The sequence below is a fragment of the Galliscardovia ingluviei genome (assembly GCF_014635685.1).
GTDB classification, from domain to species: Bacteria; Actinomycetota; Actinomycetes; order Actinomycetales; family Bifidobacteriaceae; genus Galliscardovia; species Galliscardovia ingluviei.
In genome coordinates this window covers 1-115,343 of sequence record NZ_BMDH01000002.1, presented here as the reverse complement: position 1 = coordinate 115,343, position 115,343 = coordinate 1, and the positions used below count along the sequence as shown (strand labels likewise).

The 115,343-nt window shown below is 45.6% G+C and carries 93 protein-coding genes, 3 tRNA genes and 1 pseudogene (1 of these 97 running past the window's edge); 57 read left to right on the top strand and 40 right to left on the bottom strand.

Annotated features, from left to right (window positions below; all coding sequences use genetic code 11):
• Both IEU85_RS04700 and IEU85_RS04695 read left to right on the top strand, forming a co-directional pair.
• Positions 1–648, top strand: partial view of an iron-sulfur binding domain-containing protein gene (locus IEU85_RS04700; protein WP_229714760.1) — the 3' portion only. Its footprint begins 549 nt before the window's first position; the window shows 648 of its 1,197 coding nt (coding positions 550–1,197); its start codon lies beyond the left edge, outside the window; the stop codon is at positions 646–648.
• Between the two features lie 189 nt (positions 649–837).
• Positions 838–1,596, top strand: a complete 759-nt coding sequence (locus tag IEU85_RS04695; protein WP_188355097.1) for a hypothetical protein — start codon at positions 838–840, stop codon at positions 1,594–1,596.
• Between the two features lie 78 nt (positions 1,597–1,674).
• Here IEU85_RS04695 and IEU85_RS04690 read toward each other — a convergent pair whose 3' ends face one another.
• Positions 1,675–3,255, bottom strand: coding sequence for a DNA repair protein RadA (locus tag IEU85_RS04690; protein WP_188355096.1), 1,581 nt, complete (start codon positions 3,253–3,255; stop codon positions 1,675–1,677).
• Positions 3,256–3,489: 234 nt separating this feature from the next.
• Here IEU85_RS04690 and IEU85_RS04685 point away from each other — a divergent pair, with 234 nt between their 5' ends.
• The 3 genes from IEU85_RS04685 to IEU85_RS04675 all read left to right on the top strand — a co-directional run bounded on the left by IEU85_RS04685 (position 3,490) and on the right by IEU85_RS04675 (position 6,078).
• On the top strand, positions 3,490–4,260 hold the full coding sequence (locus IEU85_RS04685; protein ID WP_188355095.1) for a hypothetical protein: 771 nt from the start codon (positions 3,490–3,492) through the stop codon (positions 4,258–4,260).
• 145 nt (positions 4,261–4,405) lie between these two features.
• Positions 4,406–4,495 (top strand): 30S ribosomal protein bS22, encoded by a 90-nt coding sequence (locus IEU85_RS04680; RefSeq protein WP_004268639.1) that lies wholly within the window; start codon positions 4,406–4,408, stop codon positions 4,493–4,495.
• 284 nt (positions 4,496–4,779) lie between these two features.
• Complete coding sequence (locus IEU85_RS04675) at positions 4,780–6,078, top strand: amidohydrolase family protein (RefSeq protein WP_188355094.1); 1,299 nt, start codon at positions 4,780–4,782, stop codon at positions 6,076–6,078.
• A gap of 13 nt (positions 6,079–6,091) precedes the next feature.
• Here the strand turns inward: IEU85_RS04675 and IEU85_RS04670 are convergent, their stop codons facing one another.
• From IEU85_RS04670 to IEU85_RS04655, 4 genes are all read right to left on the bottom strand, one after another.
• Positions 6,092–6,943, bottom strand: coding sequence for a LasA N-terminal domain-containing protein (locus IEU85_RS04670; protein ID WP_229714759.1), 852 nt, complete (start codon positions 6,941–6,943; stop codon positions 6,092–6,094).
• Between the two features lie 135 nt (positions 6,944–7,078).
• A complete protein-coding gene (locus tag IEU85_RS04665) occupies positions 7,079–7,945 on the bottom strand; it encodes a YwiC-like family protein (RefSeq protein WP_188355093.1) in 867 nt (288 codons plus the stop codon).
• A gap of 106 nt (positions 7,946–8,051) precedes the next feature.
• The gene (locus IEU85_RS04660; RefSeq protein WP_188355092.1) at positions 8,052–9,506 is read right to left on the bottom strand and encodes an MFS transporter; all 1,455 of its coding nucleotides are present in this window, start codon (positions 9,504–9,506) and stop codon (positions 8,052–8,054) included.
• Between the two features lie 913 nt (positions 9,507–10,419).
• Complete coding sequence (locus IEU85_RS04655) at positions 10,420–11,730, bottom strand: ATP-binding protein (RefSeq protein WP_188355091.1); 1,311 nt, start codon at positions 11,728–11,730, stop codon at positions 10,420–10,422.
• Between the two features lie 463 nt (positions 11,731–12,193).
• On the opposite strand from IEU85_RS04655, the gene IEU85_RS04650 reads away from it, so the two are divergent.
• Together IEU85_RS04650 and IEU85_RS04645 are read left to right on the top strand one after the other, a co-directional pair.
• Positions 12,194–12,634 (top strand): LytTR family DNA-binding domain-containing protein, encoded by a 441-nt coding sequence (locus tag IEU85_RS04650; RefSeq protein WP_188355090.1) that lies wholly within the window; start codon positions 12,194–12,196, stop codon positions 12,632–12,634.
• Between the two features lie 24 nt (positions 12,635–12,658).
• Positions 12,659–13,135: a DUF3021 domain-containing protein gene (locus IEU85_RS04645; RefSeq protein ID WP_188355089.1), complete on the top strand. Its 477-nt coding sequence runs from the start codon at positions 12,659–12,661 to the stop codon at positions 13,133–13,135.
• A gap of 640 nt (positions 13,136–13,775) precedes the next feature.
• On the opposite strand, the gene IEU85_RS04640 is transcribed toward IEU85_RS04645, so the two are convergent.
• On the bottom strand, positions 13,776–14,492 hold the full coding sequence (locus tag IEU85_RS04640; protein WP_229714758.1) for a metalloregulator ArsR/SmtB family transcription factor: 717 nt from the start codon (positions 14,490–14,492) through the stop codon (positions 13,776–13,778).
• Between the two features lie 122 nt (positions 14,493–14,614).
• Between IEU85_RS04640 and arsD the strand changes: the two genes are divergently transcribed.
• A complete protein-coding gene (arsD, locus tag IEU85_RS04635; protein WP_188355087.1) occupies positions 14,615–15,016 on the top strand; it encodes an arsenite efflux transporter metallochaperone ArsD in 402 nt (133 codons plus the stop codon).
• Positions 15,007–16,779, top strand: a complete 1,773-nt coding sequence (gene arsA, locus IEU85_RS04630; protein WP_188355086.1) for an arsenical pump-driving ATPase — start codon at positions 15,007–15,009, stop codon at positions 16,777–16,779. Before arsD ends, arsA begins: the two co-directional genes overlap by 10 nt.
• A 453-nt stretch (positions 16,780–17,232) precedes the next feature.
• On the opposite strand, the gene IEU85_RS04625 is transcribed toward arsA, so the two are convergent.
• Positions 17,233–17,306, bottom strand: a tRNA-Gly gene (locus IEU85_RS04625).
• Between the two features lie 272 nt (positions 17,307–17,578).
• Between IEU85_RS04625 and IEU85_RS04620 the strand changes: the two genes are divergently transcribed.
• Positions 17,579–19,129, top strand: coding sequence for a peptidase U32 family protein (locus tag IEU85_RS04620; RefSeq protein ID WP_188355085.1), 1,551 nt, complete (start codon positions 17,579–17,581; stop codon positions 19,127–19,129).
• A gap of 180 nt (positions 19,130–19,309) precedes the next feature.
• Here IEU85_RS04620 and IEU85_RS04615 read toward each other — a convergent pair whose 3' ends face one another.
• Positions 19,310–20,659: a Na+/H+ antiporter family protein gene (locus tag IEU85_RS04615; RefSeq protein ID WP_188355084.1), complete on the bottom strand. Its 1,350-nt coding sequence runs from the start codon at positions 20,657–20,659 to the stop codon at positions 19,310–19,312.
• Positions 20,660–21,079: 420 nt separating this feature from the next.
• On the opposite strand from IEU85_RS04615, the gene IEU85_RS04610 reads away from it, so the two are divergent.
• Both IEU85_RS04610 and IEU85_RS04605 read left to right on the top strand, forming a co-directional pair.
• Complete coding sequence (locus IEU85_RS04610) at positions 21,080–22,375, top strand: OFA family MFS transporter (protein WP_188355083.1); 1,296 nt, start codon at positions 21,080–21,082, stop codon at positions 22,373–22,375.
• Between the two features lie 120 nt (positions 22,376–22,495).
• The gene (locus IEU85_RS04605; RefSeq protein ID WP_188355082.1) at positions 22,496–23,917 is read left to right on the top strand and encodes a chloride channel protein; all 1,422 of its coding nucleotides are present in this window, start codon (positions 22,496–22,498) and stop codon (positions 23,915–23,917) included.
• Here the strand turns inward: IEU85_RS04605 and IEU85_RS04600 are convergent.
• Positions 23,856–25,052 (bottom strand): ROK family transcriptional regulator, encoded by a 1,197-nt coding sequence (locus IEU85_RS04600; protein ID WP_188355081.1) that lies wholly within the window; start codon positions 25,050–25,052, stop codon positions 23,856–23,858. The genes IEU85_RS04605 and IEU85_RS04600 overlap by 62 nt on opposite strands.
• Positions 25,053–25,383: 331 nt before the next feature.
• On the opposite strand from IEU85_RS04600, the gene IEU85_RS04595 reads away from it, so the two are divergent.
• The 4 genes from IEU85_RS04595 to IEU85_RS04580 all read left to right on the top strand — a co-directional run bounded on the left by IEU85_RS04595 (position 25,384) and on the right by IEU85_RS04580 (position 29,945).
• A complete protein-coding gene (locus IEU85_RS04595) occupies positions 25,384–26,616 on the top strand; it encodes an ABC transporter substrate-binding protein (RefSeq protein ID WP_371866648.1) in 1,233 nt (410 codons plus the stop codon).
• Between the two features lie 9 nt (positions 26,617–26,625).
• Positions 26,626–27,591 (top strand): carbohydrate ABC transporter permease, encoded by a 966-nt coding sequence (locus tag IEU85_RS04590; protein WP_188355079.1) that lies wholly within the window; start codon positions 26,626–26,628, stop codon positions 27,589–27,591.
• A gap of 1 nt (position 27,592) precedes the next feature.
• On the top strand, positions 27,593–28,480 hold the full coding sequence (locus IEU85_RS04585; RefSeq protein WP_188355078.1) for a carbohydrate ABC transporter permease: 888 nt from the start codon (positions 27,593–27,595) through the stop codon (positions 28,478–28,480).
• Positions 28,481–28,868: 388 nt separating this feature from the next.
• Positions 28,869–29,945, top strand: coding sequence for a 2,3-butanediol dehydrogenase (locus tag IEU85_RS04580; protein ID WP_188355077.1), 1,077 nt, complete (start codon positions 28,869–28,871; stop codon positions 29,943–29,945).
• 126 nt (positions 29,946–30,071) lie between these two features.
• Here the strand turns inward: IEU85_RS04580 and IEU85_RS04575 are convergent, their stop codons facing one another.
• The gene (locus IEU85_RS04575) at positions 30,072–30,296 is read right to left on the bottom strand and encodes a zinc ribbon domain-containing protein (protein WP_188355076.1); all 225 of its coding nucleotides are present in this window, start codon (positions 30,294–30,296) and stop codon (positions 30,072–30,074) included.
• Between the two features lie 108 nt (positions 30,297–30,404).
• Between IEU85_RS04575 and IEU85_RS04570 the strand changes: the two genes are divergently transcribed.
• Both IEU85_RS04570 and IEU85_RS04565 read left to right on the top strand, forming a co-directional pair.
• The gene (locus IEU85_RS04570; RefSeq protein WP_188355075.1) at positions 30,405–31,106 is read left to right on the top strand and encodes a tetratricopeptide repeat protein; all 702 of its coding nucleotides are present in this window, start codon (positions 30,405–30,407) and stop codon (positions 31,104–31,106) included.
• 79 nt (positions 31,107–31,185) lie between these two features.
• Positions 31,186–31,803, top strand: a complete 618-nt coding sequence (locus tag IEU85_RS04565) for an HdeD family acid-resistance protein (RefSeq protein ID WP_188355074.1) — start codon at positions 31,186–31,188, stop codon at positions 31,801–31,803.
• A 117-nt stretch (positions 31,804–31,920) separates the two neighbouring features.
• Here IEU85_RS04565 and rpiA read toward each other — a convergent pair whose 3' ends face one another.
• The 6 genes from rpiA to IEU85_RS04535 all read right to left on the bottom strand — a co-directional run bounded on the left by rpiA (position 31,921) and on the right by IEU85_RS04535 (position 39,527).
• Positions 31,921–32,619: a ribose-5-phosphate isomerase RpiA gene (rpiA, locus tag IEU85_RS04560; RefSeq protein WP_188355331.1), complete on the bottom strand. Its 699-nt coding sequence runs from the start codon at positions 32,617–32,619 to the stop codon at positions 31,921–31,923.
• 154 nt (positions 32,620–32,773) lie between these two features.
• Positions 32,774–33,742: a ribonuclease H family protein gene (locus IEU85_RS04555; RefSeq protein ID WP_188355073.1), complete on the bottom strand. Its 969-nt coding sequence runs from the start codon at positions 33,740–33,742 to the stop codon at positions 32,774–32,776.
• Between the two features lie 342 nt (positions 33,743–34,084).
• Positions 34,085–35,575, bottom strand: a complete 1,491-nt coding sequence (locus IEU85_RS04550; RefSeq protein ID WP_371866647.1) for an FAD-dependent oxidoreductase — start codon at positions 35,573–35,575, stop codon at positions 34,085–34,087.
• 88 nt (positions 35,576–35,663) lie between these two features.
• On the bottom strand, positions 35,664–36,206 hold the full coding sequence (locus IEU85_RS04545) for an RrF2 family transcriptional regulator (protein ID WP_188355071.1): 543 nt from the start codon (positions 36,204–36,206) through the stop codon (positions 35,664–35,666).
• Between the two features lie 250 nt (positions 36,207–36,456).
• On the bottom strand, positions 36,457–38,133 hold the full coding sequence (gene pgm, locus IEU85_RS04540; RefSeq protein ID WP_188355070.1) for a phosphoglucomutase (alpha-D-glucose-1,6-bisphosphate-dependent): 1,677 nt from the start codon (positions 38,131–38,133) through the stop codon (positions 36,457–36,459).
• Between the two features lie 152 nt (positions 38,134–38,285).
• Positions 38,286–39,527, bottom strand: coding sequence for a diacylglycerol/lipid kinase family protein (locus IEU85_RS04535; RefSeq protein ID WP_188355330.1), 1,242 nt, complete (start codon positions 39,525–39,527; stop codon positions 38,286–38,288).
• A 347-nt stretch (positions 39,528–39,874) separates the two neighbouring features.
• On the opposite strand from IEU85_RS04535, the gene serS reads away from it, so the two are divergent.
• The 4 genes from serS (at position 39,875) to IEU85_RS04515 (ending at position 42,475) form a co-directional block, all read left to right on the top strand.
• The gene (gene serS, locus IEU85_RS04530) at positions 39,875–41,158 is read left to right on the top strand and encodes a serine--tRNA ligase (RefSeq protein ID WP_188355069.1); all 1,284 of its coding nucleotides are present in this window, start codon (positions 39,875–39,877) and stop codon (positions 41,156–41,158) included.
• A 117-nt stretch (positions 41,159–41,275) separates the two neighbouring features.
• Positions 41,276–41,358: transfer RNA gene (locus IEU85_RS04525), tRNA-Ser, on the top strand.
• A gap of 237 nt (positions 41,359–41,595) precedes the next feature.
• Positions 41,596–42,051 (top strand): YqxI family protein, encoded by a 456-nt coding sequence (locus IEU85_RS04520; protein ID WP_188355068.1) that lies wholly within the window; start codon positions 41,596–41,598, stop codon positions 42,049–42,051.
• Position 42,052: 1 nt separating this feature from the next.
• On the top strand, positions 42,053–42,475 hold the full coding sequence (locus IEU85_RS04515) for a hypothetical protein (RefSeq protein WP_188355067.1): 423 nt from the start codon (positions 42,053–42,055) through the stop codon (positions 42,473–42,475).
• Positions 42,476–42,695: 220 nt separating this feature from the next.
• On the opposite strand, the gene gdhA is transcribed toward IEU85_RS04515, so the two are convergent.
• From gdhA to IEU85_RS08680, 11 genes and pseudogenes are all read right to left on the bottom strand, one after another.
• Complete coding sequence (gdhA, locus tag IEU85_RS04510; RefSeq protein ID WP_188355066.1) at positions 42,696–44,042, bottom strand: NADP-specific glutamate dehydrogenase; 1,347 nt, start codon at positions 44,040–44,042, stop codon at positions 42,696–42,698.
• Positions 44,043–44,278: 236 nt separating this feature from the next.
• The gene (locus tag IEU85_RS04505; RefSeq protein WP_371866646.1) at positions 44,279–44,995 is read right to left on the bottom strand and encodes a DUF4125 family protein; all 717 of its coding nucleotides are present in this window, start codon (positions 44,993–44,995) and stop codon (positions 44,279–44,281) included.
• A 134-nt stretch (positions 44,996–45,129) separates the two neighbouring features.
• Positions 45,130–47,175: a DUF4037 domain-containing protein gene (locus IEU85_RS04500; protein ID WP_229714756.1), complete on the bottom strand. Its 2,046-nt coding sequence runs from the start codon at positions 47,173–47,175 to the stop codon at positions 45,130–45,132.
• Between the two features lie 155 nt (positions 47,176–47,330).
• On the bottom strand, positions 47,331–48,518 hold the full coding sequence (locus tag IEU85_RS04495; protein WP_188355064.1) for an MFS transporter: 1,188 nt from the start codon (positions 48,516–48,518) through the stop codon (positions 47,331–47,333).
• Positions 48,519–48,742: 224 nt separating this feature from the next.
• A complete protein-coding gene (locus tag IEU85_RS04490; protein WP_188355063.1) occupies positions 48,743–49,627 on the bottom strand; it encodes a carbohydrate ABC transporter permease in 885 nt (294 codons plus the stop codon).
• Positions 49,627–50,508 (bottom strand): carbohydrate ABC transporter permease, encoded by an 882-nt coding sequence (locus IEU85_RS04485; RefSeq protein ID WP_188355062.1) that lies wholly within the window; start codon positions 50,506–50,508, stop codon positions 49,627–49,629. The genes IEU85_RS04490 and IEU85_RS04485 overlap by 1 nt, the downstream gene beginning before the upstream one ends.
• A gap of 86 nt (positions 50,509–50,594) precedes the next feature.
• Entirely contained in the window at positions 50,595–51,881 is a 1,287-nt protein-coding gene (locus IEU85_RS04480; RefSeq protein WP_188355061.1) for an ABC transporter substrate-binding protein, read from the bottom strand.
• A 716-nt stretch (positions 51,882–52,597) separates the two neighbouring features.
• Positions 52,598–53,260, bottom strand: coding sequence for a YesL family protein (locus tag IEU85_RS04475; RefSeq protein WP_188355060.1), 663 nt, complete (start codon positions 53,258–53,260; stop codon positions 52,598–52,600).
• Positions 53,261–53,609: 349 nt separating this feature from the next.
• A pseudogene (locus tag IEU85_RS04470) lies at positions 53,610–54,540 on the bottom strand (LacI family DNA-binding transcriptional regulator); the annotation flags it as partial.
• A gap of 163 nt (positions 54,541–54,703) precedes the next feature.
• Positions 54,704–54,991: a restriction endonuclease subunit S gene (locus IEU85_RS08880; protein WP_371866632.1), complete on the bottom strand. Its 288-nt coding sequence runs from the start codon at positions 54,989–54,991 to the stop codon at positions 54,704–54,706.
• Positions 54,951–55,214: a hypothetical protein gene (locus IEU85_RS08680; protein WP_229714755.1), complete on the bottom strand. Its 264-nt coding sequence runs from the start codon at positions 55,212–55,214 to the stop codon at positions 54,951–54,953. Before IEU85_RS08680 ends, IEU85_RS08880 begins: the two co-directional genes overlap by 41 nt.
• 174 nt (positions 55,215–55,388) lie before the next feature.
• On the opposite strand from IEU85_RS08680, the gene IEU85_RS04460 reads away from it, so the two are divergent.
• The 4 genes from IEU85_RS04460 (at position 55,389) to IEU85_RS04445 (ending at position 57,968) form a co-directional block, all read left to right on the top strand.
• The gene (locus tag IEU85_RS04460; protein ID WP_188355058.1) at positions 55,389–56,417 is read left to right on the top strand and encodes a hypothetical protein; all 1,029 of its coding nucleotides are present in this window, start codon (positions 55,389–55,391) and stop codon (positions 56,415–56,417) included.
• Between the two features lie 729 nt (positions 56,418–57,146).
• Positions 57,147–57,302: a type II toxin-antitoxin system Phd/YefM family antitoxin gene (locus IEU85_RS04455; RefSeq protein WP_188355057.1), complete on the top strand. Its 156-nt coding sequence runs from the start codon at positions 57,147–57,149 to the stop codon at positions 57,300–57,302.
• A 3-nt stretch (positions 57,303–57,305) separates the two neighbouring features.
• Positions 57,306–57,446 carry a hypothetical protein gene (locus IEU85_RS04450; RefSeq protein WP_188355056.1) on the top strand — a complete coding sequence of 47 codons (141 nt, stop codon included), beginning with the start codon at positions 57,306–57,308 and terminating at the stop codon, positions 57,444–57,446.
• 168 nt (positions 57,447–57,614) lie between these two features.
• Positions 57,615–57,968, top strand: a complete 354-nt coding sequence (locus IEU85_RS04445) for an iron chaperone (protein WP_188355055.1) — start codon at positions 57,615–57,617, stop codon at positions 57,966–57,968.
• Between the two features lie 496 nt (positions 57,969–58,464).
• Here the strand turns inward: IEU85_RS04445 and IEU85_RS04440 are convergent, their stop codons facing one another.
• From IEU85_RS04440 to lysS, 3 genes are all read right to left on the bottom strand, one after another.
• Positions 58,465–59,199 carry a hypothetical protein gene (locus tag IEU85_RS04440; protein WP_188355054.1) on the bottom strand — a complete coding sequence of 245 codons (735 nt, stop codon included), beginning with the start codon at positions 59,197–59,199 and terminating at the stop codon, positions 58,465–58,467.
• 117 nt (positions 59,200–59,316) lie between these two features.
• A complete protein-coding gene (locus IEU85_RS08675; RefSeq protein WP_229714793.1) occupies positions 59,317–59,493 on the bottom strand; it encodes a hypothetical protein in 177 nt (58 codons plus the stop codon).
• 234 nt (positions 59,494–59,727) lie between these two features.
• Complete coding sequence (gene lysS, locus IEU85_RS04430; RefSeq protein ID WP_188355328.1) at positions 59,728–61,350, bottom strand: lysine--tRNA ligase; 1,623 nt, start codon at positions 61,348–61,350, stop codon at positions 59,728–59,730.
• A 382-nt stretch (positions 61,351–61,732) separates the two neighbouring features.
• Between lysS and IEU85_RS04425 the strand changes: the two genes are divergently transcribed.
• The 8 genes from IEU85_RS04425 to IEU85_RS04390 all read left to right on the top strand — a co-directional run bounded on the left by IEU85_RS04425 (position 61,733) and on the right by IEU85_RS04390 (position 73,941).
• Positions 61,733–61,806: transfer RNA gene (locus tag IEU85_RS04425), tRNA-Pro, on the top strand.
• Positions 61,807–62,400: 594 nt separating this feature from the next.
• Positions 62,401–63,708: an O-acetylhomoserine aminocarboxypropyltransferase/cysteine synthase family protein gene (locus tag IEU85_RS04420; protein ID WP_188355053.1), complete on the top strand. Its 1,308-nt coding sequence runs from the start codon at positions 62,401–62,403 to the stop codon at positions 63,706–63,708.
• Positions 63,709–64,585: 877 nt separating this feature from the next.
• Complete coding sequence (locus tag IEU85_RS04415) at positions 64,586–65,650, top strand: uroporphyrinogen decarboxylase family protein (protein ID WP_188355052.1); 1,065 nt, start codon at positions 64,586–64,588, stop codon at positions 65,648–65,650.
• Positions 65,651–65,770: 120 nt separating this feature from the next.
• Complete coding sequence (locus IEU85_RS04410; protein ID WP_188355051.1) at positions 65,771–66,955, top strand: ABC transporter substrate-binding protein; 1,185 nt, start codon at positions 65,771–65,773, stop codon at positions 66,953–66,955.
• Positions 66,956–67,149: 194 nt separating this feature from the next.
• Positions 67,150–68,964, top strand: coding sequence for an ABC transporter permease (locus IEU85_RS04405; RefSeq protein WP_188355050.1), 1,815 nt, complete (start codon positions 67,150–67,152; stop codon positions 68,962–68,964).
• Between the two features lie 163 nt (positions 68,965–69,127).
• The gene (locus IEU85_RS04400) at positions 69,128–70,852 is read left to right on the top strand and encodes an ATP-binding cassette domain-containing protein (RefSeq protein WP_371866645.1); all 1,725 of its coding nucleotides are present in this window, start codon (positions 69,128–69,130) and stop codon (positions 70,850–70,852) included.
• A gap of 594 nt (positions 70,853–71,446) precedes the next feature.
• Positions 71,447–72,925 carry an amino acid permease gene (locus IEU85_RS04395; protein ID WP_188355048.1) on the top strand — a complete coding sequence of 493 codons (1,479 nt, stop codon included), beginning with the start codon at positions 71,447–71,449 and terminating at the stop codon, positions 72,923–72,925.
• Between the two features lie 17 nt (positions 72,926–72,942).
• On the top strand, positions 72,943–73,941 hold the full coding sequence (locus IEU85_RS04390) for an asparaginase (RefSeq protein WP_188355327.1): 999 nt from the start codon (positions 72,943–72,945) through the stop codon (positions 73,939–73,941).
• A 156-nt stretch (positions 73,942–74,097) separates the two neighbouring features.
• Here the strand turns inward: IEU85_RS04390 and nrdF are convergent, their stop codons facing one another.
• From nrdF to IEU85_RS04370, 4 genes are all read right to left on the bottom strand, one after another.
• Complete coding sequence (nrdF, locus tag IEU85_RS04385; RefSeq protein ID WP_188355047.1) at positions 74,098–75,090, bottom strand: class 1b ribonucleoside-diphosphate reductase subunit beta; 993 nt, start codon at positions 75,088–75,090, stop codon at positions 74,098–74,100.
• 16 nt (positions 75,091–75,106) lie between these two features.
• Positions 75,107–77,281: a class 1b ribonucleoside-diphosphate reductase subunit alpha gene (gene nrdE / locus IEU85_RS04380; RefSeq protein ID WP_188355046.1), complete on the bottom strand. Its 2,175-nt coding sequence runs from the start codon at positions 77,279–77,281 to the stop codon at positions 75,107–75,109.
• 203 nt (positions 77,282–77,484) lie between these two features.
• Positions 77,485–78,024, bottom strand: coding sequence for a class Ib ribonucleoside-diphosphate reductase assembly flavoprotein NrdI (gene nrdI / locus IEU85_RS04375; RefSeq protein ID WP_188355045.1), 540 nt, complete (start codon positions 78,022–78,024; stop codon positions 77,485–77,487).
• A gap of 12 nt (positions 78,025–78,036) precedes the next feature.
• Complete coding sequence (locus IEU85_RS04370) at positions 78,037–78,306, bottom strand: glutaredoxin family protein (RefSeq protein WP_188355044.1); 270 nt, start codon at positions 78,304–78,306, stop codon at positions 78,037–78,039.
• Positions 78,307–78,738: 432 nt separating this feature from the next.
• Here IEU85_RS04370 and IEU85_RS04365 point away from each other — a divergent pair, with 432 nt between their 5' ends.
• The 6 genes from IEU85_RS04365 (at position 78,739) to IEU85_RS04340 (ending at position 85,981) form a co-directional block, all read left to right on the top strand.
• Positions 78,739–79,614, top strand: coding sequence for an aldo/keto reductase (locus IEU85_RS04365; protein ID WP_229714753.1), 876 nt, complete (start codon positions 78,739–78,741; stop codon positions 79,612–79,614).
• Between the two features lie 284 nt (positions 79,615–79,898).
• Positions 79,899–80,912, top strand: coding sequence for a purine nucleoside phosphorylase YfiH/LACC1 family protein (locus IEU85_RS04360; protein WP_188355043.1), 1,014 nt, complete (start codon positions 79,899–79,901; stop codon positions 80,910–80,912).
• A 105-nt stretch (positions 80,913–81,017) separates the two neighbouring features.
• Positions 81,018–81,671, top strand: coding sequence for a pyroglutamyl-peptidase I (locus IEU85_RS04355; protein WP_188355042.1), 654 nt, complete (start codon positions 81,018–81,020; stop codon positions 81,669–81,671).
• 170 nt (positions 81,672–81,841) lie between these two features.
• Complete coding sequence (locus IEU85_RS04350; RefSeq protein ID WP_188355041.1) at positions 81,842–83,422, top strand: DivIVA domain-containing protein; 1,581 nt, start codon at positions 81,842–81,844, stop codon at positions 83,420–83,422.
• Between the two features lie 51 nt (positions 83,423–83,473).
• Entirely contained in the window at positions 83,474–84,811 is a 1,338-nt protein-coding gene (locus IEU85_RS04345) for a C1 family peptidase (protein ID WP_188355040.1), read from the top strand.
• A 183-nt stretch (positions 84,812–84,994) separates the two neighbouring features.
• Positions 84,995–85,981 (top strand): hypothetical protein, encoded by a 987-nt coding sequence (locus tag IEU85_RS04340; RefSeq protein WP_188355039.1) that lies wholly within the window; start codon positions 84,995–84,997, stop codon positions 85,979–85,981.
• Between the two features lie 119 nt (positions 85,982–86,100).
• On the opposite strand, the gene IEU85_RS04335 is transcribed toward IEU85_RS04340, so the two are convergent.
• Entirely contained in the window at positions 86,101–87,273 is a 1,173-nt protein-coding gene (locus IEU85_RS04335; protein ID WP_188355038.1) for an ATP-binding protein, read from the bottom strand.
• A gap of 208 nt (positions 87,274–87,481) precedes the next feature.
• Positions 87,482–88,495, bottom strand: a complete 1,014-nt coding sequence (locus tag IEU85_RS04330) for a ribose-phosphate diphosphokinase (protein WP_188355037.1) — start codon at positions 88,493–88,495, stop codon at positions 87,482–87,484.
• A gap of 243 nt (positions 88,496–88,738) precedes the next feature.
• Here IEU85_RS04330 and IEU85_RS04325 point away from each other — a divergent pair, with 243 nt between their 5' ends.
• The 4 genes from IEU85_RS04325 to mtnN all read left to right on the top strand — a co-directional run bounded on the left by IEU85_RS04325 (position 88,739) and on the right by mtnN (position 93,945).
• The gene (locus tag IEU85_RS04325) at positions 88,739–90,499 is read left to right on the top strand and encodes a zinc ribbon domain-containing protein (protein WP_188355036.1); all 1,761 of its coding nucleotides are present in this window, start codon (positions 88,739–88,741) and stop codon (positions 90,497–90,499) included.
• A 223-nt stretch (positions 90,500–90,722) separates the two neighbouring features.
• Entirely contained in the window at positions 90,723–91,850 is a 1,128-nt protein-coding gene (locus IEU85_RS04320) for a 3-deoxy-7-phosphoheptulonate synthase (RefSeq protein WP_188355325.1), read from the top strand.
• Between the two features lie 194 nt (positions 91,851–92,044).
• Complete coding sequence (locus IEU85_RS04315) at positions 92,045–93,187, top strand: 3-deoxy-7-phosphoheptulonate synthase (protein WP_188355035.1); 1,143 nt, start codon at positions 92,045–92,047, stop codon at positions 93,185–93,187.
• A 53-nt stretch (positions 93,188–93,240) separates the two neighbouring features.
• Complete coding sequence (mtnN, locus tag IEU85_RS04310; RefSeq protein ID WP_268234209.1) at positions 93,241–93,945, top strand: 5'-methylthioadenosine/S-adenosylhomocysteine nucleosidase; 705 nt, start codon at positions 93,241–93,243, stop codon at positions 93,943–93,945.
• Positions 93,946–94,056: 111 nt separating this feature from the next.
• Here the strand turns inward: mtnN and IEU85_RS04305 are convergent, their stop codons facing one another.
• The 3 genes from IEU85_RS04305 to IEU85_RS04295 all read right to left on the bottom strand — a co-directional run bounded on the left by IEU85_RS04305 (position 94,057) and on the right by IEU85_RS04295 (position 97,834).
• Entirely contained in the window at positions 94,057–94,764 is a 708-nt protein-coding gene (locus tag IEU85_RS04305; RefSeq protein ID WP_188355034.1) for an MIP/aquaporin family protein, read from the bottom strand.
• A gap of 299 nt (positions 94,765–95,063) precedes the next feature.
• Positions 95,064–96,737, bottom strand: a complete 1,674-nt coding sequence (locus IEU85_RS04300) for a BCCT family transporter (protein ID WP_308469297.1) — start codon at positions 96,735–96,737, stop codon at positions 95,064–95,066.
• Between the two features lie 218 nt (positions 96,738–96,955).
• On the bottom strand, positions 96,956–97,834 hold the full coding sequence (locus tag IEU85_RS04295; protein ID WP_188355032.1) for a glycosyltransferase family 2 protein: 879 nt from the start codon (positions 97,832–97,834) through the stop codon (positions 96,956–96,958).
• A gap of 99 nt (positions 97,835–97,933) precedes the next feature.
• Here IEU85_RS04295 and IEU85_RS04290 point away from each other — a divergent pair, with 99 nt between their 5' ends.
• The 13 genes from IEU85_RS04290 to IEU85_RS04230 all read left to right on the top strand — a co-directional run bounded on the left by IEU85_RS04290 (position 97,934) and on the right by IEU85_RS04230 (position 113,928).
• Positions 97,934–99,499 carry an AI-2E family transporter gene (locus IEU85_RS04290; RefSeq protein WP_229714752.1) on the top strand — a complete coding sequence of 522 codons (1,566 nt, stop codon included), beginning with the start codon at positions 97,934–97,936 and terminating at the stop codon, positions 99,497–99,499.
• Positions 99,499–100,740 carry a glycosyltransferase family 2 protein gene (locus IEU85_RS04285; protein WP_188355031.1) on the top strand — a complete coding sequence of 414 codons (1,242 nt, stop codon included), beginning with the start codon at positions 99,499–99,501 and terminating at the stop codon, positions 100,738–100,740. Before IEU85_RS04290 ends, IEU85_RS04285 begins: the two co-directional genes overlap by 1 nt.
• 86 nt (positions 100,741–100,826) lie before the next feature.
• Positions 100,827–101,678 carry an ABC transporter ATP-binding protein gene (locus tag IEU85_RS04280; protein ID WP_188355030.1) on the top strand — a complete coding sequence of 284 codons (852 nt, stop codon included), beginning with the start codon at positions 100,827–100,829 and terminating at the stop codon, positions 101,676–101,678.
• Positions 101,679–101,688: 10 nt separating this feature from the next.
• A complete protein-coding gene (locus tag IEU85_RS04275) occupies positions 101,689–103,470 on the top strand; it encodes a hypothetical protein (protein WP_188355029.1) in 1,782 nt (593 codons plus the stop codon).
• A gap of 167 nt (positions 103,471–103,637) precedes the next feature.
• Positions 103,638–105,107, top strand: coding sequence for a D-alanyl-D-alanine carboxypeptidase/D-alanyl-D-alanine-endopeptidase (locus IEU85_RS04270; protein ID WP_188355028.1), 1,470 nt, complete (start codon positions 103,638–103,640; stop codon positions 105,105–105,107).
• A gap of 109 nt (positions 105,108–105,216) precedes the next feature.
• Entirely contained in the window at positions 105,217–106,296 is a 1,080-nt protein-coding gene (gene tilS / locus IEU85_RS04265) for a tRNA lysidine(34) synthetase TilS (RefSeq protein ID WP_188355027.1), read from the top strand.
• Positions 106,297–106,490: 194 nt separating this feature from the next.
• Positions 106,491–107,057 carry a hypoxanthine phosphoribosyltransferase gene (gene hpt, locus IEU85_RS04260; RefSeq protein ID WP_188355322.1) on the top strand — a complete coding sequence of 189 codons (567 nt, stop codon included), beginning with the start codon at positions 106,491–106,493 and terminating at the stop codon, positions 107,055–107,057.
• Positions 107,054–109,321, top strand: coding sequence for an ATP-dependent zinc metalloprotease FtsH (gene ftsH, locus IEU85_RS04255; RefSeq protein WP_188355026.1), 2,268 nt, complete (start codon positions 107,054–107,056; stop codon positions 109,319–109,321). Before hpt ends, ftsH begins: the two co-directional genes overlap by 4 nt.
• A complete protein-coding gene (folE, locus tag IEU85_RS04250; RefSeq protein WP_188355025.1) occupies positions 109,321–109,932 on the top strand; it encodes a GTP cyclohydrolase I FolE in 612 nt (203 codons plus the stop codon). The genes ftsH and folE overlap by 1 nt, the downstream gene beginning before the upstream one ends.
• A 182-nt stretch (positions 109,933–110,114) precedes the next feature.
• Positions 110,115–111,002 carry a dihydropteroate synthase gene (gene folP, locus IEU85_RS04245; RefSeq protein WP_229714751.1) on the top strand — a complete coding sequence of 296 codons (888 nt, stop codon included), beginning with the start codon at positions 110,115–110,117 and terminating at the stop codon, positions 111,000–111,002.
• Between the two features lie 93 nt (positions 111,003–111,095).
• Complete coding sequence (gene folK, locus IEU85_RS04240; RefSeq protein ID WP_188355024.1) at positions 111,096–112,172, top strand: 2-amino-4-hydroxy-6-hydroxymethyldihydropteridine diphosphokinase; 1,077 nt, start codon at positions 111,096–111,098, stop codon at positions 112,170–112,172.
• Positions 112,173–112,260: 88 nt separating this feature from the next.
• A complete protein-coding gene (locus tag IEU85_RS04235; RefSeq protein ID WP_188355023.1) occupies positions 112,261–112,794 on the top strand; it encodes a DUF3180 domain-containing protein in 534 nt (177 codons plus the stop codon).
• 54 nt (positions 112,795–112,848) lie between these two features.
• Positions 112,849–113,928 carry a hypothetical protein gene (locus IEU85_RS04230; protein ID WP_188355022.1) on the top strand — a complete coding sequence of 360 codons (1,080 nt, stop codon included), beginning with the start codon at positions 112,849–112,851 and terminating at the stop codon, positions 113,926–113,928.
• A gap of 76 nt (positions 113,929–114,004) precedes the next feature.
• Here the strand turns inward: IEU85_RS04230 and IEU85_RS04225 are convergent, their stop codons facing one another.
• Positions 114,005–114,922, bottom strand: coding sequence for an acyl-CoA thioesterase (locus IEU85_RS04225; protein WP_188355021.1), 918 nt, complete (start codon positions 114,920–114,922; stop codon positions 114,005–114,007).
• Positions 114,923–115,343: the final 421 nt, after the last annotated feature.

Below are 115,343 nucleotides of genomic sequence, written 5' to 3'. Positions count from 1 at the left end.
GTGGATACTAATATTAGGCGCGTGCTCAGTCGAGTATTTCTCGGGCAAGAATCGCTTGGCGGCAGTGCAACCAAGCAAGAACGGCAGCTCGCTAGCGATGTTCTGCCACACGATATTAACCAAGTACAGCACGCTGCATGCGCTAACCACACCGAGCAGTCACATCACACTGCGAAGTCACATCGCACCGAGCAAACGAGCAACACTACACAAGCTAATCACGCTTATCAGTCTGAGCAGACTCAGCGTACGCAGAGCTCTGATCACATCGCCCCGTGGAATAAACCGTCAGCTATTTGGAATCAAGCGGTTATGGAGCTTGGTGCCACAGTGTGTACTGCTAAAACACCTCAGTGCGAACAATGTCCGTTGCAATCTTATTGTGCATTTTATGCTGCTGGTCTGCCTGGTCTTGGACAGCAACGTACTCGGCCTCGGCAGAAGTTCAAGGGCACTGACCGGCAAGTGCGTGGCATTGTACTCGATGCTTTGCGTAAACTACCGCAAGGAAGTGTGCTCACAAGGTCACAAGTGGAGCAGCTTTGGGAGAATCAAACACAGCTTGGTGAATGTCTTGCATCTCTAGACAACGATGGGTTGATTGAAATACTGCCACAAGGAGATATTAGTTTCCCATCTGCGCAGTAGTTTCATCTAGTAACTTCGTACAGTAGTTTCATCTAGTAACTCTTACGTAGTAGGCCCATCTAGGATGTAGTAGTGTGTAACCCACGAAAGTCTGCGAGACTTACGAGAGCTAAGCCAAAAGTGTGTGAGTTTGCCGAGTATGTGGCGCCTTGAAGTGTGCTTGTGCGTGCAATGTTTTACACTCAGCATATGGTCAAACAATCCCTCAAGAACATGAGTCCACAAAAACGTCGTATGTATATGCGGCGTCGGCTAGTCGCACTTGCAGCTTTGGTGGTAGTGCTTGCTCTCGTTATTGCGGGTATTGTGGGTATTGTGGGCATTGTGCACGTGGTGCATAGCTCGGGGGATAGCTCTGGCGCAGTATCAAGTTCAAGTCAAACTTCATCACAATCCAACAAGTCGAAGCAGTCTAAACAAACGAGCAAATCTGATAAACAATCCTCTTCGGATAAACAAGCATCGTCAAAAACAGACCAGAAAGACGATCAGAAAGCTGACGATACGAAGCAACAAGAGCAAAAAAACACGGTTAAAAACTGCAATGCTTCCAATTTACAGGCTTCACTCGCTGCAGAACCCGTAACCGTAGGTGTGGGCGGAACAGTGAAATTCAAAGCCACAGTTACGTACACGGGTAATAGTCAGTGTCTTATTGACCTTTCTAACGCCAAACGTGTATTGACAATTACTTCCGGCGATGAAGTGATTTGGCGATCTAATGTTTGCCCTGTAGATTCGCGTATGCTCCTGATGTCCAAAGGTGCTTCAGGTAGCGATGAGTCTACAGATACCAGCGAAATTGTGTGGAATACCAATCGAACTAGTGACACTTGCGTGGAAGACGGTGAACTGCCACATGTGGATGCAGGTACGTATGTGGCGCAATTATCATTCCCAGATATGAAGAAACTTTCTTCACCGCAAGTTCCTATTATTATTCAGTAGCTTGCGCATATCAATATTATTATTCAGTAGATTATGCATATCAGTGTAGCTTACGCGTTTTAGTAAAGCTTGCACTCATCAGTCCATGCGCACAGCTCGCCGCTTTTGTAAATCTAATGCAGATAGCGCACGAGCAAGTGTAGACACTTCAATAACCGTTATCCCCGGCACATGCAGTACTCGCGTACCAGAACGATGCGCGGGGATAAGGGCATGCGTAAAACCAAGTCGTGCTGCCTCGCGTAGACGCTGTTCAAGACGCGGCACCGGGCGAATTTGTCCGGTTAGAGAAATTTCTCCCAAAGCCACATAGTTTCGCGGAATTGGCGTATGCTGTGCCGCTGATGCTAGGGCTAGAGCAATTGCCAAGTCACAAGCAGGCTCTTTGGCAAGACCACCAGCAATGGTTGATAAATACACGTCATTACTTAATACTGATACGCGACCATGGCGATGTAACACAGCAATAAGCATGGCAAGACGACTTGAATCAATACCGTTGACTGCTCGTCTTGGCGTTGGCAATGCTGAAGTGGTTACCAGAGACTGTACTTCAATTGGTAAACTACGATGTCCATCAACAGTAAAGGTTACACAAGTGCCCTCTGTTTCAGGGATTGTCGTTTCTGCTCCGCCATTGGAAGCATCTGTCTGTCCGCTACCATCAGCGGATGTAGCAGCTCCTGTTTGGGAGAGGAAGATTTGCGAAGGGTCGGTCACTTCCTCAATACCCTCGCCACTCATATCAAAGCAGCCAACTTCGTCTGTCGGCCCAAATCGATTTTTCGTAGCGCGTAGTAGGCGCAGTGCTGTTTGCGCATCGCCTTCAAATTGACAAACAACATCAACCAAATGTTCTAAAGTGCGTGGGCCCGCAATAGAACCATCTTTAGTAACATGCCCTACTAGCAGCACAGGAATATCATACGTTTTTGCCATATCAATCAGCGCACTGGCCACTTCACGCACCTGTGTAGAACCGCCAGCAATGCCATCAACATCAGCAGAAATAATAGTTTGTGCAGAATCAACAATCGTCAGTAGTGGTTTGGTTGATTCCAATAAACCAAGCACCGTACCTAAATCGGTGGTTGATGCGAGAAGCAAGTTTTCATATATTGCGTGTATTCTACTGGCACGCATACGCACTTGGGATGCAGACTCTTCGCCAGAAACATACAACACTTGGTACTGAGGGTTGGCGGCGGCAACTTTGCCTGCTGTTTCTAACAAAAGCGTTGATTTACCAATGCCGGGCTCGCCTGCTACGAGTACTACAGATCCTGGAACAATTCCGGACCCGAGTACTCGGTCGAATTCTTCAAAACCGGTGCTAATACGTTGCACTGATTGCTCATCGACCTCAGTAATAGGTTGGGCAAGCCCCTCCACGCCGCTTAGTGGCGCAGTGCGTATCATACGGATATCTGTGCCATCAAAATCGCCTTGTTTGGCAGATTGTGCATTACCAGAACCTGCAGTCTGTGCGGTAGCTTGCCCTCGGGTACGCGCGATTCTAGTTCGAGCTGCTGCTGATGGTCGTGCTTCATGAAATTCAGCAATCGTACCCCATTGTCCACATTCAGGGCAGCGACCGAACCATTTCGAGCCACTCCAGCCACATTCAGAACATAAAAAGTGCGTTGCTTGTTTTGCCATAATCCCAACCTAGCACGCAAATCAGTCATCTAAAAGCGCACATTGAACATACTTACTATGAAAATACATTATAAAATACACAAGTGCTAGAAAACATGCGGAACAGCGCGAGCGGCTAGTATGAAGCACATGTGCACCATGGTATCCGCCATCGCACATGCTTAGTTCTGGAGGCTGCGCTGTGTAGTTGTAGCATGTTTCGTAGGTGTCCTTAAGAGATGTGAGACTACTACTATGTCAAATAGTAATGCAACTTCATCACGTCGCCGTGGCATTGTAGTGATTCTTGCCATTGTTGTAGTACTGCTTATAGTATTGAGTGCGTTTGTATGGCCAGGTTGGGCAATGCGCCATAACGCTTCACAATCTGCGCAGGCAACAACACAAACTACACAATCGCAGCAACGTCCTGAAAAACCTGCTATTGATGCCGTTGCTCTACCTCAAGATGCAACAGACTTGATGAAGGCACTGCCGGATGCTGTGCTGAATTTTGCTCGCACGAAGGTTGAAGCATCCACTGAGTGGCAAGATATGAGCCCTCTGGAAGAATACACAGTGACGTATTCAACTGGTGAAAAAGGTCATGATATTACCATGAGTGTGGCACAGTGGAGTGATGCGAGCGCAGCTGCAAAGCTTTATGAGCAGCTGAGTACAACTGACAAAGCAAGTAATGGCAAGCTTTTAGCGCATGGTAGTGTGAAAGTTTCAGGCGCACAGACTGGACTGTACGAGGTCTATGAGTTGCCGGTAGTAGACGAGTCAGCAGCAGATGAATCCACCACAGATACCGATAAACAGGATACTAAGTCAGAAAATACTACAAGTTCAGATAAGTCAAGTAGTACGGATGGTGCTACCGACAATAAAGCTTCTAAGAAATCTGATAGCCAGAAGAGCAGTGGTAAAGCAGTTGCTGTGTGGCAAAATGACACAGTGGTATTCCAAATTACTGGCGCAAAAGAAGATGTTGTAGATTTCTACGCAAAATTCTCTATGTAGTAGCCCTCGGCCATACTCTATTATTTATTAAGAGTCCATGTAGAGGGTGAAAAAGGGTAATTTCGGGTGTGTACTGCGTTTTCGTCCAAAATACGTAGTAGCATTGGGCAAGTTGCAATCTTATCGATAAGAACGGAGGCTTGAGATGGGTTCTGTCATTAAGAAGCGCCGCAAGCGGATGAGCAAGAAGAAGCACCGCAAACTGCTGCGTAAGACTCGTCACCAGCGCAAGTAGTAGAGCCTTCACGGCAAGCTTTCAAGCGTTGCCCCTGCGCGTGTAATCACTGTAACGTATGGTTTATGGTGTTTATATGTGCAGGGGTTTTGTATTACTGCGTCAATAGAATACAGGCATATAGGCAGAATACATACATTGCCATGATATAGTAGTGACACTGTTTGCAAAGAGGCAATATACATATAACCAATAACGAATACAGCACCATACAGCATTATCTATATAGCGATAGTTATCTATAGAACATGCTGTAGCGTGTAACACGTGTAGAGGTGATTACAATGAAATATGCATTAGTAAATGCAACAGTGCTCGATGGTACTGCGGATATGCAACCATTGCACAATGCAGTAGTGCTGGTCAACGGCGATCGCATTGAGCAAGTAGTCGGTGAACATACTAAGCTTCCTGATTTACAAGATTATGAATTTGTTGATATTGACGGCGGTTATGTACTGCCAGGTCTTATCAATCTCCATGCGCATCTCGCGCCAAGTGGCAAACCGCCTAAACCACGCAAAAAGCCAGTGGATTACACAAAAATGTATGCTCTGATGACTGGCAATCGGGCGATTCGAGCACTTGCAAAATCAATGGTGGCGCGTTTTGCACAAATAGAGCTCTATAGTGGCGTAACTACGTTGCGCACAGCGGGCGGCGTACTGGATTTTGATGCGCAAATTCGCGATGAAATATATGCAGGAAAGCGCAAAGGTCCACGTATTCTCCCTGCAAATACTGCTATTTCAGTGCCGGGAGGGCATTTCGCTGGATCGATTGCCACCATTGCTCATGATGAGGACGAGGCTCGATCACAAGTCCGTGCGCTCGCTGATAGTGGCGCACAGTGGGTTAAGCTTATGGTAACTGGCGGCGTGATGGATGCGGATAAAGAAGGAGAGCCAGGTGTGCTGCGCATGCCTGAGGAAATTGTGCAGGCAGCTTGCGATGAAGCGCACAGGCTTGGGCTGAAAGTAGAAGCGCATGCAGAAAGTGCTGCTGGAGTGCGCGTGGCGTTAGAGCATGGCGTGGATACTGTGGAGCATGGTGCTGAACTTGATGATGAACTAGTAAGCCTGTTCAAATCAACAGGTGCTGCATATATCAATACCATTTCACCATCCTTGCCGTATGCATTATTTGATATTGAAGAAAGCCATGCACTTCCTGAGGCAAAAGTAAATGGCAATATTGTGATGCAAGGCATGATTGATTGTGCCAAGCGTTGTCTTGAAGAAGGGATTCCTGTAGGGCTTGGCAATGATGTTGGGTGTCCGTTTGTTGCCCATTATGATTATTGGCGGGAACTGTGCTATTTCCACAAGTTCGTCGGTGCTTCCACGGTGCAGACTTTGCATACAGCTACTTTGGGTAATGCGCGTATTGTTGGTATCGATGAGTATACCGGCAGTATTGAGGCGGGTAAGTTTGCGGATATGATTGTGGTCGATAGCAACCCGCTTGAGGATTTAAGCGTACTGCGTAATGTGCGCATGGTCTTTATGCAAGGTCGTATGGTTGATCGTCCTCGTATCAAACGCTATGCAGCAACTGATGCATTACTTGATCGATATTTGTAACATTGATACTCGCTTAGCGAGGGCTACCAAACCAGTTGGTATAAATAATCGAGAAATTGCGATTTCCATACGCTGAACATGAGTCGCCCTCGCCTGCACCTGCCTTAAGCGCAGCAGTATTGGGCTGGTAAGGCGTGTAAATATAGAGTAGCGCAGTTGCTTGGTTTTCAATATACACACTGCTGGTACCGCACTGCGCATTGGGACTATACGCTATATCATTAAACGTGTTAGGCGCATAATCATAGTCGTCAATATGATTGATATAGTAGCGGAAACGCTTTGCTGCGCCAAAAATCTGATTGAAAATACCAGCATATTTCGGGTCGCACGAATCATGGTCAGGGCAGCTCAATCCCATAGCAGCCTCAATTTGAAAATCAGTCGGCTCGGTAGCAGTAACTAAATGCTGCTCTTTTTGCAACATAGTAAGCAACACTTTAGGAGAAATACCACATGCACTTGCAGACTTGGCAATAATCGTCGATATGTGCTCGCCTTTTGCACCCTGATATGCTGCGCATTCGTTATCTTGTGCTTGAGTTTTGGTGTCTACTTGCATGGTAGCAATACAATTATTGCCGCTGCATTTGGCACCCTTTTCCTCTAAAAAATGCTGAATCTGCTTTTCGCTCATACTATTGGCATCGAAAAACTGATCGTCAGCAATAATAAAACCCGGATTGAAATCATACTGTGCTGCAATAAGGTTTTGTGCTGCAATGGCATGATTCTTCTTATTTTGCCAATATACAAACCATCCAAGACTTGCAATCAGAGCTACTACTACCACTGATGCAATAGCAATAATGAGTATGCGAAACTGGCGATGAGTAAGATGAGCGTGTTTACGTGATGATGCCATAATGCCTCCCGAGTACTTCCAGTATACAAGAGGGAGATAGGAATAGAAATATGAATGCGAATCATTAATTCGTTATATACGCATAATCAAAGATAAAACAGTTAGATTGAGAACAGTACTCATCAGTTTGATCTCTTAAATACACAAATACCATACTATGGCAAGCACTATGCTGGCAAAAACTTCTCCCATGCCAAGAGCCATAATAGTAAGCGGCTTGCCATGTTGAGCGCGATACGGCACAATCCATGCGCGGAAAGTGAGCACTAGCCACAGCAACGCATGAGCAATCCACCAACCGCCAAACATAAATGCTGCTATGCCAGCACATGCTAATGCAATACCATGCCATGCCAGAGAAGCAACCAGATACTTGCTATTGCCGCGCTCGCGGATGTTAGTTTTCACGTAAAACACTGTGCCTGCAAAGTATAAGAACACAAATATGGTGCATAGCCAAATACTCCAAGGGATGTGAAGTATGTCTTGCCATTGACCAGTACCTGGGGCGGCTATACCAAAACCGGCAGCAACAGGTAATGTAAGACTTGCGGCAAGCACTGTGGCAAAGCCTGATAGAACAGAACGTTCGCGACGACAATGAGCCTCTTCAACAGCAATCGCAATAAGTGGCAAGAATGGAATAACCCAAAGTAGTGCATAAGGAGCGAGTACCAGTACTGCAACTCCGCAGATTGCAGTAAGTGTACCGTACGTCAGTAGCGCAGGAATATAGCGCCTAGCAAATCGTGATTTGATATACATGAGTAGTGCAAAGAAGCAAAAGTATCCAATCCACCATGTGCCCAGAAATGCAATATGCACAAGTCGCGCATGGGTAAAGGCTATGCCAAGTAGGGGAGGAATGGTGATCATAGCCCATGCGCCGTGGTAGTTAGGTAGCCAGCCGTTGTGGGTCAGATGTGCGGCATTATTGCGTTTCGTATGGGGGTGAGATGGTGAGTGGATTGTACTACGGGCTGCGGCTTCATTGATACTCATAGGGTAAGTCTAACAAACAACCCTCAGCACAAGTGTGTTACCGAGGGTTGAGTGATTGAGTTTAGGCAGATATATCTACCGCATACTGTGTTGCGCACGTTGTATGTTACATACTACGCAATTGTTGTAGGCGTGCTGTATTAGCGTCAACTTGAGCTTTTGAAAGCGGGTACACAAATACCAGCATAATAAACATGATTGCGAGGAAAATCATTGGCAGTACGGTAATGGCATTGTATAAACCATCAAGTGTTGCTTGGGATTGCACAGCTTGTGCGCCTTTTTGGTACCCGACTAGAGTAAGGCAAAGACCGGCGAACCAACCGCCTAACGCTTGCCCAACTTTGCGAGCGAACGAGTAGACGGAATTATATGTAGCATCCTCGCGAATGCCATGGCGAACTTCATTATCGTCAATAACGTCGGTAACCATAGCCCACGCCACGAAAATAAACGTGGAAATACCGATACCGGCAATATTGTAAATTGTGAGGAAAAGCCAGCCGTTAGTGGTATGCAGCAAGAATAGTACGAGCATGCTTATCGTGCCTAATGCCGAACCAAATATTGCTACAGCACGATGTCCAATGCGCTTAGCAGCAAAAGTGGCGCAAGGGGCAGTAATACAAAGCATAACAGTGCCTTCAATGGCGTAGTTCATCGACAGCATTTTTGCACTGCGGAAATAGTCGGTGTAAATATACATCACCATTTGCTGCAGGAATAGATATGACACTAGTAGAGCAACAGCAGATCCCATAAGACCAAGCATGGCGCGTGAAGAACATGCTTCAATAATCATCTGCCAGATAGTACGGTGCTTAGTAGGTTGATTATCAGTAGGCTGATTGCCATCAGTGTGCTGGTGTGTATCTGGTTCGATACGTACGCGCTCTACCGTATTGATATAGCACAATACATAGCAGCAAAAAGCCAAAATCGAGTAGAGAAGCGCCACCCACATGAAAATATTACTGTGTTCGCCGCCTCGAATAATTTGGTTGCCTTGGGCATCTTTGGTGTACACAATAATTGGCGTCACAATGCCAACAATCATGCCGGCAAATGCCGCTCCAATAGCGCGGAATGTGGAAAGGGAAGTGCGATCTTTAGGATTTGGAGAGATTACTGCTGCCATAGCGCCGTAAGGAATATACACACATGAATAGAGAATGCCCCATGCGAGATAGGTTATGGTCATGTAGGTGATACGAATCCACATGGCGCTTTGGGCAAAAAATCCCTGATACATAAGGAATGAGAAAATAGCTACTGGGGCTGCCATGCGCATCATTATCACACGATATTTTCCGCCTTCGTGCGTGGAGGCTTTATCAACCAGCACACCAACAGTGACATCAGCAACAGCGTCAATAATACGAGCCACAAGAAAGAGCGTGCCAACAATAACGCCGGAAATGCCCATAACTTTCGTGTAGAAAATCATAAGGAAAGCGCTGGCAAAAATGAAGGTGAAGTCATTGCCGAAATCGCCGAACATGTAGCCGATTTTGTCACGTATCGAAAATGGTCGAGTATTAATTACTCTTGTGGTACTCATGGGCTCTCTCCCCTTCAGGATCGTTGAGTCGTGAAGCTCTGTCACATTGTACGCAGTGTCATACTGCTCAGCTCTGTCATGGGTATTGTAACTACTTCACTGTGTCAGACAAAACACGAACGGGGAATTAACAAGTACATTTAGCGATTAGTGGAAAATATTTTCAAGAGATGTGATACCGCTGTTCGTTATGCATGACTGGTTCATTCTTGCCGCACTTTACTGAGCATTGGAATGTAATACAGAGTACTAGGATTCGCCGAGTTATGTTTGTGATTACTACAAAAACAGGGTAGAACTGTGGTTGGTTGGGGGGCAACACAATAACGAAAACACATATTAGAGTCGGTTAAGTATCACGGCTGAGAGAAGTATTATGGGGTTATTGCACGCACGCTCTCTACTTCTTCGCAGTGCAGCAGCTTTGGTTTTGTGCGTTGCGATGTTTCTTGCAGGTGCGCTCCTGCCTCCGCATCGGGTGGTTCGGCTTGGATGCTTATGCTCTGTCTCGCTTCTTGCTTTATGGCTATTGCTTTTGCAGGAATTACACTACTTGGACGTCGTTGAAATGAGCGTATATACGCAATCTAAGCCCGTAAATTCTACATTCGAACACAACATTCGTTAATAAATAAGAACTTCACGAACACTATTCAAATATGGGCGAATTGTTACATGGTGTCATTTATGCATACTGGCAGATGTAACGATTGCATATTATGTATGATGTGAGTTAAGAGTGTGTAGCGCTACATTATCGATAGTTGCTGCCAAAGTTACTCAAAGGCTAGCAGTACTTGAATCAGATGTGCCCGCTAACTTAGGTAGCAATAACTCTCAAATCAGTGACCAATCCAAGGAAGCTGTCACCAACTGGCTGAAAAACTGGGATTATATATGTTTTAGCACGTAGTTACACACTCAAAGTGCCAAGAGGAATCACATACACGCCATCCTCGCGCTGATATGCGAATTTGCCAACGCCAATAATAACAGCAAGAAATTCTGGTTCCCTTGTCTGTGATTTTGGATGTTCAACAAGTTTGCGCCTTAGTCGTAGAAGGTTTTCAGCCGCTTGGTCTACTTTATCGTGACTCACTTTTATTTCTATTCCAGCCCAACGCCCATCTGTAAGCTCGATAATGGCATCACATTCCAAGTCAGAATCGTCATGGTAGTAGCGCACTGGAACATCAGAAGTCTGAGGCAAAGACTGAGCATACACCTGCAAGTCTCGGATAACTAGATTTTCAAACAGTAGTCCAAAGGTTTGCCAATCATTAAGTAGCGAACCGCTGGTCATACCGAGTACTGTTGCTGCAATTGAGGGGTCTGCAAAATACCGTTTTGGCTTTGTGCGTAAACGTTTTGGAGAACGCGCAGCGGGAACCCAGCCAGGAATCTCATCAATTACAAACATGTGTTGAAAAAGTTCTAGATATTCAGCGATGGAACGTGTAGAAATGAAGTTTTCAAAACCCGTTTCCTCGGCATCTGCACCAAACATATCCGTACCGAGAGTTTTGTAGGTTTGTGCTTGTCCTACATTTCGAGCGAGCGATTGTAATAATCTGCGTGCAATATCCGTATTCTTTTGGTGGGTGGCGAATGAATGTTCAAGTGTGAGGCGGATGTATTCTCGAATAATGATTTGTGCATCTTCAACCGGCATGTGCTGCGTTTCCGGCCATCCGCCACGGCATACGGCATCGAATAATTGTTGCGTAGGTAATTCCTGCTGTGCTGGAGTAAATTCGTGATTAAACAGACCTTGCAAGGAAACGGTTTGTGTCGAAAGCCCACTTTCAGCGAGTGTCATTGGGTGCATTTTTATGCGACCTATACGCCCCGAACCGCTGTGATTAGGGAGTTTATTAAAAAGCGGAGTGGAAGATCCTGTAAGAATCCACTGCCCTTTTCGACTGGAATTATCATCAACTTGGTGACGTACCTCATCCCAAATTGCTGGCGCGAGTTGCCATTCGTCAATTATATGAGGCTGTTCTCCTAGCAACATGAGTGAGGGATCGGCGTGTGCTATCTGGAGATTGTTATCTCGATCAACGTAAGTAATACTTGCGCCGTGTTGACGAGCAGCCCACGTTTTGCCGCACCATTTGGTTCCAGCAATCTCGACTGCACCAAAAATACGCAAATACCGCTCTATTTGGGTATCTACAATGCGTGGCTGATACCCTTGTGGTTGCACACTTTGTTCTGCCATAATTCCTTCTTTTTCGATACTTTTCAATCTAGATTACCAAAATCCGAACTTTTCATCAACTAAAATCCGAATATTAAGCTTACCAAAATCCGAATAAGTAAAATACAAAAATCCGAATAATGTAGTGACCAAAATCCGAACTTTTCAAGTTTTCATAATAATTTATTACTGATAACAAGCACTATTGTAGTGAAGAAATACGCGAAAATATGGCAATAACACAGTCGACTTGCTAAAAATACAGACGCAATCCAAGCATATTGGCAGATGTAACGACTACAGATTGTGCGCAGTGTAAGTTAGGGGTGTGAAGCTCTGCTTTAAGTGATTATTAATGGGATCTTGCCACTTATCACATAAAGACAACCATCTGTCGCATGCTGCTTGTACTTCATTGCATCCCGTGCTTAACTGAACATAAGGTGGATTACGAAAGCTGGTCAGGAAAGTTAGGGGGGAAGCAATGAAGTTCGCTCTCAATATTGATCCAGACTGTGTAGAAGCTGTTGTTAATGTGCGCGCTGCAGCGATTGATGAGCGTGTGCGTGCTATTGAAGCTATTGCGCTTGGGGCTCACTCATCGACAATAGCCGGATATCGAGATGGACAGATTAAAATCGTTGAACTTCGCTATGCCCAACGCTTTTTTACTAACAATAAGAAAGTGTATGTATCGATGGATGATGGTATTTGGCAGATTCGGCATAGGATGTTTGAGCTGGAAGAAATCTTACCTCTCAGGAACTTCGTGAGGATCTCGCAATCCGATATCGTCAACATTCGTGCTATCGATCGCGTTGAGACTAGTTTCACGACAAGTCTTGTTGTTGTATTGAAAGATGGAACGCGCTGTCCTATTTCACGTCGTTATTTGAGTGCATTCAAACGAGCAATAGGTATATAACACATTTGAGTTGGAGGTATTCCCATGAAACGTTCAATAGGTTTTTTGATTGTTGAAGGAGCTGTTTTTGGTATAGCCATAGGCTGCCTCATAGAGCTGATTTTTTCTTCAATATTTGCTGGTAATTACTATGTGCCTGGCATTCCTAGCTTCTTGGTTCATTTTGAAAATATCAATGTAGCTGTCGCTTTTGAGCGAGCATTGTATGCGCTTATTGGTGTGGTAAGTAGTCTGGGTACATTGCTTTTCAAAAATGAAGAACAACCGTTGATTATGAGTACCGCAATACATTTTGTACTCATTGCAATTACTGTGTGCGTTGTAGGTGTAGCTCTGGGTTGGTTTGGAAGCTGGGAGGGTGTTGCTGGAGCCGTAGCCTCATTTGTGCTGGTATATGTGCTTATCTGGGTAGGCGTGTACTTTTACGAGCGCCGGATTGCTACGCAGGCGACGCGGCGGCTACACGAGAATGAAACTGAGGAACTTGAGGAAAAGCATTGAAGTATAATTGATTACATATTGGAGTGGAGGAGGGATACGCTTCTCAGCCTTGATATAAACAAAACTTTAGATTATCACTTCTAAAATCAAATGGACCAAAGATGGTCGCGATGGATACAAAGTCTGGGGTGGGTGCAAGCTGAGGGCGGGTGGATGCAGCACGAGACCCGCTGGGTGCAGCCCGTACCTAGGTGGGTGCATCGTCGGGTGCAGATGGGTGCATGGTGTGGCCACGGAAACAATGAGGCCCTAGGTCACGGGTACCTGGGGCAATGGGGGTGACCGGTCTAGATCGTCGTGCCGTCGTTGAACGTGGTGGTGATTGTGCCGTCAGGGAGGATGGTGGCGTGGTCAACGAGGGCTCGCCAGGCTTCGGACGTGTAGCTGATTGCGGGGTGCTGAGTATGGAGGCAATGCCTATAACTTCTGTTGCTGCTGTTAGGCGACGCAACGCAGGGAACACAACTGTTAATGGGGGGGGGAGCATTGAAGCGACATTGGCGCTCCGCCGAGTGCTTTTCACTGGCTCAATGCGGCTGTTGCTAGAGTTCCGGAATCTACGTGAAAGCAATAAAAACTTGGTCCCGGCGACTTTCCTCGTTACATCAAGACTCTTTGCAATCAGAGAGGCTCATTGAGATTACCCTTGGGAGACTGTGACAAGCAGTTCCTGGACGCGTGTTCTGATCTGGTCAATGATGACCCGGACTTCTTCGAGTGAACGATCACTGGGGTCGTCGATCTTCCAATCCTGATAATGGACGCCCGGGAAGAAGGGACAGGCTTCGCCGCACCCCATGGTGACGACCCAGTCAGACGTTTTGACCTGTGCGGGGTCTAGTGGTTTGGGTTGAGAATCGGGTTGGAGGCCAATCTCGGCGAGCGCCTCAACGACGACGGGATGAACTGCATCGGCAGGCTCGGATCCTGCCGACAGAATCGTCACACCTTCTGGAGCAAGCTGCTTAGCTAACGCTGCGGCAATCTGGGAACGCCCCGCATTTTGCCGGCAGGCGAACAAGATTGTGGTTTCTGAGGTTGTGTCACTGACATTCATGGCGACTCCTGACTCAAGGTTTTCAAGAAGATTGCGATCAAAGCTTGGATGGAGCGTGAAGTACGCCCATTTCCCTCGCTTCTGTCTTTCGAGAATCCCTGCTTTGACCAGCTTGCCTAAATGATGGGAGATTGTCGACTGGCTCATGCCGAAGGCTTCAGGGAAGTTGCATGCACATACTGGGGACGGCGCAGCCTGCTTGACCATCAAAGCTAGCTGCAGCCGGGTGATATCACCCAATGCCTTGAACTGTTCCACCCGAGCTTTAAGTGACATTGACGGCAAGGTCACCTCGCCCACAGGGCAAGCGCACATGTAACTATCGTTCACCCTTCCAGTATGCCACACATTGACAACTTTCGATACGTAGGTGTAGCATGTAACGTATCGATAATCATCGATATGACATGTGGAGGTAAGAGATGACCAAGATCGATATCTTTGATCCGGCGATGTGCTGTTCGTCGGGTGTATGCGGAGAAAACGTTGACCAGGAAGTCGTTGATGTGGCGGCAGCTGTGAGCGCTGCACGGAAGGAGGGACTGGACGTGGTGCGTCACAACTTGGCCAGCGCCCCGTTGGACTTCGCATCCACTCCGGTTGTACGCGACCTGCTTGAGTCTGAAGGGGCTGGTTCTCTTCCCGTGGTGGTGATTAACGGCGAGATCGTCCTCGAGGGCGTGTATCCCACCCTGGCGCAATTGCGTGCGTGGGCGCGTCGGGATTCTGCGGGCAGTCTCGATTCTCAGGTTGCATGTGACGGCAGATCGGAGCTTCCAATGGCAAGCTCGTCGTGTTGTGGAGGTACTTCGGGATGCTGTTGAGCCAGTGGCCGCCAACAACAAAGTTTCTGATGTTCACCGGCAAGGGTGGGGTCGGTAAGACGACGGTGTCATGCGCTACCGCGCTTTCACTTGCTACGCAAGGGCGCAAAGTCTTGCTGGTGTCGACAGATCCGGCATCAAATGTTGCGCAGGTTTTCGGTCAATCCATTGGACCTGAAATTACTGCGCTAGGCGAGAGTGTCGCCAGGGAGATGGGGGTGGAGGTCAGGCTCGATGCGATCGAGATCGACCCGAACATGGAGGCGGAAAAGTATCGCGAGTCGATTCTTGCGCCAGTTCGTCATCTTCTGCCGCCCGAGGTGTTGCGCGAGTCCGAGGAGACGCTCTCTGGCTCATGCACGGTGGAGGTCGCTTCATTCAACAGATTTGTTGACTTCCTCGTCTCCCCGAACATTGTCGATGCTTACGATCACATTGTTTTTGACACCGCACCCACAGGCCATACGCTTCGGCTGCTCGCACTGCCAGGTGACTGGTCGTCTTTCATAGAGAAGGGAACTGGTGACGCTTCCTGCCTTGGCCCGTTGTCAGGGCTTGATAAGCATCGTCAGACCTACGAAGATGCGGTCAATGTACTGAAGGACCCTGCGCTGACCACTTTGGTGCTTGTGGCACGCGCTCAAGATTCCACCCTCCAGGAGGCTGAGCGTGCAGCCAGCGAGCTCTCGGAACTCGGAGTTAATCCGCAGGCGCTGGTTGTCAACGCACTCTTGCCTGAAGCAGACAACGACCCGCTCCACCGTAGGCTCATGCTCGGTGAGCAGCATGTCCTCAATGGGCTGGCAACTACCCATCCGACACTCAACGGAATGGGATGCTTCACAATCCCCATGAACCCTGAACCTGTCATGGGTTTGAAGGGACTGACCACTGTTGCCCCGGAACCCCACGAGGGCGTGCTCGGCCTTGAGGAACTGCCGTCCTCTGACGCCACCGATATTAACGAAGCGGTGCAAGCTGCTCTGTTTCAGGCAACAGAACAGATCATCGAAGGTGGCCCCAAAGTCGTTCTGGCTATGGGTAAAGGTGGAGTAGGTAAGACCACCGTCGCGCAGGCACTTGCCACTTCTGTAGCCAGCAAGGGGTTGCCTGTGCTTCTGGCGACCACTGACCCGGCTTCACACCTGGATATGACTCTTCCGCAGAAATATCCAGGTCTCGATGTGGTCAGTATTGATCCTCGCAAGGTGGTGGAAGAGTATCGGCAAGAAGTGCTCAACACCAAGGGTGCGGTACTGGATGCTGATGGCCGAGCACAGCTCATCGAGGACCTCGCCAGCCCATGTACGGAAGAAGTCGCCGTCTTCAGGGCCTTCTCTGCTGTCCTAGAAGAATCCGACCAACGCTGGGTCGTCATCGATACAGCTCCCACCGGACACACCCTGCTGCTTTTGGACGCTACCGGTTCCTATCACCGTGAGCTCATGCGCCAGTCCGGGGCAACTGAAGAGAGCGATGGCACACTGACTGCTCTTATGCGTCTGAGAGATCAGAGCCGGACATTCCCGATCCTGGTAACGCTTCCCGAGTCAACTCCGATCTTGGAAGCCAAGGAGCTGTCTGATGACCTCGCCCGTGCTGACATTACGCCACGAGCCTGGGTCATCAACCAGTACCTACCAATGAACCAGACACAGTCGACGTTCCTTCAACAACGAGCCGCAGCGCAGCGCAACACTGTGGAGCGTTATCTAGCCACAGACCAGATGCGCATCCCTGTCTGGGAAATCCCGGTGGCATAGCCACATCAGCGCAAAGGTGGGGTGTCCAGGACGGGTCAGCTCTTGGGTACCCCACCTTGATCTTTTCTATGGGCGTTATACACGATCTACATTGAGAATTGCACTTACTTCCACATAAGAAGACCGGCTATCCCACGGCTATGGCGCATTCTGTGAGAACGCCGAAAACACTCCGAGCGCCCCAACGATTGAGCTTTTCCACACCACTTACGGCATCGGTTCATGGCTTCGGAAAACCTATTGACGTTAGCCCCATACTTTTTTCGTGCCACAACCTGCTGAGCAAGCCCCCGAGAGGACTTTCCGAGGGCCTAATCAGCCGTCTCCTGGAGTCCATCAAGGGGCATCAGTGATCAGTCGCCATAAATCAAAACCGCGCCAGAACGCCGAAAACGCCACCCCGGATACCTCCCGGCCTGGCCGGAAAGCCTTGTATCCATAGTGACGTTCTATTGGAGCGGACGACGGGAATCGAACCCGCGTAATCAGTTTGGAAGACTGAGGCTCTACCATTGAGCTACGTCCGCGTTTTGCGAAACACACTGTAAATCAAGCATGTGCTCGATACTTGTGCATAACACAACGAATGCTATTATACACAACCTTGGTATATTTCCAAATACGTGTTGTGTATAGCGCGTTGCTTTGTATTTACTTGGTTCGGCAGTGGTGTAGGCTAATGCAAGATAGTAGCTCATGCGAGACGTTATGTAGTGCAAGACTGTAGTGCAAGCCGTAATGTAATGCATGAATACCGAGTAATGCAAAGCGTTAAGTAATGCAAGAAGTTGAGGAGCACATGAAAGCAAGGCGAATTCCAGAAGTACTAGCACCTGCAGGAAACCTACGTGGTCTTAAAACGGCTGTCGATTTCCACGCTGACGCTGTGTATTGCGGTGGAAAAGCGTTCGGCATGCGCACTGCGCCAAAAAACTTGAGTCTTGAAGATTTTGAGGAAGGTGCTCGTTATGCTCATGAGTGCGGTGCTCGAGTATATGTGACATGCAATGTATTACCTCGAAATGATGAAATTGAGCAAATGCGCAATTATATTGGCGAGCTCAAAGATACAGGCATTGATGCTGTTATTGTTACGGATATTGGTGTGCTGATGATGGTGCATCAAATTGCGCCAAATCTGGAAATTCATGTGTCAACTCAGGCTGGTGTTACCAACTATGGCGCGGCTCAGTCGCTGTATGCGCTTGGAGCTCGCCGTGTTGTATTAGCGCGAGAAATGGATATTCAGGCTATTCGTGATATTCGTGCAAACATTCCTGACGATATGGATATCGAGTGTTTTGTGCATGGATCAATGTGCATGGCATTTTCTGGGCGCTGTTTGATTTCTAATTATCTCACTGGTCGTGATGGTAATCATGGTGAGTGTGCACAGCCATGTCGCTGGAAGTATTCGTTAGTAGAGGAGAAGCGCCCAGGGCAGTACTTCCCTGTAGAAGAAACCAATGACGGTACCTATATTTTCAATTCTCAAGATATGAATATGATTGAGCATATTGATGATGTGCTTGATGCAGGGGCAACGAGCTTGAAAATTGAGGGGCGTGCGAAAAGTGCGTACTATGTGGCTGCAATGACGAATGCTTATAAGATTGCGGTCAATGAATACATGGTTCAGCGTGGCTTTGAGGATACGGATGGTAATACGTTGCAACCCTATCATCATCAGGTTATTACGATGAATGATGTGCGTGAGGGGCGCATTACGCTTGATCAGTGGAATGCTGCGGGAGATAAGGCTTTGGCGCAGAGTAATGAAGCTTTCTCTGTTATGCCAGATATGGAAGCTCCGGTACTGCAAGATACGGCGAATGAACAAACTACAGCTGAACAAACTGCAGAAGCAGATGCAGATATAAATGTGGATGCCGCTTCCGGTTGGGAGCATGCTCGTTCTTTACCGCAACCTCATATTCATGTGCCACAGTGGGTACTCGATGAGCCTTACAAGGTTGCGCATCGTGAGTACTCTACTGGTTTTTATTACCCAGATAATAAGGTGTCACAGCACACAGAGACATCACGGTATATCCGCGATTGGATGGTAGTAGGTGAGGTGCTTTCTTGGAAGGATGGTCGCCTGACCATTATGAGCCGTAATAAAATTGAGCCAGGGCAACGCATTGAAATTTTGTTGCCTGGTACAGAGCCTTTGGTGTGGCAGCTACCTGCAGAAGGAATTGAAGATGCGGATGGCAATCCTGTAGATGTGATTCGTCACCCAGCTCGCGTGTATTCGTTCCCGTTCCCGCATAACTTGCCGGAAAATGCAATGCTACGCTCTCCAATTGTTAAGAAAGCGAAACCAGTATCAGCTGTTCAAGAGTAAGTAAACTTATATAAACCAAAGGGGAGTCGCTCGATACAGTGAACCGCACCTCCAATCATTGAATCAGAATTTACTCAATCCAACAATCAGGGTGCGGCTCACTCGATGAAGAACGATTCCCTCTAAAACATACGTATATATATACGTAATTGCAAGAAGCGTACTAAGAAACGCAATGAGTTAGAGTACAAGAGCTGCAATCCAACCAGCAATCAGCAGTGGAATATTGAAATGCAAAAATGTTGGAATTACAGAATCTCTAATATGATCATGCTGACCATCAGCATTCAACCCAGAAGTTGGTCCAAGTGTAGAGTCTGATGCAGGAGATCCAGCATCACCAAGAGCGCCAGCAGTACCAATAATGGCAACAGTTGCTAGTGTGGAGAATCCGAGAGACATGCACAGCGGCACATAAATCGTAGTAATAATTGGCAGCGTTGAGAATGACGAGCCAATACCCATGGTGACAATTAAGCCAACGAGCAGCATAGCCAAAGCTGCGGCTGGTTTATTGCCATTAAACAAGTTAGCAACATAGGCGACTAGCGGTTCAACAGCACCTGTTTTTGTCATGACTGCAGCAAAGCCTTGAGCGGTAATCATAATAAAGCCAATAAGTGCCATCATACGCATGCCAGAAGTGAACACTTTATCTGCCTCTTTCCAGCTGACAGCACCAGTAGCAAGGAAAATCATTAAACCTGCAAGAGCGCCGACAAGCAAAGGATTTGCTTCAGTTTCCATAGCTTGCATCACAATTTGGATAACAAAGGTGACAATAATAGCAATAATGGCAACGGTCACTTTGTATTTACTAATAACAGCAACTTCTTGAGCATCTGCAACAGGACGATCTTCATACTCGCGTGGCTTGCGATAGGAAATAAAAATAGCGATGAGCAAACCAATAAACATGCCAAGCGCTGGAATGCCCATAGCTTGCATAATATTGATGCCGTCAGTGTTGAGTCCCGCTTTATTGATATTGCCCAGCAAAATCTGGTTTAAGAAGATAGCGCCGAAGCCAACAGGCAAAAACATGTAAGTAGTTACCAAACCAAATGTCATCACGCAAGCGAGCAGACGGCGGTCAATATGCAAGCGATTACACACAGTAAGTAGTGGGGGAATAATAAGTGGAATAAATGCGATATGCACAGGAATGAGATTCTGGCTCATAATTGACATGGCGAGAATTCCAGTAATAAGACCTGCTTTTACCCAAAGAATAACGGACTGCTGTTGTGTATGTGAAGCATTATTAATTTTCTTAATCACACTTTGCGCAAGTAACTCTGGCAGTCCTGAAGAGGCGACGGCAGTTGCAAATGCGCCAAGTAATGCATAAGAAAGGGCAATCATGGCACCGCCAGAAAGTCCGTCTTGGAATGCTGTCATGGTGCCGTCAAGGCCAAGTCCTCCAGTAAGACCGCCGACTAGAGCACCAACAAAGAGCGCAATAACCACATGAACGCGCAAGAGAGCAAGCGCGAGCATGACGATAACAGCAAGAAGTACGGCGTTCATAATTTCCCTTCGTGTGCAGTGATTGATATTTGTAAGTTGCATGAGCAACGCATCTCTATCGTACTTAATAGTAAGAGTTATGCCGAATCAAGTCTCATAACTAGTTGTGATAGTGCAGTACCCAGAAAAAAATAACAAAACATATGTTCATTTATGGAATGAAAATCGAGTATTTCATAAATTGTGCACCTCGTCACACTGTGCCCAAATGATGGACAAACCCTATTTTTCGGGGATTGGCGATTGCTAAACTTCCAAACTGCGAGGCTTGCCAACGTGTGAGATCTCACACGCAAGACCTTGCGGAGAGGACACTATGGTAACCAAAAGCAATCATCCGTATCATCCGCATCCATATCGTCCATTACTTCTACATCATCTCAAACATCTCATACTGCTATTGCATCGAACTCAGGATCCATGACATCAACTGGAGTCACATTGCAAACTCAAAACCACGGAAACCGCTGGACTAGCGCAGTAATCCCAGCATTACTTATCCACGTATCTATTGGTACCGTATATTGCTGGAGTGTATTCAAACAGCTTATCGCCGATCAACTCGGCGCAGCCCCTACAACTGTTGAATGGGGCTTTTCGCTGGCAATCTTCTTCCTCGGTATGTCAGCGGCTTTCTTAGGACCTATGGTCGAACGTGATATTAAGCGTTCGGCCATTATTTCTTTGGTCTGCTTCGTTGTTGGTTTCGCAGGAACTGGCGTCAGTATTGCAGTCGGCTGGCTTCCTGGTGTTTTCATTTTCTACGGCGTCATCATGGGTATCGGTCTAGGCGTAGGATACTTGACTCCTGTCAAAAACTTGATGCTCTGGTTTGCTGATAATAAGGGTCTTGCTACTGGTATCGCGGTTGCAGGATTTGGTTTAGCAAAGGCTATTGCAAGCCCAGTAATGGAATGGCTTATCAATACTACTGGGTTAGTGAATATGTTCTATATTCTCTCTGTAGTTTACGCCATTGCTATGTTCCTTGGTTACCTCACAATTAAGCGTCCACAAGGCTATGTGTACAAGGAAGAGAACCGTATCAGCCGTAAAGTACTCATTAAAAAGCCAGTATTTTGGGCAATTTGGTTGGCGTTCTATATCAATATTACCTGCGGTTTAGCGCTTATTTCTCAGGAAAAAGACATTCTTCACGATGTGCTTAAAGGCTTGCCAAAGTATGCTTCACTTGACTCTCATGCTTTTGCGATCGCTGCTGCTGGATTCATTGGTACTGTGTTGGCAGTGGATGCGCTGTTCAATGCTGCGGGTCGTATGGGCTTCTCCACGCTTTCCGATCACACTAAGCGTCGTGAAACAAGCTATGTGGTGATTTTCGTCATGTCAATTGCAGTGTGCTTACTGCAGGTGTTTACTCATTCCATTCAGCTGGGATTGATGATTCCAATTCTGATTATGCTTTTCTTAGTAAACGCTGGATACGGCGGTGGTTTCTCTACTCTGCCAGTGTTGCTTGAGCAGCATTTTGGTATGAAATCAGTATCTACTGTGCATGGTTTGGCGCTGAGTGCTTGGGCTATTGCTGGTCTTTCCGGTAACCAGTTGGCCTCCTTTGTGGTGACGCATGCTACGGATACGGCACACCGCTATGCTGCACTGATGCCAATTTTGGCAGTGCTGTATGCTGTAGCGCTGGTATCTATTCTGCTAGTTATGCGCAAAACTCCAGCACGTGCTGCTGTTGCAGAATAATAGTATTTGCATAACGTACAATCTGCGAAACGAATAATCAATATTCAAATAATTTTTATACAACGTTTCGTAAACCGTGTGTGAACGTATAGCGCACACCTTGCGCTAAAGTTCTGCACTATGACTAAGGCATCAACACCATCGCAACCCAATGCTCAGCAACATAGCCGTGCCTCATCGTTGGCAACATATGTGCTTGCGCTCACACTATGTGGGGTTGTTAGCGGCGGTGTTGGTGCCTTTATGATTCTCTTTTTACGAGCCTGCGTCTGGGTATTTTTTGGTACTTGGAACGAATCATTTATGGTAGCGCTTCAAGGAGCGAATCCCACGCGCAGAATATTTGCTGTGATTATTGGCGCAGCATGTGCAAGCGCCGTATGGGCATGGTTGCGTAGAACAGAGTCGGTGCTTTCTGTCGCAGGACTACTCAAAGCCACTCAGTACACAGGCGCTCGCCTTGCACCGCGCAGATTGCTGGCTATGATCGCGTGCGCCCTGGTACAAGTTATGGCAGTGGGCGCGGGCAATTCTTTCGGCAGAGAAAATGCGCCACGCCAAATGGCAGCAGCGATAAGTTACGCCATTACAACAAGGCTGCGTATCAATGCTCAACTTGCACGCTATGCTATTGCTGCTAGTGCGGGAGCAGCGCTCGCGGCAGTTTATAATACGCCTATTGCGGCTATTGCTTTTACTGCAGGAGTAACACTGCGCCAGTATAGTTGGAAAATATGCACTAGTGCAGCGTACGTCAGCGCTATTGCCACACCTATTGTATGGATAGTTAACCATGGAGCACCCTCTACACCATTACGCTTTCCTAGTGCTGGTCAAATGCTACAGCGTTTGGAACAGATTTCCACGCTAGAGGGCATAGTACTGGCAGTAATATTTGTGCTTGTCATAGTTTGCAGTGCTGTAGTTGGCATTATCATGCGACAACTTTGCACTGGGGCTACACGTTACGCGCAGCGCCATTATGCAGTGGTATCGACTAGACAACAGCGCGCGTTGATGATGGTGACTATGCTCAGTGCTGGCACATTAACCGGATGCGTAGCTGTGATTATTCCGCAACTGCTGGGTAATGGCAAAAATACGCTTGATATTCTCTACGGCAATGCCACTCCAATAGTGGCTATCAGCTTAGCGGTTGCTTGCGGAGTACTTGTATTAAAGCCGCTACTTACGGCATACTCGTTGCGCGCTGGCATGATTGGCGGTCTACTGATGCCATCTGCCAGTGTGGGAGCAAGCCTAGGATGTGCGCTGTGTATTGCTGCACAGTGGTTTGTACCCGGATTTACGCTTCCTATCGCACCTCTTATTGCTGCAATGGCACTGATTGGTGCGGCATGTGTGCTTGCAGTTACTCAGCGCAGTGGTATTTTTGCTACGGTATTTCTTATAGAACTAGCGCATGTCAATATGTGGATGTGGCTGCTTGTTGGTATTGGAGTAGCATGTGCAGTACTCTTTAGCCGATATATCGAGCAATGGCTCGAGCGCCAGCAGCCTGAGCCCAATCCGACCAAGTAAATTGTAGGATTTCAAAATCCACTGCCTGAGCTTGGCTGTGCCGATATTGTGTAATACCAGTGCGTACTTCTTCAATATTCATAGCAGCAATACCAGAGCCTTCACCGCTGATAATAATTTTTTGTGGCATTGCAATATTGGCAACAATGGCAATAAGTGTACCTAGTCTATGTGCGGTGCGAGCAGCAAGTCGAACTGCGGCAGGCACAAACGCTCGTGCATCCCGTTCAAATTGCTCATACGAGACGGCATGACCAACTTCTGCACTGTATTCAGCAGCTATAGAATCGCTTGTTAATATACTTGAACACCCTACATGCCCAATGCTGCATCGAGGTCCTGTAAAATCGAGAGGAATATGTCCTACTAAACCAAATGATTTATCGGGATAATTCACGGCTTTGCCATCTACTGCTAGCGAGTAGCCTACACCTGCACCGATAGTTAATACAGCATAAGAATGTAATCCTGTTGCGCTACCAAACCAGCCCTCTTTCAGCAGTAGAGAGTCAATATCGTTAAAAATTGCGCAGGGAAGACCAGTTGCATCGCTTACCATGCCTCCCAAATCCACGGAGGAATTCCATCGTAGAAAAGGCGCATACTGGACATAACGATCATGGGTGTGATGTCCGCCAACACTAATACCGATGGCAACAAGAGGTGGCGTATGTGGGGCTGTGCATTGCGGAATCATGCGAGCAATCTGCTTAGTGAGGGCATGAGGTTCAAAACTTTCTAGAGGCTCACTGTAGCTTGGCGCATATGGTTGGCAGAGCACATTAATATGTTCCATAATAATTTCTTTACTATGGATATTAATACCAATAAAAGAAACTTGATCGGTGCGCAATTGCAAACCAGTTTGTGGTCTGCCACGATGCTCACTGCCGTCGTTTTCCTTTCCCTCATCAAGTATTCCTGGAGTGAATGTATTTACTTCTTCAATAACACCTTCATGCAGTAAATCCGCGGTAATACGCGAAAGAGCGCCTTGAGAAAGTCCGAGCATGTGGGTGAGCTGAATGCGAGAAATAGGACCGCGCTGCGCAATGGTACGTGCAACGCGATGCATGTTATCTGATCCTGAAAACCAAAGTGGCACATTGGCATTATGGTATTGATCAGCGCTCATGCGTACCTCCGAATGTCGTATTAGCACCACCATAATACTACTATTTTGGGTAAATTTGGGAATTAGTTTACGAAAACACAAAAATAATGTGAATTACTTTCTTTCATAGAAAGACGCGCAGTAAATAGGAATAGAAAGTGCAAAAGCCTACAATTTAACTAAATCTATACAAGTACTTCACGAAGTATCCACGATTCGCATAAGTAGGATGTGTGCCTGCGATGGCGGTTCGACTTCGCAAGTATTTGTGAGAGTAGTAGACAAAGGAGTCAGTATGACACTTCCTCATAATGCTGTGCCGCAAGCTCGAAAGGGTTTATGGGCAAAAGCGATGAGCGTGGTTCTCTCGCTCGCCGTAGCAGTTGGTGTTGCTGGGTGCGATAATGCCAATGCACAAGTTGTAACACTCGATTTCTTCCAATTCAAATCAGAAGCTGCAGACTGGTTCAAACAAACAGCAAAAGATTTTGAACATACACACCCTAATATCCGCATCAATATCAATAACTCAGCAAATGCACAAACCGACTTGCGTACGCGCTTCGTGAAGAATCGCGTACCAGATGTTATTACTTTCAACGGTGACATCAGCTTCGGTATGTTTGCAGCATCTGGTGTGTTCCACGATTTTACTGACGACCCTATTGTTGACAATTTGAACCCAGGCATGGTAAAGATTGCCAAGAATCTGGTACAAACCACGGATCCTGCAAAAAAGCGCCTGTATGGTCTGCCATTCGCAGGAAATGCTTCCGGATACATTTACAATAAGGACCTTTTTGCCAAGGTAGGAGCGGATCCAGATAATCCTCCACAGACTTGGGATGAATTCACTGAGCTGATGGACAAGTTCCGTGCTGCGGGTATCAATCCATTACAAGCAACTGTTGCAGACGCATGGACTACGCAGGCTCCACTGGCATCTTTGGCAGGAACATTAGTGCCAGAAAGCGAATACACCAAGTTAAAGACTGGTGAAACGAATTTCAAAGAAATCTGGACTGATGTACTCACTAAGGAAACAGAGCTATATAAGTTCTCAGATTCTGATTTGGGTGTAACTTACCAGCAGGGTACGCAGAATTTCGCCAAGGGATCTGCTGCAATTATTCCGTTAGGAACCTATGCTATCCCTCAAATTCTGCTGATTAATAAGGATATCAATATCGGATTTGCCCAATTGCCAGCCACTAACAATGCAGACGAGCAAATTTTGACTGCTGGTGATGACGTCATGCTCACTATGGGTGCCAATACTAAGCATCCAAAAGAAGCTATGGAATTCATTAACTACTTGATGAGTGAAAAAGTATTGAATGAGTATGCTGATGCTAACGCAGCAATTACTCCATTGAAGGAAACTCATTTTGGTACGGATGCTTTGGAGCCAGTGCGCCCATTCTTTGAAAAGAATAAGGTGGCAGACTTCTGCGATCATTACATTCCATCATCAATTAATATTGGTGGTTTCTTGCAAACTGCAGTGACTAGCGGCAATGTAGATCGCTTCATCAATCAAATGCAAACCGAGTGGGACAAAGTCCAGGCTCGCACATTCGAGTAAGGAGGGGAAATGACATCTACACAAGCAACACAAACAGCTCATGCAAAGAGCGCCCGCTCGCATAAGAGCGCAGCTAATGCAAAGAGCGCCAAAAAAGCTAAGAACGCATTTTCCAACCGTAAAGTAGATCGCGCATTCTACTGGATGGCTGTTCCAGCGGCGGTTATTTTTGCATTCTTCTTGTACTGGCCATTTATTCAAGGTGTTGGCTACTCATTTACCAACTCTCAAGGCTATGGCGATTATAAAATTATTGGTTTGAAGAATTATTTTGCACTATTCCAAGATAGCCGTGTAGGGCATGCTTATTTGTTCTCATTCTTCATCGCAATTTTAATTACGGTGCTGGTAAACGCTATTGCGCTGTTTCTTGCAGTTGCGTTAAACGGTCGCATTGCCTTTAAGAATGGGTTTAGAGCAATTTACTTTATCCCATACACACTGTCAGTGCTGGTTATTGGCTACGTATTTAAGTACATTTTTATGCAGCCACTTCCAGCGTTAGGACAAGCACTGGGTATTAAATGGCTTTCAACATCACTGCTGACTAGTGAAACATTATCTTGGATTCCAATTGTATTTCTTGCAGTATGGCAGTCTGTAGCCTACTCAGTATTGATTTACTTGGCAGGTTTGCAAACTATTGATAGTGAGATTTATGAGGCAGCGCAAATTGACGGCGTGAACGCTTGGCAAAACTTCTGGAAGATTACATTCCCTCTGATTGGACCATTCTTCACTATTAACCTCGTGCTGACGATGAAGAATGCACTTGGTACATTCGATCAGGTGGTCGCGTTGACTGATGGCGGTCCAAACTCTGCAACAGAAACAGTAACCTATCTGATTTGGAAGGGCGGTTTGACTGGTGGCGAATACGCATATCAGACTGCAAATGCTGTGCTCTTCTTTATCGTGTTAGCAATTATTGCGTTCATTCAGCTTAAGTTCTTCGGTAGCAGGGAGCAGGTGTGAGATGAGTAGTGCAACCGTGAATTCTGTATCAAATACCGCAGTGACTACCGGTGACGGCAAGCCAGTGAAATTCCGCAAGGATCATAATATTAATTGGTGGCTTACAGCAGCAATTGCAGTGCTTTCGCTGACTATTTTAGTGCCGTTGTATTTCACTATTGTCACCGCACTCAAGACCCCAGCTGAAGCAGGTACCTTTGCACTTCCAACCTCTTGGCAGTGGCACAATTTTGCTGATGCTTCCGCTAAAGTTGACTATCCAAAAGCCGCGTTGAACTCTGCAATTATTACTGTTGCAGCTGTAGTACTGACACTGCTTACTAACACGTTTGTGGCATATGCTGTGGCGCGTAATATGGATAAGCGTTTCTTCCGCTTCCTGTATTACTTCTTTATTGCAGCTATGTTTGTTCCATTCCCTGTAGTAATGCTTCCAATTGCTAAGCAAATGGGTACGTTACATTTGGATAATCAGCTTGGTTTGATTATTTTGTACATGGTTTTGGGTCTGGGTACCAACCTGTTTATTGCAACAGGGTTTATCCGCTCTATTCCTGTTTCTTTGGAGGAAGCTGCGCGTATTGATGGGGCGAGCACTTGGAGAATTTTCTGGACGATTATTTTCCCTCTGATGAGCCCTATTAATGCCACCCTTGCAATTATGACGGCGCTTTGGGCATGGAATGACTTCCTACTGCCATTGATTGTGCTTACGGATCAGTCGAATCAGACGATTCCTCTGGCTCAGTATGTCTTTAGCTCGCAGTTTGCTACGAACTATCCAATGGCATTCTCTAGTTACTTGATGGCTATGGCTCCGGTAATTATTGTCTACGTATTCGCACAGAAGTGGGTAATTGGCGGCGTTATGAGGGGCGCGGTCAAGTAAAGAACAGTCCGGTGGACTGTTCGTTGACCGCGCCGAGCGACCCCTTTCATGGGGTCGTGAGGGTGGTTTGAGTCGACAGTGTGTCGGCGTTAATGGCTGGTTGCGGTCAAGTAAAGAACAGTCCAGGAAAGACTTGTCAGCTTCTAGCGTACATTTTGCTGCGTATTATAACGGTTTGTTTTCAATTTTTCATTGAAGACAAGCCGTTATTTTTGTGAGAAAACGCAATACTGCTCACCTTGACATGTGGGTGTTTTCGGACTAACCTCTAAAGCAGACTTCGACAAGGTTGCTGAAGTCGAACATAGTCCATACAACGAGCAAATGCTAAGGGTTAGGGTATTAGCATTAGGCGAGTTGTAGTCTTTCGAAGAAGAAAGGTTCTACAGTGAAAGCAGCAAGATATTACGGTCAAAAGGATATTCGTATCGAAGATATTGAGCAGCAGCCACTTCTTCCAGGCACCGTTCGTATTGACGTAGCTTGGACTGGTATTTGTGGTACCGACCTCCATGAATACCTTGAGGGGCCTATCTTCTGCCCAGCTCCAGGACATCCACATCCAATTTCTGGTGAGGAGAGCCCTGTAACTCTCGGTCACGAATTCTCTGGCGTTGTCAGTGAAGTTGGCGAGGGCGTTACCGACCTTGAGGTTGGTGACCATGTAGTAGTCGAGCCATACATTATCCGCGATGATGTTAATGTTGGCCCAGACTCCGTAGACTATCACCTGTCCAAGGATATGAACTTTATTGGTCTCGCAGGTCGCGGTGGCGGCTTGGCTGAGAACATCGTAGTAAAGCGTCGCTGGGTACACAAGATTGACAAGAGTGTTCCACTGGATGAAGCTGCATTGATTGAGCCATTGTCCGTGGCATACCACGCTGTAAAGCGTTCTGGCGTACAGGCTGGACAGACCGCTGTTATCGGTGGTGCAGGTCCAATCGGTGTGCTGACAGCAGCAGTATTGCATGCTCTTGGTGTTAAGGTTATTATTTCTGAGCTTTCTTCATTGCGTCGTCAGAAGGCATTGGATGCTGGTGTAGTAGATGTGGCTTTGAACCCAGCTGAAGTTGATGTTGCTGAAGAAGTTAAGAAGCTCACCGATGGCAAGGGTGCTGATGTAGCATTCGAAGCTACCAGCGTGCAGGTTGTATTGGACACCTTGATGGATGCTGTTAAGCCAACTGGCGTTATCGTGGTTATCTCCATCTGGGGTAAGAAGTCCAACTTCGATATGCACAAGCTGGTTATGAAGGAAATCGACCTGCGCGGTACTATTGCGTATGTCAATAACCATCCAGATACCATTAAGCTTGTGGAGAGCGGCAAGGTTGATTTGAAGCCATTTATTACTGGCAAGATTGGTCTTGAGCACTTAGTTGATGAAGGTTTTGAGACTCTGATTCACCACAATGAGACTGCTGTAAAGATTTTGGTCTCCCCATCTGGTAAGGGTTTGTAAAGCTTATTAGATAAGTCATAACGCAAAGAAGCTCGGGGTTAGCCTCGAGCTTCTTTTGTATGCATGTGTTTATGCTGTGAGATCCAGCTGTTATATATGGTGTTGCTTTATGAATATGAAAGTGTCTTATCCTACTAAAAAGTCAAGCACATTCATACCAGTTGATGTTTGCTCTTTATAGAGTTCGGTAAATCCGCAGTTGTTGCAGGAAACAGTAATAAAACGCTTATTCTGCACATTAAAAAGCTTGGAAACATTACCGCCAGTAGTATGAATTTCGTCAGTAGAAAACTCAGTGCATCCGCATTTGGTGCATGTGTATTGCGTCGGTATTTGAAAGTTCTGTTCCATAACCGCATTCTAGCAAAATCACTTTACAGACTGAATCAGTTAATACAACAATAAGCTATTAATAAGGCTATACTAAAGACAGTAGTGTTCGTGTACTAAGAGGTGCAAATGGCAGATATAGACCCACGAATAAGTAAGAATTTGACAGCACAAAATGATGAATACTATAACAGTATAGAAGATCAGCATAGTAAAGGAGCTATTTCGCTGACTATTGGTGCAAAGGACTATCAGGAGGCAATGCATGAATGCATAAGTGAGAAAAAATCTCAGCTCTTCAAGAAAGCTGCACACTGGTATGAAATTAGTGCGCAGTTAGGTAATGGTCAGGCTGCGACAAATCTTGGATACATGTACCAGTTTGGTCGGTTAGGTACAAAAGATATGGAAGAAGCTGCGCGCTGGTATGAGATTGGTTTAGGTTTAGGTAATGAGGAGGCATGCTACAAGCTAGGTGATTGCTATTACTATGCTTCTGGAAAACCACATGATGCAGAACAGGCATATCAATGGTATTGTAAAGCTAATGATCTGGCGCGAAAGCATTGTGATTACAAAAATCCGGAAGATAATGCGGTTATTGGGAGCATTTATCTGCGGTTAGCAACCAGTATTGAGCATGGTGCCGGTGATTTTGAAAATGAAGATCGACTTGCTGCAGCATACCAGCTTTACAAATCTGCTGAACAACAACTTCGAGCTGCAGAATATGGTGGAATTACTTGGTATCGTAAGCAACTTGAAAAAGCACGAGAAGGAGTACAACGCACGGAACAATATAGGTCGCCTGATGAAGTTTTTGATTTCTAGGTAGTAGTGTATATCTAGACCGATGTGAAGTACTGTTATTTTTTCATATATCGAAGAATCATAAAGAAGGTTGATATTAATGAATAAAACACAAACTGATGAGGATGAAATTTTTGATCCACAAATTATTAATGACCCATTTTCACTGTTTGAAAATCAGCTAGGTTCTCGAGCAATTCATGTTGTGAAATCAGTACTTGGCGTGCTTGGTGCAGTGTCATGCATTATTGGTTTGGCGCTGCTTCTGCTGCCTGGTAAAACTTTGGTACTATTTGCAGTAGCCATCAGTATCTATTTTATTATTTCTGGTGTGGTACGCATTATTGGCGCAATTGTTGAACCACTACTTCCTGCAGGATGGCGCGTGCTGGGTATTATTCTAGGCTTGGTACTCTTGATTGGCGGTATTGCTATGATCCGTAATCCTCAAGTGTCTACCGCGTCGCTGACGTTTATCACTGTGGCGTATGTGGGTATTGGATGGATTATTGAAGGTATTTTAGGGCTTGCAGAATCATGGGGTCCTCGCTCTGGATGGGCTATTGCTGCGTCAATACTGTCTATTATCGCTGGCGTAATTGTTCTTATTGAACCATTTAGTTCAGCAGTTATGCTTATCGCATTTGCTGGCATTATGATGATTGTGCTTGGTGTAATCTCGCTATACCGCGCATTTACTTTCGGCAAGATTCGCTAATACAGTATTGCTTTTCAAATACACATCATGACAAACGCAAGTGGTCCTCTACATTATGTGTAGAGGACCACTTATCTGTATAAGTAAGTTAGTACCAGTAGTAAGTACTTATATGCTTTACTTGTTGCTATTGGTCATTACACGTGGACCATTAGGGTCACCGACAATAACCATATCCACCATGTTCAGGAATAGACCATGTTCAACCACGCCAACAGTGTTAATGAGGTCTTCAGCAAGTTCACGAGGGTGATCAATACGGTTAAGATGCAGATCAACTACATAGTTCTTTTCATCGGTGCGTACTGGCTGTCCATCGGCATCGAGGCGTAGTACAGGATTGTATCCACGATCCTTGAAACGGCTGATAACATGACCAGCACCAAATGGAATAACTTCAACAGGCAGTGGGAAAGCGCCGATGGTATCCACTACCTTTGTCTCATCAACAATCCACACAATGCGGTTGGAGTTTGTAGCCACAATTTTTTCCCACAAGAGAGCAGCGCCGCCACCCTTAATGCCATCGAAGTTCTTATCAACTTCGTCAGCACCATCAATAGTGACATCAATATGGTCTACATCATCAACATCAACAATCTTAATGCCATAGCCTTCTGCCTGCTCTTGGGTGCGGCGAGAAGTGGTTACGCCAGTGAACTGCAAGCCTTCTTCCTGCACACGGCGACCGAGCTCATCAACCAAAAAACGAACGGTTGAGCCAGTGCCCAGACCGACAACCATACCGTTTTCCACTAATTTTGCTGCTTCAATGCCAGCTGCCTTCTTTAGCGCGTCTTGCTGTGCCTTGTCCATCATGCCCCCTTTAGCTGTGCATAAACATATATGTGTATGCTATGGTTTCCAAGCTCTAGCGTACAACAACCTCATCACACTTGGCGATATGTACACTCCATATTTGAACGTGCATATCGTAGTACTAGTGTATGAGCAAATATAAACAGCGAAGCTATGACAATACCACATCTCCGTCAAGGTGCAGGTGACCATCCGCATCAACAAACCCATCAAAAATAATAGCGCCTTGAATATGCATGCGCTCACCAGAAAAATGAGGGCTTGATGAAGGTGGGGGAGTAATGACAATATCCCCGGTTGCGTGTAATCCACTAGATCGCGTGTTATTTGGCGAAGACTGAGCAATTGATGCAGATTGCGTAGCTGTTGATAGTTGCTCTGCTGCAACCTGCTGGGTAGTCGTCGAGACTTGTTCAGTTGCTGATTGCGTGCTCGCTGCTGGTTGCGCAGTTGCTGTTGGCTGTTGAGCTGGTGAAGTTTGGGAATGCGGCTGGTGAATACTTCCACTATGTGCGTCACGATAATCTTGTGCACTCAGTGTTCCCTGTAATAATTCTTGCGCAGCATCAGGTACGTGAGTGTGTTCATCCGCATATTCGGAGGCAAGCAATGATTGCCATCCTTCGCGCGGCAAATACCCTTCTTTTGCGCCGCTACGGCAATCAGTAGCATAAGTGCGTGCAAGCTCATCAACAAGTTCATTACCAGCATTGCCGGCATGCCCTTTAACCCACACAAAGCGCACGGCACCTTCGCGAGCAGTCAATTCAGCATCAATAGCCTTAACTAAATCAGCATTCTTCACTGGCTGCTTTTTGGCATTCTTCCAGCCATTGCGCTTCCAATTATGCACCCACTTTGTTGCACAATTAATAGCATATTGTGAATCAGTTTCTATAACGAGTTCTTCGCTACCTCGATGTGTGCGCAAAGCTTCTAAGACTGCGCAAAGTTCACCGATTTGATTAGTGCCGTTTGTCGCTCCGCCAGCATCATATTGCCCAGTATGCTGGTGTGATGTTGCATTGCCTAATGAGGTGCTATGATCAGCCCACGCCCAGCCCATTGGTCCATTTGGATTACCTAAAGCGCTACCGTCTGTAGAAACTGTAATTGTCATATTAGAAATTTATATGTAGGTAATCACAAATGGACCTTCGCACTTTGGGTGCTCACAGAGGCTACTGACACTTCACTGGAGTGTCAGCTTCACGCCTCTGCTTTTGGATTACCTAAAGCGCTACCGTCTGTAGAAACTGTAATTGTCATATAGCTACTGTACCTGATGGTCTTTATCCCTTTGATTTCGCTCGTTGTCTCGCTCACGGAGCTGGTTGAAAGTTCACTGGACTTTCAACTGTTCAGCTCCGCAAATTGACCTTCGCACACGGTATGTATTAGGTCCGTGTGCTCACAGAGGCTACTGTAGAAACTGTAATAACTTGTGGTAGCACACTATAAGTTAAGCAAAAAGATCATTCAGTGCTTCAGCCATCGTTGGATGGGTGAATACCATATTGCGAAGTTGTGTTGCTGGCGCTTGAAGATCCATAGCAAGTTTCACAATATTGATAACCTCATGTGATTGTGCTGCAAACAGCATCGCACCGAGAATCCTATGCGTACCACGCTCAACCAGCGCTTTCATCATACCTTCGGTGTGGCGCATAACTTGAGCTTTTGGCACTGCTGCTGTTGGCATTTTCTTTACTTCAAAGTCGAATCCGGCTGCAATGGCTTCTTGCTCATTGAGTCCAACTCGTGCATATGGTGTATGTAGAAAAGTGACGCTGGCAATATTTTTGCGATCTTTGCGTGTATACGGAGCTTCACGCTCATCAAGCTGGGAAAGCACTATGCGATAGTCGTCTAGTGAAATATAGGTATGTTGTGGTCCTCCATTGACATCGCCAAGTGCCCAAATATTTGGAGCAGTAGTGCGTAGTAAATCATCGACCTGTACTGCACCGCGATCAGTGAGTGCAATACCTGCTTTCTGGGCATCAAGACCCTCAGTATTCGGTACTCGACCCGTTGCAATAAGTACAGCATCCGCTTGGATGTGTGTAATGGTGTTGTCTGTTGAATTATCTGCTGATGCAGTATTTGCTGATGCGGTATCCGCATTATCAACTGCTACTTCTAAGAGCACACCATGTCCATCAGCTGCTTGACTGACACGGTGTGTATGGGCATTGGTTATGAAGGTGATGCCTTGTGCTTCAAGGCTTTGGTGAATGGCTTGGCGAATATCTTCATCTTCATTTGGCAAGAATGAATTGTTGTGTTGAAGTACCGTAACTTGACTGCCGAAATCTGCATACATTGAAGCAAATTCAAGTCCAATGTAGCCGGCTCCAAGTATGACTAAACGCTCAGGAATTTCGTCAACTTCCATCATGCCGGTGCTTGTATATACGCCCGGAGTTGTGTTAATACCCTCAATATCTGGAATACGTGCAGTAGCGCCGGTATTGATAAAAATTTTGTCAGCATTCACTACGACTGGCCCTTGCGCGGTATCTACTTGCACTTCACTTGCAGAGAGGAAATGCGCGTGCCCATCAAGTACCGTTATATGCTCTTGATCTGCGAGTTTATGATAATTCTTAGAGCGCAACATAGCGGTGAGTTGACGTTTGTTTGCAATAGCGTTGCTGTATGCTTGTTTGCGCTTGTCTGGATCGCTACTTTCGCCAGAAAATTGCGCACGTTCAGCATCCAAAATGAGTGATTTGGAGGGTAGGCATCCAATATTGATGCAGGTGCCACCATACATTTGATTATTCTGCTCGGCTACTATTACGTGTTTGCCTTGTGCGCCAAGTTTGGCTGCAAGTGTTTTGCCTCCTTTGCCGAACCCAATAATCAGCGCATCGGCGTGCATAGATTGAGCTGACTTTGGTGAAGTTGGTGCTGGTGCGTCTGGTGTGAGTGGGGTAGCCGTTGAAATTGATTCATCGATTACAGTTGCGCTTATTATATTGGTTGCTGTTGTAGTCATGGTATCCTCTATATATGTATTGTGTGAAGGCAGAGTTTTACGCAATAATCGTTGCAAATACAGACTCTATCTGCTGTACTCGTTGCTGAATTACGTATTTATCCTCAGTTGTTTCACGTGGGATCAGTGGATGATCTTGCTGACCTTGCTGATCAAGTATGGCTTGGTCAGGACTGAATAATCGCTGTGTAATATCGCGTACAGTAATTTGGGTGAGCTTGTTATAACATGCTGTGTTTAATGCTTGGGAAAGCCCTGCAATCACGCCACTCATTGATTGCGATACGCGACAATCTAATGTCATATCGCCTGGGAGCCAGTTGGCGTTAATAAAATCTGTGTGGAGCGCTTGAGCAATATCGCGTAGTGAAATCGTGCTCGCTGGTTGCGCAAGAGTGTATCCTCCTTCAATGCCTGCTTTTGAGTCTACGATATGCGCATGGGTAAGCGCTCGCATAACATTGCGCACTCGTACAGCGTTGGTACAAATATTTGCTGCAAGGACTTGGCTGGCAAGGGGCTGATTGCGGTGGTCTAGATATACCAATGCATGAAGTGCTATCGCGAAATCGCTATTCACATTGCCTCCTCACTTGGTTATGCAGTATGGGAGTCTCGTATTTTTTTGCGCTACCAAATACATAACTGTAATTTTTTTCATTACAGTTATATGTAATAACAAAAGTTACAAATTGTCAAGTAGCAAAGCTACTAGCTCAACAGCAAAACGATATAAAAAGCACTTGCTAGAAGGGAAAACCTCATAGCAAGTGCTTAAGTCAAGTACTGATAATGCAAATCATTCATCTATTGCATTATCAGCAGGTACATTATTCACCAAGTGCTTTATCAACAACTTGTGTAGCCTCATCAAGTACTTGATCAAGTGCATCTTCGGAGACAAAGGACTCCGCGTATACCTTATAAATATTTTCAGTACCGGATGGGCGTGCAGCAAACCAATTATTCTTGGTGACTACTTTCAAACCGCCAATCTTTGCACCATTTCCAGGAGCTTCGGTGAGCTTAGCAAGAATTGGCTCTCCAGCCAAAGTATCTGCACTTACAGCATCTCCCGTAAGCGTAGCAAACTTTGCTTTCTGCTCAAGTGTGGTAGGAGTATCTACGCGCTTGTACCAGCTTTCGCCAAAGCGCTCTACCTGCTCTTGATGCAATTGAGCTGGATTCTTGCCTGTGCGAGCAGTAATTTCTGCAGCAAGCAAGTCTGGAATCAAACCATCTTTATCAGTGGTCCACACGCGACCATCCTTGCGCAAGAAGCTCATACCAGAGCTTTCCTCGCCGCCAAATGCTACTTCGCCACTAAACAGAGGATCGACGAACCACTTAAATCCTACAGGAACCTCGACGAGCTTTGCGTTGATTGATGCTGCAACACGATCAATAAGCGAAGAAGAAACTAAGGTCTTACCGATACCTGCGCCTGTAGGCCAGCCTGGACGATTACCTCCAAACAAGTACTCAACGCATACAGCAATATAGTGGTTTGGATTCATCACACCCCAGTTAGGGCATACAATACCGTGACGGTCAGCATCAGGGTCAGTGCCACCCACAAGGTCATATTTATCCCAAGCGCCAGCATTAAGCTCATCAACCAAGCCCTTCATAGCGTAGGTTGAGCTTGGATCCATACGAATCTTGCCATCATGATCAATAGTCATGAAACGCCATGTTGGATCAACTTCTGGTCGTACTACATCAATAGAAAGACCATACTTTTTGTTCATCAATGGCCAGTAGTTTACTGACGCGCCGCCAAGAGGATCAATACCAAGGCGTACACCAGAAGAGCGAATGATATCGAAATCAATCACATTGCTCAGGTCAGCAACATAGTGTTCGCGATAATCAAAACGTTCCACCAAATCAGAAGTAATAGCCTGCTCAAAAGGTACACGCTTTACTTGCTTGTAGCTGCCGAGTAGTTCATTTGCGCGTGCAGCAATAGCATTGGTAGTTTCTGCTGGAGCAGGACCACCAGTTGGAGGATCATACTTGAAGCCGCCATCGGTTGGAGGATTATGAGAAGGTGTAACCACAATACCGTCCGCCAAATCAGCGCCAGTGAAACGCTGAGTGCCGTCTGCGGCGCGATTATGCGTCAGAATTGCTTGAGAAACTACTGGAGTTGGAGTGAAATCATCGCGTGAATCAACGCGCACGCGCACCCCGTTAGCAACCAGTACTTCAATAGCAGTTTTCCATGCTGGCTCGCTTAACGCATGGGTATCGCGACCGATATAGAGTGGCCCATCAATACCTTGTGATTTGCGTAGCTCTGCAATTGCCTGCGTAATAGCTACAATATGTGCTTCGTTAAAGGAAGTCAGCAGGGAAGATCCGCGGTGACCTGAAGTGCCGAAAGCTACACGCTGAGCTGGAACTTCGGGATCTGGAATACGGTCGTAGTAGGAACCGATGACTTCATCGACATTGATTAAATCTTCTGGGGTAGCTGGTAACCCCGCATTTTTTGCAACCATAGTTTCTATTGTGCCATAGGGGTGAACAATTTACTGTGATTTATCGCACAATCGTCCATATTAAGGAATGCGACTAGCAATGTTTGGAGCGTGGAGCACTTCACTCGAAGCAGTGTATTGCTCCATGAAGTACACTACAGCAACGATCTATGCTACACATCACGAGTATACGCTTTTTGAGCATCACTATTATCTGGGGCTGGTTGCGCAATCTCATCTGTTGAAGCAGCAGTTGCAGCGCTTGCTGGGCTTTTTTCTTGACTTTGTTCCAACTGATCTGTCACTTGCTGAGGATTATTTGGTTGTGTGTCAGTGGTTGCTGCTGGAACACGCACCCAAAGCGCTTTTGGCTCAATAGTGAACTCAATACGCGAAGTTTTGCCGAGAATATCGCCATCAACTTGTGCCAAAGCAGGCTCTTGGAGTGTAATTTCGGCTCGTACTCCCTGAATTTGGTCAACTGATGAATTGGTAGATAGCGGATTTTGCCCAGATTTATGGGTAATGGTTTGTGTTAATACGTCACCAAATAAATTGGCCCAACCAATAATGCCTCCGGTAGTGTCAATAATTTCAAAATTCAAAATACCGTCATCAAATGCGGCATCAGGCATTAGTGAAAAGCCAGGAATTTGGCCACAATTACCAGCCATCAGCGTCCTGAAGGTAATATTGGTTGAGGTGTGTTTACTGCCGTCAGCACTGGTAATTTCAAGATCACCGTGGTATTTAGGGGAGAAGAGATGCTTGACACCACTGGCAAAATAGGCGAGCCAACTGATACTACGTTTAAGATCTGGATCGGTGCTGTCAATCATATCAGCATCAAAACCAATGCCTGCAATAATGAGAAAAGCATGCCCTCGCTGCGGTTCTTCGGAATCCAGCAGGCGCATCCTACCCATATCCACACGCCGCGAACCATGCGACGTCGCTACGAGTAGTGCCGCTTCAATATCGCCGATAGGTATACCCATATTACGCGCAAACAGATTGCCGGTGCCGATTGGAATGATGCCAAATGGTCGCTCTGTGCCGGCGACGGCGCTTGCAGCAGTTCGCACTGTGCCATCGCCTCCCACGGCTATTACAGCATCGGCACCTGCCTCAAGTGCTTCCTGTGCGCATGCTTTTCCGTCTTTATCGAGCTGTGTTTCATAAAACACAGCTCGGCCCACAGTATGGTGTGAGAAAAATTGTTCGATGTGTGCGCGAGTGTCAGCGGCAGTGGGCTTTGAGGGGTTAAGAATAAATGCGTAAGTAAATGGTGCGTGGTGGCGCTGTTGAAGTTCTTGAGCGAGTTTACGACGTTTTGCACCGAGCAGCCATACTACAAGCGCTATTGCTGCGATAGCAATAATGATAATCGCCAGTGCAATCGGAATGATATTCATCTGCAATCTGCCAGTTGCTATTCCTATATGAGTTACTGTCCCCGAACTTGGTGTTGTGCTAGGTGCCAAGAAGTGCTTGAACATAGCAACTGCTGAATATACTGATTCCACTCGCATATGTTGTATTGTGCACGAAGTAGCCGTTTTGATGGAACAGTTTCCTGAAATGTACGCGCTATCTCTACGAAATGTGTAAGCCGCGCCACATTGACGTATTTCTATATGAGTTAATTCCACATGACTAATTCTCGAATGAGTACCTATCCTGAGCGCCTACCCTTAGTCCTGAGCGCCTACCCTGAGTACCTACCTGTAGTAGTGTCGTATGTGCGCATTAGCCTTACAGTATGCTTGATATTCAATTCATTCGCGAGCACGCTGATGTTGTAAAAGAGTCCCAGCGTAAGCGTGGCGAATCTGTAGAACTAGTAGATACTGTATTGCAGTCCGACCAGACGCGCCGCGATGCGTTGCACGCGTTTGAAACAGCCCGAGCAGAGCAAAAAGCTATGGGCAAGCAAGTTGCCAGCGCTCCTGCAGAGCAAAAAGCAGCACTGATTGCACAAACCAAAGAGCTTGCTACCAAGGTAGGAGAATATAAGGCCCAAGCTGACCAGGCAGCTGAGGAATATACCTCTGCTATGTGGAAGCTATCGAATATTGTTGAGCCAGAAGCGCCAGAAGGTGGCGAAGATGACTATGTGGTAGTCGGTAAGTTTGGCACTCCACGTGATTTTGCTGCAGAAGGTTTTGAGCCAAAGAACCACCTAGAATTGGGCGAAGGTGTTGCCGGTATTGATATGCGCCGCGGTGTAAAAGTCTCCGGATCTCGATTCTACTTCCTGCGCGGAGCTATTGCGCGAATGGAAATTGCCATGCTCACTATGGCAGTAGATCAGGCAGAGTCTGAAGGGTTTATCACCACTGTTACACCAACACTCGTACTGCCTGAAATTATGGCAGGAACGGGATTCCTTAATGCGCATGCGGATGAGATCTACCGTTTGCGTGAACCAGATGAGCAATACTTAGTGGGTACTTCAGAAGTTGCGCTCGCTGGTATGCACCGTGATGAAATTCTCGACTTGAGCAATGGTCCACTGCGCTACGCTGGCTGGTCTAGCTGCTATCGACGTGAAGCAGGTGCTGCTGGTAAAGATACTACCGGCATTATTCGCGTGCATCAGTTTAATAAGGTGGAAATGTTCGTGTATTGCCGCCAAGAAGATGCTCGCGATCAGCATAAGTTCTTGCTTGATATGGAGCAGCGTATGCTCGGTAAGATGGAGCTTCCATATCGCATTATTGATACTGCAGCTGGTGATTTAGGTTCTTCTGCTGCTCGTAAATTCGATTGCGAAGCTTGGGTACCAACACAAGGTCGTTACCGTGAGCTTACGAGTACTTCTAACTGCACGGAATATCAGGCTCGTCGCTTGAATATTCGTGAGCGTACAGAGGATGGTACTCGCTCAGTAAGCACGTTGAATGGTACACTGGCAACTACTCGTTGGCTTGTGGCCATTATGGAAAATCATCAGCAAAAAGATGGTTCTATCGTCATTCCTGAGGCAATGCGCCCATATATGGGTGGTCGCGAGGTTATTGAGCCAACTACTTGGGAAGCATAACGTGCATTATGTGTGTTCAACGCGTATTCAACACGCACTATGTGCACTAACTTGCACATTCTAGACTTTGCGCTACACTATTCAAGGTGCTTTGCACATGTAAATGTGTAGTGCATTGGACAAGTGTCCGAGCGGTCGAAGGAGACGGTCTTGAAAACCGTTGAACGAAAGTTCCGCGAGTTCGAATCTCGCCTTGTCCGCAGATAAGGGTTTCAAGCATTTGCATGAAACCCTTTTGCATATGTACTTTCTGTCGATGTGGCAAGTGCCTATGTATTCAATAACTGTTATATGCCACAAATGTTTGACATCGGAAAAATACGAGATATCATAAATAATGAGGGTATTTCTTGGAGTCTTCTTTCTTACTCAACGGACAAGTATCTTCAAACTGACAAACTATTATTCAAAGAGGAATGATATGAAAAAAACCATCATTGAGACATAGAATTATTGCACTTTTAGCTTCTTTCGCTCTTTCTTTCTCGGTAGCTATCCCATCGATTACCGTGTATGCCGATGAGCCAGATTATTCGACCTCCGTCCAAAACACAACACTTCCTGCGCCGAAAGAGAGTGATTACAAATCATCATATGGCGAAAGAAGCATCATAACCCAAATCGCCAAACGCGCAATTAGATTCATCATCAAACACAAAGGAGCTGCTGCAAATGTCGTCGAAAGAATTTCAGGAAGAAAAGCCGCAGATACTTTCATAAAGCATTTTGACGAAATATCTTCGGCCATCTCACCGTTACTGCAATGGTCTGACCTACCAGCTCAAGCAGTATATGATGCAGTATTTCGAGCACTAGTGGATGCCAGTGTTCCACGCGAAACAGCAGCAAAGGTGGCATTGGCAATTAAAGAAGGATTGAGTTGGTTTATCTAATATGACTGAATATCCAGAGCGCATTACTCCAGGTCGTGAATGGCTTTTCATACATGCGCTTAACGAAATTGCAGAAAGTATCGGTTCGACGACCCACGACCCAATTTCTCTCCACCTATTTTGTTTGACCTACGATATTACATTTGATGAGCTAGGCAAGATTCTTGTGGCTTATAATACGATATTACGAAGCCATACATTCGAAGAACTTAACTTTTCATTATTCAAGGATGCGCTCATTAAGGAATGTAAAGCTGCAAAAAACTTTCACGATGATATTATCGCTGCCTTTATCATTGTATTCGCTAAATGGATGCTTATTGAGCTAAGACCATTTGCCGCCGCTCTTCAAAAAAGCTACCCTTTCAGTTCAGATGAATACCCTAAATATGGGACGTTAGAATACGATCCAAGCTGGGTATGAAGAGCCAAAAGACAACGAACCCAAAACTGAATAATTGTGGCATATAGGCATGAAGGGACCTCCAACTTTTCGTCCGTGGTCCCTTCATGCCTATATGCCAAATCACACAATCTGGAAAGCCCTTTAGTTTCAAAAGCAAAGGCTCGGACTTCAATAGCCCGAGCCTTCATCTATAGCGCAGCTGCTAACTAGTGCAACTAATCGCTGAAATGTACGAGTACTAGCACACGCCTTGTGCAACCATAGCGTTAGCAACCTTGGTGAAGCCTGCAATATTAGCGCCAGCCATCAAATCGCCGTCAACGCCGTATTCCTTAGCTGCTGCCAAAGAATCAGCAACAATGGTTTCCATAATGGACTTGAGCTTAGCGTCAGTCTCTTCAAAGGTCCAAGCGAGACGGTAGCTGTTCTGGCTCATTTCCAAGCCGGAAACTGCTACACCACCAGCGTTTGCAGCCTTAGCAGGACCGTAGAGTACGCCGTTTGCCTGATAGGTTTCGATAGCTTCTGGGGTAGAAGGCATATTAGCGCCTTCGCATACGACGGTGCAGCCATTAGCAACCAGGGTCTTTGCAGCTTCGCCGTCAAGCTCGTTCTGGGTTGCGCATGGCAGAGCAATATCGCAAGGTACACTCCACACGCCTGCGCAGCCTTCGTGATATTCAGCACCTGGAACGCGATCAGCATATTCCTTGATGCGACCGCGATGACCGAGTTTAATATCCTTAACAATATCGAGCTTGATACCTTCTGGATCATATACATAACCGTTAGAATCAGAAGCGGTAACAACCTTTGCACCCAGCTCTTGTGCTTTTTCTGTAGCGAAAATTGCAACATTGCCAGAACCGGAGATAACTACAGTCTTGCCTTCAAAGGAGTCGTTACGCAGTACACGCAATGCTTCCTGAGTGTAATAGCACAAGCCGTAACCGGTAGCCTCAGTACGAGCGAGAGAACCGCCAAATTCCAAGCCTTTACCAGTGAGCACACCAGAGTACTCATCGCGGATACGCTTGTACTGACCGAAGAGGTAACCAATTTCGCGACCGCCAACATTAATATCGCCTGCTGGCACATCAGTGAACTGACCAATATGACGCTGCAACTCGGTCATAAATGACTGACAGAAACGCATTACTTCAGCATCTGACTTTCCCTTAGGATCAAAGTCAGAACCGCCCTTGCCGCCGCCCATTGGCAGTGTGGTCAAAGAGTTCTTCAAAATCTGCTCGAAGCCCAAGAACTTGATTACAGACTCGGTTACTGTTGGGTGGAAACGCAAACCGCCCTTGTATGGACCGATTGCAGAGTTGAACTGAATACGATAACCGCGATTTACCTGAACCTTGCCGGAATCATCAACCCATGGTACGCGGAACTTGACTACGCGCTCTGGCTCTACAAAGCGTTCAAGGATGCCGTTTGCTTCATATTCAGGATGCATCTCGATTACTGGTTCGAGTGTTTCAAAAACCTCACGAACAGCTTGCTTGAATTCTGGCTGATCGCCATCGCGCTGTTCTACCTGAGCATATACGCGCTTAAGATATTCATTATTGAGCATGGAAACTCCTATTCGTTAGTTGAATACGGGTATGGCGCTATTGTACGAATACGCTGAATAAGTTTTCAATGGATTGTCCAACATGCGACAACTTTTCATTACCAACAGATTAACGCTTATTTTGGTTGAAAAATCAACAAAATCTTACTTTCACTAGGTTGCTTATTTTCAGGTGAGCTGTGTCGTTGACATAGTTGTTCGCGCGTTGTTACATGCTAGAAACAAAAGACTGAACACTACTGAGCTGCTTCTGCCTCATCAAGATCAACAAATCCACCTAAACGCACTGTAGCCAGTAGTGTTGCCTGCGTCAGATTTTCACCTCGTTCAACTAGCGTGCCTATCATAGATTCATATAAAGCAAATGTAGTGTCTGAATAGGTGCTTAATTCGCCACGTAAATATGTTTCAAATGAAGTATTATCAATTTCATCTTCATCAGTAGTGAGCACACGCATCGCTAGACCCAGCTTAGGCCAAGATTCACGGAATTGACGTGCCCATTCAACTTGAGTAGCAATTACTTTCTCTTGTCGTGCTATACGGTCAACACTAAGTTTTGGAAGTGCTGGTTCAAGTTCTCGTGCATAACGCTCTGGTTCAGTGGTGCTCATCATACGCGCATATTTTTCAGTGAGCAGATTGCGACCGGTATCGTCAGCATCTTGCAAATCCTGCATATAGCTGGCTTGTAGTTCTAGTGGCCATGTAATAAATTGACTAAAACGCATTTGGTGGAATGTTGGCCAATTACCTTGGCAATTTGCTCTACCACCTTCATTATTGACAAGTTGGAATTGGTCCCATTCGTGACGCACAATCAATTCAGCGCGATGAGCTTGCTCGTTAATATCACTTGGATTGTCATACCATAGCGTGTGCTGTAATACGCCAGTTTCGCCACGTTCAGTAGTTTTTCGTAAATCGTCAGCATCATCTGGCATGTGTGTCATTTTAGTGCCAAGCGCATCCGGAGTGAGTATGGTTTCGTCGTGTTCTTCATTACTCATAGGTATTTCCTTATATGTGTCTTAACTTGTGTTATCAGTGTTTACGAACTATTACCAATACGCTGTTGAACTACATACTACAAACTACGTAACCAAGGATTAGTAATATGCTCCTCAATATATGGGCGTTGCCATTCAAGGAAGGTTTCCTGAGAACGGGTAAGTCCTTCTGTAAGCAGCTCATCAACAACGGCGGAGCAAATGCTGTCAATACAAGACGTAATCTGTTCAATAGCAGGTTCAGCCCCCTTGCCGCCTTCACCAAATCCAACGCCACCAAAGCATGCTGCAGATGAAAGACGCATTAATGATTCAAGCTGTTCGCACACTTGAGGCAAGCGGCTGGCCATGCGGCGAGAAAGTTTACGTAAAGCTGCAAACTGCCATTTATAATACGGCAAATAACCCACAGTAATTGGCTGGTTTATTAAGAACACTAGGGAAGAGCAAGCCTGCACAAATTCTCGAAGAGCAAGCCATGCTGCAGCCCCATCATGACGTTTGAGCATACGTGGCAGATTATATTGACCAGCTTGGCTCATCATGCCAAGTCTTCTAGAGATCAAGGCGAGACGCACATCATCTGGCATATTTTTGAAGCCTTGTCGCGTGGAAGAGAAAGCGCCAAGTGGGTCAGCAAAAATCTCGCCATTAGTTGCGGCAGCCAGTGTAGCTTCGTCAAGCAACAGCCATTGATGAGCCTGCTGTGGATCGCTACTAGGCGCACTGCGATACCCTGTTATCGATTCAAAAAAGTCACCAATAGCAAATACGCCATCGCGTCGTCCTGCTCCTAGGGAGCGTGGTGTGCGAGCATCATCGCTGAGCGCATAACCCATAAATTCATGCGGTAGGGCTCGATATGCTTGTTCAAGTTGCTCACCATATTGCTGATAATCTTCGTCAGTGAGCCACATACAAAAACGCGGACCGAAATCATGGTCATGAGAATACTCATCATCAAAGCCGTAGCATTCTGAGCCATGTCCTACTAGACCAACTGCAACACGTCCTTGTAATGCGGGGAATGCATCAAGTAAGACCTTGCCATACTCTATCCAATAGGCTCGTGCCAGTGCTAGCCCAGACATTGATTGATGTGCTGTTTCAGTCGTATCAGTATGTGTTACTGAATGGCGGTTCTCATCATGTATTTGAGATTCAAGCTGCAGAGCGTTCCAAAAAAGTGCAATATCATGGTCAAAGTTACCAGATAACGGCGGTTCTTGAGGAATATCAATATGAGATTGGTGTGCAGCTTCCAGTACATCATGCAAATTTGATTCAATAACGCGGTAGGATTCTGTATCTTTGCCGTAGCATTGTTCGATAACGACTAGGCTAAGCCTAAAAGCTGTAATAGCTTGTTGGATATTGCCTTGTAGAAAACATACTTGTGCAAAACAGGCTAGGGCAGAGGCAAAATGACCGCTATGTTCAAGCCCTCCATGGTGATAAATACGCAGCGCAGTTGCAGCATGATCATAGGCTTGCTCACGGCTATCAGCAGTTTGGGTTTGAGCAAGCACAAGGGCAAGATTAGTGTGTGTTGAAGCAACATCGATATCGCGTGAAGGGTCAGTGCTAGAGGCACTAATAATCGATAAGGCTTGTTCAAGCTCGTTTGCTGCTTGCCTAAGATCTCCAGTTTCGCTGTATAGCATAGAAAGATTATTGTGTAGGGCCGCAAGGCGCCGGTCATGTTTGCCGAAAAGCTGTTCACTCTGATCGAGTGCTTCGGCGTACCATTGCTGGGCATGTGCGTACTGTCCTGCAGCACGATAAGCAGTTGCAATATTGATCAGGGTAGTTGCCCAAGCTTCGCTGCCTTCAATATGCATATGTTTGCTTAGAGTAATCAGGCGTTCAGCCATTGCAATATTGTCACTGTGACGACCCTGTGAACGGTAGAATCCGAGGATTTCATTCAGTACGCTAAATTCTCCAGCTGCATCGTCTAACTCATGTGTTTGCTGCAAGCAATCCAATAAGTACTGTTCGATTTGTGCTGCTGGTGTATGTGTGGCAAAGAGTTGATCAAGATGTTGCATAAACTGCTCAGCATCAAATGATTGCGTAGTTGTAGATGCGTGTGATGGTGTGCGAGCGTCAATCGAACTCATAAAGCCTCCTTGCATATACCCCTTAGTCTACGCATAGGTTATGTAGTGCAAGTGGGGCAACATGCAGTAGAGCAAAGAAGTTTTGTGAGTTGCCTTACTACTCGTTTATGGTATGCATTATTTGGCGATGATGTATAAATTGGACTTGCTAGCGGCTAAACATGAATCTCTCGCATGCGTGAAGCAGCGTCAGTTTGAGTTTCATATTTAAGCGTAAATACCAAGAGGCTGAGCACTGCTAATGCACTAATAGGCACGCCAGTAAGTGCTGGAATATGATAATTCATGCCCGAAGCATTTAACGCAAGACCACCTAAAGCAGATCCAAGCGCATTACCAGCATTAAACGCAATCTGTACAGAAGCGCCTCCGATAAGTTCTCCACCGCCTTTACCAGCTTCTGCCATAAGCAGCTGCTGCGGAGAGGAAATAAAGAACATGCCAAAAGCAAGCCATAATGTCAATACTGCGCACAAGAGTCTCGACCCTGGTGTTAATGCGATAACAATAAGACCAGTAGTGGCAATAGCTTGACCAAGAGCAGCAGTACCGGCATGACGCCATGCATCACAAATTTTGCCACCTACTAGCCCGCCAACAACCATGCCAAATCCTGCAAGCATCATTAGCCAAGGTACGTGTGCGCTTTGATATCCGCCAATATGGGTAAGCCAAGGGGAAACATAACTCCACCAGCAGAAAATACCTGTATTTCCAAGAAGCACTGCTGCAAGAATCATCCAAGGACCGGGTTTGGCGAGGAATTTAAATTGACCAGCTAACCCTTTATCTTCTACAGGAGCAAGATACGGTACCCACGCCGCAACCAGTACCATGGTCATCACGCCCCATGCGGCAAGAATAGCAAAGGCATAACGCCATGAAATCATTTCGCCCAACATAGTTCCTGCTGGTACACCGACCATATTGGCAAAGGTTTGACCAGTAACCATGAGTGCAACTGATTGTGCTTCTTTGCCAGGGTCAGCAAGCATTTTTGCAGCTAGAGTTGCTGTGCCAAAGAATGCACCGTGGGGAAGTCCTGATATAAAACGAGCAATAAGCAATACTGCAGCATTTGGAGCTAATGCTGCCATGGCATTACCAATTAATACGAGCACCATAAAAAAGATAATTAAGGTTTTTGGAGATAGCTTGCGTCCAAAAACAAGAATAAGTGCACCTAAACATACGCCTGTAGCATATAACGTGATAAACCAGCCTGCCTGTGGAATTGTTACATGCATATCATGGGCTGCGAAAGGCAGAATTCCCATCATCACAAATTCAGAGGCTCCTAGTACAAAAGCGCCACTTGCTAGGGCTAAAATGCTGCGTTTCATTGCTCTCCAGTGCTCAGTAGCAGGTAGATAAGTCCGTAATGGTTTTATCTTAGTGTCGCGACAGTCAAACGTTTGCAGATTAGTGATTAGGTTGATTTGTGATAGAGCGTAGCAGCAAGTCTACGGATATGAATATGAAAAACCCGAGACACATGTGAATGCATCTCGGGTTATGCCAGCCGGAAAGGTTGGCCAGCGTGGCGCTGTAGAGCCTGTAGGTCGGATCAGCCCTTAACAGCGCCTGAGGTAACGCCCTCAACAATGAATCGCTGCAAGAACAAATACAGAACCAAAATAGGAAGCATTGCCAGTAGCAGTGCCGCCAACACCAGACCTAGATCTGTGGAGTACGTGCCGTAGAACTGCTGGGTAGCAATTGGGATAGTCCACAGTGAGCTTGGCTTTTGCAAAATCAACGATGGCAGGAGGTAGTCGTTCCAGAATGCCATAGCATCGATTACTGTTACTGTTGCAATCATTGGCTTCAACAGTGGGAATACGATAGTCCAGAAGGTCTTCCAACGACTGCAACCATCAATATCTGCGGCTTCTTCAAGTTCCACAGGAATATTCGACCTAATAGAGCCATGGAACATGAAGGTAGCCATCGAGACTGAGAAGCCTACGTGCATAAGAATCAAGGTAATGCGGCTGTTTAAGATACCGAATAGACCACCGTATACGGATACGATTGGTACCATCAATACCTGGAATGGGATAACCATGGAAGCAACCATTGCGGTGAGCAAAATCATGCTGGCTTTCCATTGAGGATTGCGAGCAATAACAAATGCTGCCATTGCGGAGAAAAGAATGGTAAGAATAGTTGCGCAGGTAGTGATAATAACCGAGTTGCCAAGTACGGTCCAGAACTTCATTTTTGCCATAGCGCCAACAAAGTTCTTGAGCGTAAATCCGTGGGCGCCGACCGCTGCCATTGGATTTGCCGTAATATCGTTCATACTCTTAAAGGCGTTAAAAATTACCAAAATAAAAGGTAAAATAAATGCGAGTAAAAGAATGACGAGCAGAATGAAGAGTAGAATTTTGCCGATTCGAGCAGAAAGTGGAGCCTTATCTCGAACTGAGATTGTGTGTGCGCTAGTCATTATGCTTGCACCTCACCTTTCCTGCCGACATAGACTTGGATAAGACCAACAATGGCGCAAATAAGGAAGAGCACCAGTGCTTCTGCCTGACCTACACCAAATTGCTTTTCTGTAAATGCTTTGTTGTACACGTGCATTGCTGCTAAAACAGATGACTTGTACGGATCGCCCTTAGTCAACGAAAGGTTGATGTCGTAAACCATGAAGCAGCGGGTAGTGGTTAAGAAGATGCAGGTGACGAAGCTGGTGCGCATCAGTGGAATCGTCACATTCCACATAGCCTTGCTTGGAGAACATCCATCAATCAATGCTGCTTCTTTCAGGCTATTATCCACGCCCATAAAGCCTGCAATGTAGATAAGCATCATATAGCCTGCGTACTGCCAAACTGATACGAAAATCAGAGCAAAAAGCGCACCCTTTGGAGTAGAGAGCAAGGAAGGAACCGTAGCTCCTCCTGCGATAGCAGATCCTACGGATACGAATACTCGGTTAAAAATGAACTTCCATACATAACCGAGGACAATGCCGCCGATGAGGTTTGGAATAAAGAAGCCAGCGCGGAATAGGTTCTGACCCTTAATGCCACTGGTTACCATGTATGCCAGTGCGAAAGCTACAATATTGGTTATTACAACGGTAATTACTGAGTAAATTACGGTCAATAGTAAGGCTTGCCAGTATTCTGTATCAGCAAGTGCTGCTTGATAATTGGCTAGTCCTACGAATGGTTTGGACAGGCTGACACCATCCCAGCTGGTCAAGGTTAGATATAAACCATAAATCAGTGGAACAATAACCACCATAATGAACAAGAAGGCTGCTGGGCCAGCAAACATCAGGAATTGCCCGGCTTTATAACTAAGCTTATTGCGTTTCATATTTCACTTCCGTTCCGATAAGCCGCATACCCTACGAGGAGCTGTATGATATGCGGCATTGTTCAGGTACGGTTGGCAGTTATTTCTTACTTGATATCGGCAGAAATCTTGGTGCTCTGCCAGTAAGAATCAATTGCATCTGCAAGTGCTGGACGATCAATCTGGTTTGCGAGGTACTTCTGGTACTCTGCACCGAGCTTGGAGTAATGATCATCTGGCAAATAGTTGAAGTTTGGAATGAGCGCACCCTTATCGGCGTAGCTCTTTACAGACTTGCCAAGTGGGTCGGCTGGTGCCAAGGTATTGCTCTTGAATGGGGAGACCATGGAGCAGGTGTTGACGATGAAGTCTTGACCTTCCTTGTCGCTGACCAGCCAGTTGAGGAAGTCCTTAGCCATTTGACGCTGCTCATCGGTGACCTTGTCGGAAGAATCGATGAAGAAGAACTTGGAGCCGCCGCCGACGAGCTTTTCGTTGGTACCATCGTCAGTATTCTGTGGAACTGGCATCATGCCGAGGTTCTTGTTCGGTTCATACTGGTTGATAACGGACCAATCCCAGTTGCCACCGAAGAGGAAAGCAATGTCGCCCTGTGCAAGCTTCTGTGATGTGACTTCACGTTCTGCAGAAGTAGGAGCATCCTTAGCGTAGTTATTAGCCTTAAGTACGTCAAAAGTATCCATTAAGGAGTTGAACTTGTCGTTTGAACTAATTTTTACTGTTCCGTCATGCAGTCCCTTGACGAATTCATTGACGTTTGGTTGCTCTTCGTAGATCTGTGGCAGATAGTGTCCTGCAAGTGACCAATCTTCTTTCAATACGCCAACTGGGCTTTGCATGCCGTCTGCCTTCAAATCGGCAATAAGCTTCTTGAATTCATCGAGGGTCTTGTACTGGCTTGGGTCAAACTTTTTGCCAGTTACCTTCTCAATAGCGTCGGCATTGTAGATAAGTCCGCGAGCTTCAACTGATACTGGGAAGCCCATAACTTTGCCATCTACGGAGATTGCCTGATCGGTGTCTCCTACCCACTTTTCGTTGGAGAGGTCTAGTGCATGGTCAGGGCCGAGTGAATAAATATCCTTTGCATCAACCATGGAGAGCACATATGGTGCGTTTGATGCGTAACGAGTTGCTAAATGAGCTGCGACGGTGTCGGAAGAGTAACTAACTTCTACGTTAACACCCTTCTCTTCGCCATATTTCTTGGCCATTTCTTCGAATTGCGACTGAATTTCCATCTTGGAATTGAAGATGGTTAAGGTTTTGCTATCATCAGAAATTCCAGTGCCGCTTCCGCAGGAGGCAAGCATGCCGAGTGCTGCTACTGAAGCGAGAACTGCTGCGAGTGTACGCTTTGTGTTGTGTACCATGGGTTTCCCTTTCCTTTTGCGGAACTGACGCAACATTGCTCGGTTCCGTTACATACTCCAGCGCTTCTATGTGCTGTGATGAAGTATGCCTCTTCCAGTTGAGTCTGTGATCCACCAGTCTCGAACCGGTTTGATGTGTTTAGTATATAACCGGTTCGATATGTGCACAAGTCGAAAATACGGCGTGTCGTAAACCGGTTCGATATCAATAATTGCAAGGGTTACCGCTCACATCGTTATAGGTGCTGCATTAGAGCGTTCTAATAGAGTGGTGATAAGTACATTTTTTTCTAGACTAAATTGGTATGCGATAAGAAGTATGTTGCTGGCAATTGGCTTATTGCAAGAGTGCTGCGAGAACGATTATTCGTATGATTACACTTCGTACTCAAAAGTCGCTACTTCGAAATATCTGATGTTTCGCCATGTACACTGTGATTGTGCACACTCGCTAGTTTGGAATATCAGATGTTTCAAAAAGCGGGAATCATACAGGACGTCCACTTAAACCAGCTAGTTCGGAATATCAGATGTTTCAATGTGTATACTATGAATGTTCATACCCGCTGTTCCGAAATATCAGATGTTTCAAATAAGCAGGAAATAGATTGCACATAGAGATAAAGTCGCTACTTCGGAATATCAGATGTTTCAAACCATACGTAGGAGACAGTGCACAGGAATAGCCGCAGAAAGCCGTTAGTTTGAAATAGTAATTATTCATGCGGATACACAATGCGAGCAATAGCACTATGAGTTATCCAAGCACATGCTCCAAGTGGCACACTCAAACCAAATAACAGCAAAACAGGCACAGCATACACAAAAAACTGTCCAATAAGCAGTCCACATGCTACAAGAATAATCAGTATTACAATAGTGCGAGGCAACAAAGCAAACGCAGACCATGCAGCATTGCGTAATTGTGTGCCAAACGGTCGCTGAAAGAGTGCAATATGCATAAAACCGTAGTACGCGATTGCGCCAACAATAAGACCAATAGCAAAAAGAGCCACCAATGCAATTACACGAATAGCAGTATCTAGCGAAGCAAACTGCGCGGAAGCAAGCGCCCACATATCTACACGAGCGATAATAATCACCATCAGGCAGATAAGCCATAATGCTGTCGCAGGCTTGAAATTATGTTTGAATGCTTGCCAAAAATCGCGCACAATACGCACTGGCTTATCTTCCAGCATGTTCACTAGTACGCGATTCATTGCAGTAAATCCAGCGCCAGCAGTGACAACGGGTATGCAAGCAAGTACACCAAGAATATTGAGCAATATCAAATCACCCGCAACACCCATAATTCTGAAAAAAGCATTATTGTCGTCAAATAGGCGTTGAGAAAGTGGGCGTTTCGCGTTGCTCATTTCGTCGTTTCACCTTCTTGCAATGTCACAGGGACGAGAATATCCATTAATGTTGGCACACTGGCAGCATCTAACGGTAGCGAATCATGATTAAACGCCAACTGATGCATTGTTGCATTTATAAGACTATCATGAGTAAGCTCAGATGTGGCAGATGGGCTTGCATTATTAGAATCGGCGATATCGATAAGGGTACTTCCATTTGCGATGCTGTTGTGATCAATGTGCTTGTTGTTACCAGCAATTCCATTTTCAGCAGGCTTATTGTTATCCGCAGTTTTATTATCAACAGCATGCTGACGGTCAATAGAACTCGAAATTTGCTCTACTAACAGTGTGCCTAAAGTAGACAAATCTTGTGCCACGGTAGTAATGCGCATGCCAGCGGTATGAGCAATATATGTGCCATCATATGAAATAACTTGTAACTGATCAGGAATTTCCAAGCCCATACGTAATGCTTCTTGCACGCAGTAGGCGGCACCTAAATCAGAACTGACAACAGCGTCGATGGTTTCTCCGCCAAAAGCGCCATCTGCCACGCGCTCGCATACCCAATGCATGGCTTTGCCATATTCTGCCATTTCGCTGACATCGCCGGCTGCTACATATTCATGGTGAATACCGGCTTCGCTGAGCAGTTTTTCAAGTGTCATATAGTAGCGGACAGTAGGGAAGGTGGTAGTAGATGTGCGTGTACCCGAGGCGTCTACACGATCATAGAATTGTTCGCGCGGACCGCCTACCATTACCACATGCTTAGCGCCAGAGCGAATCAATAAATCAGCTACAATACGTCCGCCTTGTTCATGATCTGACCCAATAGATGGAATGCCATCTGCAATATAACGGTCAAAAGCTACAATAGGGCGGTTGATAGAAGTCCAATAATCCGGATCATGCGCTGTGTGAGCGCACATAATAATGCCATCCATCATATGGCGGCGCAGCATATCCACGTAGGTAGCTTCACCATTTTCTTCATCATGAGTGGAACAGAGCATGGTGCGTAATCCACGCTGTGCTAAAGCATGCTGTATGTGGATAGTAAGCTCGGCAAAAAATGGGTGGCGAATTGTTGGCACGATTAACCCGATTAAATTAGTGCGATCGTGGTATAGATTGCGTGCAAGCTCGTTAGGAATATAGGACAGTTCGCGCATAGCCTTTTCCACGCGTTCGCGCATGGCATCAGAAACATAACCCGTGCGGTTCACTACCAGAGACACGGTGCTGACGGACACCCCAGCCCGTTTGGCAACATCGCGCATCCCAACCATTTCGCTCTCCTATAGTACTGTTGTCTGAAATTATCTACCGGTTCACTATACTGCGCTACCCACTTTGTAGTGCAAACAGTATGGATAACTAACTGTTTTGCCGCCATGTGAACATAGCATGTATCCCAACGCATACATCGTAAGTGTGGTGTTTGAGGCTTGCTTACATAAGAAAAAGTTTACCTCGCAAATTAAATAATATACACAATTTTTTGGTGCGCCACACCGCCCATATGTGGAGTATTTGCAGGATTAAGAGGTTACGTTGATGAAAGGTAATAAGTTGATCAAGCTTCTGGAAGAATGCTCCGATCATAGTTTCTTCCTCAATACTTGTAGGAAAATATATATCGTACGATGAAAGCTGGGGAACTGTTAGCTGAGGGACACCAGTTGATTCAACTACAACTTTATGATTGTTTATTGCATTTTCCAAAATAATTACAATCATGGTTTGAATGAATAGCAAGAAGCCTTACAGCAGGTGTAAAATCAATAGTTCTTGCCTTCGGATATCCTACTTCGCCGCGTCCCGTTACGGTCACTGCAGGTGCTTTTACTCTAAAATAATCGTTATCATCTCCAACAATTCCATCATTAGTTAAAGCGTTAGCAAAAATTGGAGATACACTATTTTCGACTATTTTTTCTTTATCGATATCGCCACCTGCCAATATCTCTGTTGTAGTATCCCCCGACTTACGCTGCTCCCAAACGATTAGAACTGATACACATCAACGAAGCGTATCAATTCTAATCATAATCGAACGCATTCTTCAACTATTAATACAATTCACAGTCTAAACTTGGTTGTGCGAGCAAATAAGATACTTTGGTAAAATAGGTGCATGGGATCAAGGTTGACCGTTTATTTGAGAGATAGTCGCGGATGGAGCTCCTATGGTCGTTATGGTGGAGCGCATAGTGTTGGCTACATGATTGCTCGTAATGGGTATGAAAATACAATGAAGTATATTGCAGATTGTTTCAAGTTTGAGGAAGCTACAGAAAAACCAGTATCTGACATCAGTTGGGCTGAAGGTATGCTGATTATCGACTCATTGAACAAAAATGTGTTTTGGTATGAAGAAGATGCTGGCTTATATCTTCCAAGAATTATTAATGCACTTATTGAACTCACGTGGCCGAGTTGGACAGCAATCTGGTGTGCAGAAGAACGTCTCAGCGCATTACAAGCATGCGGTATTGACGCTCTTCAAGAACCTATACCATTCGATGATTTTGAGGAAATTGACTGGGAGAAATATTTAGATTCTGGACCATGGAGCAAGCATTGTGAAGATGACAGTGTTGCTGTTACTTTCAAAGATGGCGTAACATTCTGCTGGCATCAGTTTTTAGACTCATTACTCCCCGCATTTTCTCCGAATTCATTCTATCATTTTGCGCAACATGTGCGAGAGGGTATAGAACAGGGTGAACCCCTTGAATGGGGTAAACAGTATAATGAAGACCTCCCGGATACTGGAATCCATATTGATTATCAAAAACATCAAATTCGCTGGTGGTCGTTGTATGACAATGGTGACATTGCATTAGAATGTAGACAACGCTGGACGGATTGGACGTTTACATCTATGAGTGACGATTATCGCTGGTTTGAACAACTCACCGGATATCAGATGAGAACTTGGGACGCAGAAATGAGGGAGGCATTTAGGTATATTGCAGGAATATTTGAAGATGAATCAGGAAACTATAAAACGTCACAAATACCTTCAAATCAAGTACTCGAGTACGAACTAGCGAACAGTCATGATAATAGCAAGTTAATTTTGTGTGCACTCATGCAGATGAAAGAGAGTGGGGAAATTCCACCAGCAAAAATAATTGACCGATATGGGGTGATTCGCTAGTTTGTCTCTACCTCTCCGCTCCATGCTAATGCTAATGTTTGTTCTATGGAAATGAATACCTCACAGCAGTTTTAAGCCAACATATTGTGGGAAAACTATACTTAACAGCTCAAAAAGTGCAACGATCCCGTGTTATTTCGCCGTTTATTGAAGTAGGTTCGGTAAGCGCTGCATTACGTACCGGATGCATACGGGTATTTGCATTGATGCAGCCTATTCACTCGGTACTGGTGGTGAACGTAATGCGATTGGCACAATGTTTACGTAAGGAGAGGAACACATCCAAAAATGTTGCGGCTTCTCCCAATGGTGGCATTGAATTACCTTACGGCGTATGTAAGGAAGCTAGTATGCAATTCGGTCCGTGAGCTGTAGATATTGATATACTGTGTGATTATAAGATTTTACGTTCCTGTACTCTGTTTCTCTTGTGCCTGTTTGGTGGGGTAGTAGTTGTTTTAATTCGTCGTAATACGATTAACTATCAACAGATAGTTGTTTAAGAGTGTGCACATGGGGTGGTCTTAAATGCAACGTTTTGAAATTGAACCGTATGCTACAGTAGTGCAACCAGTATAAATGTAGATACCAGACTGAGTAAAAGTATTTCTCATATTACAGCACTCTGAATATTTCTCAATACTGCTGGTGTAATTCATGGTTGTCTTGATATTGACTATAACTATTATTCTTATAACAATTATAAGCATTATTGTGAGGAGGGGTGATATGCCGATATTAATGAAAAATTATGTTTCAGCCACAGAACTTAGTCATGGAGCTGTAGAAAGAACTCTATCGGACCTGAGTATAGATCATCCTATTGTGGTGACGCGTAATAATCAGCCGGCAGCGGTAATGATTGCTCCAGAAGAATACGATTAGTACGTGAGTATGCAAGAAGACTATGTACTCTTGCAAGAGGTAGTGCAACGTTTACTTAATGATACAGGCACTTATTACAGTCAAGAAGAAATGGAGCAGCGTTATCCGCTTGCCGATGATGGGTTTGGGTCGGAGTTTGAGTAATAACGAGAGTCAACGGGCAACACAATAATGAGGGAAAGTTCAACTTTCACTGAGATTTATGAATGCTGCTATTTATGCAGGTATCCTGTATATTTTATGGATATATCACAGTAGACGATGGTAGTACAGTCTACTTTACGCATGCTAATGCTAAGTAAGTGAGGATGTATGGCAGAAAGCAGTGACCCAATTATTGCTTATATAGCAACGTTTGATTCACCTGCTCGTGCGAAACTCGAGGAAATAGATAGTATTCTTAGTGAAGTCTTGCCGAATGCTGAGCGAAAAATTGCTTGGAGAATGCCCACATTTAAGATGCGTAAAAATATTATTCATTTCGCTGGTTTTAAGCATCATGTGGGTTTGTATCCCGGAGCTGAAGCTATAGAGCAGTTTTCGTTGCAAATTCAGGAAGCTGGTTTTAATCACTCTAAAGGTGCTGTCCAGTTTCCTTATGAGAGCCAATTGCCAGCAGAATTAATACAGAGTATTGCGCGTTGGTGCCTTGCTCATACTGAGTGAGGGATCGCGTATACAATACATTCATCCGACCGACCTCTAAGATTCAACTTTTGTATACGTTTATTTTCTTATAGTCCGTTTAGGTGGATACTTATCGCATCCACGATCGTAGGCTTAAATATCACTTTTAGTACATATAAAATGTGCGTACACAGCAAGTAAGTACTCAACCAGTAACGATAACGGGGGTATTGATGAGGGTTTTAAGTTTTGCACTATAGTCGGCAATAAATACGCGATCGCTGTGACTGGTAGTTGCTTGTGACATGGTTGGTCGTTCATAATTGCTGCCACTGACCTCAATAAAATCAATACCAAGTTTTGCTAATCGCTGCGCGACGTAGAGACTATCTGCTTCGCTAAAACCATCAGGCGTAAAATCTGTGGAGTTCAGCTTAATGCCAACAATAAATAAAGAGTAATAAAGTGCTGCGCAATATTGAGAAAGAAAATCAAGACGAATAGGTGAATATAAAAGAAGGGAAGTTGTATAGGTTTATCTCTGGATAACAGGGATAAACTCCGCGCTTGTAATGAACTGCCAAGCCCGCTCGGTAAGCGCTACATTCCCCGCATATAACACAGATAAAAAAGTATCCATATCTCGGTCGACACCGGTGTATGCAAACTTGCTGAGTATGTTGTATTCATACTCAAGTTTGGCGTGGGTTTCGCTTTGATCTACAGCATCAAGTAATTGATAAGCACGAGTTGTTAATGTGGTAATATCTGAGCGTTCTTGCTCTGAAAGCGGGCGATTACTGTAGTCTTGAGATGGCTCTTGGTATAGCGTAAGCCAAGATGCCATATAATCTGCATGACTGCACAACCACTCGTCAATACCAACAGCTCCAGCGCTTTTCGCTTCAACCAGCCAATGCAAGCATTCAATATCTGCACCATCAGTATCACACCAGCGTGCCCATTCAATCATGCCAGCAATAGAGCCGTAACGTGCAGCATAATACAGCCATTCCTCGCCCTCGGTGGTGCCAAAATGATCCTCAAGGTATGTGCTACATAAATACATTGCATCGGCGTTGCCAAGTTGAGCTGCTTCAAAACAGTATTGTGCCGCGCGCTCACATTGACGATGTAACTGTGCCAGCAATCCCGTTTCGTAGAGAGATTGCGCTGTTGCAATGTCGTCCTGTGTTATCTGTTCAGCTTTGGGTAATGCGTCAAAACCATAATCAAGCAGCTGCTCGGTAATCTGTGGAAGTCTACGCATAGGATCCTCTTTCAGCAAGGAGCTGTGATAGGCATGCACGATGCATTAGATTATTGTAATAGATTATGCTAGTGCAATCGCATATGTAAGATTGTTTAGTGAATTTTACTTCGTATTTCATACGTCGAGTGCCGCCTTGAGATCTTCCATGATTTTGTGGCCTTTCACATTTGGATCTGTTGCAATACGACGCCCCGCCTCGATAGCTGCTTGCGTTATCGCGTAAGGGCTGTCGAGCTTGGGCTGGAATGGAATACCATTTTCTCTAATCCCGGCGCGCAAAAACATGTTAATTGCAGTAGTGAGTTTTAATCCTAATTCAGCAAAAATACTTTCTGCTTGTTCTTTAATTTTTTATCTGTACGAATTTCAAATTTGTTGTAGTTATTGTTATTCCTATCATTGTGAACAATGGTGCATATCCTAAATTGCAATATACAGTCATTATGTTGTGTATACAATACACGAACGTTTATAAGAAAAAGGCTCTAACGAATGTTAGAGCCTCAACAACATGAATTAAAACTATTAGAACTGCAATGGTTTGACAAGAGGGAAAGTAATAGTCTCGCGAATGGTTGCGCCAGTAAGAGCAATCAAGAGACGATCAATACCCATACCCATACCGCCGGCTGGAGGCATACCAACACCAAGTGCTTCGAGGAAGTCTTCATCAATATCCATAGCTTCCTCATCACCAGCCATAGCATCCTTAGCCTGAGCTACCAGACGCTCACGCTGCACTACTGGATCGTTGAGTTCAGAGTAGCCAGTAGCTAGCTCAAAACCGCGCACATACAAATCCCACTTTTCTACTACGCCTGGAATAGAACGATGAGATTTAACCAGTGGGGAAGTCTCTACTGGGAAATCACGCACAAACGTTGGCTCATCAAGCTTATCTTCATAGAAATGCTCCCACAAATGCTCAACCAACTTGCCATGATTTTCTACACCATCGCGCTCCACGCCTAAGCGATCGGCAAGAGCGCCCAAATATTCCACACTGGTACCAGGAGCATCAGGGCCAGCATTTGGAATAATTTCCTCGCCAAGCGCCTCAGACAGTGATTCATACATGCTGATGGACTTCCATTCGCCACCAAAATCATACTCAGTGCCATCAAGCAACGTCACTTTGTATGAGCCAAATACATCCATAGCAGTCTTTTGGATAAGCTCTTTGACTAAGTCAGCAATAGTGTCATATGTGCCATATGCCTGATATGCCTCAACCATAGTAAATTCTGGCGCATGAGTAGCATCAGCACCCTCATTGCGGAAATCACGGTTGATTTCAAACACACGATCAATGCCGCCTACCAAGCAGCGCTTGAGGAATAATTCAGGAGCAATACGCATAAACAAATCAATATCAAAAGCATTCATATGCGTAGTAAACGGACGTGCAGCAGCCCCGCCATGCACTGTCTGTAACATTGGTGTTTCAACTTCAATAAAATCATGATTTGCAAACGTGTGACGCAAACTTGCCACAGCCTTAGAGCGATTACGCACCATATCGCGCATACGCTGATCAGCAATCATACCAAGGTACGGCTTGCGCGTGCGGGTATCATCGCCCAAATCCTTATGCAACGCAGGAAGTGGCTGTAATGCTTTAGCTGCAATGGCCCATTCTGTAGCAAATACTGATAATTCGCCAGTCTTAGAAGCGATAACTCGACCGCGCAAATACAGGTGATCGCCCAAATCTACAAGTTGCTTAAACTGCTTAATTGAGTCTGCGCCAATTTCACGCTTGGAAACCATACCCTGGATAGTAGTGCCGTCTCCTGCTGCCAACTGCACAAAGCACAAACCACCAGCATTACGGAGGAAGAGCACGCGACCAGCAATGCCTACAACATCATCCGTTTCTTGTCCGGCTTCGAGCTTGCCATCATACTGTGCGCGCACTTGCTCGATGCTATCAGTAACATCAAGATGCACGGGGTATGGTGCAATGCCTTGTGCCAGCATCAACGCACGCTTGGCTACACGCATCTGCACTTGCTCAGGGTGTCCTAGGGGACCAAATTCCTTACCACTTGGATCGATTGCTTCATCCAAGGTAGCACCGTCGTTAATGCGCTGTGCAATAGCCTTATCTTGATTCAGCAGCAAAATTGCGCGCTCAACAGTGCTCATATGATGCTGCTCTTGAGCTTCCTGCTGTGCTTGGTCAACACTTTGGTCTTGTACTTCTTGCTGTGCTTGTTCTTCTTGCATGTCCTACCCTCAAGCTTGCTTTGCAAACCGCGTGCTTACATTTCGCCTGTGTGCGTATATATTTCAGTACTGAGTACATTACGTACCTTACGTACATTACTGAATGTTCTACACACATGGTTAGTTTTAGTTTGTCAGTTATAGTGCATAGTGTAGCGACTTGGCGCTACTTCTTCGCTGTTGTGTTGACACCACTATTCGACACGCATGGGTGGTGGTATTGCTATTGTGTAACCTGCATGGTGCTGGCATGGTCTTGCGACAAAAGCAAGCAGTATAGTGCTGGCAGTGCTAGTGCATTCGGGCTATAGCGCAGTTTGGTAGCGCGCTTCGTTCGGGACGAAGAGGCCGCGGGTTCAAATCCCGCTAGCCCGACTTTTGTTTTGCGTTGATTGTTGTTTTATGATTCGCGCGATACGCATAAAGGTCTTGACAAGGTAGTAGATCTCGCATTTGGTGCACAGAAATCTTGCAAAGACAACGATGAGCGTTTACAGATTTTGTTCGAACGATATGCAGAGATGACTAAGTAGTGGTATCAGAAAGGTTTCTTTATAGCACATCATTCAGCATGACCTATTCGTCTAGGCTTGTCCATGGTTTGACCATTGGCGCACCCCCGAACATATGACGACCGGCTCTGACCACACTAAAATAATGTAGCGAGCCGGTACTAGTACTTGTAGACTACCACAGAGCATTTGAGAGTCAATAAAAGCTCAGAACGTTCTTATGAGCAGAGTAACTCAGGATGTAACTTTTTCTGTTAATACACCTTCTGTATGTTACTGCGTTCTGTTGTGAAGGTCTGGAAACCCATCCGAGTCAATTAATACTACGGATTATAAAGCACTTATCTATCACCGACTAATAACTTTGTATAACTAATCGCTATAACAACGCCGTGTGGTCAACGTTGATTTTTTCGTACAGTATTGCTCATGACTTACCGACCGTAAAGGGGGATCAATGAGTGAAGAACACTTGCAATTTGGTACACAAGCACTACATGCGGGATATGATCGCGAATTCGTTGCACGTGCATCTAGTACTCCAATTTACCAAAGTGCCGCTTTTGATATGGTCAGTGTTGAGCGAGGAGACAGACTTTCAAGTGGCGAGGAACAGGGATTTTCATATTCTCGCGTAGCAAATCCGACTGTTGACACTTTAGAGCGCAGACTTGCTCAGCTTGAAGGTGGTATTGGCGCAGTAGCGACTGCTAGCGGTATGGCTGCTATTTCATTTGCACTGCTTGCAGCTGCGGAGGGTGGCGGTCATATTGTTTCTGCTGCTGAACTCTACGGCGCCTCGGTTGATGCTATGGAAACATTCTTCCCACAGTTCGGTATTGAAACAACGTTCGTCGATGATATCAATGATTTAGCTGCGGTTGAGCAGGCAATTCAGCCTAATACTCGTGCTATTTTTGCAGAAACTGTGGCTAATCCATCAACAGTTGTTACTGACATTGCATCCCTTGCCAAGCTCGCCCATCGACATGGTATTCCTCTAATTATTGACAATACAGTGCCGACTCCGTATTTGTGTCGCCCTATAGAACTTGGTGCCGATGTAGTTGTGCATTCTACGACAAAAGGTATTACCGGGCATGGTAATGCGCTTGGCGGTATCGTTATTGACTCTGGAAATTTTGATTGGGCAGCAGGTAAGCATCCGCAGTTTACGCAAGAAGAACTCGTAGTCAGCGATGAAGAGCATGGGGTATGGCATAGTTTTGCTTCTGCGTTTGGTAAAGAAGCGTATATTCGACGCGTGCGTATTAAGTATTTGCGTACTTTTGGCGCAGTGCCAAGTCCGTTCAATGCATATTTGCAGCTCATTGGTTTGGAAACCATAGTGCAAAGGGTACGTCAGCAGGTTCAGTCTGCCACTCGCATTGCGCAGTATTTACAGCATCATTCGCATGTGCGACAGCTTAATTATTCCGGTATCGGCACAACAGGGCAGACTGATCTTGTGCACACTATGCTTCCTAAGGGCGTCGGTCAAGTGCTCTCATTCACATTTGATGGCACTGCTGAGCAGATGAACAGATTTATTAACGCTACAACGGTGTTTAGTTATATTCCGAATATTGGTGATTCAAAATCGTTAATTGTGAACCCGGCAAAAATAACGCATCGAGAGGTTCCTCGCCGTTTGCGAGAGGTTGCAGGAGTGAGTGATAATTTGATTCGCCTTTCTATTGGGTTAGAAGATGCTGATGATTTGATTGCTGATTTAGAGCAGGCATTTGCTGTTGCTTTTGGCTAGTGCGAGTTTCGGCAAATACAAAGTGTTACAACATCACATTATTCAAATAATGAGATATAGATAACATGCTGTTGAATATGGGAAGGTGTGATGTTATGGTTTCAACCATGAGTTTTTCTATGCGATGTCTATGTATCTAGTGAGTAGCAGATAGTTGAGCGTAACGAGTTGGGTTACTGCTCAGGCTGTTTACTCGCACATCGCATAATCGAATATGTTTTGTATTTTGCTTATCGCTTTTGTAGTATGCTCGCTTATAGCGAGATTTGCATATATTAAATAACGGTTATTGGTATCTCTGTATATCTGCATGCGTGCACTGCTCTGCAAGAACTAGCAAGGTGTGGCAACGCCTACTGCAAGTGAACGAGTACCGATGAGCCGCCGAGATTGCAAACTCAGACACATATAGACAGTATCTCACTTTCGATAGAGAGCAAGCAATACGGTGCAAAAGTGATAAGCCACCCATAAACATTTCTATCAATGTCACTGTGCATGAGTGCTATAGCATCTGTTACTCACATACCCCCTAACTATAAATAAAAAGTAGTGGTTGATACATTGTTATAACTAACGGCTATAGCCAAAACCCTTGGAATAGCTTGACTTTATACGCAATATACGATTGACTACAAGTAGTGAATTCATTGCCAACTACTCGCCGCTTCTAAAGCACATTGCATGACGAAGTAGCAACCCGAAACTTCTAGTGTTAATAGCGCATCAAACCTAGAAGAGCAATCCCTACAAATACACGAACCAAATACCATACTAATGAGCAAAACTATGGCTCAACATATTTAGTACATGCAAGTGCACTAGATACTAGGTATTTGAACTAGATACTAGGTATTAGTACGTTTAAGGAGTAACCATGAGCACAACAATTGACCGTCGAGCAGCTTTCCACGCTATCGCACGCGGCGAAAAAGCAGAAGTTCCATACCTTGTAGCAGCCTGGCAGCATCTGATCGGATACGAGTATGGGGCAGAAGAATTTGCTCAAGCCTATATTAACTTTGTAAAAAAGTGGGATTGGGATTGGGTAAAAATTAACCCACGCGCCATCTACTATGCAGAAAGCTGGGGTGGCAAATACGATCCTGAAAACTATGACGGATATGTAATTCCAAAGAAACTCGTTGACGGTATCCAGCAGCCCGAAGACGTTGCAAAAATTGCCGTACTTGACCCAACTAATGCACAAGAAGCACCATATTTCGCAGAACATATTGAAGGTGCTCGCCTCATTCGCCAAGGACTACTAGATCGTGGCGTTATTCAATCCGTATTCTCTCCGCTTTCCATATTGCTACAGTTGGCTGATTTGCCGCTATATCCAGGTGACGATTACGCTACACCAACGCTAACCATTGCTGACATTATTGATAACCAGCCAGAAGTTGCTAAGCAGGCGCTACACAATATTGCGCAAACACTGGCCGCATATGTGAGTGAACTCGTGAAGCCAGAATCTGAAGGTGGCGTCGGATTAGATGGTATTTTCTATGCGGTAACCGGTACCGTAAGCGAAAACTACTTCAATCGTGAGCGTTATGAAGAGTTCTCTTTGCCATATGATCGCATTGTTATTGACGCGATTCGTGCAGCAAACCCGGACGCGGTCGTGCTAGTGCACACTTGCCGTGCAGATTCTCATCCAGAATGGTTCGCAGAGCTTGGTGCTGATATTGTGCACTGGGATCAGTATGCCGAAGGTAATCCGCACGTTGATGCAGATTTGGGTGCTGTTCCAGTAGCAGGCGCGAATTATTTAGAGTTTAATGAGAGCGGAGACCCTGAGCAAGTTGCAAAAGATTTGCAAGAAACGATTGCACTCGCAGGAGATAAGCAATTCTTATTGGCTCCGAGCTGCACTGTACCAACACCAGCAAGTGAAGCTTCATTAGCAGTATTAAGCAAGATTCGCGCGTACTGAAGTTATAAAAGTTACAAAAGTTCAATCTTGATCGCAACTTGAAAAAACATTTAGGTTGAAACTCATATTAACAAAGCCAACTAGGTATAAATGCTAGAGGAAGTGTCAAAGAGAGGTATCATGGCACACATTACGCGTTCAACACGAGCAAACAAAATACTGAAAACAGCAGCTGCAGCACTTGCATCAGCTGGCTTACTAACTTCGCTTACCGCTTGCGGTTTAGGTGGCGATTCGGCATCACAGGCACAAGGCGATACCGTAAATATTGGTGTAATCTATCCAAAAACAGGTCAGTATGCTGAATACGGGAAAATGTTCCAGCAAGGTTTTGATCTGGCAGTAGAGCAAGTCAATGCTCAAGGCGGTGTAGGCGGTAAAAAGTTGGGATTGAAGTATTTTGATACGCAATCTGATGCTAAACAAGATGCCGCTGTTGCGCCAAAAATTGCTAGCGACGGCTCAATTATTGCAGTAGTTGGAGATTATGCATCTCCTGCATCTGCAGCTGCTTCGCCAACATTCCAGCAAGCAGGATTAGTGCATTATGGTTTTAATAATTCTGCACCAACATTTACTGATACTGGCGACCATGTGTGGACGCCGCAAATTGGGCAGGATGTCTATCAGAAAGCTAATGCTGATATTGTAGCGAAAACTGCAAAGAAAATTGCTGTAGTCTATATTGAAAATGACTGGGGTAAGCAGGCTTACGAGTACTTCAAGCAAGAAGCTGAAAAGAACGGTACGCAGATTGTGTATGAGTCCTCATATTTGGCTGATTCTACTGATCTTTCTCCAATTTTGATTCCGGCACGCGATGCCAAGCCTGATGCCGTAGTTGATATTGGCTACGGTCCAGATGGTGCATTGGTACTCAATACTCTGCGTGATGATTTGGGATACCAAGGTGCCTTCTTTGGTGGGCAGGAGACTAAGGAATTCCTAGAGCTTGCTGGCAAGAATGCAGAGGGATCGATTATTACAGGTTCGTTCTCAGCTACTGGCACCAAGGACAAGAAAGCACAGGAGTTTGTCAAGGAGTTTAAGGATAAGTACGGTAATAATCCTGGAAACTTCGAAGTCACTGCGTATCAAGCCATTATTGATTTAGCGCATGCTGCTAATAAGACTGAGCCTACGCGCGAAGGTATTCAAAAAGCACTGCAAACAGCTACTGATTTCCCGCTATATCAAGGCAATGGCGGTACGTTTAAGTTCAACCAGCAAACCCGTCGAGCTGACAATATTGAGCCAATTCTGCTCATCGTTAAGAACGGTAAGTTCCAGCAGTACGAGGGCTAGCGCGGCATAGTGGTACGAAGTGGAGGGCTGTGTGGCGAGTGATTCTACTCGCCACACGGTATGCATATAGCCTGATATACGGTCTGCACGCAGTGCACCACATGGTATGCCTGTAGCACGCCTCTTGCAGGCTTGCCTACCAGCACAAGGAAGAGACTCAAAAGCTGCGGACACAGCATAAGGAAGAGATAGACATGATAGATACCCTATTTGCAGGGCTTATTCACGGTAGTGCATATGCGCTAGTCGCCGTGGGTATGTCGCTTATTTTCGGCGTAACAAATGTAGCCAACTTCGCACAAGGCTCAATAGTTGCTGCGGGCATGATGGTGGCATGGTGGCTTGGTGGTCCACTTGGTTTGCCAATTATTGTTGTGATTCCAGTTGTGGCTCTGGTGTGCGGCATCATCGGACTATTGATGAATATTGGTGTAATCGCACCACTTGAAGGTAGGAAACCAATCGCAGCGCTTTTGGCAACTATTGGTATCGGACAGATACTTGATAATGGTTTACAGTTGATTTTTGGTCCTCAAACCAGAAGTTTTCCAGAGATTTTGCCTACACATAATCTCCAAGCCTTCGGAGTGCGCTTTGGCACATCCGATATTGTTATGATTATTGTTGCTATCATCAGCATGCTGGCACTATGGGCATTCCTGAAGTTTGGTAAAGCAGGTCAAGCAATCCGCGCGACATCACAGGATCCAGATGCTGCTCGTCAGATGGGTATTCCAGTAGCATCCATTCGCACACTATCATTCGTTATTGGTGCAGTGCTTGCTGGTATTGCTGGTATTTTCGTAGGGCTTTTCAACGGCAATATCAATCCAATGAACGGCGGAACTATTGGTATGACGGCATTTGTTGCTGCGACTATCGGTGGTCTTGGGTCAATTCCGGGAGCGGTAGTCGGTGGATTGGCTCTTGGATTGGTGGAAGCCGTTGGCGTGCGCGCATTCGGTGATGGCGCCCATGACCTTATCACTTTCGGCGCGTTGATTCTTATTCTTATTTTGCGTCCACAAGGGCTTTTTGGTGGAGCACATGACGCCACGAGTGAGCCGATGACTGGCACTTTCCTGGGAGCCACACGACCAATTGAGCTACCACGATGGGCAAACTGGGTGCTTGCTGTATTGCTGCTCGCAACTCCGTTCTTCTTTAATGATTACTTGTCGGGCATTGGCATCCAAGCCACTATTTACGCTATTGCTGCGGTGGGATTGACTTTAATTTCAGGCTCTGCTGGACAAACTATTCTCGGTATGGCAGGACCACTTGCTATTGGCGCCTACGCTTCAGCACTCTTAGTCGGTACGCTGCACTGGCCGTTCCTCTTAGCGCTAGTTGCATCTGGAGTTATTGCAGCAGTTATTTCTACGGTACTTACATTCCCTGTATGGAAACTTTCTGGACACTATGTAGCAATCGCCACAATTGGTCTAGGTGCAGTTACCGTTGCAATTATTCGCCTCTGGGAGCCATTAACTAGGGGTTCTCTGGGTATTACTGGCATCAGCTACCCAAATGTGTTTGGTGCAGTATTAAATACGCAGCAGGAAATGTATTTGTTGAACGCCGTCGTACTGTTAGTGGCATTGTGGATTGTTACTCGTATCCGCAAATCACATGTAGGACACGTGTTTGAAGCAATTGGTGCTGATCAGGAAGCAGCAGAGGCATTGAGCATTCGATCCGGATCCTATAAAGCATTAGCATATGCGATTGCAGCCCTGCTAGGCGGTTTGGCTGGATCGTTAATGGCACACGAATACACGTATATTGATCCGACGATGTTCAACTCCACTATGTCCATGACGATTTTGACCATTATTGTGCTTGGCGGTATGAATGCTCCACTTGGCGCAGTAATTGGCTCCATAGTGCTTATTGGCGCGCCTGAATTGCTGCGCCCGATCTCCGATGCTCGCATTCTGATTTACGGTTTGCTCCTCGTTATTATTATTCTCTTCCGCCCACAGGGTTTGTTTGCAAAGAAGGGCTAGGGCTAGTCTTATGAGTCAAGTACAACAAGAAGCACAGTCTTCAATTTGGACCAATACTACTGAACCCATCGATCAATCAAGTTCGCAAGCATTGTTTAACCAAGAACTCGCCCCATTTGGCGGTAATATTGAAGCATATGCTAAACATCATCGCGCTAAAGTGATGGATGCTCCAGTAGTGTTGCGTGTGCGCGATCTGAAAAAGTCATTCCAAGGTCTACAAGCCGTTGGGGGAGTTTCTTTCGACCTGCATCAGGGAGAAGTAATTTCTATTATCGGGCCAAATGGTTCGGGAAAATCCACAACCATTAACTTGATTTCTGGTTTTCTGTCTCCTGACTCGGGGTTAATTGATATCAATGAACAGTCTGTTGCAGGATTAAGTGCTGCCGATGTTTCTGAACGAGGTCTTGCTCGAACCTTCCAAAATGGGCGTGTTTTTGGTGGGCTTACTGTGCGAGAAAATGTGGAATTGGGCACGCATAAACGCCTTGATGCGCAGCGACCTTTTAAGCAATTGCAACAATATCCTATTTTGCAATGGTTGCCTCTTTTGGCAGAAACTGGATTAGCGCTTATACCAGGACCTCGTGCAAAACGTGAAGCCCGCGATGCTGCTATCCGTGTTGATAGGGAAATAGATAGGTTTAAAGAGCGACTCGGTAATCGTAAAGACGATTTTACATACACACTTTCATACGCTAATCGTCGTCGCACAGAAATTGCGCGCGCTCATATTAGTGAGCCAACGCTATTACTGCTCGATGAGCCAACTGCAGGCATGAACCAGTCAGAAACTGCGGAAGTGTTGGAGCAGCTGCAATATCTCAAAGTGCAGGGGCATACCATACTGCTGGTTGAGCACAAAATGGACTTGGTTTCTGCGCTTTCAGACCGCGTGCTTGCTATGGATGGTGGCACTATTATTGCTCAAGGCACTCCTGAAGAAGTGCGTAATGCGCCGCAAGTTGTTGAAGCGTATTTAGGAAAACGCAGAGAGCTTAATAAAACGCGAGTTTCTGGGCAAAGCAATGTACTGCTGATGCAGAACGCTATTGAAGCACAATCCGCGGTGCAGGATACTCCATCGGTTGAAGTTCATGCTGCACCTGTGCTACAACCTGAACAGCCGAAGCTCAAGTCCGATGAGCAGGCAGAGCAGCATGAAACGCCACTACTAGAACTTGACACCGTTAATGTATTTTATGGGCAAGTTCATGCACTGCAAGATGTTTCTATCAGCATTCCACAGGGTGCTATTGTTTCACTGCTTGGCGGTAATGCGTCTGGTAAATCCACAACGATGAAAACTATTTTAGGATTGAATAGAGCAAAATCAGGAACAATTCGTTATCAAGGCAAAGATATTACCAGTCAATCCACGCGACATCGTGTGATTGCGGGTATTGCCGCAGTACCTGAAGCACGTAGAGTATTCCCGCTGATGAGCGTACAAGAAAATCTACTTTCTGGCGCCTATACCAGAACGGATCGTGCTGGCATCCAGGAAGATTTGGAAGCTATGTATGAGCGTTTTCCAAGGCTTAAAGAGCGTAGAAACCAGCAGGCAGGCACTATGTCAGGTGGCGAGCAGCAAATGTTAGCTTTTGCAAGAGCACTTATGAGCAGACCAAGCCTGATTTGCATGGATGAGCCTACTATGGGTCTTTCTCCACGATTAGTTGAAGAAGTCCTTGAACAGATTGCCACTCTACGTGATGATCTCGGAGTATCGGTGCTGATGGTTGAGCAGCAAGCTGAGCTGGCATTATCTATCGCTGACTATGGGTATGTACTACAAAATGGCAGTATTCGTTTGCATGGTGCAGCAAGTGACTTGCTAGAAGATGAACGTGTACGTCAAGCATATTTAGGAGGTGCAGCATGAGTGAAGTAGCACAACAACTATCACGAGTACAAACTGCCGTTGTTACCGGCGCTGGCGGAGGTATGGGATTTACGCCATCGTCAAGAGCTGACTGCTGCGTTTAACGTGTAGCAAATATATGCGTTACAGTATCTGGGCTTACTGTTTACAAAGCAGTAAGCCTTTTTTGCGGGGGGAGGGTATAGTATGTTGTTATTGGCTGTACGAATGGTAGATGCTATGCGTATGCTTTGCTAATATTTCATTTGAACATGTGGAGAGTAATGCTTTCTTGAGGAAGGGTTCATATCACAAACTTGGCTTATGCGTTCCTCCTCTTTGCACAAGTGAGATGAGCTGCGAACGATTCTCACAATCTATTGTGCACGCATAAGTCAAGATCCCGGTTGCTTATGCGCCGGGATTTTTTATTCCACACGCTTGTCCACAATATGAGATTTTACGGTAATGTTACCACGGTTGTCACAAAGGTTCAGTAGCGTAAATGCGGCTTATAAGAGCGTTTACAACGTATAAGAGCGTATATAGCGCATAAGAACGTATAAAACGATTCAAAGTATTGCTTGCAATACTATACGTGGACAAGGAGGGCATATGTCTGAACATCAAGACCACCATGCTCACACTCAAATTCAAAATCAAGAGCAGAACCAGTCACTAAGTACGCATGCCACAGATCGTGCAGATGCAGGATATGCAAAAGACTTGAAGCCTCGGCATATTCAAATGATTGCTATAGGTGGTTCTATCGGCACAGGTCTATTCCTTGGCGCTGGCGGTAGATTATCTATGGGCGGCGCAGGACTTATGGTCGCATATGCTGTATGCGGCGTATTTGCCTTCCTCATGGTTCGTGCACTTGGAGAGCTCGCCATCAGACGCCCATCATCTGGTGCGTTCGTATCGTATGCTCGCGAATTCTTGGGAGAAAAAGGCGCATATATTACAGGATGGCTCTTTTTCCTAGACTGGTCCACCACAGTTATGGCAGATATTACTGCGGTTGCTGTGTACTTCCACTATTGGAAAGCCTTTACCGTTATCCCACAATGGGTGCTGGCATTAGGCGCATTAGCTCTTGTATTTGTGCTGAATCTCATGAGCGTGAAACTCTTTGGTGAAGCAGAATTTTGGTTTGCTGCCATTAAAGTAACCACCATTATTGTGTTTATGCTCACTGCTATTTGGGCTACTCTCACTGGCGCACCTGTGGCTGATACGCATGCAGGAATTGCCAATATCACACAGCATGGTGGCTTCTTCCCAGAAGGCATCGCACCTATTTTTGCGCTCACACTAGGCGTTGTGTTTGCCTTTGGCGGCACCGAAATGGTAGGCGTAGCAGCTGGAGAAGCAAAAGAAGCAGTGCGCGTACTGCCTAAAGCAATTAATTCCATGATTATTCGTATTTTTGTGTTCTATGTAGGTTCAGTAGTGTTGATGGCGCTTGTGCTCCCATACACTGCATATAGCGCTAACGAATCTCCGTTTGTAACATTTTTTAGTGGCATTGGTGTACCTCATGCCGGTGATGTTATTCAAATTGTGGTGCTCACTGCGGCACTGTCTTCATTAAATGCCGGACTGTATGCAACAGGTCGTACTTTGCGCTCACTGGCTATTGCAGGCTCTGCTCCTAGTTTCGCTTCTCGACTGAATAAACATCATGTGCCTTATGGTGGCATTATTATTACTGCTTCTTTGGGGTTACTTGGTGTGCTTTTGAATGCAGTTTTGCCGGCGGATGCCTTTGAAATTATTATGAATCTGGCAGGTATTGGCATCGCTGGTACATGGAGTGCTATTTTAGTATCGCATTTGGCATTCCTGCGCCGTGTGAAACAAGGTAAGGATACTCGTCCAAGTTATCGCATGCCAGGCGCTCCTTATACCAATATTGCCGCGCTCGTATTCTTTGCGATTGTTGTGCTTTCTAATTTGACGAGTAGCTCTGGTCGATGGACATTAGCACTATTTGCAGTAGTAGTGTTGCTGATGGTTATTGGTTGGTTTGCTGTGCGCAAGCGAATCAATCCTACGCTGATGGACGCTATGTTAGATACGCAAGAGTAGGCGTGTTAGGAGGGCAAGTGCGTATTCATGTGGCTTATACAGGCGGCACTATTGGTATGATTCATTCGCCAGAAGGGCTGCTGCCTGGTGCCGATGTGCAAGGCTGGTTAAGTAATGTGCTTGAAGGGACGCAAATTGATCCTGAACAAGTGTCATTTACTACGTTTGACCCACTAATTGACTCATCAAATGCAACCCCTGCACACTGGCAGCTTATTATCGATGATTTGATTGCTCACTGGGAGAAGGCTGACGCATTTGTAGTGCTGCATGGCACAGATACCATGAGCTATGCGGCTTCTGCATTATCGTATGCACTCACTGGTTTTGGCAAGCCGGTTATTGTAACCGGCTCTCAGCACCCACTAGGCGTGGTGGAATCAGATGCTATTGCGAATGTAACAGGTGCACTCAATGCGGCTATTAGCGGTAAGGCTACAGGGGTTACACTGTTTTTTGGGCATCATTTGTTTGCGGGAAATCGCGTCACCAAGTTTTCTTCATGGGCTTTTGAGGGCTTTACTGCGCCGTCAACAGGTCCTCTCGCTCGCACTGGTACGCCGTGGCATTGGTACGCTTCGCCAATTCCCGCAACTGGCTGGCCTAATCCCAAACCGTATGTGCGCCAAGATATTGCCGTACTGGATTTAGTACCTGGAATTAGCGCTGAGCGACTGCGTGCCATGCTTGACCCGGCTCCAAGCGCGGTGCTTGTGCGCGCATATGGTGTGGGTAATGTTCCAGATGAAGAGCCAGGATTAGCTCGCGTGGTTATTGATTTAATCAATAATGGTACGCCGGTTATTATTTCTTCACAATGCTTGCAAGCAGAAGTAATTTTAGGCAGATATGCGGCAAGCTCGCCATTGGTAAAAGCTGGTGCTATCGGCACTGGAGATATGACGCTCGAAGCAGCGTACACGAAACTGGTATTTCTGCTCTCGCAAGGGCTACAAGGCGATGAGCTTCGTCATTGGATGGCTACGCCAATTGCGGGAGAATTAAGTTTGCATTAAGGGTATCGAATTATGTGAGATGCATTGCAGTATGCCAGAGTCGAGAGTGCAGTGATGCGCATAGTGCATAATGCATAGCGCAGTATCCGCCTTATTCCATATAATAAAGCCTCCTAGAACTTATACTCTAGGAGGCTTCACTGGATTTGGTGTTACTTAGAAATCCCAGTCGTCATCATCGGTTTCCACGGCCTTGCCCATCACATATGATGAACCAGAACCAGAGAAGAAATCATGATTTTCGTCAGCATTCGGGCTTAACGCTGCCAAAATAGCTGGATTAACATCAGTGGCTTCAGCAGGGAAGAGCGCTGGATACCCTAAATTCATCAACGCTTTGTTCGCGTTATAGCGCAAGAACTTTTCAACGTCCTCTACTAGACCAACTTCAGAATACAAGCTAGTCGTATATTCTTCCTCATTATCGTAGAGTTCGTTAAGCAGGTCGTAAGTATAATCCTGCATATCATTGCGTTCAGCTTGAGTAAGCTGCTCGATACCCTTTTGATACTTGTATCCAATATAGTAGCCGTGTACAGCTTCATCACGAATAATCAGACGAATCACATCGGCAGTATTGGTCAGCTTAGCGTGTGCTGAGAAGTACATTGGCAGATAGAATCCAGAATAGAAGAGGAAGCTTTCCAGTAATGTAGAAGCAACCTTACGCTTATAAGGATTATCACCTTCGTAATAATCAAGCACAATCTGAGCTTTCTTCTGCAAGAACTCGTTTTCCTCACTCCAAGAGAATGCTGCATCAATTTCCTTTGTGGAGCACAAGGTGGAAAAAATAGAGGAGTAGCTCTTGGCGTGCACACTTTCCATAAAAGCAATATTGGTATATACCGCTTCTTCATGAGGAGTAAGTGCGTCAGGAATAAGCGATACTGCGCCAACAGTGCCTTGAATAGTATCCAACAATGTCAAACCGGTAAACACGCGCATGGTGAGAGTATGCTCAGCCTCACTGAGGGTTTGCCAGCTAGGGATATCGTTAGAAACAGGAACCTTTTCTGGAAGCCAGAAGTTGCCAGTTAAACGATCCCATACTTCCAAATCTTTTTCATCTTCAAGACGATTCCAGTTGATGGCGCTTACCCGGTCGATAAGCTTCAATGGTTGACGTGGTACGGAAATTGGTGCCATAGCTCTCTCCTCATACTTACAGCGTGCAGCTTACGCAGCCTTGCACTTCTGTGCCTTGTAGTGCTTGTTGACGTAGACGAATATAGTATAGCGTTTTAATGCCCTTACGCCATGCGTAAATCTGTGCCTTATTCACATCACGTGTGGTAGCGGTATCAGGGAAGAATAGTGTTAAGCTCAAGCCCTGATCCACGTGTGGAGTTGCAGCAGCATAGGTATCGATAATAGCTTTCCAACCGATTTCGTATGCGTCTGCATAGTATTGCAAGTTGTCATTTGTCATATATGCAGCTGGATAGTATACGCGGCCGACTTTGCCCTCTTTACGAATCTCGATCTTAGAAACAATAGGGTGAATTGAGCTGGTCGAATGATTGATATACGAAATAGATCCGGTTGGTGGCACTGCTTGCAAATTCTGGTTATAAATACCGTCCGCAATAATGGCATCGCGAAGCTGAGCCCAATCTTGAGCAGTTGGCAAAGCAATATTGAATTTAGCAAAGAGTTCGCGCACGCGCTCGGTTTGTGGTTCAAGTGCTAGTGTGCCATCAGTGTATTTATCAAAATAATTGCCCTGACCGGCTGGTTTAGCATATGCAGAAGTAGCAAAGAGGCTGAATGCTTTGCCGCGTTCTACTGCCAAATCATGGGAAGTGCGGTATGCATGGTAGGCAACAGTCATAAAGTATAGGTTTACGAAGTCTAGTGCTTCTTCAGAACCATACATAATGCCTTCACGGGCTAAGAAACCATGCAAATTCATCTGACCTAAGCCGATGGCATGTCCTTCATCATTGGCGCGCTTAATGGATGGCACGGAATCAATGCTCGTGTGTTCTGCAACAGCAGTAAGTGCACGAATTGCCGTATTAACGGTATCTGCAAGACCTGCATCCATGGCTTTGGCAATATTAAGGGATCCCAAATTGCAAGAAATATCGCGACCAACATGGCTGTATGTTAAATCAGTATTGAAACTGCTTGGCTCCTGAACCTGCAAAATTTCAGAGCACAAATTAGACATAGCAATGCGTCCCTCAATTGGGTTCGCGCGATTTACTGTGTCCTCAAACACAATGTATGGATAGCCGGACTCGAATTGGATTTCTGCTAAGGTCATGAAAAATTCGCGAGCATCAATGTAGCTCTTACGAATACGATCATCCGCTACCATTTCACGATAGTGCTCGTTGATGGAGATATCAGCAAATGGCTTGCCATAAACGCGCTCAATGTCATATGGGCTGAACAATGCCATTTGTTCTTTGTTCTTTGCAAGCTCAAAGGTGATATCTGGAATCACGACACCCAAAGACAGTGACTTAATGCGGATCTTTTCGTCAGCATTCTCGCGTTTAGTGTCGAGGAAGCGCATAATATCAGGGTGATGTGCAGAAAGGTATACTGCGCCTGCACCCTGGCGTGCGCCAAGCTGGTTGGCGTATGAGAAGGAGTCTTCAAGTAGCTTCATAACAGGAACTACGCCGCTTGATTGATTTTCAATATGCTTAATTGGGGCGCCAAGCTCACGTAGATTGCTGAGCAATAGTGCCACACCGCCACCGCGCTTGGATAGCTGCAAACTTGCGTTAATTGCGCGTGCAATGGATTCCATATTGTCTTCGATGCGTACTAAGAAGCAGGAGACTGGCTCACCGCGTTGTGCGCGAGCAAGATTGAGGAATGTTGGTGTAGCTGGTTGGAAGCTACCGTCGATAATGGCATCAGCAATAGTTAATGCCATATGCTCATCACCGGCAGCTAATTCCAATGCCACGGCTCCGGCACGCTGAGGGAAGTCCTCTAAATAGTGCTTGCCGTCGAAGGTTTTCAGCGCATATGACGTGTAGAATTTGAATGCACCAAGGAATGTGCCAAACTCGAAATGACTGTCGGCTAAATGCTGGTAGAACGAATCGAGAAATTGTGCTGAATACTGTGCAAAAACTTCTGGCTCGTAATACTTATTGCTAATCAGGTAATCGAGGCGTTCCTTGGTGGAGGCAAATGTAATCATGCGATCGGCAATTTCGCCAGTAACATATTCGCGCTCTGCTTGCTTGTCTTTATCAAACTGGATTTGACCGTTCGCATCATAAAGATTCAGCATAGCGTTTAATGCATGATAATCGTGTGCTGGATCATATGGAGCAGGCGTAGTGCTTGCTGTTGGTGCAGACTGAGTCATGTTTCCTCCCTATGCACAGTGTTTCATTCGATATATACCGTCTGAGTTGTCTGCGCGAGTAGCATTGCTACTTGAGTTTAAACTACTTGAGTTTGCGCTATTGGCTAAGTAGTGCTTTTGATACTGGTTCTATCAGTTTTGGTGTATTTGTGAGTAATGCGTTGGTAAACTGCATGCCAGACGAGTGCAAAATCCCTAGCTAGTTAGGCTGCAACGTGAGTCTTAAGCCGCTCTTGCGTGCGCTGTTGGGCTTCTTTCATGCCTGGGACATCAACTTTTCCTGCAGCTAAATCTGCAAAAAAGGTGACTATACCATGTTGTACAGCATGCATATCTTCCTGGGTGCCCATAAGCTCAAACTTATACAAGTACGGCACATGGCATTTGGCAGAAATAAGATCTCCTGCTGCACAATAAGCTTCGCCAAAATTAGTATTGCCAGAAGCGATAACGCCTCTAATCCATACGCGGTTTGCTGGATCATTCAAAAAGCGCTTAACCTGTGGTGGAACCGCTTTTTTCATATTACCTCCGCCGTAGGTGGGCACAATAAGCACATATGGTTCACGAACAGCCAAAGGAGGCTCGTTCATACGCAATGGAATGCGATATACGTTAATTCCTTGAGCGTCGAGCTGACAACGTGCTATAAATCGAGCTGTATTTTCAGAGGCTGAAGAGAAATAGACCACGGCACCGATATGAGTGCCGTGGGCTTGAAATTCTGGGGTTGAAGATTCCACGCAAACGCCGCCTTAGCGAACGGTAGCGTACTGAGCAGCGCGAACGTCTTCATCAGTGCGTGGTACCAAAGTCTTAATCTTATCTGGGCGGTAACCGCTCCATGCGTCAACATCAGTCATCACTACTGGAGCCTGCTTAAATCCAGCATCAAGAATCTCCTGCAGTGCTCGTGCATCCTGAGTGATGTCGATCTTGCGATATGGCACACCTAAACGGTTGAGCTGGCGCTGAGTTGCGTCGCATTGCGGGCAATGTGGTTTGGCGTACACGGTAACAGTCACGTTCATCTCCTCGTTCTATTTCTAACGCTGAGAGGTAATACTAATAGAAAAATGGATTTATGCAAAACCACAATTGGTAGTGTCGTGCATTTTTTTCAATACTAGATATAGTGTTTTCTTGAAATTAAGCGTGTGTCGTGGTGTTAAAGAATTTTGATGCATTTTGACATGTGGTATGGTTCACATTTTCTATCGGCGCGTCATGGTTCATACGAGGAGAATTTCGCTTTGAGCATGGAAGCGACCATATTAAGGATTTTGACAAATGGTTACAAAGTTAAACCGTATAATTATTTGTGGCTGTATGGTGTACAACATCAGTTGCTACAGCATTACTGTATTACTGTAGGTGATTAAGCTACGGAAGCTTATGTACTTTGCAGTACAAACTATATGTATGCATATTGCTTGCATGACTAATAAGGAGTAGCAATGACAACATTACAAATGCGCCCATTTGGTCCTTGGCAATCTACAGCTGTAGGACAAGGGGAGATGCCATTAACTATTGAAGATAATTTAGGTTGGCAAACAGGTATTGAAACTATTCATGCTGCTCTTGACGCTGGCTGTCGTCAAATAGATACTGCATGGGCATATTACTGCTCAGGCGGTGAAGAACAAACTGGTGAAAAACTAGTACGCGAAGCTATGTCAACATGGAAAGGACCCAAAGAAGAGGTTATTATCGCTACCAAGGTAGGGCATAACCGTAACTTTACCGATGGCGTACCTACATGGGGTCAGGATGGCACGCCAGAAACACTGTTGCGTCATGGCAAAATGTCAGCTCAAGCACTCGGCGTAGATACTATTGATTTGCTGTATTTCCATCGCCCAGACCCAAAGGTACCATATAACGAATCTATTGAGGCGATGAAGCAGCTGCATGATGAGGGTGTCGCTCGTACTATTGGCATTTCTAATGCTTCTGTAGAGCAAATTGACATTGCACGCGAGATTTTGGGCGATAGTCTTATCGCTGTGCAAAATCAGTTCTCTCCAATCTACACATCCACCATTGATACACTGCAATACTGCGAGCAGTTAGGGCTCAACTTTGTATGCTGGAGCCCACTTGGCGGCTATCGTGCAGCATATGATGTCAGCAAGATGGATCCATTCAAGGCAGTTGCAGCTCGTCATAATGTCTCTTGGCAACAAGTCGTGCTGGCCTGGGAACTTAGCTTGGGTAAGAAGGTTATTGTTATTCCAGGAGCTCATCGTCCACAGACTATTCTCGATTCACTGCAGGCTGGTGAATTGGAGCTTACTGAGCAGGATTTGCAGGATTTACCTCAGTTCTAGTGTCTGTAGATGTGCACTTATAGTACGTGCTACCAGAGTGCACATGGGATAAGTCTACATGTCCTATTTGCAAATGCCCTGTTTGTATAAGTGTGCAGACAGGGCATAATGTTTTGTACTTGGTGTACGAATTGCACGTTCTCTCGTAACGAAAGTTGATAAGTGGAAGAAACCCTGTAGACTGCTTCTTTAAGACTAACCGGTACTTGGGTTAAGCGAGTACTTATAGAAACTACCCGATTAGGTGATACCATACCGCGGTTTGACGCGCATGAGGAGCAGTTATGGCAGAGGAATTTAATGCATGGAATCTTCCACAGCATGAGGATAATGAAATTCTTGATTCAGCATCTGAACCATCACATTACGAGGACGGTACGCCAGTTGCAGTAACCGTTCCTATTATTTTAGCTCCTGGAGTGCGCGTGTATTATGCCACACGCCTGGGAGGCGTCTCCCAGGGTCCATGGGCTACGCTGAATCTAGGAGGGCATACTGGAGATAGTGCTGAGCATGTATATGCAAACCGTGTTTCTTTTGCACAATCAATTCACGCGCCACTGTCGCTAGTTACACAAGTGCACGGGGCAACAGTAGCTGATGCTGATACTATTGAGGCAACCGAAGTGGCGTATGGTTTTGACGGATCTGATGTTGTTTTGCCAGATGGCACTACAACTGCACGTATTGAAGCTGATGCACAGGTGAGCGTGCGTTCAGGAATTGCTTTAGGTATGTTTGCGGCTGACTGTCTACCTCTGTTCCTAGCAGATCCAGTAACCGGTATTATTGGTGCTGCACACTGTGGAAGAAAAGGACTGGTCGGCGGTGTTATTGAAGCAACTGTTGCAGCAATGGAAGCCAAAGGTGCGCAGCGCGGCAATATTGTAGCAACATTAGGACCAAGTATTTGTGGCGAATGCTACGAAGTTGGCGATGCAATTGCTGATAGTTTTGAACAACGCTTTCCTCTGACTCGCACTAAAACACGATTTGGTGGCACCGGTATTGACTTAGCTGAGGCAGTGCGCATTGATTTAGCATTTGCTGGTGTTACTAAAGAAGTTTCTTCTGTACCACGCGTTCATGCTGCAACCGAATACTTGAACGAGGATGAGGAACTCACGCAAATTTGCTTGCAAGATAATTTAGGTCCAGAAGATCTGATTGAGCGTTGGAATGGTGTAAAACATTCACTGTGTACGTTAGAAAACCCACTGTGGCATTCTCATAGGCGTGCAGCTCGCGCAGGAGTCAGCCAAGAAGGACGCATGCTTGCTGTTATCGTGCGCGATTAAATGCGGCGCAATAAGGTTACATATAGTGAGCTATAGTTATAGGTACAACCACTTCAGTAGTAAGTAGTACGCGCTGTAGCTCATAGTATGCGAAAGTAGGTTAGTATGCGCAGAATGCACGTAGTAGTATGCGGCTTTGAACACTATGATGGGCTTGATGTCAATCCGTGTGTAGAAGTGGTTCAAGCTCTTACTACACAAGAGTTTGCTGTACCACATGAAGTGTCTGTTGAAGTGGTTCCTGTGCTGCTGCCTACTAGTTTTCAGCATGCGTGGCCGAAATTACGTGAGGCAGTGAACTCAGTGCATGCGGATATTGTATTGGCAACTGGCGTGAAAAGTAGGGCACATTCTGTTGCATTGGAACGTTGTGCTACCAATCTTATTGACGCCAATCGTCCTGATGCTGATAATGTGCAGCCTCGTAAAGTACCTATTGATGCCAACGGTCCTGCTGCGTACTGGACGCGCTTGCCGCTGCGCGCAATTTTCCACGAGTATGGTACTGCAAATATTCCTGCAGTACTGAGCTCAGATGCTGGAACTTTTGTGTGTAATTCCTTGTTCTATCAGCTTTTACATTGGAATGCTGAGCAGGATCAGTGTTTATCTGGTTTTCTGAGTTTTCCTCCAGTAAATGCTGCGACAGAATTTAGTTCAGGTATTTCTATTGAGCAGATGATTAGTGCTGGACGCATTGCAGTACAACAAACGCTCACATACGCATTGCGCTCGCATGCTAATGAAATCTTGGAATAACACGATTAGAAAAACTATGATTGCGGTCATCTCAAGTTGCAACGTTACGGCAACACGCGCGAGGTGTGTGTAGCACGTGCGAATCTACACTATAGGGCTGAACGTGTATGTCGAACGGAGTAGAGTTTGAGCCGTTGGAAGTGTGCATGCCGTAAGAGGTAGGAGTCAGCATGGCAGAAGATTTTCCGATTGCATTGCGCGGATATGAAAAAGATAGTGTAGATCGTGCAGTAGCACAATTGCGAGATAATACTGAACGTATGCGCGAACAGATTAAGGCATACGATCAGCATATTCTCCAGCTTGAAGCTCAACTACAGGAAGAAAAAGCTAAAAAGGCTCCACAAAAGAATTCATTCGCTTCTTTAGGTGCTTCTGCTCAACAATTGCTGGCTTCTGCAGAACAAACTAGCCGTGAATTACTCGACCGCGCCAAGCAGGATGCTGCCCGTATTCGCTCAACTGCTCAGCAAAAAGCAGATACGGTGATGAATAATGCATCCCTTGACGCAGGCCAGGTACATGATGAAGCACAGAGCGAAGCGCAATCGATGCTTGCACAGGCGAAGCAGGAAGCAGAATCGTTAGTTAGTGCTGCAAAACAGCATGCACAGCAACTTACTGATGCAGCACAAAAGAAAGTTGATGATCAGCACAATACGCTGCATCTTGAGCTTGATAATTTGCGTCAAACACAGGAGAAGCAACTTGCTGCGCAAAAGGCAGAGCACGAGCGCGTATTGGCTGAGGAGCGCACTGAGGCTACACGTGAATTAGCTGAGCGTCGTAAGCAGGCTGATGAGGAAATTGCGAAGAAAACTAATGAAAACGATACTCGCATTCAGCAGGTAATTGACCAAGCTAATGCCAAATTGGCAGATATGCGTGAGCAGGTGAGCAAAATGTACTCAGATGCTACACGCCAGTCCAAAGAAATTAAGGATCATGCTACAGCTCAGGCACGTAGTATTACTGATGATGCTCAGGTAGAAGCCGATCGGATTAAAGCACAGGTCAGTGCGGAAGTAGAGCAGATTCGCAAAGACATTGCTTCTCAACAAGATGAAGCCAGCGCAAAAGTGCAGCAATTACTAGCTGATGCTCGCTCAAGTCAAGAGGAAGCACAGCGTAAGTCTCAAGAGATTTTGGATCAGGCTTCAACTATCCGCCAAGATGCTGATGATTATGCTGCCCGCACCCGTCAGCAAGCTGATGCACAGGCAAAGAGCATTATCGAAGAAGCGAACTCTAAGGCACAGGCGCAGGTCGAAGAGCGCAGGAAGGCCGCTCAGGCCGAGATTGAGGGGCTTAACGAGCATATTGCTGCATTGCAGGCGCGTGAGGCTTCTATTACAGCGCGTGTAGATGAGATTCGTGCTATTTTTGCCAATGCGTTTGGTACGGGTGCCTCTCCAATGGCATCTGCTGCACATGCGGGTGATGCTACATCTGCAAACTCTGCTGAGCATAGCGCACAACCAGCAATGAGTGGATCTGTTGGAGATGCTGTACAACCACAGCATTTTGAGCATGTAAGCATGCCCGATGTGCCAGTTGCCAATGCGGTAGCTCCTGTATATGCCTCAAGCGTGGACTATGACGATGAGTCAGACACGGTATTGAACGATGAATCAGAGCCTGTGCAAGATGATAACCAATCTGCCGAGCCATCTGATGAGCAGTCCGACGAACAGACTAGTGCACAGTCTGATAATGCTGTGAACGAAGAGCAGGGTGAACAAGCACAATAGGGGCTCACACCGATCAATCATAGGAAACACCATTCCATGGAAAGGAATATCATGGCTCAAGAAGCAATGAAGCCACTTGACAATGAACGCCTAGACGCAATTCGCGATGAATTTGGGCAAAACCCAATCAATCGCATTGCCATGAATGCGGTTGTGGAATCAGGAATTGATGCCGTAGCACGCAACGCTTCCCGCGCTCGTACGTTGTCACGCAGATTCTCGGTAACTGTAGACAATGGCAAAGTAACCAACCAGCGTAGATCAGGGCGTTGCTGGCTGTTTAGTTCCTTGAATGTGGCTCGTAATATTGCAAAGAAGAACTTAGGTATCAAGGAATTTGAGTTTTCTCAAAGCTACGCTATGTTCTTCGACAAGCTTGAGCGCGTGAACTACTTTATTCGCGATGTTGCCGATCTAGTGGCTGCAGGCGAGAGTGAAGATTCCAGACTGATGCAGCATTTGTTGCATGACGTTATGGGTGATGGTGGGCAGTGGACCATGGCTATGAACATCTATCAGAAGTATGGTGCTGTGCCTAAGGAGGTATTCCCAGAATCCGCTTCCAGCAAGGCAACCGCAACGATGAACACCAACTTGCGTACGATGTTGCATCGTGCAGTAGCCCGTCTGTATGCTGGGGAGGATGCTCAGCAGGTCATTGATGATTGCGTAAGCTCCGCATACCGCATGCTATGCATTCATTTAGGAGAGCCTCCACGTTCATTTGAATGGGAGTACACTGATGATGATGGCAACTTCCACCGCGATGGCGAAATGACGCCACAGGAATTCTGGAATGAGTATGTAGGTTCAGTGCTTGACGAGTATGTGTGTTTGGTGGATGATCCACGAGCTGATCATCCAAAGGGTCGCCGCATTGCCATTGAGCATTTAGGCAATGTAGTTGACGGTACAGAAACTGCATATTTGAATGTTCCTATTGACTTCATGAAGCAGTGCGCTCTCAAGATTCTCTCTGAGCAGCATATTCCAGTGTGGTTTGGCGCGGACTGTCATCCTATGATGGATCGCAAAGAAGGTGCTTGGGCTACTGATTTATTTGAATACAATCGCGTATACAGTGTTGATTTTGATATGGATAAAGAAACTCGTGTACGCTTTGCTGATTCTCAAATGAATCATGCTATGGCATTTGTGGGCGTAGATGTGGCTGATGATGGCGAGACTACTCGTCGTTGGCGTGTGGAGAACTCTTGGGGTGATGAAATCGCTGATAATGGTTACTTTACTATGGGCGATGCTTGGTTCGATGAGTTTGTCTATGAGGTTGCTGTACCAAAGTCCATGTTGCCAGCGGAGTATGCTAAGGCATTAGAAGAGCCAGCTATTGTGCTTCCTGCTTGGGATCCAATGGGCGCATTAGCTTAAGTTTGGTTGAAAACTGCCAAGTAGCGCTTTGCATCCTTGCAATAAAGCTCCTTGTATAAGTNATGCAGGGAGCTTTTGCGTGTATTTAGGCTGTATACTGCAATTTTCATCATTGTTGTCTCGGGGGGGGGGGGGATTATGAAAATGCCGTTTTAGTTGCTTCTCATTGAAGAGGGGAGAGTAATGATGAAACAGAAAACTATAATAAAAACTTTAGCTTCGATTACCGCAGTGATGGCAATGCTGCCAATGCTTGGCGGATGTGGACAAACTCAGAACGCTACGCCAACGCAAAAAGCAACAACTACTGAGGAAAATAAAGCAATTTCTGCTTCTGAGGCTTTTAGCGAAAAGGGAATATGGTATTTTGGATCTGGAAGTTCAAACATAGGTAAAGATACCGTAATTGACGCAATGTTTGTCTCAGATGGTAAAGGAAATTTAACCATTTATCAAGTACCAGACGAACATTCTGAATTATTCAAGATATCTGATTTGCGTGGGAAAAAAGATGACGAGATTATTGAATTCGCAGGGAAAAATGCTCAAAAAAAGTTAGATGAGTATTCTGCAAAACTGAAGGAGCAATTGCCCAAAGTCATAGGGTCTTTGCAATCATATTTGTCTGATGCTGACGCAGCTCCTGATAAGACGGCGGAAGCATGGATTCCAGATTTTGATGATCCTGAAATACCGGATTGGGATGCCCTTTTGTACTATGTTCTACAAGATGAGTACGGTGATTACTTACCAGGTACTATCAATACCGGGGGTATACGTACATACCAAGATCTAGCTGAGTATTGTAATAAACAGATAGAAAGTTACAATAAAGAAATTGAAAAATTGGAGAACAATTCCAAGTATACACCTGAAAAAGTAAAGTACGAGTTTATTGTTAAATCTAATGACAGTGGTAATGTTACGCAAGACGAAACATTGAGATTAAAAGACTATGCCACTGAAGATTATCCAAATGGATGGGAAATTCCTTTGGGTGCAGTAGCTCTGCCCGAACCAGAAGTATATGATATGCACTTTGTTGGGTTTATTAATGGTGATGAGAGTTCATTTTTGATAAGGAATATTGCGGAAGAGACCCCACTACTTATGCTTGATCAGCCTGATACAAAAGCAAAGAATGTGATTGTTGATCCTGAAGAAAAGTAACACATTTCTCGTATTAGGTGTTTTGGGTGGAGAGCTAAAAATCTCCACCCAAAACTGTATCTTGTATTTCAATATCTGATATGCATTGATTAGCTGATGTGGATAGTGTATGACTGCAACTACATAATGCTTCGTAAATACTCTCGCATGTATGGTAAAGCGAAGTCAACTAATCCGTAGCCTGCGGAGCGAATTACTTTTTCTTCGATGAGCCTGCTTCGATAGGAAGCAATATAGCTTTTATCTTTATTAAGACGCTGTGCAATATCTGAGATCTTTGAGGGGCCATTGTCGATGGCCATGGCTTGTATAAATTCCAAAGAAACGTCTGATAATCCATTAATAGCTGGTGCGCACACGGCTTGACCTACTCGGGCTCGTGCTTCGACAATACCAGCTTCCACATCGGTCTCAGTAATAATTAGAGGTGGTTGCTTCTTATTATGCTTATCAGTGGTTTGTCCTGTTGACTGGCGCGCCTGTGTCTCTTTTTCAGTGCGACGCGTAGCAGCTCTCCAAACACCATATCCTACAAGCTGAATGAGGTATGGATACCCCTCTGAAGCGTCTGCCATTTTATCAACAAGTTCTTGTGATGTTTCGGCATTATTTTGGGAAAGTACTTCTTGATATGACTGACTAACTTCTTGAAGTGGTACATCACCAAGATTTTCGACAGTTGCTCTCCGCAAAAAGGTAAGAAGCTTCGCATTCAGAAGTTCTGATGTGAATTGGGGGAGACCTGCAAAAACAAATGCTACATTGTTATCTTCACGAATGAGATGTTGAATAGCAATAGCAATTGCCGTAATTTCATCATCTTGTGCATCCTGAATTTCGTCAATGGTAATCATAATGCCTTGATTTGGTTTCATAGCATTAAGTCGCATGCTGATAGCTTGACGAAGTGTTGTTGGAAGCATTGTAGGTTCAATAGTGATTTCTCCCAAACTCACGTCTAGTCCGGCTGCTGAAATTCGAGGTTCAAATTTCGCTGATGCAAAATTGCCGAATTTGTGCTGTGGTTTTTGTAATTGTTCGAGAATTCTTGATCCGAGGTTAGGGGATGCAGTCTCATCAATTACTAGCCAGCCACGGTCTCGGGCTATTTTTCCAAGCTCATTAAGCATTACAGTTTTTCCGCTGCCTCGTGGACCTGTGATTCTCATGAGAAGTTCTGGAGCACCAGAACCATTTTCCAAACCTTCAGTAAAATCAAGTAATATTTGTTCCCTACCAACAAGTTGTGGTGGTGTTTTTCCAGCAGTTGGTTTGAATGGATTGATGTACATGGCAAGTGTCCTATATCAATAGAAATCATAAAGTATAACAAGTATAACAAGTATAACAAGTATAACAAAGTAAACAGTGGTAGTAGAGATAAAATAAAACCCGCCTTGGAATAGAGATCCAAGACGGGAAGAGATACAGAGCTTGTAAGTGTGCTACAGACTAGTCGAGACTAGTAGATACACAGCACACTAGTAAGCATGCTACAGACTACGCATAAATATTGCGTGCACGCATATCGGCAGGAAGCCCTTCAAGCAAATGAGTGACAGAACGAGACTCAAATACTGAACGAATACCAGCGGCAAGTAGTGGCGCTACCGAAAGCACGGTTACACCTTCAAAACGCTTTTCCTCAGGAACTGGAACAGTGTCAGTCAAAATAATTTCACGAGCTCCGCATGCCTGCAAACGTTCCACAGCAGGACCGGAAAGCAAACCATGAGTTGCCGCAATAGTAACAGAATTAGCACCAGCATCACGCAATACGCGCACTGCTTCACAAATAGTTCCAGCGGTGTCGATCATATCGTCTACCACCACGCAGTCTCGACCTTCAACCTCGCCAATAATGCCATGTGCCACAGCATGATTTGGTCGGGTGATATCGCGTGACTTGTGGATGAATGCTAGTGGACGATTGTTGAGTTTTGCAGCCCAACGTTCAGAGACCTTAATGCGACCAGCATCAGGGGAGACGATGGTGACGTTCTCCAGTGGGAGCGTGCCACGTACATAGTCCACCAAAATTGGCATAGCAGTAAGGTGATCTACTGGACCAGAGAAGAAGCCCTGCTCCTGAGAAGCGTGCAAGTCAACAGTGACAATGCGATCCGCGCCAGCAGTGCGGAATAAATCAAACATGAGACGTGCGGTAATTGGCTCACGTCCTTGATGCTTCTTGTCTTGGCGAGAATAACCCATAAATGGCGCCACAACAGTAATGGACGCTGCAGAAGCACGCTTTAACGAGTCGATCATCAGGAGCTGTTCCATAATCCATGTGTTGATTGGTTCACAATGACTTTGCAAAACGAATACGTCTGCACCACGAACAGGTTGTGCAAAACGCACGTACATTTCTCCGTTTGCAAAATCGTATGCTTGCGTTGGTAAGAGTTCGGTTCCTAAACAGTTTGCCACTGCTTGAGCGAGTTCAGGATATGCTCGACCTGAAACTACTGCCATGCGCTTATCGGGAACGCCTTCCAACACTACGGACATTATGGCTCCTTTCACCCCTACATAATATAGCAATACGTCTGTCGATTGGGAACCGTAGTGTGCCGTAGGTGCTCTCAAATAAAATTTTATAGACTTATGTGGGAGAGTGTTTGTATTGGTAGTGTATTCGTTGAAGCATGCACGTGAATTTTTACCAGTGACGTGAATTATGGATTGATTTGGTAATTTTCAAATGCTTTACGATACACTGAGGTTGAAGAGTTTGTTTGAGAGAGGATTATTATGCGTAGCAAAGATGCTCAACGAAGTATTTCGATTGTTGCAGTATTGTTATCTTTCTGTTTGGCTTTGCTGACTTTATGCGCAACTTTGGTAGTGCCTCAGCAGGCTCATGCAATGTCATCGGAACCTCGAGTACCGTATGTGTTGAGCTTTAAGGAATTAGGGTTTAATAAAGATGAGAGGGTGCATACTGCTTCCACTAGTGTTGATGGCAAGTATCTTTTCTCACAAGGATCAGAGAAAATCTCTGTACGTAATTTGCAATCTGGTAAGCAAGAAGTTTTTAAAGAGGGAAAAAGAGATATTATCTTGCCAGATTATAAAGATAATGCAGTAGTGACAATACAATATGACAATTCAGACGAAGGGTATGTGTCCAGCGTAAAAATTACCTATCTTGATAAGGGTAAAACTGCAGAAATTCCACTTCCCAACGGAAAATGGAATCGTCTTTTAAATAATCCTACATTTAACAACGCACTTTTGAAGCAGGATGTCCTAGATGCCACATTCTCTTTTATTTCGCAAGATCAAACTGATAATAATGTATTCAACGTGTTTTCCATTGATGGAGCACATGCGACTACACAAACTCGAAAGCTCGTGTTACCTGATTTCGTAGATGCAGATGATCTCTATCGGCAAATAGGTGCTCCAATGTCACTTGATGGATACATGCTTAGCCTTGATGGTGCTTTGGTGGTGCATATCAACAAAGATGATTCTGACGACAATCGTCTGCTGGTTGAAGCCTACGATACATCAAATGGTCAGTATGTTGCTCAATGGAATATTGAAAATACTATATCTGATATTGATGTGTACAATGCGATATTGCTTGGTTACGATGAACAAGGCATACCATATATCGGCTATAGATTGGAAGATGATGAAGATAAGGGCTTTCTTGTTCAACTTGATGTGAAGCAACAAACAGTACATCAGCAACCAGTACCTACGAATTACTTTAAAGGTGTAATTACTGGCGATAGTGAATTAATTGGTTATAATTTCGCACATCATGTATATGCAACTAGATCAACGGATACTCTAGGGAAGTCTTCTCAAGTCGATGTTATTGATTACCGATCATTAGCAGTAGCATATTCAACTCGGCTTGATGCATCATATGGCGGAGCAGTCTTAAATACAGTTTCTAATAATGGTCGCTATTTCTTTACTACACAGCAAAAGGGTAAGAAGATTAGTAAATTTGTGGTAAAAGACTTAAAAACTAGTAATGAGCAAGCAATTGACTACCCAATTAAAGGTGCTACCGTCGAAAATGATTCAATAATTCCGGTGCTCTCTGCCGACAATACGATGCTCACATTCGCAGATACCGATAATAAGTATGTTGTAGTCGTTGCCACAGGCGTGGCTACAAGTACGTTAGCACTGGTAAAACATGAGCTTGGTCAATGGTGGATTGTAGTACTGATCGCTGCAACCGTATTGTTGCTCATCATCGTTGTACTTATCGTGCTGCTGATTGTTAAAAAACTGCGCAATAAGCGTGCGAAGGCGCAAGCTACTCCGTGGCAGGGCAAGACCATGAATGTTGCTCCTGCGGTGCAAACGCCTACAAGCAACATGCCGTTTGCTAATACGACAGCTGCTCCCAATGCTATGCCTGTTCCAGTCGTATCCGCTGAGAACCAAGAACAAGCTGACTTGCCTTTCTGCATGAATTGCGGAGCAAGGCAACGAACGGCACAGGCAAAGTTCTGCTCAAAGTGTGGCACGCGACTAGAAGAGTAAAATCATAGCAAGAGACTGTGTGTACTTAGGGCGTATCTGTGTGGATGCGCCCTTTGTGCAATATTCGTTCAAAAGAATTTGGACAAGAATTACTCTCATATCGAAAACTCGATTATAGTTATGAGGACTTAGGGCTGTAGCGTTATTGCCATAGTTGGCGAGCAAACTCGTTATGGTGAGTAGTAGTGTGGCGCACAGGTATGTAGCGACGATTGGAGGAGAGATGGCAATTTTGCGAGGACCAGGCAGCACTGATGAACGCCGTACATTATCCGAGCGTGCAGTATTTCCTGAAACCATGGACATCAATATTCGCCAACTCGACCCGATTCCAGCCCCGCGCTCGTTTATTAACGATATCCAACTCACTGACGCACAACTTGATGTGGTAGCACAATCGCGCAATAGAATACGTGATATTCTCCATGGCAGAGATTCACGATTACTCGTTATTGTCGGACCATGCTCTATTCATGATCCAAAGGCAGCTTTGGAGTACGCACATAATTTGGCAGCGCTGCGCAATCAATATGAGGATGATCTTGAAATCGTAATGCGCACGTACTTTGAAAAGCCTCGTACTACGATTGGTTGGAAGGGTCTTATTAACGACCCGGATTTAGATGGCACATTTAATATTCGTAAAGGCATGTTTTTAGCACGCAAAATCATGTCCGATGTGCTAGCACTGGGGCTTCCAGTGGCTACGGAATGGCTTGACCCTATTACACCACAGTACCTTTCTGACGCGGTAAGCTGGGGTGCTATTGGCGCTCGCAATACCGAAAGTCAGGTGCATCGAGAACTGGCCAGTGGTTTATCGATGCCAGTTGGTTTCAAAAATGCTACAGACGGCTCTATTAAACCTGCTGCTGATTCCTGCTATGCTTCTAGCAACGAGCACCATTTCCTATCAATCAACCTTGATGGTCAAGTTATTGCTGCTGAAACAAAAGGTAATGCTGATTGTCATGTGGTGTTGCGCGGCTCCTCTAGTGGACCAAACTATGATGAAGCATCTGTACAGGAGGCATTAGCACAATTGCGTGCTTCTCATGCTGGCAGTGCTGGTGAGCACGGTGTAGTCATTGATGCAGCTCACGGCAATTGCGGTAAAGATGAAGTTGTTGAAGCACAAGTGATTGAAAATATTGCCCAACGTCTGGCAGCAGGCGAGCAGGGGATTACGGGCATCATGATGGAAAGTTTCTTAGTAGCCGGTAATCAAAAGCCAGCACCACTTGATCAACTCACATATGGGCAGTCAGTAACTGACCGTTGTGTGCCATGGGATAAGACAGCACAGCTGCTCGAGGTGCTAGCGCGCAGTATGCACCAGCGCAACGCTTAACGCATTACATGACTGCAAGATCTGACTATATTGCCTGATTACAATACGTCACGCATTACATTTGTATATATTGCCATAAATGCGTATATGCATAGCGTCTAGCGTGTGGTTACCGTCTGGGCTACACTGGCAGACAGGCAATTGCATGTAGATAGTTGTGATACTGAGTTTGTATACAGACTGGAGGGGTGGTCATGGGGGAAGATAATCCACTATTAGATGCGAGTATCAGCCGCTGGGAAGATGAGGTCGGTATTGACCGCATTATTAACAGGCGTGTATTGGAATTAGATCCGCTACCTACCCCTGCGCAGATACTGCGCGATATGCCTCTTGACGCACATATGCGCACACTGGTGGCGAAGAGCCGCGATCAAGTGCGCGCATGTCTATATGGACAAGATGATCGGCTACTTGTAGTAATTGGGCCATGCTCGGTGCATGATCCTAAAGCAGCGCTAGATTATGCGCATCGCCTTGCTACTGTGCGCGACCGTTTGAATGATGACCTGATGATTGTGATGCGCGTATACTTTGAAAAGCCGCGTACCACAGTAGGGTGGAAAGGTCTTATAAACGATCCTGATATTGATGGTTCGCACAATATTCGCAAAGGACTGGTATTGGCTCGCCAAACACTCCTCGATGTGCTCAGTGCTGGTATGCCTGCTGCGACAGAATTCTTAGAGCCTACTTCTCCTCAGTTTATTGCTGATGCCGTGACTTGGGGTGCTATTGGTGCGCGTAATACCGAAAGCCAGATTCACCGTCAGCTTGCTAGTGGTTTATCGATGCCGGTTGGTTTCAAGAATGCTACGGATGGCTCAGTAAAAGCTGCCACGAATGGTTGTATTGCAGCAAGCCAGCGTCATACTTTCTTTGGTATTGACCATTTAGGTAGAGCAGCAGCTGTAGAAACGCTTGGCAATCCTGACTGCCATGTGGTTTTGCGCGGTTCAGTCCACGGCCCTAATTATGGCGCAGAAAGTGTGGCATTAGCCAATGAATCTATTCGCCGTGATATGCCTGCTGATAGTGCGGCAGCTCATGGTGTTGTAGTAGATGCATCTCACGGCAACTCAGGTAAGGATGAGGTACGCCAAGCTGAAGTTGTGCGCAATTTAGCTCAACGCTTGGCTGCAGGTGAGCAGGGGATTACAGGCATTATGATGGAAAGCTTCATTGAAGGCGGTAATCAAAAGCCGGCGCCACTTGCCGAACTTAAGTATGGTTGCTCAATTACCGACCGCTGCATTGATTGGCAAACGAGTGAGCAGTTATTAGAAGAACTTGCAGAGGCAGTGCGTACTCGTCGTGCAAAAGAAATCTGGTCATAGTTGGCTGTATAAGCAATTACATGCATGGAATAGAAGCATAGAAAAGGAATAGAGTGAATACTGCACCTACCCGAATTGTTGTAATAGGCGCTATGGATGAGGAAGTGGCTCATTTAGCGCAAAGTTTAGATGATGTTTTTACTAGTGAAGATGTCAGTCTTAAAATCACTCATGGCACGTATACTGCAAGATCTGGTAACACTATCAAAGTATGTGCAACGGTTGCAGGTATGGGCATGGTTAATGCCGCGGCAACCACACAGTATCTGGTAGATGAAATACGCCCTGATGTCATTATTTTTAGTGGTATTGCTGGCAATCTCAACCCAGCTTTGCATATTAATGATGTGGTTCTTGGCAAAACCTTGCGGTATTTAGATTCTGATATGCACCTTATTGCACAATCAGCGCCTTTCACCGAAGAATATCATAGTGATGATGCGCTTATTGAGCATGCGCATCAGGCATTAGAACGACTGGGTATCACGCATATTGCAGGAACTATTGCAACGGGCAATACCTTTGTGGAAGGTGATGAAAAAACAGCTCAAGTCAAGGCATTAACACAGGCTGATGCTGTGGAAATGGAAGGTGCTGCAGTAGCACATGTAGCTGCACGCTGTGGTATTCCGGTACTTATTATTCGTGCGCTTAGTGATAATGCTGATACTGAGTATGAAACTTTCCATACTTTTGATATTAGTGAATATGCTGATACTGCTGCCAAAATTGTGGCTGAAATGCTTGCTGCATGGTAAGTCGTATACAGTAAGTTTACATGGCACAGACATGCATAGCATATACAAAAGTCCCACACGTGGTTAAGCGTGTGGGACTTTAATAATGTAGTTATAGTGTAGTGCTACTTATCAGGCTTCTAATGCTGGGCGTACTAATGCACGGTGAACCAGTGCTGCAAGAGCGCCACCGACTAGTGGAGCTACGATGAACAGCCATACCTGAGCGAGAGCAGTACCACCAGCGAGCAAAGCTGGACCCAAAGAACGAGCTGGGTTTACAGAAGTGCCAGTGAATGGCAAACCAGTGAGTACTACAGCCATCAAGGAAATGCCGATTACCAGACCAGCAATCTTGCTGAATTCTGCCTTAGCAGTAACACCCAAAATCACTAACACAAAGAAGAAGGTTAATACGGTTTCGACTAAGAAAGCCTGACCCATATTGGTGCCGAGTGCAGATGCTTCGCCGTAGCCATTGGTACCCAAAGAAGCATTGGAACCAGTGAATGCTACCAACAAGCCAGCTGCTGCAGTTGCGCCAAGCACCTGAGCGATAACGTAGCCGATGAAATCAGTTACGGACAAGCGTCCGTCAATCAGCATAGCCAAGGATACTGCAGGGTTCAGGTGAGCACCAGAAATATTACCTACTGAGTAGGCTGCAATAATAATGGAAATACCAAAGGCAAGTGCAATAATTACTGAGCTTACTGCCAACGCACTGCCACCAAGCTCCAACTGATCTACGAGGGCATTAGCGCCAACAACAGTGCCGCAGCCAAGGGTAACTAAAATAAGAGTGCCAATAAATTCGGCGAGATACTTACGAAAGTCCATACTTTCTATCCTTTACTTCTCTACTTTGCTAAGTGTTGTGTAGCTGACAGTGATGTGAAAGCAAGGCTATTTCACATTGGTAAATCGCTATCGTTTTCACTATGATTTATGGCTACACAAATTGCAAGGTCACTGACCTATTATCCTTGGGTTGGTGTTGAACTTCAAGTTTCCTTCACATATTGGTGTGCGATAAACATCACATACCAATTATCCTTACAGCGCAATTACTTATAGAACAATCGCAATATGCGATTGTGTATCTTGAGCATGCGCCGTTTTATTTCACTGCGCATGTGTTATTTCACCGCATCAGGAACAAACTCTTTGCCGCTGGTAATCTCCAGCACGGGATCAGTGCCTTCTAACACAATATCGCCGTCAACAACAATATCTTCTACCTCAGTGTCTTCATCCTCGTAGGATCTAAACGGCTCTCCCTTAGTAGGGTAGGTTTCTGGTTTAATTTCCAATCCCATTTGCTTTGCTTCATAGTGCAGCTCTTTGACAAGAGCAATAGTCATGAGGAGCAGTAGCACAGAGAATGGTAATGCCACAATAATCAACACATTTTGCAATGCATCCAAACCACCAGCGACTAGCAGTACTGCTGCAATAGCACTGAGAATCAGACCCCAAATTACTTTCACACTATTATGCGGATTGATAGAGCCATCTTCTGATTGCATGGCTAACACATACGTTGCAGAATCAGCGGAAGTGATGAAAAATACCAGCACCAGCACTATTGCCACAATAGACATCAGCATACCAAGCGGATAGTGCTGGAATGTGGCAAAGAGCATAGTTTCTATCGGCTGCTTAGCAATAGATCGGTCTGTATACACGGCATCAGTAGAAAGCACGCCAAACACGGTGAACCAGAGCATCGAAAAGACGGTTGGAATAACTAATACATGAATCAAAAATTCTCGAATAGTGCGACCTTTGGAAATGCGTGCAATAAAAATACCGACAAATGGTGACCATGAAATCCACCAAGCCCAGTACAAAATAGTCCACTTACGAATCCATGCTTGCTCACTTGGCACGTATGGGGAAGAGTGGAAGCTCATAGACAGCAAATTATTAAGATAGTCGCCTGTTGTAGAGATAAGCATATTCAAAATACGCACAGTAGGACCCATAAATAGGGCCAAAACCATCAAAATAACTGCGGCAATAATATTGGCATTACTTAAAATGCGCACACCTTTTCCAATGCCGGAAACTGCTGATGCTAAGAACAATGCCGTGGCGACGACAATAATAATCAGCTGGATACCAATAGTGTTTGGTACACCAAATACAAAATGCAAACCACCATTAATTTGAGCAGCACCATAGCCTAATGTAGTAGCCACACCAATAACTGTGGCAACAATTGCAAGCGCGTTCACGATTTTGCCGCTCCAGCCTTCCATGGCATTGCCAAACAACGGCTTTAAGGTAACTGACATAAGCGTGCGTTCTTTTTTACGGAATTGGAAATACGCCAGTGCTAACGCAACAATCGCGTAAATTGCCCAAGCGTTAATACCATAATGGAAGAACGAATAGCGCAATGCATCACGTAATGCTTGGCGACTATAGAGCTGAGCTTCAGGTGCTTCAATAGCAAAATGGCTTAACGGCTCAGCAGCGCCATAAAAGACTAAACCAATGCCCATGCCTGCGCTAAAAAGCATAGCAAGCCAGGAAAACGTGCTATGCTCTGGGCGCGTACCAGGGTCACCAAGACGAATTTTGCCTGCTGGAGCAATCATTAAATACAGGCACACGCCAACCATAAAGGTGACAATAACAAGATAAAGCCAGCCGAAATTCACGGCAATCCAAGCGCGTGTCCCCGAAGTAATTGCTTGGAAAGGCTGAGGAAATATCAGCGCCAATGCTGTAGTGAGTAAAGTTATGGCTAAAGCCATCCAAAATACGGGTGTTACTAACTGATGAAAACGTGTTTGTAAACTCACAATAGGCAGCTCCTTGACTAGACAATAAATTTCAGCAATACGCAAATAAAGAAGCATTGCATAGCACTGATACACAGCTCACACTGCACTCATAAACATCGCAGATTGTGCTAATACGAGCAACACGAGACTTACTGAGCATTACGCAGCATGGCTTAACGAATTAACCTTTGAGACACCATAGTAGAAGCACTAAACAAATACATTCATCACATGGGCTAATCAAACCACTGGTCATCAATATCAAAATTGATGCGTTCACGCATCCACATGCGTTCTGCAGGATTGATATCCATATGATCTAAATACTTACGATATAGCGGATACAGTGTGTGTAAAGCAGGATACGCTGCAATAAGCACATGCTCGCTTTTGCGCTTACGGCGATGATCAGGATGCGCCTTAAAAGTATGCTTAAAGCGCTTCATATATGCGATAAATGAGGAAAATGAAGTATCCATACGACGTGCCGAAATACTACAAACCATATGCTTGCTATACACAGTAGCTAAATCGGCAGAAAGGAGATGCAGGGAAAGATCAATATCCTCGTGCATGATATCTGCTTCATCGCGACATACTGATGTGCGAATTTGCTGCCATGCTGTAGCACGAATAGCCATATTTGAGCCAAAAAGCAGCACTTCATTATGCTCAGCGCGGAATGTGTGGCGTCGAACAGAGTCATCAGACCGCAAACTGAACTGCTTGGCAGGCATATCGTAATACGTCACAGGGCCAGTAGCGCCCATAGCCTGTGGATTATGTTCAAAAAGAGCACTCACTTGCTCAACCCAATCAGGGCGGAGCATACAATCTGCATCAAAACGACCCAGCACATCCCCAGTTGCATGGTCGAATCCAAAATTACGCGTAGGTACAAGCCCTTGCTCCGCATTTTGGTGTAGCAGGCGCACAGGAGCGTCAGGATATTGCTCCATAACTCGCTCAACTTCCTGCACTGTATTGTCAGTAGATTTATTGTCTACTACAAGAATTTCGTGTGCAGGAACAGTCTGAATAATCGCGTTGCGCAAACAATCAGCAATGCGCTCTTGCTCATTGTATGCAGGAATAATCAGTGATACTCGTAGCACAATACACCACTGTACGTGAGGGCGTAGTCTTGCACCAGCATAGCGAATGCTCTTGTAATAGACATGTGTATGTCAGTGTGATTGACGATAATTATGCCTATGAGTGCACGAGAACATGGGCATACGATGCAAGGGCAACAGCAAGAGCATAATCAAGAACAGCTTGGTCAAGAACAGCTTGATCAAAAACAGCAAACTACCTCTTATCAGCAGGAAAGCTCTTATCAACAGGAAAATTCTGACCGCTTCGATCTAGGAGCGCTATTCCCTGGAAAAGGTGACCCAAGGCGACCGCCAGAATGGTTTAGTCGAGCACTGCTATACACTGCGATCGGCATAGTAGTATTTGTATTTGTATGGAATGCGTGGTCAAGTATTGACAGCATCGTGCTCTATATTATTATCTCGCTTTTTATTGCCCTTGCAGTTGAGCCGATTGTGCGCTGGCTTGTAGCCCATGGCTGGAAACGAGGGGCAGCATCAGCAGTAGCATTAACTGGTTTGCTGGTCGCAATTATTGGCTTGCTGGTGTTATTTGGTTCAATGTTTGTGCAGCAGCTTGTAGCAATGGTTCGTTCTGTACCAGACACCTATAACCAGATTGTAGATGCGATTGAGCATCAGACCGGCTGGAAAATACCAGATATACAAGCAATTAGTAATGAAATTTTCAGCAGTATCAAAACGGACACCGTCACACATTTTGCAGATCAGGCCTTAAGCACTACGGCATCTTTCTTTTCTGCATTGCTTGGCATTATGACTGTAATGCTGGTTACCTACTATATTTCTGCAGCATTGCCTGCTATGCGACGCAGTATGTGTCAGTGGATTGCTCCACGCTCGCAGGAACGATTCCTTGTGGTATGGACAGTTGTTCAAGATCAGATTTCTAACTTCCTGTATTCGCGTATTATTTTGGCAGCTATTTCAAGTGTATGTATGTCACTGTTTTTGATGTATTTACAAGTGCCATACTGGTTGCCACTTTCTATTTTCTGCGGATTGGTCTCCCAGTTTGTGCCAACAGTTGGTACATATATTGGCGGAGCGCTTCCAGTATTGTCAGCATTGGGCACTAATGGCTTTATGAAAGCATTGTTTGTGCTGATATACATTATTATTTACCAGCAGATTGAAAATTTGTTGCTTTCTCCGGCAATTTCCAAGCACACTATGGATCTCAATCCTGCAATTGCATTTATTTCTGTGCTTGCCCTTGGCGCTATTTTTGGAGCTTTAGGAGCTTTCCTCGCTTTGCCGCTTACTGCAAGTTTCCAAGCAGTATTCAAGGCATATACTCGCCGCTATGAGCTTATTGATTCGCCATTACTTACTGATCCAAAGCCAGTGAAGAAGTCCAAGGTAATTCAGGGTGTAGAGAGTATCTCTGAACAAGTGACTAAAGTGGCTGACCGTTTGCCGCGTGCTGCTAAGGGGTCTTCTGCGCGAGTGCGTTTTGATGAGGGTCGTGTCGATGAAGAGTTAGTGTATTTGCACCAGCAGCTTGATCAGATTTCTCGCCAATCCAAAGTGCCTTTTGCACGTCAGCAAGATTTAGATGATTCACAAACTGTTGCAATTTCTCGTGAAGAGTTTAAGAAAAACAACAAGCATTCAACTGAATCAACACAAGGTCGTGGCGCACGGGGAGCGTGGAAATAATGGCATTACTGTCAATTATTGACTTTCTTATTTTTATTATCGGTGCAGTTGGTTTGCTCTATCAGCTGGTGTGTATTGTGATGGGACTGTTTACTCCGGTAAAAAAATTTCCACAAGCACCATGTGATAAGCGCTATGCTGTGCTTATTTCTGCGCGTAATGAACAGGCAGTTATTGGTAATTTAATTGATTGCATTTGGGGTCAGACATATCCTAAAGAGCTTATTGATATTTGGATTGTAGCTGATAACTGCACGGATGATACTGCACAACTGGCACGAGATAAAGGCTGCCATGTAGTTGAGCGTTTTGATCAGACGCAGATTGGCAAAGGATTCGCGTTAACTTTTTTGCTTAACACCATGATCGACCGTGGGGTTGCAAAACAGTATGATGCATTCTTTGTTTTTGATGCCGATAATTTGCTGGATAAAGACTACTTTATGCAGATGAATAATGGCTTCCATGCAGGCTACCCAATTTTGACCAGCTATCGTAATTCTGTGAATTTTGATGAGAATTGGGTATCTTCCGGTTCTGCGCTGTGGTTTGTGCGTGAATCACGATTCTTAAACAATTCGCGTATGGCAATTGGCACGAACTGCCATGTGGGTGGTACAGGATTTATGTTCTCTCGCGAAATTATGGAACGTAATGAGGGTTGGAAATTCCATTTACTCACCGAAGATTTGGAATTTACACTGGACTCTATTTTGCATGGAGACAAAATTGGCTATTGTGGCACAGCAATTTTGTATGATGAGCAGCCAGTGACATTTAGACAAAGCTGGAGACAGCGTCTGCGTTGGAGTCGTGGTTTTTTACAAGTATTCCGCTACTACGGTCCTGCAATGATTCGTCGTGCTATTACTGAGCGTGATTTTTCGTGTATTGATTTAGCATTGCTGATTTGCCCATTTACATTACTCACGGGTATCCGCCTGGTATTAGGTGCGCTCTTTGCTTTACTGGGATTCGTCTCGTGGCAATCGCAGTTCGCATCGCTGTATAGTGGTGTCTCCTCTGGACTGCTTGCAGTGCTAGCGTTGATGGGACTAGCCGCGCTAACTTGCATTGCAGAACGTGATCGTATTGATGCTACGAATTTGGAATTAGTGGCATATTGTTTGAGTTTCCCGATTTACTTGATTAGTTATATTCCTATTTCTTTCCAAGCAATGTTCTCTCAGCCAGGCTGGAAGCCGATCGAGCATAAAGGCAAGGCAAAAAGTGCCGCATAATGCTACGTGTATGTGAGATAGTTCACTTATGTTGAGATGTGCCTGTACTGTGTATAGCAGTACAGGCACTACAGTAAGGGACGAATATGCAAGAAACCTTGGCAGTAGCATTGCAAGGCTTAGTGAAACGATTTGGTACAAAAGTTGCTGTTAATAATGTGCATCTCGAAATTCCTCAAGGCACGTGTTATGGCTTAGTTGGACCTAATGGTGCTGGTAAAACAACGACGCTTTCCATGCTCACCGGTATGCTGCGCCCAGATATGGGTAATGCTTATGTGTTTGGGCAGGATGTGTGGAGTGATACAGCTGCTGCCAAAAGACAACTCGGCATAATGCCGGAAGCCGACCAGCTATTTAATAGGCTTACAGGTCTACAATTACTGGTTTATTCTGGAATGCTGCGCGGCATGAAGCGTGATGTTGCTACAGAGAGAGCACATGATTTATTGCAAGCTTTTGATTTACAGGGTGATGCTTCAAAACTCGTTGTGGATTATTCAGCAGGTATGACGAAGAAAATCGCATTGGCAACAGCCATGATTCACGCTCCAAAAATTTTGGTGCTTGATGAACCTTTTGAATCCGTAGACCCTGTGTCAAGTGCAAATATTCGAGATATTTTGCAAACCTATGTGCGCGCAGGGGGCACAGTTATTGTGTCCTCGCATGTGATGGGACTTGTGGAAAAAATTTGCACACACGTGGCAGTCATAGCACATGGACAAGTACTTGCATCCGGCACCGTTGCTCAAGTGGCTGACGGTATGGATTTGGAGGAGCGCTTCTTCTCGCTGGTTGGCGGCAGACATGAAAGTCAAGGTTTTGCTTGGCTTGGCGGGGTAGGCGAGCAGCCAGTACAAGATGAAGCAGCTCAAGATGAGTCTGGTTTTGAGAGTACACAAAACGTGCCTGCTCAAAACGCAGTACAGCAGTAAGAGGTGTAGTATGACTTCCACACAGCCTCAAAAACTTCCAATTGGTACAACGCACCTCGATACCAGCTTGGGCACAACTATCCGAACCTTTATCGCACTACGTTGGGCATTAACGCGCGCTAATATGCGTGCTAGTGCTTGGGTTATTGTCAGCCTGGTAATCGGCGCAATTATGCAAATTGGCATGATGATTGGCTGCTATTTCTTTGCTGAAGCTCTACCATCGTTGAGCCTGCACTTGCTTGGATTAGAAACTACCACCGATGTAACACTCACTCAACATGGTGCGCTACGCATTGCCAGCGCACAAGCGTGGGGATTGGAACTTGCCCTTATCGCAACAATTGTTGCACTGATTATTCTGCTGTTCCAGCTCATGTTTTCCGGTAATGGATCTACCTTGAATGTCGAGCAACTATCACTCTTTGGCATCGATGATACGCGTATGCAAATTGGTGTGTTTGCGGCAATGCTTACAGGTTTCCCAAGTATTATTGGAGCTGCTGATCTGCTGATTGTTAGTAGTGCCTGGCGCTGGTATGGCATCGGCATTATGATTGTCGCCTTTGTATGTGCCTTGCTTACGCTGATTGTGTGGGTGGCGCTATGCAGCATGATTGTAGCGCTAGTTGCTACGTTTATTCGCTCAACGAAAAGCAAAACAGTCTATTATCTAGTAGTACTCGGTTTGTTCATTTGCATTGCCCAATTACCTAATATTCTTATGAGTTTCTCAGGAGCATACCAGTCAGATGTAGCTGATACAGCTGATACGGCAATGCTTTCCTCAATGCTGGTAACTAGCGCTTTCAGCACTGCTTCCCAGATTTGCTCATGGTTACCTTTTGGAGCTGCTATGAGTATTCCTGCTCATGTGGTAGCAGGCGAGTTTGGCATTGTCATACTGAAACTGGCAATATCATGTGCCGCGGTTGCGCTTGCACTTTGGGTAATGATGTGGTGCATGCGGTATACCAGATTGCACGCACAAGGAGCTCAGGCATCCACTGGCGCTCGCGGTCTTGGTATTTTTGCTCGCGTGCCAGATAATGCCATCGGTGCTGTAATTGCCCGTGGTGCAGTGTATTGGCGTCGCGACCCTCGGCTAATGCTGAATTTCCTAATGCCTGTGGTGTTTTTGGTTATTATGGGCGCACAAGCTTATAGTACCGGTCAAATGATGATTATGTGGATGGCGCCAATATTAGTTGCCTGGTTTATGTCCATGATGGAGTCCAATAATGTTGCGCTCGACGGCACACCATTTATTTTCCAAAGTTTAAGTGCTGTTCCGGCATATAAAGACAGACTAGGCAGAGCAATTGTTAATGCGGTAATTTCTGGACTTGCAGTATTGGTGTGCTGCGGTGTGGCATTTGTAGTTTCCCGTGCTTGGGAAAATGCGTTTTCGGCGCAGCTTGCTGGAGTATTTACCTGCGTAGCTTTAAGTTTTGTGCTGGCAAATGCTGGTATTGCACAAATGCTTGCAGTATTGCTGCCGTATCCAACTGCCTCTATTGATAAACCATTTGCTTCACGCCAAGGTCGTATTGGTGCGCAAATGCTGTTTCCATTTATTTCAATGCTCGTTACCATAGTAGTTGCTGCGCCAACGGCTGCAATCAGTGTGGCAGTGTTGACTCAAGGTTGGTCTCTTTGGATTATAGGCGTAACTGCGATAGTATCCGGTGTACTCTTCAGCGCACTTGGTGTATGGCTTGCAGCAATCATTATGCGTGCTCGTGAGCTACAGCTGGTGCAAGCTGTGACGAATTTTGCATCTATGCGATGATGTTTGACAGCTGTTGAATGTTGTCCGAAATATTGGTTCATATGTGCCCTGCATGTACTTCGTGTGGGGCACATAGTAGTTGGGGTACGACCGTCTATAGTCAATATAGTTTGTAAACTGAATGTGGTTTACAGCCTGGGATGGTGTAGGAAACGGCAGGAGCACGTATGGCATTGCGTAATACACATAAAACCATACTCCGTATTGGTATCAGTGTTACGGTTGCTCTGGCATTATCTATAACGTATGTGTTAGCGGATTTGTCAGGAGTATTGCCCGCGTCTATGCATGTACTGCAATGGCAAAGCGCCCGTCGTATTACTTTAGATCCTGCACGACAAATTATGCGTACTGACACATTGATTACGCCAAATTCACATGTTGCGCTTGATGCTACGAGTGCGCAACAACTGGTAGACGCACTCGTATCGAGCCAGGGTGTGGGTCGGGAGCTTTCTATCGCAGTGGCAGATGATCAAGGTCATATTGTGGCAGAACACGATGTGGATACTGTCCGTGAGCCTGCGTCTACTGCGAAAACGCTGACGGCATTTGCAGCCAGTCAGGTTTTGGATATGAGCGATACGCTTGATACTACGCTGTGGCTTGAAGGAGGTGCTTCATCACCGCAACATCTTACGCAGCCAGTACATGTTGTGCTTACGGGGCAGGGCGATATGCTGCTTGGAGCAGGACAATCCGACCCAGATCATATCAATGGTCGGGCTGGTATTGCTACGTTAGTAAACCAAGCTGTACAACAATTGCAACAACTAGGCATTAGCCAGATCCAACTGCAATATGACGACTCATTATTTGGTACAGAGCGGTTGCCGCAGGGAGTTGCCAGTATGGAAGATGGTTTGCTCTATGCGGCGCCGCTGTCATCTATGGCTATTGATGAAGGCAGGAACTGGCAAGGTTTAGCAAAACCAGCTAACCCAGACGAAGTAGGGGCATATGCACCGAGCACTGCTAATAGCGCATTGCAAGTTGCTCAAGCAGTTGCCAATCAGTTTGCTGCAGCTGGTATTACTGTAGTAGATACAGTGCAATCTACAAGTGAGCCATTTGATGCCAATGCCAGTGCATCCAGCGCTATGAGTGTGGTACGCTCAGCACCATTGCGAGAAATATTGCAATTTACGCTACAAAATTCTGATAATACACTTGCACAATTATTTGCTAGATTAACTGCTTTAGCTACGCATTCGGGCAATAGCATTGCTAGTGATATTACAGCAGTAACCACACAGTTGAGCCAAGCAGGGATAAATACACGGGGGCTGCATTTAGCTGACTGTTCTGGTCTTTCCGCAGGTTCTACGCTTACAGCTCGCACACTTATTGATATTGAGCAGCGAAGCACACAGACAGGGCCGGCACAAGTAGTAGCTCGCTCACTTGCTGTTTCAGGGTTAAGCGGCACAGCCTTGCATCGTAGTTTTTCAAGCAGTGTTGCAGGACAGATTCATTTGAAAACCGGTACATTGGGGAATGTAACTTCGATGACCGGTAATGTATTGCGCACGCATGGTGGTACACTCACATTTGCTGTGTTGGTCAACAATCCAGAAAACATGTGGGAAGCAATGCAAGCAGTTGATACGTTTGTTGGTGCGCTTGCACAGTTGTAGTACAGTACATAACGTGCTCTAGCGTGCATGACGTATTTCACTTAATACACGTGTGCAAGCTGGGTATGCGAAGCTGATTCGAGAGGTAACAATGGGCTACAGTGCAGACATGAAAGCCGCTATTGGCGCTACTCGTCATGTACTCACCACACTAGGGCTTGATGGGTTTGCGTCAAAAGAGCATGGAGAACACGTGCCAGACCTTGATGCTCCGCTCGTGATGGTGGCATGCTCAGGTGGGCGTGATTCGCTTGCACTTTCCTATGTTGCCAGCAAAGTATGTGCAATGATGGGGTTGCGCTGTGGGGCAATAATTATTGATCATGGGCTGATTGCTGGATCAGATACTGTAGCTGAACATGCTGCGCAAACGTGTACCGAATTTGGTATGAATCCAGTTATTACTCAGCGTGTACAAGTGGGTAATACCGGTGCCGGAACAGAAGCAGATGCCCGTTTCGCACGCTATCAGGCCTTATGGCATATTGCGCGAGAACACAACTGCAAAGTGGTATTGATGGCACATACCAAAGATGACCAAGCAGAAACAGTAATGATGGGTGTGCTGCGCACCGTTGGTTTAGATGCATTACTTGGTATGCCACAATACAACGACCGCGGAGGAATCGTATTTGCTAGACCTTTGCTGGAATTAACACGGGAACAAACCACACAAATTTGTAAAGAACAGCAAATCGAATGGTGGGATGATCCAACTAATGGTGAGCAAGCTGATGAAGGCGGTTTATCTACCGATTTGCCATTGCGCTCGCGTATCCGCGTAGCATTACTGCCATATTTGAATCATTTTGTTCATGCGGATATGGTTGAACATTTATCGCGGTCAAGTGTCTTGGCGCAACGCGATTACGAGTATTTACAGCAACAGGCGCAGCAACTGACTGAACAGCTTTTGGTTACTGGAGATTCTGCTCGAGCGAAATGGCAGCAAGAGGGCACAGTGGCAGTTCTTGATGCTAAAGCGTTAGAACAAGAACACCCAGCGATGAGTATGCGTGTTATTGTAAATATGCTCCATGCGTGCAATATTCCAGCGACTTCAAAACAAATTGAGGCTATTGGGCAGTTGCTCACAAATTGGCATGGTCAAGGCGATGTGTGGATTAACCAGCATACGGTAGTAGGCAGGCAAGGTCATCCAAGTTTATTAGTGGTGGTGCAGCAGTAGATTAGCGTTGCAATTGTTTGACTATTTAGCGTCGCAATTGTTTGACTATACTGAGCAGCGCTCGACTGCGATTTACGTTTGTATACGTGTATCTGGTAAGAACTTCTTTACGTTAAGCAAGCACATATGAAAGTGCTGTGTTTTTCCATGTGTTTGTGCCGTGTGCGTCTGCAAGTTGTGCCATGATTGAGTGCATGCAGATTGCCGATATTAGCCAAGATATAAGTGAAGTATTACTTACTCACGAGCAAATTCAAGCTAAAATTCAAGAAGTTGCTGATCAAGTATCCATTGACTATAAAGATAAGGAACCATTGCTGATTGCTGTGTTAAAAGGCGCAGTCAATACAATGGCAGCTTTTTCACAAGCATTATCTATTCATGCCAATATAGATTTTATGAGCCTGTCATCATATGGCTCTGGCACTTCAAGTAGCGGAACGATTACTGTACGCTCCGATTTAACCACTGATGTTCGTGGGCGGCATGTGCTTATTGTTGAAGATATTATTGATTCAGGCATCACACTTGACTGGTTGGTGAAGGAATTGCGTGCGCGAGGTGCGGCTTCGGTGGAGATTTTTGCGCTTCTTGAAAAGCCAGCACGCCATGAAGTCAAAGTTGATGTAAAGTATCAGGGATTCGTCATTCCAGATAAGTTTGTGGTTGGCTTTGGCCTTGACTACGACGAACGATATCGCAATCTTGACTCAATTGCGGTATTAGATCCGAAAGTCTACCAAGGAGAGCAGGAAGCATGAGCAATCCTGGCAACGATAACGGAAATCCATTCTTGCACCCAGGTGGGCGAGATAACCGAAATCGTAGTAATAAGCGTGATAACACGCCAAATAACGCTAATAATAGAAAACCGTCAGACAATAAACGCAGTGTATGGAAGCAACCATGGCTGTGGATTATTTTGCTGATGCTGCTGGCATTCGGCACTATGCAATTCGTGCAAATGACAGGCACGCAAACTATTAACACTCAAGATGGTTTGCAACTGCTTGCTGACGGTAAAGCAAAATCTGCTGAAATCACCGAAAATAAGCAAAGCGTTACCTTAAAGCTCGAAAACGATTTTGTGCGCAAAGATCCAGATACTGGGCGTGAGCGTAATTACGGCAAGAATGTGCAATTCTATTATGTATTTGCACAAGGCGGGCAGATCTCGGAAGCTGTGCAAAAGGCAAACTTGCCAAATGGGTGGACAAGTACCGTGCCACAGACCAGTATGCTCACGTATTTGCTGAGCTCGCTGCTACCAATGATTATTATGGTAGCGCTTTTCTGGTGGCTATTAAGCCGTATGCAAGGTGCTGCCGGTGGTATGTTTGGTCTGGGTGGCAAGAAGAATTCCGGCAAACTTGCCGGTGGAGAGACTCCAGATACCAAGTTTGCAGATGTTGCTGGTGAAGAAGCAGCAGTTCAGGAAGTTGAAGAAATTAAAGACTTCTTGAAGGATCCTTCAAAGTATCGTGCACTTGGCGCTCGTATTCCACGCGGTGTGCTGCTTTACGGCCCTCCGGGTACTGGTAAGACATTGCTGGCTCGTGCAATTGCAGGTGAAGCTGGTGTGCCATTCTATTCCATGGCTGGCTCGGACTTTGTGGAAATGTTTGTGGGTCTTGGCGCTTCGCGTGTACGTGATTTGTTTGATGAAGCCAAGAAGAATGCTCCCGCAATCATCTTTATCGATGAGATTGATGCGGTTGGTCGTCGCCGTGGCTCTGGTATGGGTGGCGGTCATGATGAACGCGAGCAGACGTTGAATCAGCTGCTGGTAGAGATGGATGGCTTTAATAACGATACGAATCTGATTATTATTGCCGCCACTAACCGTCCTGATGTACTTGATCCGGCATTGCTGCGTCCTGGTCGTTTTGACCGTCAAGTGGCTGTAGAAGCCCCAGATTTGGAAGGCCGCGAAGCAATTTTGAAGGTACACGCAAAAGGCAAGCCATTTGTGCCCGATGTTGACTTGCATATGGTTGCTGTGCGCACTCCAGGATTCACAGGTGCTGACTTGGCTAATGTGCTTAACGAAGCTGCATTGCTGTGCGCTCGTGCAGGTGCGCAATTGATTGATAACCGTGCTATCGATGAAGCAATTGACCGCGTAATGTCAGGTCCTCGTCGTCGTTCTAAGGGTATGGCATTAGAAGAGTTGCGCAATACGGCATACCATGAGGGCGGCCATGCTCTGGTAGCCGCTGCATTGCATAATACCGATCCAGTAACAAAAGTTACTATTTTGCCTCGTGGTCGTGCTTTAGGCTACACGGCAGTAATGCCAACAGGCGATCGCTATTCACAGTCTCGCAACGAGCTACTCGACCAGATGGCATATGCTATGGGCGGTCGTGCAGCAGAAGAAATTGTCTTCCATGATCCGACCACAGGCGCTTCAAATGATATTGAAAAAGCAACCAATATTGCGCGTAAGATGGTTGTGGAATTTGGTTTCTCCTCACAACTTGGTGCTATTAAGTGGGCGGATGATGACGATCAGACCACGGTGATGGATGGTTTGCAGCCTCGCAAGTACTCTGATCGCACCGCACAAACCATTGATGATGAAGTGCTGGCATTAGTGGAAACTGCGCATACTGAGGCATGGCGTATTATCAATGAGAATCGTGATATTCTCGATGAGCTGGTACGTCAATTGCTGGTCAAAGAGACGCTGAATGAGAAAGAGTTGGCTGCTATTTTTGCTCCAATTCGCAAAGCGCCAAAGCGCCAGCTATGGCTATCTGATGATGCTCGCCCTGACTCTGATATTCCTCCTGTGCCAATTCCAGCACAGTTAGCTCAGCGTATGGGTCAGCAGGTTCCAGCGCAGCCAAGTAATGCGCCTCAAAATCAAGACGTGCCAGCCGACGGTGCTACACAGCCACAGCAGTTGCAACAACCACCATTTGGCAATGCACAACCTAGTAATGTTGTGCCACCGCAGATGCCACAATCTGGCGACACACCACAAGGCAATCCACAACAACCACCATTTGGAGTACGTTGATGAGCGATCACGAACAGGAACAGCTGACAAGTGAACACAGCCAAGTATCGTCCTTTGATGAAGAGGGCGTGCGTCAAGCTGTGCGCTTATACCTTAAGTCAATTGGCGAAGATCCTGATCGTGAGGGATTGCTTGATACGCCAGATCGCATAGCTCGTGCATCGCGTGAAATATTTGCTGGATTGCATCAACAGCCAGAAGATGTTTTGCAAGCTCGATTCAAGGTTGATACTGAAGAATTGGTATTAGTACGTGATATTGAGCTGTATTCGGTGTGTGAACATCATTTGTTACCATTCCATGGTGTTGCTCATGTTGGCTATGTGCCAAGCCATGGCACAGTAACAGGGCTAAGCAAGCTGGCTAGACTGGTTGATGTGTATGCAAAGCGCCCCCAAGTACAAGAACGCTTAACCAAGCAGGTTGCTGATGCGCTTATGGATGTGGTTGGTGCTCGCGGTGTTATTGTGGTAACGGAGTGTGAGCATCTGTGCATGTCTATGCGTGGTGTGAGTAAGACGCAAGCCAAAACAGTTACTTCTGCTGTGCGAGGGATTATGAAAGATCCAGCGTTGAGAAGTGAAGCAATGAGCCTTATTTTGCAGCATTAGCGCTAGGCACAGCTTGCTCAGAGTACAGTAGTGATACACGCAGTATTGATTATTCCGCCCAAATTCATCATGAGTTTGGGCGGTTTTGTATACCTGTGATGCGCAGGGTGTTTGTGGACGAGTAGCAGAAGCAAAGTTCAACATATGATATGGTCGAAAAGCCTATAGGGTAGTGTTGGCAAATGGGAGGGAATATCATGGCGCTTTCGCTTGAACAGCTGATGAATCCACAGCAAACGTTGGTTATGGGAGTACTGAACATTACCCAAGACTCATTCTCCGATGGCGGGCTGTGGTTGGATCCAGACAAAGCCATTGAACACGCACAGGATATGATTGCTGCTGGCGCCGATATTATTGATATTGGTGCGGAATCTACGCGACCAGGTGCAATACGAGTTGATGAGCAGGAAGAATTACAGCGCGTAGTGCGTGCTGTGAAACCGCTTGCCGAGCAAGGAGCCATTATCAGCGTAGATACTACACGAGCAAGTGTGGCACAGGCTGCTCTTGATGCTGGAGCAAGTATTATTAATGACGTCTCAGGAGGGCTTTTAGATCCGCAAATTGCTCATGTTGTGGCGCAATACGAATGCGTGTATATTCTTCAACATTGGCGTGGTTGGTTACAAGGTGGTACAAGTCGCGTGCCTGATGCAGATACTGCGCATTATGAGCATGGTGTGCTTGCAGATGTGATGGGTGAATTACGCGAACAGATTGATGCTGTATGTGAGGCAGGCGTTGATTCTGACCATATTGTAATTGACCCGGGCTTAGGCTTTTCCAAGCCAACAATTGACCTGAACATGCCTTTAATGACGGGCTTACATAATTTACAGACATTAGGTTTCCCCGTGCTTATTGGTGCATCGAGAAAGCGTTTTACTGCAGCACTTGCTGGTAAATGTGGATTTGAAGCAACGAATGAGCAGCGCGATTATGTGACGGCAACACTTTCTGCGCTCTGCTCACTCCATGGTGCATGGGCAGTGCGTGTACATAATGTGGCAGCGAGTAAACTTGCTATCGCAACTGTACAAGCATGGAAGCAGTATCAGAATAATTAGGTAGATGCTGAGATAGATACTGTAGTGTCTGAGATGTGTAGCGAATTATCATACCGAGCAATTGCAAAGAGCAGAGTGCGTTAAGGAGTGTGTATGGATAGTATCCAATTAACGGGGATTAGAGCCGAAGGAACTCACGGCGTACTTGAAGATGAGCACAGCACTGCGCAGCCATTCGTTGTCGATGTTGTGATGCAGGTTGATACACGGCTTGCAGCAACAACCGATAATATTACGGATACCGTGGATTACGGGCAGATAGCTAATCGTATTGTTCACATTATTGAGGGTGAGCATGTTGATCTGATTGAAACGCTAGCTCAACGTATTGCGAATGCTATTTTGCAATCACACGCAGTGCAGCAGGTCACCGTTACCGTACATAAACCGCAGGCTCCTATTACTGTGCCGTTTGATGATGTGAGTGTGACGATTACTCGGGCACAAGAAATTGAGTCTTGGCTATTGTCGGGGCAAACTGAGCCAAGTATTGCTTCAAAAGTAAGCTCGTTAGCTCATGAACAGCAAAATGCAACATTGCAAAGCACACAACGTAGCTTAAGTGAGCATATCTCGCACACTGCGCATGCTGAGCATACTGAGCGCGCCGAGTATGGCAATGAGCGTAATGCTGAACCAAGTATGCATCATGCTGTTATTGCATTAGGCGGCAATATTGGCAATGTGGAACAAACACTGCGTAGCGCAATTGTCTCTATTGACTCTATACCGGGCAATCAGATTAGTGGTATTTCACCGCTGTACCGCACTCAACCTTGGGGCATGCCTGACGGTACGCCGGAGTTTTATAATGCAGTAGTACAGCTTGATACCATGCTTGACGCGCGTACTTTGCTACACACCTTACAAACTATTGAAGCCACATTTGGTAGAAGACGCGATAAGCACTGGTCAAATCGCACTTTGGATCTCGATATAATCGACTTTGACCATACTACAAACAGTGACCCTATGCTTTCGTTGCCGCATCCAAGAGCTTGGCAGCGGGCATTTGTGTTGGCTCCTTGGCTAGCGCTAGACCCAGATGCCCAACTGGTTGGTGCTCACAGTGGAGCAGTTGCAGAACTATTACCGAATACTCCTGATGCTCATGCTGTTACACTGGTGTCTCAGAGTTGGATTTTGGGGGATAGTGCGCATATCGACTAATTGTGTAGCAATGACATACGTATTTCAAGTACAGTAAGAGGAGATTGCAGTACACAAGCATGGCGGTAAGCATAGGGAGCATAGGCGAATGAAAGCACAATACACAGCATGGTGGCATATTGTTGTCGCTATTATTATCGGCGGCACTTTTGGTGTAAGCGTGGCATCACTGGTTGAACGCAGTGCGTTCTCTATGCTAGGAGCCCCATGGTTTGTCGATGTTGTGCTAGTGTGCTTGGGTGTTGTAGTTTTAGTGCTTTCTTGGCAAGTTAAGCAGTATGTTGATGGGAAACGCCCATATATTGATGCCAATCGCGCTGTGCTCACACTGGTGCTTGCTAAGGCATTGACACTTGGTGCAAGTATATTAGTTGGCTGGTATGCAGGGCAATTACTTATTTGTATACCGCATTGGGAAATTGAGTATTTCCATGAAGTTGGTATACAGTGCGCTATTGCTGCAGTAGTGTGTGTGCTTGATATTATTGCTGGATATGTGGGGCAGCATTGGTGCACACTTCCTCCCAATAAAGGACCGGAGCATCCGCAAATTAAAGCTCAGCGTAAGATGATGCGTTCTGCAGTCACGGAAATGCAGCAGCGCGAACAAAAGACAATATAAAAGAAAACTAAGTAAAAACCACCATTGTATGAAAATGTGTGCCACAATAGAGGTATGACTAACTTTATTTGTGAGCCTTTAGATGACGGTACTTCTATTGCATTATGGGTTCAGCATGCCCCATCTGCACGAAATACCACGGAGGAAGATTTTACCTGTGTGCGCGTGTATGGTTCGCGCGATCAATACCCACTGACACCAGATCGGTATGTAAAGAATCGTCCTAATCTCTTCCTCGATATTGTAGATTTGCTTGATGGCAATAGTATAGAAACCGATGTGGGGCAATCGAGTGCCAATGTCGAATATCCTGCGGCAGAAGCCGATGAGCAAACTCAAACCTCAGATAGTGAGCATACGTCTGACAGTACATCTAATAGTAACAGTATTAGTAAGGCGGTGCGCACTCGAGGTGACTTTACACGGACTATCACAGTCAAAGCGCTGTGCCAAAAAGCTGCCCATAGTGCTGCTGATGGTTCTGGCAATGCACGCCGTTTCAAGGATGCACGCGGACTTTGGCAGCGTGTTAATGAGCATACGTTGGTTCGTGCTTTGAAAGTTGATGATGAACCAATTATTGATGTGAGAAAAACTCATAATTGGAAGCGTAATCAACCATACAAAACGCATAGTGCAAACCCCGTGGCATGGTATGTGTCACAAGTGTATTCGAGATCTAATATTCAAAAAAATCCAATTCAGATATATGCTGGACTGCATGGCATTTTTGCTGCTACAACATCACCAGATGTCAACAGCGAGCAGGCGGATATTGCGCGATCACTGCGTGAGCAATGGGATAATAATGCTCTTATGCCAACATACCAACAGATCGCTGAAATAGTAGCAGATTCCAATATGTTGGTATTTCATAATACACAAAGTTTAATTACGTGGATTCGTGAGCAAATGCGTGCCCAAGAAGTTGTGGCAGCTCCGACCCCGTGCGTCTTGCATATTGACCCTGAGTTTGCACAATCATGGATTGTAGGCGACTCGCAGCATGATAGTGCCTTGCAAGCACTGAATGTTGCGAAGTTGGATGATGAAACAGAATTGCGTGATGGACAAACGATGACCGTTGGTCATTATGCAAATGTGCTGGAGCAGTATATTAAGCAGAGATCGTAATACACTACGCGCAGAGAAATTATGAATACACCCGTGTCGGCTAGACGTGTACTAGTGCACGGGTGTAATGATTTTACTATTGCTTGTCAGTTTCAGGTTCTGGTACGCGAACCATAGCCTCCTGCGCCATGGCAGCAACTAAACGACCATCTGTAGTAAATACCTTGGCATGAGTAAGCCCTCTGCCGTGTGCTGCAACGGGAGTATCCTGCACATACAAATGCCACTGGCTCATATCAATATTCTCATACCACCACATGGAATGATCGATAGTTGCGTATGACATGCCTTTAGTCATAAAACTCAATCCTGCACGGCGTACTACAGGTTCCATCATGATCTGATCGCAACCCAATGCCAATAACGCACGGTGTACTACTTGTGGAGCATTAACAGCTCCATCAGCGCGCATCCACACCATTTGGTGACCGGTGTCATGTGCAGTTGCTGTAGCGTCAGAACCAAGCATAACCGTATTTTCTACATGTCGAATATCAAATGGAGACTGGTTTACGTAATAGTTTGCAAATGTTGAGTATTGCGCGTAAGGAGCCATTAAATCCTTAGCAGAAGGCAGGCTTTCGGGGTCAGGCACATTGTTTGGCATGGCATCAGCAAAAGTAATGCCTGGCTGTCCTTGCACTTGGAAGCTGGCAATGGCTGTTAAAATTGCGCCTTTATCTTGAGTAACATTGACGCGGCGTGCTGAAAATGAACGACCGTCGCGCAGTCGTTCAACATCAAAATGCACATCTTGGTGAATATCTCCAGCCGTAATAAAGTACCCGTGAATAGAATTTGGTAAGCGGTTAGTTTCTACGCTTGCTGCTGCGGCCATTACTGATTGTGCAATAACTTGTCCACCATATACTCGACCAGTCGGGAAATACAGACTTTCGCCAGTAAGATACGTGTGATCGTGCTTAATGGTTGGTTTGCTTAACTGCAGTACATCAATAACATGGTCAAGTGGGGAAGTAGCTTCTGATTTCATAAATTCTCCATATCAGTAACGAGCTGACGAAAACGTGTCCCAGACCGCATGTTTTAAGCGTCAATGCTGGTTATGACGTGTGCGCGTAAAGCATACTATTTCAGAACCTTATGGGTTAGCTCATGCGATGTTGTTAATGCTGTCATCATGGTAACGATTATATTTGGACAAGTGTGATGGGCATTTTTCAATGCATTGTTATGAACATATTGCATTACTATCCGAATGTACATGCATCACTTGATACAGTGTTTTAGAAATTTTTTAAAAAAAGTTTGTTTTAGCATTGCTGAGAGGTATTATCGTAATGAATGCATTTCCATATGTCGGATTCTGGAGGTTGTGGTGAGACGGCGTGGTCTCGCTGGCATGGTGTTGGGCATTGTGGCTTGTGCTGTGTTGGTTGTTGTTGTGGTTGTTG

Bases quoted from the DNA above. Each gene is read 5' to 3' on its own strand.
- IEU85_RS04695 (WP_188355097.1), top strand. From the start codon at position 838: ATGGTCAAACAATCCCTCAAGAACATGAGTCCACAAAAACGTCGTATG.
- IEU85_RS04690 (WP_188355096.1), bottom strand. From the start codon at position 3,255: ATGGCAAAACAAGCAACGCACTTTTTATGTTCTGAATGTGGCTGGAGT.
- IEU85_RS04685 (WP_188355095.1), top strand. From the start codon at position 3,490: ATGTCAAATAGTAATGCAACTTCATCACGTCGCCGTGGCATTGTAGTG.
- IEU85_RS04680 (WP_004268639.1), top strand. From the start codon at position 4,406: ATGGGTTCTGTCATTAAGAAGCGCCGCAAGCGGATGAGCAAGAAGAAG.
- IEU85_RS04675 (WP_188355094.1), top strand. From the start codon at position 4,780: ATGAAATATGCATTAGTAAATGCAACAGTGCTCGATGGTACTGCGGAT.
- IEU85_RS04670 (WP_229714759.1), bottom strand. From the start codon at position 6,943: ATGGCATCATCACGTAAACACGCTCATCTTACTCATCGCCAGTTTCGC.
- IEU85_RS04665 (WP_188355093.1), bottom strand. From the start codon at position 7,945: ATGAGTATCAATGAAGCCGCAGCCCGTAGTACAATCCACTCACCATCT.
- IEU85_RS04660 (WP_188355092.1), bottom strand. From the start codon at position 9,506: ATGAGTACCACAAGAGTAATTAATACTCGACCATTTTCGATACGTGAC.
- IEU85_RS04655 (WP_188355091.1), bottom strand. From the start codon at position 11,730: ATGGCAGAACAAAGTGTGCAACCACAAGGGTATCAGCCACGCATTGTA.
- IEU85_RS04650 (WP_188355090.1), top strand. From the start codon at position 12,194: ATGAAGTTCGCTCTCAATATTGATCCAGACTGTGTAGAAGCTGTTGTT.
- IEU85_RS04645 (WP_188355089.1), top strand. From the start codon at position 12,659: ATGAAACGTTCAATAGGTTTTTTGATTGTTGAAGGAGCTGTTTTTGGT.
- arsD (WP_188355087.1), top strand. From the start codon at position 14,615: ATGACCAAGATCGATATCTTTGATCCGGCGATGTGCTGTTCGTCGGGT.
- arsA (WP_188355086.1), top strand. From the start codon at position 15,007: ATGCTGTTGAGCCAGTGGCCGCCAACAACAAAGTTTCTGATGTTCACC.
- IEU85_RS04620 (WP_188355085.1), top strand. From the start codon at position 17,579: ATGAAAGCAAGGCGAATTCCAGAAGTACTAGCACCTGCAGGAAACCTA.
- IEU85_RS04615 (WP_188355084.1), bottom strand. From the start codon at position 20,659: ATGAACGCCGTACTTCTTGCTGTTATCGTCATGCTCGCGCTTGCTCTC.
- IEU85_RS04610 (WP_188355083.1), top strand. From the start codon at position 21,080: ATGACATCAACTGGAGTCACATTGCAAACTCAAAACCACGGAAACCGC.
- IEU85_RS04605 (WP_188355082.1), top strand. From the start codon at position 22,496: ATGACTAAGGCATCAACACCATCGCAACCCAATGCTCAGCAACATAGC.
- IEU85_RS04600 (WP_188355081.1), bottom strand. From the start codon at position 25,052: ATGAGCGCTGATCAATACCATAATGCCAATGTGCCACTTTGGTTTTCA.
- IEU85_RS04595 (WP_371866648.1), top strand. From the start codon at position 25,384: ATGAGCGTGGTTCTCTCGCTCGCCGTAGCAGTTGGTGTTGCTGGGTGC.
- IEU85_RS04590 (WP_188355079.1), top strand. From the start codon at position 26,626: ATGACATCTACACAAGCAACACAAACAGCTCATGCAAAGAGCGCCCGC.
- IEU85_RS04585 (WP_188355078.1), top strand. From the start codon at position 27,593: ATGAGTAGTGCAACCGTGAATTCTGTATCAAATACCGCAGTGACTACC.
- IEU85_RS04575 (WP_188355076.1), bottom strand. From the start codon at position 30,296: ATGGAACAGAACTTTCAAATACCGACGCAATACACATGCACCAAATGC.
- IEU85_RS04570 (WP_188355075.1), top strand. From the start codon at position 30,405: ATGGCAGATATAGACCCACGAATAAGTAAGAATTTGACAGCACAAAAT.
- IEU85_RS04565 (WP_188355074.1), top strand. From the start codon at position 31,186: ATGAATAAAACACAAACTGATGAGGATGAAATTTTTGATCCACAAATT.
- rpiA (WP_188355331.1), bottom strand. From the start codon at position 32,619: ATGGACAAGGCACAGCAAGACGCGCTAAAGAAGGCAGCTGGCATTGAA.
- IEU85_RS04555 (WP_188355073.1), bottom strand. From the start codon at position 33,742: ATGACAATTACAGTTTCTACAGACGGTAGCGCTTTAGGTAATCCAAAT.
- pgm (WP_188355070.1), bottom strand. From the start codon at position 38,133: ATGGTTGCAAAAAATGCGGGGTTACCAGCTACCCCAGAAGATTTAATC.
- IEU85_RS04535 (WP_188355330.1), bottom strand. From the start codon at position 39,527: ATGAATATCATTCCGATTGCACTGGCGATTATCATTATTGCTATCGCA.
- serS (WP_188355069.1), top strand. From the start codon at position 39,875: ATGCTTGATATTCAATTCATTCGCGAGCACGCTGATGTTGTAAAAGAG.
- IEU85_RS04515 (WP_188355067.1), top strand. From the start codon at position 42,053: ATGACTGAATATCCAGAGCGCATTACTCCAGGTCGTGAATGGCTTTTC.
- gdhA (WP_188355066.1), bottom strand. From the start codon at position 44,042: ATGCTCAATAATGAATATCTTAAGCGCGTATATGCTCAGGTAGAACAG.
- IEU85_RS04505 (WP_371866646.1), bottom strand. From the start codon at position 44,995: ATGACACACATGCCAGATGATGCTGACGATTTACGAAAAACTACTGAA.
- IEU85_RS04500 (WP_229714756.1), bottom strand. From the start codon at position 47,175: ATGAGTTCGATTGACGCTCGCACACCATCACACGCATCTACAACTACG.
- IEU85_RS04495 (WP_188355064.1), bottom strand. From the start codon at position 48,518: ATGAAACGCAGCATTTTAGCCCTAGCAAGTGGCGCTTTTGTACTAGGA.
- IEU85_RS04490 (WP_188355063.1), bottom strand. From the start codon at position 49,627: ATGACTAGCGCACACACAATCTCAGTTCGAGATAAGGCTCCACTTTCT.
- IEU85_RS04485 (WP_188355062.1), bottom strand. From the start codon at position 50,508: ATGAAACGCAATAAGCTTAGTTATAAAGCCGGGCAATTCCTGATGTTT.
- IEU85_RS04480 (WP_188355061.1), bottom strand. From the start codon at position 51,881: ATGGTACACAACACAAAGCGTACACTCGCAGCAGTTCTCGCTTCAGTA.
- IEU85_RS04475 (WP_188355060.1), bottom strand. From the start codon at position 53,260: ATGAGCAACGCGAAACGCCCACTTTCTCAACGCCTATTTGACGACAAT.
- IEU85_RS08880 (WP_371866632.1), bottom strand. From the start codon at position 54,991: ATGATTGTAATTATTTTGGAAAATGCAATAAACAATCATAAAGTTGTA.
- IEU85_RS04460 (WP_188355058.1), top strand. From the start codon at position 55,389: ATGGGATCAAGGTTGACCGTTTATTTGAGAGATAGTCGCGGATGGAGC.
- IEU85_RS04455 (WP_188355057.1), top strand. From the start codon at position 57,147: ATGCCGATATTAATGAAAAATTATGTTTCAGCCACAGAACTTAGTCAT.
- IEU85_RS04445 (WP_188355055.1), top strand. From the start codon at position 57,615: ATGGCAGAAAGCAGTGACCCAATTATTGCTTATATAGCAACGTTTGAT.
- IEU85_RS04440 (WP_188355054.1), bottom strand. From the start codon at position 59,199: ATGCGTAGACTTCCACAGATTACCGAGCAGCTGCTTGATTATGGTTTT.
- lysS (WP_188355328.1), bottom strand. From the start codon at position 61,350: ATGAGCACTGTTGAGCGCGCAATTTTGCTGCTGAATCAAGATAAGGCT.
- IEU85_RS04420 (WP_188355053.1), top strand. From the start codon at position 62,401: ATGAGTGAAGAACACTTGCAATTTGGTACACAAGCACTACATGCGGGA.
- IEU85_RS04415 (WP_188355052.1), top strand. From the start codon at position 64,586: ATGAGCACAACAATTGACCGTCGAGCAGCTTTCCACGCTATCGCACGC.
- IEU85_RS04410 (WP_188355051.1), top strand. From the start codon at position 65,771: ATGGCACACATTACGCGTTCAACACGAGCAAACAAAATACTGAAAACA.
- IEU85_RS04405 (WP_188355050.1), top strand. From the start codon at position 67,150: ATGATAGATACCCTATTTGCAGGGCTTATTCACGGTAGTGCATATGCG.
- IEU85_RS04400 (WP_371866645.1), top strand. From the start codon at position 69,128: ATGGATGCTCCAGTAGTGTTGCGTGTGCGCGATCTGAAAAAGTCATTC.
- IEU85_RS04395 (WP_188355048.1), top strand. From the start codon at position 71,447: ATGTCTGAACATCAAGACCACCATGCTCACACTCAAATTCAAAATCAA.
- nrdF (WP_188355047.1), bottom strand. From the start codon at position 75,090: ATGGCACCAATTTCCGTACCACGTCAACCATTGAAGCTTATCGACCGG.
- nrdE (WP_188355046.1), bottom strand. From the start codon at position 77,281: ATGACTCAGTCTGCACCAACAGCAAGCACTACGCCTGCTCCATATGAT.
- IEU85_RS04365 (WP_229714753.1), top strand. From the start codon at position 78,739: ATGACAACATTACAAATGCGCCCATTTGGTCCTTGGCAATCTACAGCT.
- IEU85_RS04360 (WP_188355043.1), top strand. From the start codon at position 79,899: ATGGCAGAGGAATTTAATGCATGGAATCTTCCACAGCATGAGGATAAT.
- IEU85_RS04355 (WP_188355042.1), top strand. From the start codon at position 81,018: ATGCGCAGAATGCACGTAGTAGTATGCGGCTTTGAACACTATGATGGG.
- IEU85_RS04350 (WP_188355041.1), top strand. From the start codon at position 81,842: ATGGCAGAAGATTTTCCGATTGCATTGCGCGGATATGAAAAAGATAGT.
- IEU85_RS04345 (WP_188355040.1), top strand. From the start codon at position 83,474: ATGGCTCAAGAAGCAATGAAGCCACTTGACAATGAACGCCTAGACGCA.
- IEU85_RS04340 (WP_188355039.1), top strand. From the start codon at position 84,995: ATGATGAAACAGAAAACTATAATAAAAACTTTAGCTTCGATTACCGCA.
- IEU85_RS04335 (WP_188355038.1), bottom strand. From the start codon at position 87,273: ATGTACATCAATCCATTCAAACCAACTGCTGGAAAAACACCACCACAA.
- IEU85_RS04330 (WP_188355037.1), bottom strand. From the start codon at position 88,495: ATGTCCGTAGTGTTGGAAGGCGTTCCCGATAAGCGCATGGCAGTAGTT.
- IEU85_RS04325 (WP_188355036.1), top strand. From the start codon at position 88,739: ATGCGTAGCAAAGATGCTCAACGAAGTATTTCGATTGTTGCAGTATTG.
- IEU85_RS04320 (WP_188355325.1), top strand. From the start codon at position 90,723: ATGGCAATTTTGCGAGGACCAGGCAGCACTGATGAACGCCGTACATTA.
- IEU85_RS04315 (WP_188355035.1), top strand. From the start codon at position 92,045: ATGGGGGAAGATAATCCACTATTAGATGCGAGTATCAGCCGCTGGGAA.
- IEU85_RS04305 (WP_188355034.1), bottom strand. From the start codon at position 94,764: ATGGACTTTCGTAAGTATCTCGCCGAATTTATTGGCACTCTTATTTTA.
- IEU85_RS04290 (WP_229714752.1), top strand. From the start codon at position 97,934: ATGAGTGCACGAGAACATGGGCATACGATGCAAGGGCAACAGCAAGAG.
- IEU85_RS04285 (WP_188355031.1), top strand. From the start codon at position 99,499: ATGGCATTACTGTCAATTATTGACTTTCTTATTTTTATTATCGGTGCA.
- IEU85_RS04280 (WP_188355030.1), top strand. From the start codon at position 100,827: ATGCAAGAAACCTTGGCAGTAGCATTGCAAGGCTTAGTGAAACGATTT.
- IEU85_RS04275 (WP_188355029.1), top strand. From the start codon at position 101,689: ATGACTTCCACACAGCCTCAAAAACTTCCAATTGGTACAACGCACCTC.
- IEU85_RS04270 (WP_188355028.1), top strand. From the start codon at position 103,638: ATGGCATTGCGTAATACACATAAAACCATACTCCGTATTGGTATCAGT.
- tilS (WP_188355027.1), top strand. From the start codon at position 105,217: ATGAAAGCCGCTATTGGCGCTACTCGTCATGTACTCACCACACTAGGG.
- hpt (WP_188355322.1), top strand. From the start codon at position 106,491: ATGCAGATTGCCGATATTAGCCAAGATATAAGTGAAGTATTACTTACT.
- ftsH (WP_188355026.1), top strand. From the start codon at position 107,054: ATGAGCAATCCTGGCAACGATAACGGAAATCCATTCTTGCACCCAGGT.
- folE (WP_188355025.1), top strand. From the start codon at position 109,321: ATGAGCGATCACGAACAGGAACAGCTGACAAGTGAACACAGCCAAGTA.
- folP (WP_229714751.1), top strand. From the start codon at position 110,115: ATGGGAGGGAATATCATGGCGCTTTCGCTTGAACAGCTGATGAATCCA.
- folK (WP_188355024.1), top strand. From the start codon at position 111,096: ATGGATAGTATCCAATTAACGGGGATTAGAGCCGAAGGAACTCACGGC.
- IEU85_RS04235 (WP_188355023.1), top strand. From the start codon at position 112,261: ATGAAAGCACAATACACAGCATGGTGGCATATTGTTGTCGCTATTATT.
- IEU85_RS04230 (WP_188355022.1), top strand. From the start codon at position 112,849: ATGACTAACTTTATTTGTGAGCCTTTAGATGACGGTACTTCTATTGCA.
- IEU85_RS04225 (WP_188355021.1), bottom strand. From the start codon at position 114,922: ATGAAATCAGAAGCTACTTCCCCACTTGACCATGTTATTGATGTACTG.